The sequence below is a fragment of the Streptomyces sp. NPDC025784 genome, from assembly GCF_055558435.1.
The window spans coordinates 226,421-340,874 of record NZ_JBVHMN010000003.1 but is presented as its reverse complement, the minus strand read 5'-3'; the positions used below and the strand labels follow the sequence as shown (position 1 = coordinate 340,874).

The window sequence follows — 114,454 nt, the reverse complement described above, 5'->3', positions numbered from 1 at the left end:
AGGTGGCCGTCGAGATCTACGGCGGCCCCCTGCTGAACTCCTGGCTGGACCGGGACCTCGGCCTCGCGGGCCGGCTCTCGCTGCGGGACGGCTCCACCCGCCTGGTGAACATCGACCGCCCCCTGCTCCGCGTCCCCCAGCTCGCCATCCACCTGGACCGTTCGGTCACCGCCGACGGACTCAAGCTCGACAAGCAGCGCCACATGCAGCCCGTCTGGGGACTCGGCGAACCCCGCGAGGGCGACCTGATCGCCTTCCTGGAGGAGGAGTCCGGACTGCCGGCGGGCGAGGTCACCGGCTGGGACCTGATGACCCACTCCGTCGAACGCCCCGCCTACCTGGGCCGCGACAGGGAACTGCTGGCGGGCCCGCGCATGGACAACCTGCTGTCCGTGCACGCGGGCACCGCCGCCCTGACCGCGGTCGCCACGGCCGACTCTCGGCTCGACCACATCCCCGTCCTCGCGGCCTTCGACCACGAGGAGAACGGCTCACAGAGCGACACCGGGGCCGACGGACCGCTCCTGGGCAACGTGCTGGAACGCTCGGTGTTCGCGCGCGGCGGCTCCCTGGAGGACCGGGCACGCGCCTTCGCGGGCACCGTCTGTCTGTCCTCCGACACGGGCCACGCGGTCCACCCCAACTACGCCGAGCGGCACGACCCGACGCACCACCCCCGCGCGGGCGGCGGCCCCATCCTCAAGGTGAACGTCAACAACCGCTACGCCACCGACGGTTCGGGCCGCGCCGTGTTCGCCGCCGCCTGCGAGAAGGCGGACGTGCGCTTCCAGACCTTCGTCTCCAACAACGCCATGCCCTGCGGCACCACCATCGGGCCCATCACCGCGGCACGGCACGGCATCAGGACCGTCGACATCGGCGTGGCCATCCTGTCCATGCACAGCGCCCGCGAACTCTGCGGCGCCGACGACCCGTTCCTCCTGGCCAACGCCCTGGTGGCCTTCCTGGAGGGCTAGTTCAGCCGCCCGTACCGCCACGACGAGCGATCGCCTCCGCATGGCCGGGCCCGAGCCGGGTACCCGGGTCGGGCCCGGGAAGACACCGTGTCTGCTCCGGGATGCCGAGCCAAGGAGGCGACACTCATGGGCCTGGGCGGATGCATCATCCTGATCGCCGCAGGAGCGATCCTCACGTTCGCGACCGACTGGAACATGAAGGGGGTCAACCTCGACCTCGTCGGCGTCATATTCATGATCGTCGGACTGATCGGGGTGGCGACCTTCAGCAGCATCGCCCGGCGCAGGCGCGTCGTGGTGCCGCCCACCACCCCGGTGGTGGAGGAGGAGCGCCACCACCCGGGCGGCTACAGCAACGGATACGGCGCCTGAGCACCCACGCGCCCCCGAACGCACGCGGCCGGACGCCCCGGGCCGGCAACGGCCGGCCCGGGGCCGCCCCTCACTCGTCCATGCCGGCGAGAACCAGCGGCAGCCGGTCCGTGCCCGACGCGGTGAGCCGGACCGGCACACCCCAGTCCTGCTGGTGCACATGGCAGGCCGGGTACTCGTTGGCCGGATCGTCGTCGCAGGACGCCGCCATCGCCGACACGTGCAGGACCCCCTCCGGCACCGCCGGATCGAGCTCCAGCACGCGCGAGAGGTCCGTCCCCGTGCCCTCGCCGCCCCGCAGCAGCCCCGGCGGCGTCGACGAGACCAGCAGACGGGTCGACGGACCGTAGCGGGTGTCGAGCTTCTGGCCGGCCGGAGCCTGGAAGATCACGTCCAGACGCAGCTCACCCGGCGCGACCTCGGTGGGCGCCCGCTGAGTGCGGTGGGCGACCGCCTCGACCCGCACGGCCTCCTCGGGCAGCCGCAGCCGCGTCAGCCGGTGGCGCGCCGACTCCACGACCACGATGTCGTCCCCGACGAGCACCGCGTCGCTCGGCTCCCGCACGTCCGTGGCGAGCGTGGTCACCTCACCCGTCGCCGGGTCGTAGCGGCGCAGAGCGTGGTTGTACGTGTCGCTGACGGCGACCGAGCCGTCGGGCAGCGCCGTCACCCCCAACGGGTGCTGCAGCAGCGCCTGTCCGGCCGGACCGTCACGGTGCCCGAAGTCGAAGAGCCCGGTCCCCACCGCGGTGTGCACCGTCCCGTCGAGGTCGACCCAGCGCAGCGCCGACGTCTCGGAGTCCGCGAGCCAGAGCCGGTCGGCGGTGGCGGCGAGCCCGGAGGGCTGCGCGAACCAGGCCTCGTCGGCCGGCCCGTCGACCAGCCCCTCGTTGGCCGTGCCCGCGGCGACGCCGACCGTGCCCCGCGCATGGTCGTACGCCCACAGCTGGTGGACCCCGGCCATGGCGATCCACACCCGTCCGCCGAACACGGCCACGTCCCACGGCGACGACAGGTCCACCTCACGCGCGGGCCCGGACGTCGGCGACCCCCGCCACCACTGGCGGCCGGTGCCCGCGAGCGTCGTGACCTCGCCGGAGGCCAGGTCCAGGCGGCGCAGGGCGTGGTTCACGGTGTCCGCGACGACGACCGTGCCGTCGTCCAGCAGGGCGAGCCCCTGAGGCTCGCTGAAGCCGGCCTCCGCGGCCGTCCCGTCCACGAAGCCGCGCGCACCGGAGCCGATCCGCCGGATCACCGACTCCCCGTCCTCCGCCAGCTCCACGAGCTGGTGCCGGGTGGTGTCGCTGATCAGGAGGTTCCCGTTCGGCAGGGCGAGCGCCTTGCCGGGGAAGCGCAGCACGGTCGGCTCGGGCTCGGGCGCGACGTAAGGCCCGTCACCGCGCCGCAGGGTCCCCTTGGCCTCGTGCTCGGCCTCCAGCTCCTCCACCAGCCGGGCGATGGCGTGCGCGTGCCCCTCCCCGGCGTGCTGGGCGACCACGTACCCCTCGGGGTCGATCACGACGAGCGTCGGCCACGCGCGCACGGCGTACTGCTTCCAGGTGGCGAGCTCGGGATCGTCCAGCACCGGGTGCTCGACCCCGTACCGCTCGACGGCGTCGACGACCGCCTGATGCTCGGCCTCGTGCACGAACTTGGGCGAGTGCACCCCGATGATCACCACGGTGTCGCGGTGCTTCTCCTCCAGCTCCCGCAACTCGTCGAGGACGTGCAGGCAGTTGATGCAGCAGAACGTCCAAAAATCGAGAATGACGATGCGTCCTCGCAGGTCGGCGAGGGTGTACGGGGCACCGCCCGTGTTCAACCAGCCGCCCTTGCCGATCAGCTCGGGGGCGCGGACACGGACGCGGCGGGTTGCGGGGGCCGGGACGGAGTCGTTCATGGATCAAGGGTGCCACCACGCGCCGGCACTCAGCTCAGCGCGTGTCCGGTGGTCGCGTCCACGTGGTCCGGGACCTCGTCGTGGCGGTCGCCGACGGTGAGGGTGCCGGTGGGCTCGAACATCAGGATCGAGGCGCCGTGCGGAGCGACCGGCTTGTGCTCCGTGCCGCGCGGCACGGTGAAGACGGAGCCCTGGGGCAGGACGACGGTCCGTTCGCCGGCCGCCTCCCGGAGCGCGATGGTCAGCTCGCCCTCCAGGACCAGGAAGAACTCGTCCGTGTGGTCGTGGACGTGCCAGACGTGCTCGCCCTCGACCTTGGCGATGCGTACGTCGTAGTCGTTGACGGCGGTGACGATGCGCGGGCTCCACAGTTCGGTGAAGGAGGCCAGGGCGCCGGACAGGGAGACGGGTTCGCTGCTCATGGACTCATCCTCGGCCTGGCCCGGCATCCGGACGAGTGCTAGAAATCGCATATGGCGCAACGATCCTCTCAGTCCGGTCCGGCGGGAGGCACACCGCCCGCCCGCCGGGCCCCGTCCCCCGCCGCGCGGGGCGTGCACCGTGTCGTCCTCGTCGTGGACGAGAACTCGAACCCCTTCGAGATGAGCTGCGCGATCGAGGTGTTCGGGCTGCGTCGGCCGGAACTCGGGCGGGAGCTCTACGACTTCGGGCTCTGCGCCGCCGGGGAGCGGACCCGGATCCGGGACGGGTTCTTCACGCTCACCGGCGTGGACGGGCTGGAGGCGGCCGACGAGGCGGACACGCTGATCGTGCCGAACCGTCCGGACACCGGGACGCCGCGCTCCCCCGAGGTGCTGGACGCCGTTCGCCGGGCGCACGAGCGGGGGGCCAGGCTGATCGGGTTCTGCTCCGGTGCGTTCACCCTCGCGGAGGCCGGGCTGCTGGACGGGCGGCGGGCGGCATGTCACTGGATGTGGGCGGATGCCTTCCGGGCGCGGTTTCCGCGGGTCCGTCTGGAGCCGGACGTCCTGTTCGTGGACGACGGGGACATTCTCACCGCGTCGGGCAGCGCGTCCGCGCTCGATCTCGGGCTGCATGTCGTGCGGCGCGACCACGGCGCGGAGATCGCCAACGCCGTCTCGCGACGGCTGGTCTTCGCCGCGCACCGCGACGGCGGGCAGCGTCAGTTCGTGGAACGGCCGCTGCCCGAGGTGCCCGACGAGTCCCTGGCCCCGCTGCTGGCCTGGGCACAGGAGCGGCTCGGTGAGCCGCTGACGGTCGCGGATCTGGCCGCGCGGGCGGCGGTGAGCCCGGCGACGCTGCACCGGCGTTTCCGCGCCCAGCTCGGCACCACCCCGCTGGCGTGGCTGACGGGTGAGCGGGTGGCACTCGCCTGCCGGCTCATCGAGCGCGGGGAGGAGCGCCTGGACGTGGTGGCGGACCGCAGCGGTCTGGGGTCCGCCGCGAACCTGCGGGCGCGGCTGCGCCGGGCGACGGGACTCAGCCCGTCGGCCTACCGGCGGCGTTTCGGACCGCCTGCCGGGGAAGCGGTGATGGCATGAGATTCCTCGTACGCGACCGGCTCCTCGGCTTCGGCGACGACTACTGGATCGAGGACGACCGCGGCAACAAGGTCTTCCTCGTCGACGGCAAGGCCATGCGTCTGCGGGACACCTTCGAGCTGAAGGACACGCGCGGGCGCGTCCTGATCGACATCCACCAGAAGATGCTCACCCTGCGCGACACGATGATCATCGAGCGGGACGGCGACCCGCTGGCGACCATCAAGCGCAAGCGTCTGTCCCTGCTCCGCAACCACTACCGGGTGTCGCTGGTCGACGGCACCGAGCTCGACGCGAGCGGGAAGATCCTCGACCGTGAGTTCGCCATCGACTACGACAACGAACTCCTCGCGCAGATCTCCCGCCGCCGGCTCCACGTCCGTGAGACGTACGGGGTCGACGTCGTACGGGACGACGCCGACCCGGCACTGCTGATCGCGGTGGCGGTGTGCGTGATCCACCTGGCGGAGAAGGAGCGTGGCGAGGACTGAGGAGCAGCGCGCGAGGGCCGGGCGGAGCGGTCCCGTCAGGCCTGTCGCCGAGGTGTGTCGAGCCCCAGCAGGCGGTCCTTCAGCGCGGGGAACTGCTCCCGCGTGTCCGCGACCTCGGCGGGGTCGAAGTCCACGGTGAGGACCTCCTCGCCGGCCCCGGCCTCGGCGAGGACCTCACCCCACGGGTCGACCACCAGGGAGTGGCCGGCCTGGGCGACTCCGGCGTGCGTGCCGGCCGTTCCGCAGGCGAGGACGTAGGCCTGGTTCTCGACGGCGCGCGCCTGTGCGAGCAGTGTCCAGTGGGAGCGGCGCCGTTCGGGCCAGCCGGCCGAGAGCACGAGGGTCTCCGCGCCGGCGTCGACGAGCCCGCGGAAGAGTTCGGGGAAGCGGAGGTCGTAGCAGGTGGCGACGCCGACCACGGTCTCGGGCAGACGGACCGTCACGAGCTCCGATCCCGCGCCCATCAGCACGGCCTCGCCCTTGTCGAAGCCGAAGCGGTGGATCTTCCGGTACGAGGCGGCGAGTTCACCGGAGGGCGAGAAGACGAGGGACGTGTTGTAGAGGGGGCCTTCGGGGTCCCGCTCGGGGATGGAGCCGGCGTGCAGCCAGACGCCCGCGTCGCTCGCCGCCTTGGCCATCACCTCGTAGGTGGGTCCTTCCAGCGGTTCGGCCTCGGTCCGGAACCCTTCGTAGGCGAACGCGCCGGTCGTCCACAGCTCGGGCAGCACGACGAGGTCGGCTCCGGCTTGTTCTCGTACGAGAGACGCGACACGCTGCCGACGCGATTCGACCGATTCGGCGTCGTTTACGTCGATCTGGAGGAGAGAGGCGCGCACACTACCACCGTCCTGGCATTCGAGCCGTCGATACGGGCCTACGATCGTCACACGAAAGCACTGCCGGGGTGCCTCACAGCAGCGTAACTTAGCGTCCCAAGACACCCGCTGCCTGTGCACTGCCCGCGTCCAACCGCCCGAGGGGTCCCGTTCCGTGAGTCTGCATCCCAGCCTTCAGTCCTACGCCGACGCCTGGACCCACTCGATCGAAGCGATATCGGAGCTGGTGCAGCCGCTCGTGGAGGGCGAGTGGAACCGGCGGACCCCCTGCCCGGGCTGGTCCGTGCGGGACATCGTGTCGCATGTCATCGGGCTGGACTGCGAGATGCTCGGCGACCCGCGGCCGATCCACACGCTCCCCCGTGACCTGTACCACGTGACGAACGAGCACCAGCGGTACATGGAGATGCAGGTCGACGTGCGGCGCCACCACACCGCGCCGGAGATGACGTCCGAGCTGGAGTACACGATCATCCGCCGCAACCGGCAGCTGCGGAACGAGACCAGGCAGCCCGACAGCAAGGTGCGCGGCCCCCTCGGCACCGAGATCACCCTCGAACAGGCCATGCGGAACCGAGCGTTCGACGTGTGGGTGCACGAGCAGGACCTGCGGACGACGCTGGGCCGGCCGGGCAACCTCGACTCCCCGGGCGCCTCCATCGTCCGTGACCAGCTTCTCGCGGCGCTGCCGAAGATCGTCGCGAAGGACGCCGGTGCTCCCGCGAACTCCGCGGTGGTCTTCGACGTCCACGGTCCCGTCGAGTTCCTGCGCACGGTCCGCGTCGACGCCGACGGCCGCGGCACGATAGACGGTGCCCCCTCCCTCGGCCCCGCCGCCTCGATCTCCCTGGACTGGGAGACGTTCTTCCGGCTGGCCTGCGGCCGCGTTCACCCCGACGCCGTCGCCGACCGCATCAAGACCGAGGGCGACCCGGATCTGTCGGCGGCCATCCTGCGGAACTTCGCGGTCACCCCGTAGCCGGCACCGCCCGTCCGGCCGGGGCTGTCCCCGGCCGGGGCAGGACGTGCCGACCGGGGCTAGGCCGGCACGTGCACCGTCTCCACCCGGCTGGCGACCAGCCGTTCCCGTTCGCGCCGGGCCACCCGCCCGCGGAGCCGGAAGATCTGGCTCAGTCCGACGGCCTGGAGGACGAACACGGCGGCGAAGGCCACGCGATAGTTGTCGCCGGTCGCGTCGAGCAGTACACCGATGGCCAGCAGGGTCGTCATGGAGGCGACGAAGCCTCCCATGTTGGTGATGCCGGATGCGGTGCCCTGCCGTTCGGGCGGGTTGGCCGGCCGGGCGAAGTCGAAGCCGATCATCGAGGCCGGGCCGCATGCCCCCAGTACGGTGCACAGCACGATGAGCACCCACATCGGCGCCCGGTCCCCGGGGCAGGCGAGCGTGCCGGCCCAGACGACGGCGGTCGCGGCCACCGTGCCGAGTGCCAGCGGCAGCCGTGCCGAGTGGTGCCGGGCGACGATCTGCCCGTACACGAGGCCGACCATCATGTTGGAGAGCACGACGAGCGTCAGCAGTTCGCCGGCGGTCGCGCGCGAGAGTCCTTGTGCCTCGACGAGGAACGGCAGACCCCACAGCAGCAGGAACACCATCGCCGGGAACTGTGTCGTGAAGTGCACCCACATGCCGAGCCGGGTGCCGGGTTCCCGCCAGGACGCGGCGATCTGCCGGCGCACGTAGGCGGCGCCCCGGTGCGGGAAGGGCTCCGGGTCGTGGCCCTCGGGGTGGTCCTTCAGGAACAGCAGCAGGAGCACCAGCACGACGACTCCGGCGAGCGCGCTGCCCGCGAACGCGGCCGTCCAGCCGACCCCGTGCAGCAGCCGCGCGATGACCAGGGTCGAGACGAGGTTGCCGGCCATGCCGACCAGGCCGGCGAGCTGCGCGACCAGCGGGCCGCGGCGGGCGGGGAACCAGCGGGTGCCGAGCCGCAGCACGCTGATGAAGGTCATCGCGTCGCCGCAGCCGAGCAGCGCGCGCGAGGCGAGGGCCGTGCCGTAGGAGGGGGAGAAGGCGAAGCCCAGCTGTCCCGCGGTGAACAGCAGGACGCCGATGGTCAGCACCTTCTTGGTGCCGAGCCGGTCGACCAGCAGGCCGACGGGTATCTGCATGCCCGCGTACACGAGGAGCTGGAGGATCGAGAAGGTGGACAGCGCCGAGGCGTTGACCTGGAAGCGGTCCGCCGCGTCGAGGCCCGCCACTCCCAGTGAGGTCCGGAAGATGACGGCAACGAAGTAGACGGCGACGCCGATGCCCCAGACGGCTATCGCGCGCCGCCCGCCGGGCGGGTCGCCGGGAAGGGTCGCGGTGCTCATCGGACCTCGCCCCGCGCCAGGTTGGAGAACCAGCTGACGTGCCGGTGGATGATGTCGACGACGGCCTCGGCGTCACCGGAGCGCAGCGCTTCGAGGATCTCCTCGTGCTCGGTGAGCGTCTTGGTGATCCGGTCGGGGTGGGCGTGCATCACGGCGACTCCCATCCTCAACTGCCGGTCGCGCAGCTGGTCGTAGAGCCGGGAGAGGATCTCGTTGCCGCCGCTGCGGACGATCTCGGCGTGGAAGCAGCGGTCGGTGACGGCGGCGCCCGCCAGGTCTCCGGCGGCGGCCTGCTCCTTCTGCCGTGCGAGGAGTTCCTCCAGCCGGGCGATGAGCTGCGGCGGGGCGGGGAGCGCCTTGCGCGCGGCGTGCTCCTCGACGAGCTGCCGGGTCTCGACGACGTCCGCGATCTCCTGGGCGGAGACGGGCAGGACGAGCGCGCCCTTCTTCGGGTAGAGCCTGATGAGCCCTTCGACCTCCAGGCGCAGCAGGGCCTCGCGCACGGGCGTGCGGGAGACGCCCACGGCCTCGGCGAGCTCGCCCTCGGTGAGCAGCGTGCCGCCCTCGTAACGGCGTTCCAGCACGGCCTGCTTGACGTGTGCGTAGACGCGGTCGGCGGCGGGCGGCTGTTTCACGGGCTGCTTCACGTCCTGCTGCGCCCGCCCGGCGGGCCGGTCGGCGGAGTCGTGCACGTGCGGGTCGGCGGGCGCGGGCGGGGCTGAAGGCATGCGCACATCATAGATACAACACGTACGCATGCCGCCGGACGTTTCAGCATGCGGACCCCGGGCCTCGCTCGTGTAACTCAGGTCACAAAACTCCCACCCCATCGTCGTACATCCCTTTGCGCGTCTCACGAGTCCGTACGTGAGACGGCACTCTCATGTGCCGACCTCCCAGGGGCATTTCGCGCATTCGGAGCGTTCATTTTGATTACCGGCATTAAGGGCACGCGTTTCCGCAGGGCCGCCGCTGTGACCGTCACGACCGGCGCCGTCCTGGCGGCCGGAGCCTTCGGCGCGGCACCCGCGGGCGCCGTGACCACGCCCACGATCGCCGCCAAGGGCGGCTACGTGATGAACAACGGCACGGGCACGACCCTCTACACCAAGGCCGCGGACACCAGGCGTTCCACCGGCTCCACCACCAAGATCATGACGGCCAAGGTGGTGCTGGCCCAGTCGAACCTGAACCTCGACGCCAAGGTCACGATCCAGAAGGCGTACAGCGACTACATCGTCGCCAACAACGCCTCGCAGGCCCACCTGATCGTCGGTGACAAGGTCACCGTCCGTCAGCTCCTGTACGGGCTGATGCTGCCCTCCGGCTGCGACGCCGCGTACGCCCTCGCCGACAAGTTCGGCACCGGCACGACCCGCGCCGCCCGCGTGAAGTCGTTCATCGGCAAGATGAACTCCAGCGCGCGCAGCCTCGGCCTGACGAACACGCACTTCGACTCGTTCGACGGCATCGGCCACGGCTCCAACTACTCGACGCCGCGCGACCTGACGAAGCTCGCCAGCAGCGCGATGAAGAACTCCACGTTCAAGACGATCGTGAAGACGCAGAACACCCGGCAGAAGGCCACCACCAAGAGCGGCGGCTACCGCTACTACGACTGGGAGAACACCAACAAGCCCCTGCTGACCGGCTACAGCGGCACGATCGGCGTCAAGACCGGCTCCGGCCCCGAGGCCAAGTACTGCCTGGTCTTCGCCGCCACCCGCAACGGCAAGACGGTCATCGGCACGGTGCTCGCCTCCACCTCGATCACCGCCCGCACCTCGGACGCCAAGAAGCTGCTCACCTACGGCTTCGCCAAGTAGGGCCGCACACGCGCGAGAAGGGGCCCGCCGCGGCACGCGGCGGGCCCCTTCGCCGTTCCCGGTCGGACGCTCCCGGTCGGGCCGCTCCCGGTCAGCCGTGCATGAGCGGCGAGCCGTAGAGATCCTTGGTGATCGCGCCCTTGCCGTCACCCTCGATGTCGTAGACGACGGTCGAGTCCGAGGACCAGTACAGGTCCTTGTTGTACGTCACCGACGGCACGGTGCAGGTGCTCGCGGGACCGGGCTCACCGGGGCCCGAGTAGTTGCTGTTGAACAGGGACGTCCAGTCGCACGTCTTCGACGCGACGACGGTGTCGCCGCCGCCCGAGTCGGAGCGCGACTCGATCCGCGTGGTGATCTTGAACGAGGTGAACCTCTTGCCGTTGTCGATCACCTGGTCGTCGACGATGTTCCAGGTGACGTCACTCGACGCGGTCACCTTCCCCGAGGTGACGTCGGCGCAGTTCTCCATGTAGTACGTCGTCTCGGGCTTCTGGCCCGGGAAGATGATGTCGAACTGGTGGGTGAACGCGTCCGAGCAGCTGCTCACCGCGGCCGCCGGTGAGGCGAAGGCGATACCGCCGGCGAGCGCGCCGCCCACGAGCGCGAACGTGGCGAGAGACTTTCCGACCGTCAAGGGAATTCCTTTCGAGAAGGGCCCACATCCGTAAGAGTGGGTCCGCCGCAGCATTTCCGCGTCGGCGGGCACATACGGGATGACGGTTCGGTTCCGGGATCCTCGAAACCCGGCCGGGCGTGCGGAGTTCGGCACGTCCGCAGCCCCTTCCCCCGCTTTTCCCCCCGCCCTGCGCCGGATGGTTGGTCGTACCGCCCGACGGAGGTGATCTTAGGCAGCCGAAGATCGGGAAATGTAGGGGAATTCGCAGCTTGGCTCATTTACGCCAAAGGGGCGCCCCTCTCCGTGGAGAGGGGCGCCCCTTCAGGCGTTCCGGGTCACGCCCAGCTGATCAGCCGCTTCGGCTGCTCCAGGATCGCCGCCACGTCGGCGAGCACCTTGGAGCCCAGCTCGCCGTCGACCAGGCGGTGGTCGAAGGAGAGCGCCAGCGTGGTGACCTGGCGGGGCTTGACCTTGCCCTTGTGCACCCAGGGCTGGAGCTTGATCGCACCGACCGCGAGGATCGCGGACTCGCCGGGGTTGAGGATCGGCGTGCCCGTGTCGACGCCGAAGACACCGACGTTCGTGATGGTGACGGTGCCGCCCTGCATCGCGGCGGGCGACGTCTTGCCCTCGCGCGCCGTGGACACCAGCTCCGCCAGCGACTCGGCCAGCTGGGGCAGCGTCTTGCCGTGCGCGTCCTTGATGTTCGGGACGATCAGTCCGCGGGGCGTGGCGGCGGCGATGCCCAGGTTCACGTAGTGCTTCTGGACGATCTCCTGGTTGGCCTCGTCCCAGGACGCGTTGACCTCGGGGTTGCGCTTGATCGCGACCAGCAGGGCCCGGGCGATGAGCAGCAGCGGGTTCACCCGCAGCCCCTGCATGCCGTAGACCTCGGGGGACTGCTTGATCTCCTCGACGAGCTTCATCGTGCGCGTCACGTCGACCGTCACGAACTCGGTGACATGCGGCGCGGTGAACGCCGAGCCGACCATCGCGGCCGCCGTGGCCTTGCGGACGCCCTTGACCGGGATGCGGGTCTCGCGCGCAGCGTCGTAAGCGACGGCGGGCGCGGGCGCCTGGGCCGGGACGGGAGCCGGGGCCTCCGTCACCACGCGCGCCGGGGCGGGGGCCGGGGCCACCGCCGCGTGCACGTCCTCGCGCGTGATGATGCCGTCCGGGCCCGACGGGACGACCGTCGCCAGGTCGACGCCGAGGTCCTTGGCGAGCTTGCGGACCGGGGGCTTGGCCAGCGGGCGCTCCTCGGCGGCCCGGCCGTGGCCGTTGAGCTCGCCCTGGATCGCCGTGGCCGCCTGGAACTCGGCCTGCCGGTCCGGGACTTCGGTGCCCTTGCGAGGGCGGCGCTTGGTGGAGGACTCGGCGACGCCGTACCCGACGAGGACCGGCTTGCGGCCCTCGGACTTGGGTTCCTCGGCGGCGGGAGCCTCGGCCGCGGGCGCCGCGGCCGGTGCGGGAGCCTCCGCGGCACCGCCGGACACGTCCACCGCGATGATCACCTGGCCCACGTCCACCGTCACCCCCTCGGGGAAACGGAGTTCGCGGACCACACCGTCGAACGGGATGGGCAGCTCCACGGCGGCCTTGGCGGTCTCGACCTCGCAGACGACCTGGCCGTCCGTGACGGTGTCACCGACCTGGACGTACCACTTGAGGATCTCCGCCTCGGTGAGTCCCTCGCCCACGTCGGGCATCTTGAACTCGCGGAGCCCCGACGCGTTCTCAGTCATCGTCGTCACGACCCTCTCCTCAGTACGCCAGCGAGCGGTCGACGGCGTCGAGCACCCGGTCCAGGCCCGGAAGGTACTCCTCCTCCAGGCGCGCCGGCGGGTAGGGGGCGTGATAGCCGCCGACCCGCAGGACGGGTGCCTCCAGGTGGTAGAAGCACCGCTCGGTGATCCGGGCGGCGATCTCCGCGCCCGTACCGAGGAAGACCGGGGCCTCGTGCACCACGACCAGGCGGCGGGTCTTCTCGACCGAGGCCTGGACGGAGTCGAAGTCGATGGGGGACATCGAGCGCAGGTCCAGGACCTCGATCGACTTGCCCTCCTCCTCGGCCGCCGCGGCGGCCTCCAGGCAGACCTTCACCATCGGTCCGTACGCGGCGAGGGTCAGGTCGGCGCCCTCGCGCACCACGCGCGCCTTGTGCAGCGGGCCGGGGATCGCGTCGGTGTTGACCTCGGCCTTGTCCCAGTAGCGCCGCTTGGGCTCGAAGAAGATCACCGGGTCGTCGCTCTGGATGGCCTGCTGCATCATCCAGTAGGCGTCGCTCGCGTTCGACGGGGAGACCACCTTCAGGCCCGCCACGTGCGCGAAGAGCGCCTCGGGGGACTCGGAGTGGTGCTCGACGGCACCGATGCCGCCGCCGTACGGGATACGGATCACGACGGGGAGCTTGATCTTGCCGAGCGCCCGCGCGTGCATCTTGGCGAGCTGCGTGACGATCTGGTCGTACGCCGGGAAGACGAAGCCGTCGAACTGGATCTCCACGACCGGGCGGTAGCCGCGCAGGGCGAGGCCGATCGCGGTGCCGACGATGCCGGACTCGGCGAGCGGGGTGTCGATGACCCGCTCCTCGCCGAAGTCCTTCTGCAGACCGTCGGTCACCCGGAAGACACCACCGAGCTTGCCGACGTCCTCGCCCATGATGAGGACCTTGGGGTCGGCGTCGAGGGCCGTGCGCAGCGATTCGTTGATCGCCTTGGCCAGCGCCATCTTTTCCGCAGCCATCGTTACTTGCCCTCCCCTGCGTCCGCGAACGACGCCTGGTAGGCGGCGAACTGGGCTCGCTCCTCGTCGACGAGCGCGTGCCCGTCCGCGTACACGTTCTCGAAGATGGCGAAGTGGTCCGGGTCAGGCATGGCCCGTACGACCTCGCGCACTCGCTTGCCCAACGCTTCGCTCTCGGCCTCGAGTTCCGCGAAGAACGCCTCGTCCGCGTGGTTCGAGGCCTCCAGGTAGGTGCGCAGGCGCAGGATCGGGTCCTTCGCCTCCCACGCCTCGCGCTCCTCGTCGGCCCGGTACTTGGTCGGGTCGTCGGAGGTCGTGTGCGCGCCCATGCGGTACGTGTACGCCTCGACGAGGGTGGGGCCCTCGCCGCGGCGGGCGCGCTCCAGCGCCCACTTGGTGACCGCGAGACAGGCCAGCACGTCGTTGCCGTCGACGCGGACGCCCGGGAAGCCGAAGCCCTGCGCGCGCTGGTAGAGCGGCACGCGGGTCTGCTTCTCGGTCGGCTCGGAGATGGCCCACTGGTTGTTCTGGCAGAAGAACACGACGGGGGCGTTGTAGACCGCGGAGAAGGTGAAGGACTCGGCGACGTCGCCCTGGCTGGAGGCGCCGTCACCGAAGTACGCGATCACGGCCGAGTCCGCGCCGTCCTTGGCGACGCCCATGGCGTAGCCGGTGGCGTGCAGCGTCTGCGAGCCGATGACGATCGTGTACAGGTGGAAGTTGTTGCTGTTCGGGTCCCAGCCGCCGTTGTTCACTCCCCGGAACATGCCGAGCAGGTTGGTCGGGTCGACCCCGCGGCACCAGGCGACGCCGTGCTCGCGGTAGGTCGGGAAGACGTAGTCGTCCTCACGGGTGGCCCGCCCGGAACCGATCTGGGCGGCCTCCTGGCCGAGCAGCGAGGCCCACAGGCCCAGCTCGCCCTGGCGCTGGAGGGAGGTGGCCTCGGCGTCGAAGCGGCGGGTCAGCACCATGTCCCGGTACAGGCCGCGCAGGTCCTCGGGCGTGATGTCGGCGACGTACGGGTCGTACGTGGCGTCCTTGACCCGCTTGCCCTCCGGGGTCAGCAGCTGAACGAGCTCGGGCCCGGCGCCCGTCGTGCCGGGCGACTTCTTGGCGGGCGCGCCGGTGCGCTTGCTCGCGGCGGTCTTCCTGCCGGTCGCGCCGGCGCTCTTCGTACCGGTCGTACCGGTGCTCGCGGCGCTCTTCGTACCGGCGCTGCTTCGCGGCTTGCGCGCGGCAGTGCTCTCCACGGTCACGTGTGCTCCTCCGTCGGTCCGGCCCCCGGGGTTGCCGGGTGGCTGGGGATCCCCCTTGCCCTTTTCCGAGCTCGGGGGAGCGGCTCGCCTGTTCCGGTTCCCGTGCACGGGGTGGGTGCCACTCGGCCGGGAACAGGCGTGACAGGTGCCCCGGCGAGCGCCCTGCAACAGCCACGTTACCCAGTGCTTCACAATTCTGTGAAACCCCTCCTGACCTGCGATTTTTGTAGGAATTCCAAGTACTTTCAAACTTGGAATTCCTACTACATCAAGTCGTGGGGAACACCTGCTGGTCACAGCACTGGTCACAGGCCTTGCAAGGGGCCGGAACACGGGCACGTTATCCCGGCCACCCCGGGGACGGGAAGAGTTCACTTGGGGCAATGCCCATGACCATGTGTGACACTGACACCGTGCACCAAACCGGGAAAATCACCGTATTTCTCCTCGACGACCACGAGGTCGTCCGGCGTGGCGTCCATGAGCTGCTGTCGGTCGAGGAGGACATCGAAGTGGTCGGCGAGGCCGGTACCGCGGCCGACGCGCTGGTGCGGATCCCGGCCACCCGTCCGGACGTCGCCGTCCTGGACGTACGCCTGCCGGACGGCAGCGGTGTGGAGGTGTGCCGCGAGATCCGGTCCCGGGACGAGGACATCAAATGCCTGATGCTGACCTCGTTCGCCGACGACGAGGCCCTGTTCGACGCGATCATGGCGGGCGCCTCGGGATACGTCCTGAAGGACATCCGCGGCGACGAGCTCCTGTCCGCCGTGCGCGACGTCGCGGCCGGGAAGTCCCTGCTCGACCCGGTGGCCACGGCCCGCGTCATGGCACGGCTGCGCGACGGCGGCACCAAGGACGACGGCGGTTTCGCGCAGCTCACCGAGCAGGAGCGCAGGATCCTCGACCTGATCGGCGAGGGACTCACCAACCGTGTCATCGGCGAACGGCTCCACCTCGCCGAGAAGACGATCAAGAACTACGTATCGAGCCTGCTGGCCAAGCTGGGCATGGAGCGGCGCTCGCAGGCCGCCGCCTATGTGGCCCGCAGACAGGCGGAGCAGCAGCAGAGCCGCTGAACGCGGACCTGGCCCGTCCGGGCCGCAGGCCGCCCATTCGGGACTTATGGCCCCCGCGAGAGGGGCGGGCGCCTCTTTTTTCCCCGCCCGCGGGTGCCGGACATTGGGGACATGCCCACCGACGAACGGCGCGCCGACACGAGGTATGCCGACGACCAGCCCGCCGGAGAGCCTTCCGCCGCCACGCGGTCCCGCATCGAGCGGCCCTGCGCCGGACGGTCCCCCGCCGACCGCCTCGCCGTGCACCTGATCGGCAGCGCGGAGTACGGCCGTGTGGCCACCAGCAAGCGCGCGCTGCCGCTCCTCGCGCTCGCCCGCCACATCGTGTCGGACGGGCGCGTCCTGCTGCGCATGTCCCGCAGCCTCGGCCATCCGGACGCCTGCGCCGGCAGCGTCGTCGCGTACGGCACCGACAACGTGGGCTCCGCGCGGCCCGGCGAGGCCCTGTGGTCCGTGCAGATCGTGGGGCAGTGCGAGCCGGTCGAGCCGACCGCGGCCCAGCTGGAACTCTTCGGGCCGGTGCCGCCCCTCGCCGACGGCGAGCCGTACGAGCCGGTCTACCTGGGCATCGAGCCACGGCTCTGCACCGTCCACTCGACGGACGCCGGCCTGGAACGGCAGTTCCGGCACATCCTGTGACCCTCACGTGATCGAACACGACTGTGTGTGACAAGCGCGAGGTCAGAGCCCCTGCTCGTGCCCTACCATCTGGCGCGTGCCGGGCTCATCCGTACCACCCCTCGTGTCTCACGCGCCCCCCTTGGGCGCCCTCCTCCGCCAGTACTCCGCCGGTTCCGCGCTGACCTGCGACCCCGTCGACCAGGGGCTGCTGAACCGCGGCTACCGGCTGTGCACCACCCGGGGCCGGTACTTCCTGAAACACCACTTCGACCCGGAGACCGCCGACCCCGCCGCGATCGCCCGCCAGCACCGGGCGACCCAGCGCCTCGCCGACCTGGGCGTCCCGGTCGCCCCGCCGCTGGCGGGCACCGACGGACGCACGGTCGCCGTGGTCGGGGGTCACGCGTACGCCCTGCACCCGTGGATCGACGGAGGGCACCGGCACGGCGGCCAGCTCAGCACCGAGCAGTGCACACGCCTGGGGGCGCTCCTGGGCGTCGTACACGCCGGCCTGGAGCGGGTGATGCCGGCCCAGGGGCGCACGCCCGCGAGACGGGCGGCCTGCGCCGATCCCGTCGACACCTTCGCGCTCATCGACCGGCTGCTCGCCAGGGTGCGACGCCACCGCCCCGCCGACGCCTTCGACGAGCTCGCCCGGCACCGACTCCTGGAGAGGCGCGCCCTGCTGGAACGGCATGCCGACCGCCGCCCCTCGCACGGCGGTTCGGTCGGCTGGGTGCACGGCGACTTCCACCCCTTCAACCTGCTCTACCGCGACGGGGAACCGGCCGCGATCGTCGACTGGGACCGGCTGGGCGTCCAGCCCCGCGCCGAGGAGGCGGTACGCGCCGCGATGATCTTCTTCGTACGGCCCATCGGTTCGCTCGACCTGACGAAAGTGCGGGCCTACGCGCGCGCGTACCGGCGCACCGCGGACGCCGGCCCCGCCGAACTCGTCGCCGCCGTGCACCGCGTGTGGTGGGAGCGCCTCAACGACTTCTGGATGCTGCGCTGGCACTACGAGCGCGGGGACACCCGTGCCGACCCGCAGTTCCCGGCGGCCTCGGCGCTGGTGATGTGGTGGACACGCGAGTACGAGTCCGTGTGCGAGGCGTTCGCGGGATGACCGGCCGTCCAGGACGCTCCGCACCCGCACGCACGCGTGCAACCCCGGCAACGGAACGCGCGCGTGCCGCCCGTTTCCGGGCCGCACGCGCGCGTGGACGGTCTTCTCGCCCCGGGGCGGTCAGCCCCGGACGGTCACGGTCAGGGACCCACCCCGTCGGTGGCCCCGGTGCCGCCATCCGTCGGGTCGACGGTCTCCGTCGGGTCCTCCGTCGGCGTCGTCGGGTCCTCCGTCGGTTCCTCGGTGGTCGGCGTCGTCTTGGTCGGCTCGTCGGTCGGCTCGTCCGTCGGCTGGGCGGTGTCGCTCGCGGAGGGCGTGTACGACGGTGTGTAGTCGGGGTCGCCGCCGGTGCTCGACGAGTCCTCGGTGGACGTGTCCGTCTCCTCGTCGGTGGCCTCGTCGCTCGGCGCCTCGCTCGACCGGTCGTCCGAACGGGAGTGCGTGGCGCTCGGCGACTTCGTGGTGTCCGTGCCTCCGCCCGCGTCACCGCCGGTCTTGTTCAGGGCGAGCGCGACACCGGCCGCGATCGCGATCACCGCGAGGACCGCGAGCACCCACAGCTTGCCGCGGCCGCCGCCGCGGTTGCCGTGCCCCTCGAAACCGCCGTCGTCCCCGCCGCCGTAGGGCGGGATGATCGGCGCGGGGATCTGCGTGGTGCCCGACTCCCCGGGATGCGGCAGGGCCGTCGTGCCGGCGAAACCGGAGGCCGGGGTGTGCAGACCCTCGTGCATGGTGACGGGGCCGGTGTTCCAGGTGCCGGTGTGCCCGCCCTGGTCGTAGAGCATCTGGAGGGCGTACTGGACGAGCCCGCGCATCTCCTCGGCCGTCTGGAACCGGTCGTCCGGCTCCTTGGCGAGTGAACGCATGACCAGCCCGTCGAGCTCCGGCGGCGCCGCGTCGGAGGCCTCGGACGGGGGCACCGGAATGTCCTGGACGTGCTGGTAGACCACCGACAGCGGCGTCTCGCCGGTGAACGGGGGCCGCAGCGCGAGGAGTTCGTACAGGAGGCAGCCGGTCGCGTACAGGTCGGAACGGTGGTCGACGGCCTTGCCGAGCGCCTGCTCCGGGGAGAGGTACTGCGGGGTGCCCATGACCATGCCGGTCTGGGTCATCGTCGACTGCGCGCCGTGCAGGGCGCGGGCGATGCCGAAGTCCATCACCTTCACCGCGCCGGTGTTGGTGATGATGACGTTCGCCGGCTTGATGTCGCGGTGCACGATGCCGTGCTGGTGCGAGTAGGCGAGCGCCTCCAGGACCCCGGAGACGATGATCAGCGCCTGCTCGGGGCCGGGGGCCTCGGCGTTGATCAGCAGATCCCGGATCGTCCGGCCCTCGACGATCTCCATCACGATGTACGGGACGACACCGTGGCCGACCACGTCCTCGCCCGAGTCGTACACCGCCACGACCGCATGGTGGTTGAGCCCGGCGACCGACTGGGCCTCACGCGTGAAGCGGGCCTTGGACACCGGGTCCTCGGCCAGGTCGGACCGGAGCAGCTTGACCGCGACGGTACGTCCGAGGCGCACGTCCTCGGCCGCGAACACCTCGGCCATGCCGCCCCGGCCGAGTCTGCGGGTCAGCCGATATCGGCCGTCGCCGACCAGCCCGCCGTTACCCCACATCTCCGGCGCATCTGACATACCGCCGCCAGTCGCCTCGGGGTCGGACGGGCCCTGAGCGCGCTGCTGCTGTGCCATCGGTCCTCGCCGTCGTTTCTGCCCGCGGTCTGCGCGGTGGTTGTTACGGTCTCCGTCGGGCCACGCTACAGGCTCTGCGCAAGGCGCCGGTCCGGGATGAAAGTGAGATGGACCGGCCATCAAACCCGGCGCGGGTCCACGCGTGCAAATTCTGTGTACCGGGCGTACGCCGGCTGTAACGCTTCCGCGACGCTTCTTTCGCAGACGGTCACGGAACGGGCACCGAACTTGACGTGTCGGTGCCCTGGGGCAGACTTGGCCGGGAATAAGCCAATCGATCACCGAAGACCGGTCGCATCGCAGCAGTCGCGCCGGACAATCGATCACGGACCGCGGGAGCAACCAGCCGCTGCCGCCGCGCCGATGGGGGACGCAGAACATGAGCCAGGACGGCGCACAGGGCCGGTACGCGGGGCGTGCGGTCGCCGGCGGCCGCTACCAGCTGCGCGATCTGCTCGGCGAGGGCGGCATGGCCTCGGTGCACCTCGCGTACGACTCGGTGCTCGACCGACAGGTCGCGATCAAGACCCTGCACACCGAGCTCGGCCGTGAACAGGCGTTCCGCGAGCGGTTCCGGCGCGAGGCCCAGTCGGTGGCCAAGCTCACGCACACCAACATCGTCTCGGTCTTCGACACCGGCGAGGACGACCTCGACGGCATGACCACCCCGTACATCGTCATGGAGTACATCGAGGGCAAGCCGCTCGGCTCGGTCCTCGACGCGGACATCCAGCAGTACGGGGCGATGCCCGCCGACAAGGCCCTGAAGATCACCGCGGACGTACTGGCCGCGCTGGAGATCAGCCACGAGATGGGCCTGGTCCACCGCGACATCAAGCCGGGCAACGTCATGATGACGAAGCGCAACGTCGTCAAGGTGATGGACTTCGGCATCGCCCGCGCCATGCAGTCCGGCGTCACCTCGATGACGCAGACCGGCATGGTCGTCGGCACCCCGCAGTACCTCTCCCCGGAGCAGGCGCTCGGCCGCGGCGTGGACGCCCGGTCCGACCTGTACTCCGTCGGCATCATGCTGTTCCAACTGGTCACCGGACGCCTGCCGTTCGAGGCGGACTCGCCGCTGGCCATCGCCTACGCGCACGTCCAGGAGGAGCCGGTCGCTCCCTCCTCGGTCAACCGCTCGCTGCCCCCGGCGGTGGACGCGCTGGTCGCCCGCGCCCTGAAGAAGAACCCGAACGAGCGCTTCCCCAGCGCCGAGTCGATGCGCGACGAGTGCCTGCGCGTGGCCCAGTCGTTCCAGGCCGTCGCACCGAGCATCGTGCCGGGCGCCCAGACGTCGAGCGGCGCGGGCGTCGGTTCCGCCGTCTTCCCGCCCGTCGACCAGGGCACCCCGGCTCCGGGCCCGGTGCAGACGCCGTACCAGCCGGGCCCGTACGGCACGCCGACCCCGGCACCGACGCCGTCGCCCGCGTACGGCTATCCGCAGCAGGGCGGCTACCCGTCGCCCCCGCAGACGTCCGCGTACTCCCCGCAGCAGGGCACGTCGACGCCCCCGCCGTACAACCTGTCGCCCCAGACCTCGTCGCCCGCCTCGGGCGGCTCCGGCCGCAAGAGCAACCGCGGCATCGTCATCGGGTCGATCGTGGTGGCTCTCGTCGCGATCGGCGGCCTGATCACGGCGCTCGCGATGAACGGCGGCAGCGACGACAACAACAAGGGCGGCGGTGACGCCAGCAAGTCGCCGACCGTGGTGGCGGGGCACAAGGGTCCGGACACGTCGAAGACGATCGACACGGAGAAGTGCACCGACCCCCAGGAGGCCTACGACGACCCGGACAAGATCCAGGTCCCGGACTTCCAGTACAAGAACCTGAAGTCGGTGAAGTCCTGCTTCCAGGCCGCCGGCTGGCAGATGAAGGTGACCCGCGTCGACGAGAACACCTACGGCGAGGACACGATCATGGACCAGTTCCCCTCCGCCGACACGGACGTCGACCCGAAGAACATGCCCGAGATCGAGCTCAAGGTCTCCTCGGGCGACCCGGCCTGACCCCGGCGACGCCCCGCACCACCACGGCGACGCCCCGCACCACCACGGCGACGCCCCGCACCACCACGGCGACGCCCCGCACCACCACGGCAACGGGCCCGGCACTTCGGTGCCGGGCCCGTTCCGTGTCGTCAGGGGTGGAGCCTGGGCCTACAGGTACGGCCCGCCGGAACGGCCGCCGGAGCGAGGGTCCTCATCGCCCTCGGCACCGCCGACCCCGGGCGGGAGAGCGCGGCGCATCGACTCCAACTGGGCCCTGGCCGCCATCTGCTGCGCGAACAGCGTCGTCTGGATCCCGTGGAAGAGGCCCTCCAGCCACCCCACCAACTGAGCCTGCGCGATCCGCAGTTCGGCGTCGCTGGGGGTCGCCTCGTCCGCGAAGGGCAGGGAGAGCCGCTCCAGTTCCTCGACGAGTTCCGGCGCCAGGCCGTCCTCCAGCTCCTTCACGGAGCTCGCGTGGATCTCCTTGAGCCGCACCCGGCTGGCCTCGTCCAGAGGTGCTGCACGCACCTCCTCCAGCAGCTGCTTGATCATGCTGCCGATGCGCATCACCTTGGCGGGCTGTTCCACCATCTCAGTCACCGGGACCTCGCGGGAGTCCTCGTCTCCGGTGCCGCCGAGAGCCATCCCGTCCTGGCCGACGACCAGGATCTGAGGGTTCTCCGGCGACCTGTCGTTCCTCGGCATCTCCATGCCGCCATTCTCTCGCACGCCTCCACCCCATCACGGTGGTGCCCCCCGCGCAGGATGATCCACCCCGTACGCGGCCTCCCTCTTCCACCGCGCGCCGCGCGACGGTCACGGTCCGTCGACGTGACCCGGCGAACACCGGTCACGCTCCGTGGAGATCCCCGCGACGGCGACCACGTTCCGTTCACGTACCGGCGTGGACCGTCACGCTCCGTCGAGATGCCGCGCGCACGGCGTCATGTGAGGCTGATCCCGTCCGACTTCCGCGACCCGACCCGTACCGGGAGGGGGTCACCGGTGTGACTCCATGGCTTCGAACGCTGCACACGGCCGGACTGCTGCTGGTCATCCTGACCGCCGCCGGCCACCACCCCTCGTACGCCGCCGCGCCCGGCCCGGCCCCGTACGCCGCACCCACTCCGGACGGCAGTGCCTCCGCGCCCCGGTCCGGGGACCCCACGACGCACGCCACCGCATCCGCCTCCGCGTCCCGGTCCGCAGACCCCGTCGCGTCCACCGGCACCCCCACGCCGCGCGCCACGAAGTCCACCCCCAGCGCCGACTCCTCCCGCGCCGGGAGTCTGGCGGGCGAGGGACGTGTCCGCCCCGGGCGTCCGGACCCGGACCTCTCGGACCCCTCGGACACCTCCGACGCCGAGGACACGGGGGACACCGACGAGACCGGGAACACCGCGGACGAGGACACGGAGCCCACGTACGGCGACACCGACCCCGGCGCCGACACGGACCCGAGCGGCGACCCCGAGGCCGCCGTCCCGGACAGCTCGGCGGCGGGTGTCGCCCCCGAGCCGTCACGGAGCGACCCGGCGTCCGAGCCGCAGAACGTCGCGCACCCCGAGCCCGAGTCCGAGCCGGTGCTCGAGATCCTGCCGCTGGGCAGCGGGCTCATCCTCATCGGCCTCGGGCTCGGCCTGGCCTTCCTGGCCCTGCGGGTCCGCGTCCGCTGAGACGGGCTCCCCCGGCGGGGCCCCGCGTGGGGAGCAACCCGTATGGCGGAACCTCGCGAGCCGGGCCCGTGCGGGGCCCGGCCCAGCGGGAGGTGACCCGAACGGCCGAGCCCGGTGTGCGTGCCCCGTGAAAGGCGCGAGTCCCGTGAGCGGCACGGCCCTCTTGAGCGGCACAAGGCCCGTGAGCGGCACTAGCCCCCGTGAGCGGTGTGCGGCCCCGTGACGTGCCCCGCGCCGGCCGAGTGGTCGCTAGGAGGTCACGAGCAGCACCTTTCCGATGTGTCCGCTGGCCTCCAGGACCCGGTGGCCCTCCGCCGCGTCGCTCATCGGCAGCTCACGGTCGACGATCGGACGTACGTGACCCGAGTCGATCAGCGGCCACACGTGCTCCCGCACCGCCGCCACGATGGCCGCCTTCTCGCCGAGCGGACGGGCCCGCAGCGAGGTCGCGCTGATGGCGGCACGCTTGTTGAGGAGCGTGGCGATGTTCAGCTCGCCCTTGATGCCGCCCTGCATGCCGATGATCGCGAGCCGTCCGTTGGCGGCGAGGGCCCGCACGTTCCGGTCGAGGTACTTGGCACCCATGTTGTCGAGGATGACGTCGGCACCCGTGCCGTCCGTGGCCTGCTTGATCTCCTCGACGAAGTCCTGTTCGCGGTAGTTGATCAGGATGTCCGCGCCGAGTTCGGCACAGAAGTCGAGCTTCTCCTTGCTGCCCGCCGTCACCGCCACCCTCGCGCCGACCGCCTTCGCCAGCTGGATCGCCATGGTGCCGATGCCGCTGGATCCGCCGTGCACCAGCAGGGTCTCGCCGGGGCGCAGATGGGCCACCATGAAGACGTTCGACCAGACGGTGCAGGTCACCTCCGGCAGCGCGGCGGCCTGCCGGACGTCCAGATCCGCGGGCACGGGCAGCAGCTGCCCGGCCGGCACGGCGACCTTCTGGGCGTATCCACCGCCCCCGAGCAGCGCGCACACCTCGTCGCCGACCGCCCAACCCGAGACGCCGGCACCGAGGGCGACGACACGGCCCGAGCATTCGAGTCCCGGGTACGGGGACGCCCCCGGCGGCGGGTCGTACAGGCCCTGACGCTGCAGCAGATCGGCACGGTTGACGGCGCTGGCCGCCACCTCCACCAGCACTTCTCCGTCGGCGGGTACGGGGTCCGGGACCTCGTCCCACACCAGCGCCTCGGGCCCACCAGGTTCAGGAATCGTGATCGCGTACATGAGGGGGACGCTACTCCTCGGGAACGCGGCGACGCGGCTCGGCCGCGACGCGCGGCGCCACCGGACCCGCCCGGCCGTCCGGGCCGGTACCGGCGGCTCAGGTACGCGGCAGCGGCCGGATGTCGGGGGTGACCTGGGTACCGGGGGTGGCCCGCGCGATGGTGATGAGACGGTCCGTCAACTGGAGTGATCCGACGGCCGGATCGTCGTAGCCGAGCACCCGGTGTCCCCGTACGACACTCACCACCAGGTCGTCCGTCTCGCGAACGCCCTTGCCCACCTCCGCCTTTATGACCGGTCGTTCGACGATGTCGAGGCCGGTGCCCTGCTGGATGAGGTCCTCCATGACCATGCCCGCCGCGGGGCTGAGCACCGAGAGTCCGAGCAGTCGGCCCGCGGCACTGGCGCTGGTGATGACGGCATCGGCGCCGGACTGCTGGAGCAGCGGCGCGTTCTCCTCCTCCCGCACCGCTGCGACGATCTTCGCCGAACGGTTGAGCTGCCGGGCGGTCAGCGTGACCAGTACGGCGGTGTCGTCCCGTTGGGTGGCGATGATGATCTGCCGTGCCTTGTTGACCTCGGCCCGCATCAGCACATCGCTGCGCGTCGCGTCGCCGATCACTCCGGCGTAGCCGTCGGCCGTAGCCGCCTCGATCACCTTGGAGCTCGGGTCGACGACCACGACCTGCTCCTTCTTCAGCCCGGTCGCACAGACGGTCTCGATGGCCGACCGTCCCTTGGTCCCGAAACCGACAACGACGGTGTGATCCCTCAAGGCCGCCCTCCAGCGGTTCAGCCGCCACTCCTCACGGGTCCGTTCCGTGAGGACCTCCAGCGTGGTGCCGACCAGGATGATCAGGAACAGCACACGCAGCGGCGTGATGACGAAGATGTTGGTGAGCCGGGCGGCGTCGCTGACCGGGGTGATGTCGCCGTATCCCGTGGTCGAGAGGGTGACGGTCGCGTAGTACAGGGCGTCCAGGAAGTCGACGGAGCCGTCCGAGTTGTCGTTGTAACCGCCCCTGTCCGCCCAGACGATCACCGCCGTGGCGACCAGCAGCGCCAGAGCCATCGCCAGACGTTTGACGACCTGGCGGATCGGGCGTTCCACTACTTTCCGCGGGAGCTTCACCCGATGGGTCACGAGATGTTCGCCCGCTTGGCGGGCGATCGCGTCATGGCCCGGAAGTTTCACGTGAAACACACCCCGTTCGGTCTCATCGGAACCGCCCCCCGTCTCGGGCTCTTCGGATCTGTACGCCGCTGGCGTTACCGGATCCCGCTCGGAATCATGTGACGCACACGTCGATACCCGCGGTTGCCCAGGGCAAGTCCAGGAGGTCGAGCTCCTGCCCCGCCCGTGCCCCGCCCGGCGGGATCACGGCGAGGGCGTCGGACGCCGCGATGCCCCGCAGCATCGCCGGGCCGTTGTAGTGCAGCGGCACGGCCCGGTCGCCGCGCAGCGCCACGGGGACGAGCCGGGTGTCGTACGGGTGGCCGTGCACGGCTTCCTGGAGGGGCAGCGTGTACGGCTCGGGGGCCACACGTCCGGAGAGGGTGCGCAACAGGGGTTCGGCGAGCGTGAGGAGCCCGGAAACCGCGGCCAGGGGGTTGCCGGGCAGGCCGACGAGATACTGGTCCTCCTTGGTGCGGGCCAGCAGCATCGGATGCCCGGGGCGCACCTTGACACCGTCCACGAGCAGTTCGGCACCGATGCGGTGCAAGGTGGGGTGCACGTGGTCGACGGGCCCCGCGGCGGTGCCACCGGTGGTGACCACCAGGTCGGCCGAGGAACCGGTGATCGCCTTGTGCAGTGCCTTGGCGTCGTCGCCGAGCCGACGCACCGCGACGACCTCTGCGCCGAGCGCCCGCAGCCACGGCGGCAGCATCGGACCGAGCGCGTCCCTGATGCGCCCCTCCTGGGGCAGCCCCGAGGAGAGCAACTCGTCTCCGAGGACCAGGACTTCGACGCGTGGGCGGGGAACGACGGCGAGCGTGTCGTATCCGGCGGCCGCCGCGAGGCCCAGCACGGCGGGGGTGATCACCACACCGGCCGGGAGCAACTGGTCGCCCGTACGGCACTCCTGGCCACGCGGACGGATGTCCTGCCCGTGCACGACCTCCCGGGTCGCGAAGAGCCGGCCCTTGTCGTCGATCCGCCCGTGCTCGCTGCGCATGACGGCCGTGACGTCCTGCGGGATACGGGCCCCGGTGGCGATCCGCACCGCTTCGCCGTCCGTGAGCGCCTCCGGCTCCGCCTGTCCGGCGAGCACCCCGTCCTCCCGGACCTCCCAGGGTCCGGGTCCCGCGACCGCCCATCCGTCCATCGCGGAGGTGTCGAAGGAGGGGAGGTCCGTGAGTGCGGTGAGAGGGGCGGCGAGGACGAGGCCGAGCGCCGCGTCGAGGGGCACGGAGGCAGGGGTCCGACGCGGCAGCGAACGGGCCGCACGTTCGGCGACGGCGCGAGCCTCGGGCCAGGGCGTGGCCTTGTGGTGCGCGTCGGGCCGGCGTGCCTTCGACTCGCCCTCGGGCGCGGGGGCCGGCAGGGAACCGGTCCCGGCGGCCGTCCTGGTCTCCGGCTTCACCAGGGCGAGGGCCTCCTCGACATCGAGGTCGTCCGCCTCCTGGCTGTCCGGGGTGCGGGCGGCCGTCATCCGGCGTCCGGCTTGGCGTCGGGGGTGTCCTCGTCCGCCCAACGCAGCGCCAGCGCGGCGGCCTTGCGGGCGGCCTCGGCCACCGCGTCGGGACCGCCACCGGCCTGCGCGGCGGCGTACCCCACGAGGAAGGTGGTCAGGGGGGCGGCGGGCCTGGCCACGCCGTGCGCGGCGTCCCGGGCCAGGTCGAGCAGGGCGCCGGTGTCGACGTCCAGGTCGATGCCCAGCTCGTCCTTGACTGCGGAGATCCATTCATCCAACACGTGTCCATGCTCCCTGATGCGTGCCCGCGCGGCGGCGATGTCGTCCCAGGTGTCGCAGTCGAAGGACGCGACCGCGTCGGAGATGCGGGTGAGGTCGAGCGCGGCGACGAGCCGCCGCAGCGGCAGCCCGGTGAGACCACCGTGAGCGGCGGCCAGCGCGGCCAGTTCGCGGCGCAGGGCCGACGCCCGATAGGCGGCGACGAGCGGTTGATCGCGCCCGCCGTCATCGACGAGCAGCACGCCGTCGGGCACGCCGGCCTGAGCCGGGGCGGCGTCGAGGCCTGCTGGGGGCACCGGGGTGCCCTCGGGACGAAGTGCGTCCAGCAGGCGTCCCACCGTCCGCTCGTCGAGGAACGGCAGATCGGCGGAGAGCACCAGGACGTGTTCGGAGGACGTATGGCTCAGCCCCGCGTCCAGCGCCGCGAGCGGTCCCCCGCCGGGCGGGTCCTCGCGCGCCCACACCACGGGACGCGCGGTGGTCCTGGGCTCGGCCACGACCACTGTCGTGCCGGCGCCGGCACAGGCCGCCAGCACCCGGTCGAGCAGCGCCCGGCCGCCCACCCGCACTCCGGGCTTGTCCGCGCCGCCGAGCCGCCGCGCGGCGCCGCCCGCGAGCACGACGGCGTCGTACGCGGCTTCGGCGCCGGGCGTGCCCGGCGGTCCGGGGGCCACCCGGGGGCCGGAGGTGCCCGGTGGCTCGTAGGCGGTCATCCCCCGAGTATGGGCGTCCGATGGATCATTGCCACCCCCGCGCACAGCATGTGGACGGGGATGGCAGACCCGAGGGGCGCTAGAAGGTCCGCAGCAGCACCGCCGGCTGTTCCACGCAGTCCGCCACGTAGCGCAGGAAGCCGCCCGCCGTGCCGCCGTCGCAGACCCGGTGGTCGAACGTGAGCGAGAGCTGGACGACCTGCCGCACCGCGAGCTCGCCCTGGTGCACCCACGGCTTGGGGACGATCCGGCCGACCCCCAGCATGGCCGCCTCGGGGTGGTTGATGATCGGCGTGGAACCGTCGACGCCGAACACCCCGTAGTTGTTCAGGGTGAAGGTGCCGCCCGTGAGGTCCGCCGGTGTCAGGGCCCCGGTCCGGGCGGCCTCCGTCAGCCGGGCGAACTCCGCGCTCAGCCCCTCCGCGTCCCGCGTGTGCGCGTCCCGCACGACGGGGACGACGAGCCCCCGCTCGGTCTGCGCGGCGAAGCCCAGGTGCACCTGCTCGAACCGGACGACCTCTCGGGCGTCCATGTCGACGGTCGAGTTGAGCTCGGGGAAGCGCGCCAGCGCGGCCGTGCAGATCCGGGCCAGCAGCGCGAGCAGGGAGATCTTCGGGCCGCCGGCCGCGTTCATCGCGGCGCGCGCCTGCATGAGTTCCGTCGCGTCGGCGTCCACCCAGCAGGTCGCGTCCGGTATCTCGCGACGGCTGCGGGAGAGCTTGGCGGCGACGGCACCGCGGACACCCCGGAGGGGCACGCGCAGGCCGTGCGCGGACGACGGTGCCCCCGCGGGCACCGGTGCGACGGGCAGGGCCGCCCCGCGGGCCGAGGGCGGGGTGTGCAGGATCCCCTCGGAAGCGGCGGCGGGAGACGCCGACGCCGGCAAGGGCGTCCGAGCCCGCCCGCTGCCCGCGCGCAGCACGTCCTCGACGTCCGCCCGCAGGATCAGGCCGTCGGGGCCGGAGCCCGCCAGCTCCCGCAGATCCAGCCCGTTCTCCCGGGCGAGCCTGCGGACGAGCGGGGAGATGACGGGTACGGGGCCGTCGACATGCGGGTCCGCGGCCGGCGCCGGCTCATGGCCTGCCGGAACGGGCGTCCCGTTGCGGTTCCCGCCCGCGGACGGGCCGGTGGTCCGGCGGACCGGAGCCGCGCCCGTGGGCGGCCGCACCCTCCTGCGCCGCGCCGGAGGCGCTCCCGTGCCGTACCCCACCAGGACGTTGCCCGAACCCTCGTCGGCCGCGGCGTCGCCGCCGTCCTCCGCGGAGGGAGCCGACGCGCCCACGGCGACCGTCAGCAGCGGTGCCCCGACGGGCAGTTCCGTGCCCTCCTCGCCGAAGCGGGCGGTGACCACACCCCCGTAGGGACAGGGGACCTCGACCATCGCCTTGGCGGTCTCGACCTCGACGACCGGCTGGTCGATCGCGACGACGTCACCGACCTCCACCAGCCAGCGGACGATCTCCGCCTCGGTGAGCCCCTCCCCGAGGTCGGGGAGCTTGAACTCCAGCACCTGTGCCATCAGCTCTCCGCCTCCCATTGCAGGCGCCCCACGGCGTCCAGGATCCGGTCGACGCCGGGCAGGTGGTGCCGCTCCAGCATCGGCGGCGGATACGGGATGTCGAACCCGGCGACACGCAGCACCGGTGCCTCCAGGTGGTGGAAGCAGCGCTCGGTGACCCGCGCCGCTATCTCGCCGCCGGGGCCGCCGAAGCCGCCCGACTCGTGCACGACCACCGCGCGGCCGGTGCGCCGCACCGACGCGGCGACCGTCTCGTCGTCGAACGGCACCAGTGAGCGCAGGTCGACGACTTCGAGGTCCCAGCCCTCGGCGCGTGCGGCCTCGGCGGCTTCGAGGCAGACGGGGACGGACGGCCCGTACGTGATGAGCGTGGCGCTGCGACCCGGGCGGCGCACCACCGCGCGGCCGATCGGCTCCACGACCGAGGGCTCGTCCGGGTTCCAGGAGTCCTTCGACCAGTACAGCCGCTTCGGCTCCAGGAACACGACCGGGTCGTCGGAGGCGATGGAAGCGCGCAGCAGGCCGTACGCGTCGGCGACCGTCGCGGGCGTGACGACATGGAGCCCCGGAGTCGCCATGTAGTACGCCTCGGAGGAGTCGCTGTGGTGCTCGACGCCGCCGATGCCGCCGCCGTACGGGACGCGGATGGTGATCGGCAGCGGCATGGCGCCCCGCGTGCGGTTGCGCATCCGCGCCACGTGCGAGATCAACTGCTCGAAGGCCGGGTAGGCGAACGCGTCGAACTGCATCTCGACGACCGGCCTGAGGCCGTACATGGCCATGCCGACGGCGGTGCCGAGGATGCCGGCCTCGGCGAGCGGGGTGTCCGTGCACCGGTCCTCGCCGAACTCCTTGGCGAGCCCGTCGGTGACCCGGAAGACGCCGCCGAGGGTGCCGACGTCCTCGCCCATGACGTGGACCGCCGGGTCCTCGGCCATGGCGTCACGCAGCGCGCGGCCGAGGGCCTGGGCCATGGTGGCCGGTTTCAGGGCAACGGTGGTCATCGGCCGGCTCCTTCGGGCCCGTGGTGGTGCGGACCGTCCGCCTCGGCGTCGAGTTCCGCCCTCAACTGTGCTTCCTGTTCCAGGAGCTGAGGGGTGGGCTGGGCGTAGACATGGGCGAACAGGTCCATGGGGTCGAGCACCGGGTCCTGGTTCATGCGCTCACGCAGGTCCGCCGCCATCGTCTCGGCGTCCTCACGGACCTCCCGTACGCCCTCGTCGTCGAGCAGACCGCGCTCGGTCAACTCGCGCTCCAGCAGCACGATCGGGTCGTGCGCGCGCCAGGTCTCGACCTCGGCGTCGCCCCGGTACCGGGTGGCGTCGTCCGCGTTCGTGTGGGCGTCGATGCGGTACGTCACGGCCTCGACGAGCGTCGGACCGCCGCCCGCGCGCGCGTGGGCGATGGCCTCGCCGAGCACCTGGTGCACCGCCACCGCGTCGTTGCCGTCGACCAGGCGGCCCGGCATCCCGTAGCCGACGGCCTTGTGGGCCAGCGACGGGGCGGCGGTCTGCTTGGCGAGCGGTACGGAGATCGCGAAGCCGTTGTTCTGCACGAGGAAGACGACCGGGGCCTGCCACACGGCGGCGAAGTTCAGCGCCTCGTGGAAGTCGCCCTCGCTGGTGCCGCCGTCACCGACCAGGGCGAGCGCGACCACGTCGTCGCCCTTGAGGCGCGCGGCGTGCGCGAGGCCCACGGCGTGCGGAAGCTGGGTGGCGAGCGGGGTGGACAGCGGCGCGATGCGATGCTCGCGCGGGTCGTACCCGGTGTGCCAGTCACCGCGCAGGAGGGTGAGGGCCTCGACCGGGTCCAGGCCGCGGGCCACGGCCGCGAGGGTGTCGCGGTAGCTGGGGAAGAGCCAGTCGTGCTCCTCCAGGACGAGTGCGGCGGCGACCTCGCAGGCCTCCTGGCCGGTGCTGGACGGGTACACGGCGAGACGGCCCTGCTTGGTCAGGGCGGTGGCCTGCGTGTTGTAACGGCGACCGCGCACCAGCTCCGCGTACAGCCTGCGCAGCAGGCCCGGGTCGGCCTGCGCGGCCGCCTCGGTGCCGAGGACGCGGTACGGCAGCGCGTCGGGCAGCAGCGGCGCGGGGTCGGTGCGGGGCTGCCAGGCGGGCGGCGGCGTTGGCCGGTAAGCGCCTCGCTGCTCCATGACCGTCATGACGGCACCTCCTCGTGGGAGCGGCTTCGGACGCCTCACGGGTGTGACGCGCCTCACCTACCGATTGTTCGGTCGTCGGCACATTTTGGCTACAGGCGCCGCCAGGCTGTGGACAAACGGTTCTGCACAGCCTGAGATGGACGCAGTACGTCCATGGTAGGGAGGCGGGGGGACATGGCACCTGAACAAATGGTCGAGCCACCGGAGGCCGGCCCGCCCCCGCCGCCCGCCCGACCGCTCGATGCCATCGATCAGGACATCCTGCAGATGCTCCAGGCGGACGGCCGCGCGTCGATACGCTCCGTGGCCGAACGGGTCCATGTGTCGCGGGCCAACGCCTACGCGCGGATCAACCGCCTCATCGAGGACGGCGTGATCCGGGGCTTCGGTGCCCGCGTCGACCACGAGCGCGCGGGGCAGGGCACATCGGCCTACATCACCCTCAAGATCGTGCAGAACTCCTGGCGCACCGTGCGCGAACAGCTGCGGCTGCTGCCGGGGGCCTCCCACATCGCGCTGGTGGGTGGCGATTTCGATGTCCTGCTGCTGGTGCACACGCCGGACAACAGGGCGCTGCGCGAGCTGGTGCTCACCCGTCTCCAGGCCATCCCGGAGGTGCTCAGCACACGCACGCTGCTGGTGTTCGAGGAGGAGGACCTGGAGCCGGAGGGCTGAGCCCGTGGCCCCAGGGGCCCTCAGAACTCCTTGCGCAGCCCTCCGAAGACCAACTGCACGACCGCTTCGGCCACTTCGCGCTCGCCCATGCCCCGGCCGTCCGGCCGGTACCACTCCACGAGCGAGTTGATCATCCCGAAGACCAGCCGGGTCGCCAGCCGGACCTCCACGTCCGGGCGCACGTCGCCCTCGGCGGCGGCCGCCTTCAGCAGTTCGGCCACCCGGTGGTCGAAGTCGCGGCGCCGCTCCAGGGCCCACCGCTCGGTGTCCGTGTTGCCGCGCACCCGCAGCAGCAGCGTCACGTACGGCAGCTCGGCCGTGAGCACCTCGACCATGCGCCGCACGACGTACTCCAGGCGCTCCACGGCACGCCCCTCGCGCGCGTGCTCCTCGTCGAGGATCCCGAAGAGGCCGTCGAGGGCGCGGCTGACGGCGCGGCGCAGCAGCTCCTCCTTGCCCGCCACATGGTGGTAGATCGAGGACTTGGAGATGCCGGCCGCCTTGGAGAGGTGCTCCATGGAGGTGCCGTCGTAGCCACGCTCGTTGAAGACCTGCACGGCGACGGAGAGCAGCGTCTCCGGCGTGTAGGTGTCGCGCTTGGCGGTGGTCATGAGGTGCCCTCCCGCTTCTCGGTGGCGTACGCGTGGCGGTAGAGCGCGAGGGACGGCGCGTAGCGCCCTGAGGGGTCCCGTTGGTGCAGGTCGTCCAGCAGGGAACACGCCCAGCTCCGGCCGAGCCTGCGGGACCATTCGAAGGGGCCGAGCGGGTAGTTCACGCCGAGGCGCATCGCCGTGTCGATGTCCTCCTCGGTGGCCGCGCCCTTGGCGACGGCGTCGTGCGCCAGGTCGACGATCCGGGCCACCGTACGGGCGACGATCATGCCGGGCACGTCCCCGATGACGCTGACGTCCTTGCCGAGCGCCTGGAAGAGGCCGACGGCCTCGGAGAGCGTCTGGGGCGCGGTGTCCTGGGAGGCGGAGAGGGCGATCCGGGTCGCCTTCCGGTAGTCGAGCGCGAGGTCGAAGTAGACGACGTCGCGGAACTCGACCGATGTCTGGCCGTCGGCGAGGGCCAGCTGGCCGCCGCCGGGCAGTACGAGACGGGTTCCGTGGTCCTCCTCGTCCTCGCGGACCTGTATGCCGGCCTCGCGTATCAGGTCCAGGAGCTCCGCGGCGGGACCCAGATCGCCCTCGGCCACGACGTACGCGGGCGGCTGCGCCTTCTCCGCCGTGTGCGGCTCGGCCGGCCCCGCACCGTCCCCGTAGTCGTACCAGCCGTGGCCGGACTTGCGGCCGAGCCGGCCCGACTCGACGAGACGCCGCTGCGCGAGCGAGGGCGTGAAGCGCACGTCCTGGAAGAAGGACTGCCACACGGAGTGCGTGACGGATTCGTTGACGTCCTGGCCGATCAGGTCGGTCAGCTCGAACGCGCCCATCCGGAACCCGCCCGACTCGCGCAGGACCGCGTCGATCGTGGCCGGGTCGGCGGCCTGTGCCTCGTAGACGGCGAAGGCCTCGGCGTAGAAGGGCCGCGCGATGCGGTTGACGATGAAGCCGGGGGTGTCCGCGCAGGCGACAGGGGTCTTCCCCCAGGCACGGGCCGTCTCGTACGCGCGCGTGGCCGACGTGACGTCGGTGGCGAAGCCGGAGACCACCTCGACCAGGGGCAGCAGGGGAGCCGGGTTGAAGAAGTGCAGCCCGACCAGGCGGCCGGGGCTGCGCAGGGCGCCGCCGATGGCCGTCACGGAGAGGGAGGAGGTGTTCGTGGCGAGCAGGCAGTCCTCGCCGACGACGTCCTCCAGCTCGCGGAACAGCTGCTGCTTCGCGTCGAGCTGCTCCAGGACGGCCTCGACGACGAGCGCGCAGTCCGCCAGCTCGGCCAGGTCGCGGGCAGGGCGCAGCCGGGCGCGCGCGGCGTCCCGCTCGGCACCGGTCAGCCGGTCCTTCTCGACGAGCCTGTCGAGCCGGGCGCCGATCGCTTGGGCGGCCGCCTCGGCCCGCCCGGGAAGCGCGTCGTGGAGCCGCACCGGATGGCCCGCTACCAGCGCGACCTGGGCGATGCCCTGGCCCATGGTGCCGGTGCCGACGACGCCCACGGGGCTGCTGAGGTCGATAGCTGTCATGTGCGCGATCCTCCCGCACGGGGATTTCCACAGATGCGGCGGACCCCCTTGTCCCGACCGATCGTTCGGTTACTCTAACTCTGTCCGTCCATTCCTGCCCAGCTCGTGGGCTCAAAGAAGAGCTCTTGAGACGAGGAGTTGGTCCTTGATGGCCGCCGAACTCACCGCGCACCAGCTGATCGCCCAGCACCGGCCCACCCTCGACCAGACGCTGGAAGCGATCCGCACACGCGCGTACTGGTCCCCCCACCCCGAGCACCCGAAGGCGTACGGCGAGCACGGCAGCCTGGGCATGGCCGAGGGCAAGGAAGCCTTCGACGCCCTGCTCGGCACCCGCCTCGACCTCGGACAGCCCGGCACGGACGACTGGGTGGGCGACGAGACCTCGCCGTACGGAATCGCCCTGGGCGTCACCTACCCGCACGCGGACATCGACGTCCTGCTGCCCGCCATGCGGGCCGGACAGCGAGCCTGGCGCGACGCCGGCGCGGAGATCCGCGCCGTGGTCTGCCTGGAGATCCTCAAGCGGATCAGCGACCGGACGCACGAGTTCGCGCACGCGGTCATGCACACCAGCGGCCAGGCCTTCATGATGGCGTTCCAGGCGGGCGGCCCGCACGCCCAGGACCGTGGCCTGGAGGCCGTGGCGTACGCCTATGTGGAGCAGATCCGCACCCCCGACACCGCGGAATGGACCAAGCCCCAGGGCAAGCGCGACCCGCTCGCGCTCACCAAGCAGTTCACGGCGGTGCCGCGGGGCATCGCGCTGATGATCGGCTGCAACACCTTCCCCACGTGGAACGGCTACCCGGGCCTGTTCGCCTCCCTCGCCACGGGCAACGCGGTGCTGGTCAAGCCCCACCCGCGCGCGGTGCTGCCGCTCGCGCTCACCGTCCAGGTCGCGCGCGAGGTGCTCGCCGAGGCGGGCTTCGACCCGAACCTGGTGGCGCTGGCCGCCGAGCACCCCGGCGAGGGCATCGCCAAGACCCTGGCCGTGCGGCCCGAGATCCGCATCATCGACTACACCGGCTCGACGGCCTTCGGCGACTGGCTGGAGAGCAACGCCCGCCAGGCGCAGGTCTACACGGAGAAGGCCGGCGTCAACACGGTCCTCGTGGAGTCGACCGACGACTACAAGGGGATGCTGTCCAACCTGGCCTTCTCCCTGTCCCTGTACAGCGGCCAGATGTGCACGACCCCGCAGAACCTGCTGATCCCCCGCGACGGCATCCGCACGGACGAGGGCCCCAAGTCCTACGACGAGGTGGTCTCCGACCTCGCGAAGTCGGTCGGCGGCCTGCTCGGCGACGACGCCCGGGCGAACGCACTGCTGGGCGCCATCGTCAACCCGGACGTCAAGGCGCGCCTCGATGCCGCCGCCGGTCTCGGCGAAGTCGCCCTGCCCTCCAGGGAGATCAGCAACCCCGAATTCCCGAACGCGGTCGTGCGCACCCCCGTCATCGTGAAGCTCGACGGGGCCAAGCCGGACGACGAAGCCGCCTACATGAACGAGTGCTTCGGACCCGTCTCCTTCGCCGTGGCGATGGACTCGGCCACGGACGCCGTGGAGCTGCTGCGGCGGACGATCAGGGACAAGGGCGCGATGACCGTCGGCGCGTACACCACCGACGAGGAGGTCGAGCAGGCCGTGCAGGAGGCCTGCCTGGAGGAGTGCGCCCAGCTCTCCCTGAATCTGACCGGCGGGGTCTACGTCAACCAGACGGCGGCCTTCTCGGACTTCCACGGCTCCGGCGGCAACCCCGCGGCGAACGCGGCACTGTGCGACGGCGCCTTCGTGGCCAACCGCTTCCGGGTGGTCGAGGTGCGCCGGGAGGCGTAACAGCGGCTCAGGCGGGTGCGCCCCCGGTCGCGCTCCAGTGGAACAGCGTCATGGCCACACTGGTCGCGAGGTTGTAGCTGGAGACCTGGGGGCGCATCGGCAGGGCCACCAAGTGGTCGGCGCGAGCGCGCAGTTCGGGCGACAGCCCGGTGCGCTCCGAGCCGAAGGCGAGCACGGCGTCATCGGGAAGCTTCAGCCCGCGGATGTCCTCGCCCTCGGGATCGAGGGCGAACACCGGCCCCGGTGGCAGTTCGTCGACCGTCAGCCGCTCCACGGCGGTCGCGAAGTGCAGTCCCGCGCCTCCGCGGACGACCGTGGGGTGCCAGGGGTCGAGCGTGCCCGTCGTGACCACCCCGGTCGCGCCGAAGCCCGCGGCCAGCCGGATCACCGCCCCGGCGTTGCCCAGGTTGCGGGGGTTGTCGAGGACCACCACGGGCGTGCTGCGCGGCGTGCGGGCCAGGATCCCCAGGTTGGCGGCACGGGAGGGACGTACGGCCAGCGCGGCGACCGAGGTGGGATGCGGGCGGGGCACGAGCGCCTTCAGCGTCGTCTCCGGGACCTCGGTCAGGAGCGCTTCCAGAGCGTCACGCACGTCGGGAGCGAGTTCGTCGGCCAGTTCCAGGGCCGCCCGCCGGTCGGTGGTGACGGCCACCGGGACGTCGGCCCGGAAGCGCACCGCGTGCTTGAGGGCGTGGAATCCGTCGAGCAGCACGGAGCCGTCGGCGAGCCGGTGCCAGGTGCGTACGGCATCCGGACGGCCCTCGTCTCCCGGGCCGTCCACTGCGGACGGGCCGGCGCCGGATTCCGGCCGGGGGGAGACCCCCGGCCCGTCGACGGCGTCCGCCCCGGCTGTGGTTTCCGGCGCGTCGGCGTCCCTCTCGTTCATGCCGTGAAGCCTACGTGCGTGTCCTCGTTCTGCTCGCCGGAGCGGGGCTCGGGCTGCCGGGGCCCGGGTAGCGCGGGACGGTGGCCCAAAACCAGCACGGCACGCCCGCGAGCCGCCCATCCGCCGAGGCGCCGCAGGAAGGAAGTCGGCAGGAACACCGCGTCCGCCGCGATCATCGCGAGCGAGAAGAACGGCAGTCCGAGGACCACGGCGATCACGGCGTGCTCGGTCATCATCGCTGCCAGCAGGACGTTCTTGACGCGCCGGTTGAACAGCGTGAAGGGGAAGGCGACCTGCACGATGACCGTCCCGTACGTCACCAGCATCACCATCGTGCCGTGGGAGGCCATCAGGTGGGACAGGGCGGGCCACGGCGAGAAGTAGTCCAAATGCAGCGGGTAGTAGACCGCCGTGCCGTCCTGCCAGCGCGAGCCCTGGATCTTGTACCAGCCGGCGGTCGCGTAGATGAGGCACGCCTCGGCCATGACGACGACCAGGGCCGCGTTGTGCACGAGGTTGGCCACGACGTCCAACAGGATGCGCGGCTCGGCGGTACGCGCCCGACTCCCGACGACCCACCACAGGGCCTGCACCGCCAGCAGCCCCCAGAAGATCACCAGCCAGCCCGTGCTCAGCCGGCCCGCGAGCGAGGCCGCGGCCAGCGCCAGGCACATCACCGCCCACAGGGCGATCCCGACCCGGTCGAGAGCGGGAGGCTGCCCCGGCGCTCGTGTCTCCCGCGCGCGCCGTGCCCGCCGCGCGTCCAGCGACCACACCTGGCCGCAGCGCGTGAACACCAGGTAGATCGCCATCAGGTGGATGACGTTGTCCCCGCCGTCCCCCATGAAGACGCTGCGGTTCTGGAGGGACAGCACCCCGGTCATGAAGAGCACGGACGTCGTGCGGGTCCGCCAGCCCACGAGCAGCAGGACGCTGGAGAGGACGGCGAGGGCGTAGACGATCTCGAACCATCCCTGGCTGTCCGACCACAGCAGTACCGAGAAGGCGCCGTTGCCCGAGACGGACTGCTGGGCGAGGTCCCAGCTCCACGGCGATTCGGGCCCGTACAGCTCCTGGCGGTGCGGGTACTCGCGCAGCAGGAACAGCAGCCAGGTGGCGGAGAAGCCGATACGGATCACGGCGCTCTGGTACGGGCCGAGCGCGGACTCGGTGACCCGGCTGATGCCACGGGAGACCACCGGGGCGAACCGGTTCACCGGGCGCTCGCCTCCGTCAGTCCGCCCTCGCGGTCGCTGTCGGGGACGATCCACCAGGGCAACTCGCGGACGACGGGCTTGTCGGACACCTTCTCCTCGCTCCACTCGGGGGCCGGCACATTGGTGGAGCTGGAGCGGACCTGGATGCGTTCGACGACGGCGCCGGCGCCGCCCGCGTGCTCACGGGCGAGGCGCATGACGGCGATCCGGCGCAGATAGCGCTCGGAGAGGTCGCCGCGCAGGCCCACGGGACGGTTCTTGCCGTCGTGCGTGGCGGCGTAGTAGTCCCACGCCCGGCGCAGTTCGTTCTGCTGGGTGTGGCTCGGCAGCAGATTGCCCTCGATGGCCTCGCCGTCGAGGGCGGACAGGTCGTACCAGCCGGTCTCGCGGCTGGTGCCGTCCGGAGTGCGGATCAGGGCACGGACCTGGACCGAGACGTTCTGCTGCAACGGGTTGGGAGCGAAGAGCTTCCAGTTCTGCTCGAACTCGGGGTAGATCCAGTCGTCGATCGCGCGGCCGTGCTGCTTGGTCATCGTGTTCGACGGCGCGACGTGCAGGAAGACCATGCCCAGGTGCACGAGGGTGACCACGGCGACCACGGCGAGCGCGAAGGCGGCGGCGACCTGGGAGCGGAGGGGGAGGGCGGCTATGCCCGCGGTCGCGCCGCGGGGCTCACCGGGGGCGGGGCCCCGCGGGGCGGGGACGCCCGGGGCGGGGACGCCCGGGGCGGGGACGGGGCCACCGGGGTCGCATGGGGCACTGGCGTCGCCCGGAGCAGTGAGGTCGCCCGGGACAGTGAGGTCGCCCGGAGCCCTGGGGGCCATGAGATCACCGGGACCGAGATCGCCCCGTACGGCGGTTTCGGCCTCCGCGTCACCCCGGACCGCGGTATCAGGCTCCGCGTGGTCGGCTACGGCTCCGTCGGACGCCGGGGCGTCGCTCACGGCCCCGTCGGGCCCGGCCCCGACATCCGCTGCCCCGTCTCCGGTGGAGTCGTCGGGCGGCCCGTCCGCCCCCGGCCGGGTCTTCGGTTCCTCGTCGTACGCGTCCAATTCCGCCCCGATTCACGATCCCGAACCCGAATGCCGGTGGGCCGCAGGCACCGTGCGCTCACGCCGCTCCCGACCTGTACCACCGCTGCGCACAGCACCGCCCGGACCGCGAGGTCCGCACCGGAACCGTACTCGGACCGGCCGGTCCGGCACAGCCTCCTGAGCCACAGCGGTCACAGTGCGGTCCACGAGGTTATCCACAGCGGTTGACACCTTACGGCGCTCGACCGACCATTAATTCGACGGAAACCGAACGATCGGTCGGTCGGGACAGAGATCGAGGGGGACCGCATGGCGACAGCAGCAGCGCACCACACGGCCCGCGCGCAGACGGACGGACAGGACGGCGTCGCGCACGCAGCGGCGTACCAAGCCGTCTTCGACGCCGCGGTGGCGGCGGACGAGCGCATCGAGCCGCGTGACTGGATGCCCGACGCCTACCGCTCCACCCTGGTCCGGCAGATCGCGCAGCACGCGCACTCCGAGATCATCGGTATGCAGCCCGAGGCCAACTGGATCACACGCGCGCCCTCGCTGCGCCGCAAGGCGATCCTGATGGCCAAGGTCCAGGACGAGGCCGGGCACGGCCTGTATCTGTACAGCGCGGCCGAAACCCTCGGCACCGGCCGCGACGAGCTCCTCGACAAGCTGCACACCGGCCGCCAGAAGTACTCGTCGATCTTCAACTACCCGACGCTGACCTGGGCGGACGTCGGCGCCATCGGCTGGTTGGTGGACGGCGCCGCGATCACCAACCAGGTCCCCCTGTGCCGCTGCTCGTACGGACCGTATGCGCGCGCGATGGTCCGCATCTGCAAGGAGGAGTCCTTCCACCAGCGCCAGGGGTACGAGTTGCTGCTGGCCCTCAGCCGCGGCACCCCCGAGCAGCACGCGATGGCGCAGGACGCGGTGAACCGCTGGTGGTGGCCCTCCCTGATGATGTTCGGCCCGCCCGACGACGAGTCGTCGCACTCCGCGCAGTCGATGGCCTGGAAGATCAAGCGCCATTCGAACGACGAGCTGCGTCAGCGCTTCGTGGACATCTGCGTGCCCCAGGCGGAGTCGCTGGGCCTGACCCTCCCCGACCCGGACCTCGTGTGGAACGAGGAGCGGGGACACCACGACTTCGGCGCGATCGACTGGACGGAGTTCTGGGAGGTCCTCAAGGGCAACGGTCCGTGCAACGAACAGCGCATCACCCAGCGCCGACGCGCACACGACGAGGGCGCGTGGGTACGGGAGGCCGCCGCGACGTACGCGGAGAAGCAGGCCACCCGGGCGGAGCCGCCCGCCGGACAGACCGACCAGCAGAGCACCGGCACGGGCAGTCCCCAGGGCGACGAGCCCGCGGGCACGGCCGACGAGCACGGGAAGGCACGAGCATGACGACCAACGACTGGCCCCTGTGGGAGGTCTTCGTGCGCTCCCGCCGCGGCCTCTCCCACACGCACGCCGGCAGCCTGCACGCGCCGGACGCGGAGCTGGCCCTGCGCAACGCGCGCGACCTCTACACCCGCCGCGGCGAGGGCGTGTCGATCTGGGTCGTCCCCTCCGCCGCCGTCACGGCCTCCTCGCCCGACGAGAAGGACCCGTTCTTCGAGCCCGCCGCGGACAAGCCGTACCGGCACCCGACGTTCTACGAGATCCCGGAAGGGGTGAAGCACCTGTGACAGCCTCCGCGTCCGAGACGGCGACCGCCGCGGCCCTCGCCCTCGGCGACGACGCCCTGGTGCTCTCGCACCGGCTGGGGGAGTGGGCCGGCCACGCGCCCGTCCTCGAAGAGGAGGTCGCCCTCGCCAATATCGCGCTCGACCTGCTGGGCCAGGCACGGGTTCTGTTGTCCATGGCCGGCGACGAGGACGAGCTGGCGTATCTGCGCGAGGAGCGCGCCTTCCGCAACCTCCAGCTGGTCGAGCAGCCGAACGGCAACTTCGCGCACACGATCGCCCGCCAGCTGTACTTCTCCACCTACCAGCGGTTCCTGTACACCCAGCTGGCCGAGGGCACCGGCCCCTTCGCGCCGCTCGCCGCGAAGGCCGTGAAGGAAGTCGAGTACCACCAGGACCACGCCGAGCAATGGACCCTGCGGCTCGGCGACGGCACGGACCTCAGCCATGAACGCATACGGCGTGCTGCCGAGGCACTGTGGCGGTTCACCGGCGAGATGTTCCAGCCGGTCGAGGGCGTGGACGTCGACTGGGCCGGGATGCGGGCCGCCTGGCTGGAGTCCGTGGGCGACGTCCTGCGCCGCGCGACCCTCGCACTCCCCGAGGGACCGGCGTCCGGCGCGTGGAAGGCGGGTGCCGGACGACAGGGCCTGCACACCGAGTCCTTCGGGCGGATGCTCGCCGAGATGCAGCATCTGCACCGCAGTCACCCGGGGGCGACATGGTGACGACCACCGCTCTCGAAGAGGAACTCCGCAGGCTGGCCGGGTCCGTGCCCGACCCCGAGCTGCCCGTGCTCACCCTGGAGGAGCTCGGCGTGCTGCGCGCCGTACGGGTGCATGACGCGGACTCGGTCGAGGTGGACCTGTCCCCGACGTACACCGGCTGCCCGGCCATCGAGGCGATGTCCGTGGACATCGAGCGGGTGCTTCACGAGCACGGCATACGGGAGGTCGCCGTCCGTACGGTGCTCAGCCCCGCGTGGTCGACCGACGACATCTCCGACGAAGGCCGCCGCAAACTGCGGGAGTTCGGGATAGCGCCACCGCGCGGCGGTCGTCCCACGGGCCCGGTGACGGTCGAGTTGGGTCCGACGCGGACGTCCCCGTCCGCCCCGCGCGCGCAGCAGACCGAGCCCGTCCACTGCCCGCACTGCGGATCGGCGGACACCGAGCTGCTCAGCCGCTTCTCCTCCACAGCGTGCAAGGCGCTGCGGCGCTGCCTGTCCTGCCGCGAGCCGTTCGACCACTTCAAGGAGCTGTGATGGCCCGCTTCCACGCGCTCGCGGTGGTCGCGGTCGACCGGCTCACCGACGATTCGGTGGCCCTGACCCTCGCCGTGCCGCCCGCCCTGCGCGAGGAGTACCGGCACGCACCGGGCCAGCACCTCGCCCTGCGCTGCACGATCGACGGCGAGGAGATCCGCCGGACGTACTCGATCTGCTCACCGGCCCCCGCACCCGGCGACGAGGGCCCGCACACCCTGAGGGTCGGGGTGCGGCTGGTCGACGGCGGAGCCTTCTCGACGCACGCGCACAAGGAGATCGCCGTCGGCGACGACGTCGAGGTGATGACTCCGGCGGGCCGTTTCACCCTGGAGCCGGCCGCCGGGCGGTACGCGGCGGTGGTGGGCGGCAGCGGGATCACCCCGGTGCTGTCGATCGTCTCCACGCTGCTGGCCAGGGAGCCGGAGGCGAGGTTCTGCCTGGTCCGCAGCGACCGGACGACCGCCTCGACGATGTTCCTGGAGGAGGTCGCCGACCTCAAGGACCGTTATCCGCAGCGGTTCCAGCTGGTGACGGTGCTCTCCCGGGAGGAGCAGCAGGCCGGACTGCCGACCGGACGACTCGACCAGGAGCGGCTCACCGGACTGCTCCCGGCCCTGCTTCCGGTGGACCGGGTGGCGGGCTGGTTCCTGTGCGGGCCGATGGGGCTCGTGCAGGGGGCGGAGCGTGCGCTGCGCGGGCTCGGGGTGTCACGGACCAGGATCCACGAGGAGATCTTCCACGTGGACGCCGGTGCAGCCGCCGCGGTCCCCTCCACGCGCCCCGCGCCGGCACACAGCACGGTGACCGCACGGCTCGACGGACGCGGCGGAACCTGGCCCGTCCAGGAGGGCGAGTCACTGCTGGACGCGGTGCTGCGCAACAGGCCGGACGCGCCGTACGCCTGCAAGGGCGGCGTGTGCGGCACCTGCCGGGCCTTCCTGGTCTCGGGCGAGGTCCGGATGGACCGCAACTTCGCGCTGGAACCGGAGGAGACCGAAGCCGGCTATGTGCTGGCCTGTCAGTCCCATCCGGCCACGGAGAAGGTGGAGTTGGACTTCGACCGGTAGGCCTGCCCGCACCGGCCGTTCCCTTCTTGTAGAACCTGTTCTATCTTGACGCTCCGTCAGATCGGAAGCCCCGGAGGGATGTTCCCCTGCTCCGGACCTCCGGTCGGTTGGCCGGCGCGTGGGAGGACAGGACCCGTGGACTTCACCTTCACCGAGGAGCAGCAGGCGGCGGTCGAGGCGGCGAAGGCGGTGTTCTCCGGGGTCGCGCCGGACGGGGTCCCCAGCCCCGCGCTCACCCCCGGAGCCGTCGCCGAGGACTTCGACCGCGGCCTGTGGGCGAAGCTCGCCGACGCGGATCTGCTGAGCCTGCTGCTCGACGCGGAGTACGGCGGAGCGGGGCTCGACGTGGTGGCCCTGTGCCTGGTGCTGCGCGAGTCGGCGCGAGTCCTCGCGCGCGTACCGCTGCTGGAGAGCAGCGCGGCGGCGGTGGCCGTGCAGACGTACGGCGGTGAGGAGTTGAAGGCCGAGGTGCTGGAGCGCGCGGGCCGGGGCGAGCTCGTCCTGACCGTCGCCGCCAGTGGCCGGACGGGGCACGACCCGGCCGAACGCGCCGTGACCGCACGGCGGGACGGTGACGTGTGGGTGCTGGACGGCTCCCAGACGGCGGTGCCCTGGGCGTACGACGCCGGCCTGGTCGTCGTGCCCGCGCACACGGAGGCCGACCGGACCGTCCTCGCGTTCGTCCCCCGCGACCACGAAGGCGCCGTGCTCGCCGAGCAGATCTCCACCACCGGCGAGCGGCTCGGGGAGCTGCGCCTGGAGTCGGCGCGGATCACCGACCGGTATGTGATCGACGCGGAGGGCGCCTGGGACGCCCTGCGTGAGCTGCTGGCCACCGGGACGTGCGCGCTGGCGCTCGGGCTCGGGGAGGCCGTGCTCGGGATGACCAGTGAATACACCGGCAAGCGGGAGCAGTTCGGATTCCCCGTCGCCACCTTCCAGGCCGTCGCCGTGCAGGCCGCCGACCGCTACATCGACCTGCGTGCCATGGAGGTGACTCTGTGGCAGGCCGCGTGGCGGATCGGGACCGGGGCAGGGGGCGCGCTCCCGGCGTCCGGGGACGTGGCCGTCGCCAAGATCTGGGCCTCGGAAGGCGTACGACGGGTCGTGCAGACGGCACAGCATCTGCACGGGGGCTTCGGCGCCGACACCGACTATCCACTGCACCGGTACCACGCCTGGGCCAAACAGCTGGAGCTCTCGCTCGGCCCGGCCGCGGCGCACGAGGAGGCCCTGGGGGACCTGCTCGCGGCGCATCCGCTGGGCTGAGGCCGAGCACAGGCCACGCCGGCCGTCACGACCGGCCTCGCGGGACAGCTTTCCCGCATGCCCCACGGAACTCCCTCATGCCCGATGGCGTCCCGCGTGCCGGGCAGCGCCCCATGCCTTCGACAGCTCTCCCGGCGACCCGGCTTCGACGCGAAGCCCGGTCGCCGGACGGTGGGCACGAGTCGCCGGTCGCCGGACGCTGGGCGCCGGGCGGGGGCTATGCAGTCGTCACACGACGGCGCCGGGCCGGCCCTTGTCGTCGACGACGGGGCGGCCGGCCGCTTCCCAGGCCTGCATGCCGCCGTCGACGTTCACGGCGTCGATGCCCTGCTGGACCAGGTACATGGTGACCTGGGCGGAGCGGCCGCCGGACCGGCAGATGACGTTGACGCGGCCGTCCTGCGGGGCGGCCTCGGTCAGCTCGCCGTAGCGGGCGACGAACTCACTCATGGGGATGTGCAGCGCCCCCTCGGCATGCCCGGCGTCCCACTCCTCGTCCTCCCGGACGTCCAGCAGGAAGTTCTCTTCCGTGAGATCCCCGATCCCGACGGTGGGCACAGCAGCTCCGAAACTCATGTCCCCGACGCTACCCGACCACGGCCGTAACCCGGTCCCCGCGGGACTCCCCCGGTCCCTTCCAGGCCCCCCAAACCCTTCGCGGCCTCACTGAGCCTGGGTTATCAGCGCCGCCAGCTCCGCCTCGCGCTCGCCGACCTGGGCCAGCAGCTGTTCGGCGATCTCCTCCAGAAGACGGTCCGGGTCGTCCGGGGCCAGCTTCAGCATCGCGCCGATGGCGCTCTCCTCCAGCTCCTGGGCGACGAAGGCGAGCATCTCCTTGCGCTGTGCGAGCCATTCGAGACGGGCGTAGAGCTCCTCGCTCCGGGTCGGCTTCCACTCCTCGGACACGGGCCCCGCGGCCCACTCCGCGGAGAGCTCCCGCAGCAGCGCCTCGTCACCCCGGCCATAGGCGGCGTTCACCCGGGCGATGAACTCGTCGCGCCGCTTGCGCTCGTCGTCGTCCTGCGCCAGGTCGGGGTGCGCCTTGCGGGCCAGTTCGCGGTACAGCTTGCGCGCCTCCTCGCTGGGGCGCACACGCTGCGGGGGCCGTACGGGCTGGTCCGTGAGCATCGCCACGGCCTCGGGGAACAGACCCTCCGAGTCCATCCAGCCATGGAACAGTTCCTCGACCCCGGGCATGGGCATGACCCGAGCCCGCGCTTCGTGCGCCTTGCGCACGTCCTCCGGGTCGCCGGTGCGCGCGGCCCTGGCCTCCGCGATCTCGGCCTCCAGCTCGTCGAGCCGGGAGTACATCGGGCCGAGCTTCTGGTGGTGCAGCCGCGAGAAGTTGTCCACCTCGACGCGGAAGGTCTCCACGGCGATCTCGAACTCGATCAAAGCCTGCTCGGCCGCCCGCACGGCCCGCTCCAGCCGCGCCTCGGGCCGGGCATCGCCCTCGGCAGCGGACTGCACGGCCGAGTCACCCTCGGCGGACACCTCCTGCTCGGAAGGCGCGTCCCCGGCAGGCACTCCCTGCTCGGAAGCCTCACCCTCAGCGGGTACTCCCTGCTCAGAAGCCTCACGCCCGGCAGGTACTCCCTGCTCGGAAGCCGCGTCCTCCGCGGGTGCCGGCTGTTCGGAGGCCTCACTCCCAGCGGGCGCGCTCTGCGCCGAAGTCTCACCTTCGGTGGACGTCTCGGGTCCGGAGGCCTCACCCCCGGCGGGCTCCCGCTGCTCGGACATCGCGCCCTCCAGGGCACCGGACTGCTCCCGAACCCCCTCGTCGGTGGGCTCGGACTGGCTCTGCTCGGCTTCCGGCGTCGTCACCCGACCAGCGTAGGCCACGGTGCTCCCGGGCCCTGCCGAGAGCGGCGTTTCCCCGCTGTAGGCCCTGCCGAGAGCGGCGTTTCCCCGCTGTAGGCCCTGCCGAGAGCGGCGTTTCCCCGCTGTAGGCCCCGCCCCGGAGGGCGACGCCGTCGGGGACGGCCACCGGACCGTCAGACACCCAGCTCCGCCGCTATCCGGCCGTCCCGGACCGCCGCGACCAGCTCTGCGTGGTCGGCCTCCGTGCGGTCGGCGTACGTCACGGCGAACGACGCGACGGCCTCGTCCAGCTCCTCGTTCTTCCCGCAGTAGCCGGCGATGAGGCGCGGGTCGGCGCTGTGGGCGTGAGCGCGAGCCAGCAGGGCGCCGGTCATGCGGGCGTAGTCGTCGATCTGGTCGGCGGCCAGCGCGGCGGGGTCGACGCTGCCCTTGCGGTTGCGGAACTGGCGGACCTGGAAGGGACGGCCGTCGACCGTGGTCCAGCCGAGCAGGATGTCGCTGACGACCTGCATGCGCTTCTGTCCGAGGACGACGCGGCGGCCCTCGTGCGGCACCTCCGGCATCGCGTGGCCGGCGGTCGCCAGGTGCGGCAGCAGCGCCGAGGGGCGGGCCTCCTTCACCTGGAGGACAAGGGGTTCGCCGCGGTGGTCGAGCAGCAGGACGACGTAGGACCGGGTGCCCACGCTGCCGGTGCCGACGACGCGGAAGGCGACGTCGTGCACCGCGTACCGGGCGAGGAGGGGGAGACGGTCCTCGGAGAGCGTCGTCAGGTAGTGCTCCAGGGACGCGACGACCGCCGCGGCCTCCGCGTCGGGTACGCGGCGCAGCACCGGCGGGGCGTCCACGAACCGGCGCCCGCCGCCCTCCACCACTTCCGTCGCCTTGGCGGCGAACCGGCCGCTGGTGTTGGCCCGCGCCTTCTCCGAGACCCGTTCCAGCGTGCCGAGCAGGTCGTGGGCGTCGGTGTGCGAGACGAGTTCCTCGTCGGCGATCGCGTTCCACGCGTCGAGGACGGGCAGTTTGGCCATCAGCCGCATGGTGCGGCGGTACGCGCCGACCGTGTCGTGCGCCGCGGCGCGGCAGGTGTCCTCGTCCGCCCCGGCCTCACGGCCGGCGAGCACGAGCGAGGTGGCGAGCCGCTTGAGGTCCCACTCCCAGGGGCCGTGCACGGTCTCGTCGAAGTCGTTCAGGTCGATGACGAGGCCGCCCCGGGCGTCGCCGTACAGGCCGAAGTTGGCCGCGTGGGCGTCTCCGCAGATCTGGGCGTCGACGCCCGTCATGGGGGTGCGCGCGAGGTCGTACGCCATGAGGCCCGCCGAGCCGCGCAGGAACGCGAAGGGGGTGGCGGCCATCCTGCCGACCCGTATCGGGGTGAGGCCGGCGATGCGGCCGCGGTTGGACTCCTCGACGGCGGCCACGGCGTCGGGCCGGTCGGCGTCCTCGGTCAGCTCGGCGTGCGCGGCGCGCGGCACCCGCTCGCGCAGGGCCTTGCCCGCGTCCTTGGGCGAACCCTGTACCGGCCACGCGGCGAACCCCGGCACGGCATACCGCCGCGCCGCAACCCCGGCCTCCGGTCGCTGCGGCCCCTGCCCCTCCGCGTGCTTCTGCTGGGCCGGAACCGCTGTACCGAGCTCGGTCACTGCGACCGCCTCCCCCGTGCACGAACATCAACTCGTGCTGACCGTACAGCCGGTCGGCGAAACACGTCAGACCCTGTGGACAACTCCGCCGCAGGGCCTGTGGACAAGTCCACGACGCCCGGCCCGCGCGGGCCGGCCCGTCACTTCTTGAGCACCTCCGGGCAGGGCCCCTCTTCGGGGAGATAGCGCTCGGCCCACGCCCCGAGCTCCTTGAGCGCGGGTTCCAGGGCGGCGCCCGCCTCCGTCAGGCGGTACGAGACCCGCAGCGGGGGACCTTCGTCGACCTCGCGCACCACCAGGCCCGCCGCCCCGAGTTCGGTGAGCCGGTCGGAGAGCATCCGCTCGCTGATGCCGGGGATCGCCCGGCGCAGCTCGGTGAAGTGGACCGGCCGTTGCAGCAGGACGGCCACGACCAGGCCCGTCCAGCGCTTTCCCAGCAGATGGAAGACGCGCGCCATGCCGTCGTCGACCTTCTGGCACGGCCCCGCTTCGTGGATTCCCCGTTCCGGCATGGCTCCAGGGTACTGCGTCCCCGTTGGGGGATGAAAAAAAGTAAGTAGCTGTGTTATCTCTAGTCGAGTACGAAAAAGAAGCTCCCGAGTTTCTTGCACCGACCCGGCCCCAGCCGTGCGCGGACACCCCCGCGCACCTGGACGACCCCGGCTCACCCCTTTGTCTGGAGAACCCATGGCCACCCTGCTGCACATCGACTCGTCCGTCTTCACCGGCTCCGCCTCCTCCTCCCGTTCGGTGACGGACACCTTCCGCAAGAGCTGGGAGGAGCAGCACCCGGAGGGCACGGTCGTCTACCGCGACCTCGCCGCCGACCCCGTGCCGCACATCACGGCCGCTGCCCACACCGCCGGTTTCGTCGCCCCGGACGCGCACACCCCCGAGCAGGCCGCGGCCTTCGCCGAGCGTCTGAAGCTCATCGAGGAGGTGGAGGACGCCGACGCGATCCTGATCGGCGCACCCATGTACAACTTCGCCATCCCCTCGACCCTCAAGGCGTGGCTGGACAACGTGTTCCTCGTGGGCCGCACCGCCATGGCCGAGGACTCGAAGCTGAAGGGCAAGCCGGTCACGGTCGTCGCCAGCCGCGGCGGCTCCTACGCGCCGGGCACCCCGCGCGAGGCCTATGAGTACGTGCAGAACTACCTGGAGGCCGTCCTTCGCGACACCCTCGCCCTGGACCTCACCTTCATCGTCCCGGAGCTGACGATGGCGCCGCAGAACCCGGCGATGTCCGAGCTGATCCCCCTCTTCGAGGCGTCCCGCGCCAAGGCCCACGAGGACGCGAGCGCCAAGGCCAAGGAGCTCGCCTCGCGCCTCGCCGCCTGAGACCTCGCGCCTCGCCGCCCGAGAAGGGCCGCGCGACCGGCGGCGTGAAGCCGCCATCGCCTCGTCGCCCGAGACGGACCATTACGCCGCGGCCGCGGCGTAATGCCGCCACACACGGCGGCGCACGGCAGCACGAGCGACACAAAGGCGTGCCGACTCGTGCCTAGCCGTACGGATCGCCCGAGGCGGCACGAGGCCGGGCGTGGGATCCCGCCCTGAAGAGGGTTCCCGTGCGCACTCCCGACGAGCGCGCCGTGTGATTGTCCTCACCCGAGATGATCATGCGGCGCGCTCTCGCGTCGCCGGAGTCGCGAAGCTCACGGGAGGCGAAGCTCACGAAGGGCACGAAAGCCCACGGGAGACCGGGCTCACGCGAGACGAGCCTCATGGAAGTCGAAGCCCACGCGCGCGGAACCGCCCCGGACAACGCGAAAGCCCCGCAGGTCCAAGACCTGCGGGGCTTCCAACTGGTGCGCGAGGGGGGAGTTGAACCCCCACGCCCTTGCGGGCACTGGAACCTGAATCCAGCGCGTCTGCCTATTCCGCCACCCGCGCATTGGGTGTGTCGTCCGTCTCTCACCGAGTGGTGCGAGCGCCTGCCGACATCCAGAACATTAGCACGCTGTCAGGGGTGGATTCACATCCCTTTCCCGCTGCCCCGGGGGCCCGCCGACCCCGCTCCAACCCAGGCCACCTCGCCCATGAGGGCCTCCGCGCCCGCCGCACGTCTCGACCGGAACCTGTTCACGTATCAACCTCGTACCGGTCCTGAGCATCTCCCCAGGAGCCGGACGGCCCGCACAGTCAGGTGCGGGACACTGGTTGTGGGGCGCCTCTACGATCCTGGGCAGGAGTAGTGCCGGGAAGAGTTCGAAGAGGGGTCCCCGCGGGAACCTCGGGAGGGGACTTCGGAAGGCGTCGACAACCCGTCGACCGGGCCGACAGGGGGAACCAGCCGATTTCCCGACGCGTGGATACGATCAGTAAGCAGTACCAGGACGACAGCGACAGGCAGTACCGGGACAGCGTCCGCCGCCAGGACGACGAAGGCAGCAAGCTGTACCAGGACGGCTACGAAGGAGGAGGTGCCCCATGGGAGTCCTGAAGAAGTTCGAGCAGCGTCTCGAAGGTCTGGTCAACGGCACCTTCGCCAAGGTGTTCAAGTCCGAGGTCCAGCCCGTGGAGATCGCCGGCGCGCTCCAGCGCGAGTGCGACAACAACGCCACGATCTGGAACCGCGACCGGACCGTCGTCCCCAACGACTTCATCGTGGAGCTGAGCACGCCGGACTTCGAGCGCCTCAGCCCCTACTCCGGCCAGCTCGGCGACGAGCTCGCCGGCATGGTGCGCGACTACGCGAAGCAGCAGCGCTACACCTTCATGGGCCCCATCAAGGTCCACCTGGAGAAGGCGGACGACCTCGACACCGGTCTGTACCGGGTGCGCAGCCGTACGCTCGCCTCCTCCACCAGTCAGGCTCCGGAGCGTGCCCCCGCGGGCCCGGCCCCTGCGGCCCCCCGCGGCCAGGGTGGCTACGGCTACCCGCCCGCGGCCGCTCCTCCCATGCCGTCCACGCCGCCGCCCGGCGGCCGACCCGGAGGCGCGCCCATGGGGGCCCGGCCGCCGGCCGGTCCCGGACCCGGCGCCCGTACACGGCACTGGATCGAGATCAATGGCACCCGCCATCAGATCTCCCGCCCGACGCTGGTGCTGGGTCGCAGCACCGACGCCGACGTGCGGATCGACGACCCCGGCGTCTCGCGCCGGCACTGTGAGATCCGGACCGGAACGCCCTCGACGATCCAGGATCTCGGGTCCACCAACGGCATCGTGGTGGACGGGCAGCACACCACCCGCGCTACGCTCCGCGACGGCTCGCGGATCGTCGTGGGCAGCACCACCATCATTTACCGGCAAGCCGAAGGGTGAAGCGGGGGCAATGTCAGAGCTGACCCTCACGGTCATGCGGCTGGGTTTCCTGGCCGTACTGTGGCTGTTCGTGATCGTGGCCGTGCAGGTCATTCGCAGCGACCTGTTCGGAACGCGCGTCACACAGCGCGGCTCGCGCCGGGACGCCTCCCGGCAGCAGCCGGCCGCACGCCAGGCCGCGCCTCCGCCCCAACGCCAGCAGCAGCCGCCGAGCAGCGGCGGCCGGCAGCGCCGCGGTGCCCCCACCAAGCTGGTCGTCTCCGAGGGCACCCTCACAGGCACCACGGTGGCACTCCAGGGGCAGACGATCACGCTGGGCCGCGCGCACGACAGCACGATCGTGCTGGACGACGACTACGCGTCCAGCAGGCATGCCAGGATCTACCCGGACCGGGACGGCCAGTGGATCGTCGAGGACCTCGGCTCCACCAATGGCACGTATCTCGACCGGAGCCGACTGACGACTCCCACGCCCGTACCGCTGGGCGCGCCGATCCGCATCGGCAAGACCGTCATCGAGCTGCGGAAGTAGTACGACAATGAGCGAGCGGAGCGAGCACGCAGCGGCGGTCCACACGACGGACCCCGGCGCGCTCCCGACCGGAGGGTGGGCACCGTGCGGATGTACCCGGAGCCGACGGGCGAGGTGCGCATGAGTCTGTCACTGCGCTTTGCCGCCGGATCGCACAAAGGCATGATCCGTGAGGGCAACGAGGACTCGGGCTACGCCGGTCCGAGGCTGCTCGCGATCGCCGACGGGATGGGCGGCCAGGCCGCCGGCGAGGTCGCCAGTTCCGAGGTGATCTCCACCATCGTCGCGCTCGACGACGACGTGCCCGGCTCCGACATCCTCACCTCGCTCGGCACCGCCGTGCAGCGGGCGAACGACCAGCTCCGGATGATGGTCGAGGAGGACCCCCAGCTCGAAGGCATGGGGACCACCCTCACGGCACTGCTGTGGACCGGCCAGCGCCTGGGCCTCGTGCACGTCGGCGACTCCCGCGCGTATCTGCTGCGGGACGGCGTGCTGACGCAGATCACCCAGGACCACACCTGGGTGCAGCGGCTCGTCGACGAGGGACGCATCACCGAGGAGGAGGCCACCACCCACCCGCAGCGCTCCCTGCTGATGCGCGCGCTGGGCAGTGGCGAACACGTCGAGCCCGACCTCTCGATCCGCGAGGTCCGCGCCGGCGACCGCTACCTGATCTGCTCCGACGGCCTCAGCGGCGTCGTCTCCCATCAGACGATGGAGGACACCCTCGCCAGCTACCAGGGCCCGCAGGAGACCGTGCAGGAGCTCATCCAGCTCGCGCTGCGCGGCGGTGGCCCGGACAACATCACGGTCATCGTGGCCGACGTCCTCGACATCGACTCCGGGGACACCCTGGCCGGGCAGCTGTCCGACACCCCGGTCGTGGTGGGCGCGGTCGCCGAGAACCAGCACCAGCTGCACGACAACGGCGCCATGCAGACGCCCGCGGGCCGCGCCTCCAACCTCGGCCGCCCGGTGCCCGGGCAGGGCGGGGGCGGCGAGTTCGGCCCGCCCGGCAGCGGCGACACCACCGGGTACGTGCCGACGGACGGCTTCAACGCCTACTCCGACGAGGACTTCGTCAAGCCCCGTACCGGGCGCAAGTGGCTGAAGCGGTCCTTCTACATCACGCTGGCCCTCGCCGTGATCGGCGGCGGGCTGTACGGCGGCTACCGCTGGACACAGACGCAGTACTACGTCGGCACCAAGGGCGAGCACGTCGCCCTGTACCGGGGCATCAGCCAGGACCTGGCCTGGGTCTCGCTCTCGAAGGTGGAGAAGGACCACCCCGAGATCGAACTCAAGTACCTGCCGCCGTACCAGCAGAAGCAGGTCGAGGCGACCATCGCCGAAGGCGGCCTGGGCGACGCCCAGTCGAAGATCGACGAGCTCGCCGTGCAGGCGTCCGCGTGCAAGAAGGACGCCGAGCGCCGCCGCGCCGAGACCGACAAGAACGCGAAGACCGGTGAGGGCGAGGCCGGCGGGACCACGGGAACCACAAAGACCTCCCTCACGTCCAAGGCGACGTCCACGCCGACGCCGACGCCGTCGAACTCGGCACCGTCGTCCTCCAAGTCCACGACCGCACCCACTCCCACACCCGGCCCCAGCCTCTCCGACGAAGAGCAGAAGCTGGTCTCGCTGTGCGGTAAGCAGTAAGCAGCCGTGAGGGGCCCTGTCACACGATGAGCAGTAGTACCAACACGCCGACGCACCACACGTCCACGATCGGCTCGATCGGCACACCGAGCCGGCGCAACACCGAGCTGGCACTGCTGGTGTTCGCCGTTGTCATCCCGGTGTTCGCCTATGCCAACGTGGGCCTCGCCATCAACGACGAGGTCCCCGCGGGCCTGCTGAGCTACGGCCTGGGCCTCGGTCTGCTGGCCGGCGTGGGCCACCTCGTCGTGCGCAAGTTCGCGCCGTACGCCGACCCGCTCCTGCTGCCGCTGGCCACGCTGCTCAACGGCCTCGGCCTGGTGATCATCTGGCGGCTCGACCAGTCCAAGCTGCTGCAGTCGATCGACCAGGCGGGCACCGCGGCGCCGCGCCAGCTGCTCTACACGGCGCTGGGTATCGCCCTCTTCGTCGTCGTGCTGATCTTCCTGAAGGACCACCGCGTCCTGCAGCGCTACACGTACATCTCCATGGTCGGCGCGCTGTTCCTGCTGCTGCTCCCCCTGGTCCCGGGCCTCGGCGCCAACATCTACGGCGCCAAGATCTGGATCTCCGTCGCCGGCTTCTCCATCCAGCCCGGTGAGTTCGCGAAGATCGTCCTGGCGATCTTCTTCGCCGGCTACCTGATGGTGAAGCGGGACGCGCTCGCGCTGGCCAGCCGCCGCTTCATGGGCCTGTACCTGCCGCGCGGCCGCGACCTCGGCCCGATCCTCGTGGTCTGGTTCATCTCGATCCTGATCCTGGTCTTCGAGACCGACCTCGGTACGTCGCTGCTGTTCTTCGGAATGTTCGTCATCATGCTGTACGTCGCCACCGAGCGGACCAGCTGGATCGTCTTCGGTCTGCTGATGTCCGCGGCCGGCGCCGTCGGTGTGGCCTCCTTCGAACCGCACGTCCAGCAGCGTGTCCAGGCCTGGCTCGACCCCATGCGCGAGTACAAGCTGAGCCAGGCCGGCGCCCCCGGCGTCCACTCCGAGCAGGCCATGCAGGCGCTGTGGGCCTTCGGCTCCGGCGGGACCCTCGGCACCGGCCTCGGCCAGGGCCACTCCGAGCTCATCCGGTTCGCCGCCAACTCCGACTTCATCCTCGCCACCTTCGGCGAGGAGCTCGGCCTGGCCGGCATCATGGCGATCCTGCTGATCTACGGCCTGATCGTCGAGCGCGGCATCCGCACCGCCCTGGCCGCCCGGGACCCGTTCGGCAAGCTCCTCGCCGTCGGCCTGTCCGGCGCCTTCGGACTCCAGGTCTTCGTCGTCGCCGGCGGCGTCATGGGCCTCATCCCGCTCACCGGTATGACGATGCCGTTCCTGGCCTACGGCGGTTCCTCCGTGATCGCCAACTGGGCACTGATCGGCATCCTGATCCGGATCAGCGACACGGCCCGCAGGCCGGCGCCCGCCCCCGCTCCGAACCCCGACGCCGAGATGACCCAGGTGGTCCGCCCGTGAACAAGCCCCTGCGCCGGATCGCGATCTTCTGCGGGCTTCTCGTCCTCGCCCTGCTCATCCGCGACAACTGGCTCCAGTACGTCAAGGCCGACGAGCTGAAGGCCGACCCGAAGAACCGCCGGGTGAACATCGAGCGCTACGCCACCCCGCGCGGCGACATCATCGTGGACGGCAAGGCGATCACCGGTTCCTCGAAGTCCAAGACCGGTGACTACGAGTACAAGCGCACGTACAAGGACGGGGCGATGTGGGCGCCCGTCACCGGCTACGCCTCGCAGGCCTTCGACGCCAGCCAGCTGGAGAAGCTCGAGGACGGCATCCTCACCGGCAACGACGACCGGCTCTTCTTCCGCAACACCCTGGACATGATCACGGGCAAGAAGAAGCAGGGCGGCAACGTCGTCACCACGCTGAACGCCGCCGCCCAGAAGGCGGCCTTCGAGGGCCTCGGCGACAAGAAGGGCGCCGTCGCCGCGCTCGACCCGAAGACCGGCGCGATCCTGGCGCTGGCCTCCACGCCCTCGTACGACCCGTCGGCCTTCGCCGGGAACTCCGACGACGACGCCAAGGCCTGGAACAAGCTCCAGAAGAAGAACAACGCCGACGACCCGATGCTCAACCGGGCGCTGCGCGAGACCTACCCGCCGGGCTCCACCTTCAAGGTCGTCACCGCCGCCGCGGCGCTGGAGAACGGGCTCGTCCCGAACGCGGACACCAAGACGGACTCGCCGGACCCGTGGACCATGCCGGACACCACGACCAAGCTGCCCAACGAGGGCAACCTGCCGTGCAAGGACGCCACGCTGCGGGTCGCGCTCAGGGTCTCCTGCAACACCGTCTTCGGCAAGATCGGCGCGGACCTCGGCAAGGACAAGATGCTGGAGGAGGCCAAGAAGTTCGGCTTCAACTCCGAGCAGTTCACGCCCGTGCGCTCCAACGCCTCCAACTTCCCCACGGAGATGGACAAGCCGCAGACCGCGCTGAGCTCGATCGGCCAGTTCGAGACCGCCGCGACCCCGCTGCAGATGGCCATGGTGGCGTCCGCCGTCGCCAATGACGGCACGCTCATGAAGCCGTACATGGTGAGCGAGCTGAGCACGCACAACCTGGACGTCATCTCGCAGACGGAGCCCGAGAAGATGAGCGAGCCGCTGTCCGAGGACAACGCCCAGGTCCTTCAGTCGATGATGGAGACCGTGGTCAAGTCCGGCACCGGCCAGAACGCCCAGATCCCCGGGATCACGGTCGGTGGCAAGACGGGTACGGCGCAGCACGGCATCGGAAACAGTGAGAAGCCCTACGCGTGGTTCATCTCATACGCCAAGCTGAGCGACAACAGCTCGCCGGTCGCCGTGGCCGTGGTGATCGAGGACGGCAGCGCCAACCGTGACGACATCTCCGGTGGCGGTCTCGCCGCCCCCATCGCAAGGGACGTGATGAAGGCAGTCATCGACAGCAAGAAGTGACCCCGCTCACGTCCCCTTCACATCGGTGCACGTTGCGATACCGGTCCTGTATCGGGTGACGGGCTTGGCCAGGTCACAGACTTCGAGCCGGGTACGGTATGCCCGGACGGCACACCGCCGGACCGCACGCTTGTGCGGTCGGGACCGACGGAGAGGGCTGGTAGGTAGCTATGGAAGAGCCGCGTCGCCTCGGCGGCCGGTACGAGCTGGGCCAGGTGCTCGGCCGTGGTGGCATGGCGGAGGTCTACCTCGCGCATGACACCCGGCTCGGCCGCACCGTGGCGGTGAAGACGCTGCGGGCGGACCTCGCGCGCGACCCGTCGTTCCAGGCCCGGTTCCGCCGGGAGGCCCAGTCGGCCGCCTCGCTCAACCATCCCGCGATCGTCGCCGTGTACGACACGGGTGAGGACTACATCGACGGCACCTCCATCCCGTACATCGTGATGGAGTACGTCGACGGGTCCACGCTGCGCGAGCTGCTGCACTCCGGGCGCAAGCTACTGCCCGAGCGGGCCATGGAGATGACCATCGGCATCCTCCAGGCCCTCGAGTACTCGCACCGCAACGGCATCGTCCACCGCGACATCAAGCCGGCGAACGTCATGCTGACGCGCAACGGTCAGGTCAAGGTGATGGACTTCGGCATCGCCCGCGCCATGGGCGACGCCGGCATGACGATGACGCAGACCGCGGCGGTCATCGGCACCGCTCAGTACCTCTCTCCGGAGCAGGCCAAGGGCGAGCAGGTCGACGCCCGCTCCGACCTGTACTCCACCGGCTGTCTGCTGTACGAGCTGCTGACCGTCCGGCCGCCCTTCGTCGGCGACTCCCCGGTCGCGGTCGCGTACCAGCACGTGCGGGAGGAGGCGCAGCCGCCGAGCGTCTTCGACCCCGAGATCACGCCCGAGATGGACGCGATCGTGCTGAAGGCGCTCGTCAAGGACCCGGACTACCGCTACCAGTCCGCGGACGAGATGCGCGCCGACATCGAGGCCTGCCTCGACGGCCAGCCCGTCGGGGCCACCGCGGCCATGGGCTCCGTCGGCTACGGCGGCTACCCCGACGACCAGCCGACGACGGCTCTGCGCTCCACGGACGCCCAGGCCACGTCCATGCTGCCCCCGACGAACCCGGACGACGGCGGCTACGGCTACGACGACCGCCCGGACCGCCGTCGCCAGAAGAAGAACAACACCTCGACGATCCTTCTGGTCGTCGCGGGTGTCCTCGTCCTCATCGGCGCGATCCTGATCGGCAAGTGGGCGTTCGGCGGCGGCGGGACGGGCAACGACTCGTTCAAGGCCCCGAACTTCGTGAGCCAGACACTGAACGACGCCAAGCGCATGGCCAAGAACCGCGACCTGACGCTCTCGGAGACCAGGAAGACCTGCGAGAACGAACCCAAGGGCAACATCTGCTCCCAGGATCCGGTCCCGGGGACGACGGTGAAGAAGGGCGACACCATCAATGTGGTGGTGTCGACCGGAGCGCCCAAGGTCGCGGTCCCGAGCGTCGTCGGCGACAAGCTGAGCGAGGCCAAGGCGACCCTTGAGGACGACCAGTACCAGTTCGAGGTGAAGACGAAGTTCCAGGAGTCCTCCGAGGAGCCGAACACCGTACTGGCGCAGGACCCGAAGCTCGGCGAAGAGGTGCAGAAGGGATCGACGATCACCCTCACCGTCGCCAAGGAGAAGAAGCAGTCCTCCGTCCCGGACGTGGCCGGCAAGACCTGCGACGAGGCCAAGGCGCAGATGACGGCCAACAACCTGGTCGGCGAGTGCACCGACGTCGAGACGGACGACCCGAACCTGGTCGGCAAGGTCATCCAGACCACGCCGGCGGCCGGCACCCAAGCCGACCCGAATTCCAAGGTGTCGATCCAGATCGGCAAGGCCAAGGAGCAGCAGCAGGCCACGGTGCCGCCGCTGGCGGGCCAGCGGCTCAAGGACGCCAGGAAGGCGCTCCAGGACGCCGGGCTGAGCGTCGGAAACATCAACGGTGCCCAGGACGACAACGCCCTCGTGGTGGCCTCCGACCCGCAGGCGGGCACCCAGCTCGCCCAGGGCACCGCGGTCAACCTGACCACGGTGGGCCAGAACGGCAACAACCAGGGCGGCGACAACGGCGGCATCTTCGGCGGCGTCACCGGTTGAACGACCGGGACCGGGTTCCACGCCAGGAAGTGACGTCCCACGATCGGTGAGAAGGGCCCCGGTACTCGAATCGAGTACCGGGGCCCTTCTCTGTTTCCGCACCACCTGCCGAGATTTCCGCACCGCCTGCCGTGTTTTCCTCATCGCCTGCCGTGATTTCCGCACAGCCGCGCCACGTGTCGCGCGTCACTCGCGGAAGCAATAGGCGAATGTTGATCAACTTCTCATGAATTGGTAATGTCCGGAGCGGGCGGGAAAGTGTCCGCCCGGACCGATTCGGGGGTAGAAAAATCAAGAAGCGCATTTTGGCGGTACTCGGTGCCGCCTGTTCTCTCACGTTCCTCGCGACGGGTACGGCCTCGGCCGGCACCAACAGCGGCTGGGTCTACACCACCGACTGGGACCCGGGTGGCCAGGGAGCGTTCGGCCACGACGGCGACTGTCTGACGGTGTACGACAACCAGAAGGACGGCTACAACGTCGAGATCCACCTTTTCCGGATGAGCACGTACGAGACCATCGCCGAGCTCCACACCACCCAGGGTGGCGGTTCTCACGCGTACAAGTGCTTCTCGGACAAGGTCCCGGAGAACATCAAGGTCGGCGTGCGCGTCTCCCTCATCAAGAGCGGCGACAAGTTCAGCGGATTCAAGAACAACCTCACCAGCTGAACGGCACGGTTCAGTCGTTGAATGGCTGAACAAAATGAATTGCCCGCAGTAAAAGACCGGGCCCGGAGTCGCGTAGGGGAAATGCGACTTCGGGCCCGGTTCTTGTCGTGTGTCCCTCGGGAACAGGGACACACATTCAGGTCAGCGGAGTTCCTTCGGCGGCGTCCGGTCGCTGTCGACCTTCTCCACGCGCTCCAGCTCGCCCCAGACCACGTAGCGGTAGCGGGACGTGTAGACGGGAGTGCAGGTCGTCAGGGTGATGTACTGGCCGGGCTTCTTCTTGCCGGACTGCTCGGGGACCGACTGGAGGACCTTGACGTTGAACTTCGAGGTCTCCGGGAGAATGGCGTACGCCTTGTAGACGTACCACTTGTCCTTGGTCTCGAAGACGATCACGTCGCCCTTCCTGACCTTGTCGATGTTGTGGAACTTGGCGCCGTGGCCGTCCCGGTGGGCGGCGAGGGTGAAGTTGCCGTCCTTGCCCGTCATCGGCAGCGACGACTTGACCGGGTCCGTGTAGTAGCCGGCGACACCGTCGTTGAGGACCTTGGTCGAGGTGCCCTTCTCGACGAGCACCTCGCCGTTCTTCATGGACGGGACGTGCAGGAAGCCGATGCCGGCCTTGGTGTCCAGAGCACCCGGACCGCCCTTGTCCTGCGCCCAGTTGTCACGCACCTTGTCGCCCTGCTTGTGCGCCTCGCGGTCGGCGACGACGTTCGTCCACCACAGGGAGTAGACGACGAACAGCCCGAGCACCAGACCCGCGGTGATGAGGAGTTCGCCGAAGACGCTGACCGCCATCGCGATGCGGCCGCCGCGGCGCCTCGGCCCGCCCGCGTGGTCATGGGCCGCCGAACCGGTCTGCGATCCGGCACGCTCGTCGTGGTCGGTCCTCGCTGCCACTGTGCATCTGCCCCGTCTGGTCTGTCTCAGGTTGTCTCGGGTGCTCACGCACCCACGTGCGCACATCGTCGAGCGCCCGCGCGCTCTCAGCCGACGAGCGCGTCCGGTTTGCCCTTGCTGCGCGGGCGGTCCTCGACCATCTTGCCCCAGACGATCATCCGGTACTTGCTGGTGAACTCCGGCGTGCAGGTGGTCAGTGTGATGTAACGGCCCGGCTTGGTGAAAGTCGAACCCCGGGGGATCGGGTCGAGAACGCTCGTGTTGCTCGGCGGCGTCACCGGGAGGATCGAGGTCATCTCGTAGACGTAGTAGTCGTCCTGCGTCTCGACCACGATCTCGTCCCCGGGCTTGAGCCGGTTGATGTAGCGGAACGGCTCGCCGTGCGTGTTGCGGTGCCCCGCCAGCCCGAAGTTCCCGCTCTTCGCGTCCGGCATCGCGGTCCTGGTGTCGCCCTCGCCGTAATGGCCCACCATCCCGCGGTCGAGCACCTTCGTCTTGCTGATGCCCTCCGCGATCGGCGCGACCACGTCCAGCTTGGGGATGTGCAGGATGGCGAAGCCCTGGCCCGGCGAGAAGCTCCCCGGGTTCCGCTTGCCCTTGGCCCAGTCCTCCTGGAGGTGGTGCGCGGCGCTGCCCGCCTGCTGGTGCGCCCGCACGTTGGACCACCACAGCTGGTAGGTCACGAACAGCAGCATCAGCACACCGGTGGTGATGAACACCTCGCCGATCACCCGGCTCACGACGACACCCGCACTGGGCTTGCGCGCCCGTGCCGCGCGCCGGGCCTCCAACCGGCTCAGAGGGGCCTCAGCGCCCTTCTCCGCCGATTCCAGGCCCTCCGAGGCCTCCTGGGCGCCTCCGTGCCGCCCATGGCGCCGGGCGGCCTTGCGCCGCGCCGCGCGGCCCCCCGGGGCGGGTGTGGCGCTCTCGCCTATTCGGGACTTCTCCGGCGCGTCCGGGATGCGCAGCGCCACCGTCTCGTCGTCCAACGGCAGCACGGGGGCGACCGGTTGGCCGTACGGCGCCGTGCCGGGGTCCTCGTACGGGACGGCGGCCGGTTGTTCGTACGGGACGGCCGCGGGCTTCTCGTACGACGGGGCGTACGTCTCCTCGTACGACTGCTGCTGCGCCTGTGCCGCGTGCCGCGGCGGCGTCTGTGCCGGCGGCTGGGGCTGGGGCCGGTCCTGTCCCGGGTACCGGTCGCGCGCGTACCCCTCCGGTTCGTACCAGCCTTCCTGGCGTCCCGCGGCCACGGGCTGCTCCGTTCGCGGCTGTCCCGGCAGGGGGTCCGTCAACGGGTCGGCGAGCCGGTCGACGGCCGCCTCGAAGCCCCCCGCGCCCTCGAACGCGTCAGCGCCCCCGTACGCGGCCTCGCCGCCGTAGGGGGAGCTGTCGCGCTCGGGGCGCAGTGCGGTCACGCCGTGGCCCTGCCCACCACCGGGGCGAGCCCCGCCGACCTCGCCACGGCCACCTTGTCGCCGCACTCCTCCAGCCAGTTGGCGAGCATCCGGTGGCCGTGCTCGGTCAGCACCGACTCGGGGTGGAACTGCACGCCCTCGACGGGAAGTTCGCGGTGTCTGAGGCCCATGACGATGCCGTCGTGGGTGCGGGCGGTGACTTCCAGCTCGGCCGGGACGGTCTCCGGCTCGGCGGCCAGCGAGTGGTAGCGCGTGGCGGTGAACGGGGACGGCAGGCCCGCGAAGACACCCTTGCCGTGGTGCTCGACGAGCGAGGTCTTGCCGTGCAGCAGCTCGGGCGCACGGTCCACCACACCGCCGTACGCCACCTGCATCGACTGCATGCCGAGGCAGACGCCGAAGACGGGCACTCCGGTCGCGGCGCAGTGCCGGACCATGTCGATGCAGACGCCGGCCTGTTCGGGGGCGCCCGGACCGGGTGACAGGAGCACGCCGTCGAAGCCGTCCTGGGCGTGCGTGGTCGACACCTCGTCGTTGCGGAGCACCTCGCACTCGGCGCCCAACTGGTACAGGTACTGGACCAGGTTGAAGACGAAGCTGTCGTAGTTGTCGACGACGAGAATCCGCGTGGTCACTGGTTGTCCACCGTCACATCGTTGAAGGGAAGCAGCGGCTCCGCCCACGGGAAGACGTACTGGAAGAGCACGTAGACCATCGCGAGCACGAGTACGAGCGAGATCAGTGCCCTCACCCATACGTTCCCCGGCAGATGCCGCCAGATCCAGCCGTACATGCCGTCCCTTCCGTCGCACCACGGCACCGGAGTCGCCACTCGCACCATCGGACTCCTGCCGTACTGCACCAGACTAACGGCGTAGAGCCTGCGGTTTCCCAGCCTCCACAGGCTGCGTGGAGTCGAGGTGCGCCCAGACGATCAGCCGGTGGCTGTGTCCCCACTCCGGGTCGCACGTGGTCAGCGTGAGATAGCGGCCCAGCCGCGTATACCCCGACTTACGTGGGACAGGGTCGATCACCTCAATGTCCGAGGGCAGAGTTTTGTAGGGGCCTTTGTCGATCCGATACGTGAACCACGTCGTCCCGTCGGTCAGCACCACCGCGTCACCGCGGCGCAACTCGGGAAAATCCTTGAAGGGATCCCCGTAGGTGCGCCGGTGGCCGGCCACGGCGAAGTTGCCCGTCTGCCCGAGCTGGGCCGTACCCCGGTAGTGGCCGAGCCCCTTCTTCAGGACGTCCGTGGCGGTGCCTTCGAGCAGGGGCTTGTTCCACGTGAAACCGAGCCGCGGGATGTACATCACCGCGAACGGCTTGCCGTACGTGTACGGGCCGGGTGGCTTCGGGCTCGCGGTCGCCCGAGCGCCCGACGGGGCCTGGGTCCCCCGCGCGACGGCACCCTTCGACCACTGCTTCTGCAACTCGTCGATCTGGTGATCCATCGCGTTGTCGGCCTTCACCCCGGTCCAGAACAGCACGTAGACCACGAAGAGCACGATCAGCGTGCCGACGGTGATGCACAGTTCGCTGACCGTCCGGACGACCACCCGCACCGACACAAAGGCCCCCCAGCGGCAGCTGCTCCACAGGCTCGGCGTACTACTCCACAGGCTTCGCGTAGTGGAGATCCACTGTGCCCGAGTAGCCAGGAAGAGTCACCGTCCCGTCCTCGACCACTTTCCAGCCGAGCCCGTAGACGTTGACGTAGACCATGTAGTTCTGGATCGCCGGGGAGGCGGCGAGCGCGTTCTTGAGCTTCTCGGGATCGCCGACCGCGGTGATCTTGTACGGGGGCGAGTAGACCCGGCCCTGGAGGATCAGGGTGTTGCCGACACACCGCACGGCGCTCGTGGAGATCAGCCGCTGGTCCATGACCTTGATGCCCTTGGCGCCACCCTGCCACAGCGCGTTCACGACGGCCTGGAGGTCCTGCTGGTGGATGACCAGGTAGTCGGGCTGGGGTTCGGGATAGCCCGGCAGCTTGGCCGTGGCGTTCGGCGGGGCGTCGTTGAGGGTGACCGTGACGGCCTTCCCCCTGAGCTTCTGGGTGCCGGCGTTCTCCTCCAGAGCGGCGAGCTTGGCGTCCTCCGCCTTGCTGCTGCCGTCCTCTCGTCCGGCGAGCCCGTCCACCTCGTCGCGCAGCGCACCGTTGGAGTCGTCGAGCGACGCGTTCTTGTGGCTGCGCTCCTGAATCAGGTCGGAGAGCTTCAGCAGGGAGGTGTCCGAGCGGATGTTGGTGCCCTTGGCCGTGTTGAAACTGGTGAAGAAGATCAGGCCGGCGAGAGCGAAGACGGCAGCCGTGAGCACGCGTACGGGCCGGAAACGGCGCGTACCGGCAGGACTCGTACCCGTCCCTGGGGAGTCGGCAGAATTGCTCAACGTACCCTTATCTCCTTAGGCGCCGCGGAAGCACTACGCTAACGGACGCCCGGGGGAGCGCTCAGTGTCCCCTTGTACGCTGCCCCGGAGCCCGCCCCAGTTCCCTGCGCGGCCACGCAGCGCATCGACAGGAGAGACCCTCGTGCCGAAGTCACGTATCCGCAAGAAGGCCGACTACACGCCGCCCCCGGCGAAGCAGGCGACCAACCTCAAGCTGACCAGCCGCGCCTGGGTCGCGCCCGTCATGCTGGCCATGTTCCTCATCGGCCTCGCCTGGATCGTCGTCTTCTACGTGACGGACGGCTCGCTGCCGGTGGACGCCCTGGACAACTGGAACATCGTGGTCGGCTTCGGCTTCATCGCGGCGGGATTCGGCGTCTCCACACAGTGGAAGTAGCTCTGCCCACGGCTATCCAATGAGTTATCCACAGCCGTTTTCCACAGGTGGAAAAAGAACGACGATCTGTGGATAACTCATCCGGGGTTGACGCCGGTGTGACTGACCTACCGCGATCCGCAAATCTGTTCGCCCCCTGCCTGACCTGCGAAAACTCTGGTCAGTGACAGGGGGCACAGTTGTTCCCGCACAGCGTGCACAAGATCCGCCACGATCTGTGGACAACATCGCCTCCCGGTCGAGCCGGACACGCGCTCAGTGGGCCGGAAGGACCCTCAGGTGAGCTGAGCGGTCCTGACCAGCGTCAGGACCACGACCACGGCGAGGACGACGGCGCAGACGCCGTACTGGATGGCGTTCCGGTGCTCGCGCGGCGCGTGCACCATCGCGTATCCGACGACGACGCCTCCGATGAGTCCCCCGACGTGTGCCTCCCAGGCGATGTTGAACGCCGGGCTGAAGGTGAAGACCATGTTGATCGCCAGCAGGGCGATGACCGGCCGCATGTCGTAGTTGAGCCGGCGCATCAGCACCGCCGTCGCTCCGAAGAGGCCGAAGATCGCGCCGGAGGCACCGAGCGAGGGCGAGTTGGTGGCGGCGACGAGGTAGGTCAGCGCACTGCCCGCGAGACCCGAGAGCAGATAGAGGGTGAGGTAGCGGGCGCGGCCGAGGAACGCTTCGAGCGGGCCGCCGATCCACCACAGGCTGAGCATGTTGAACAGGATGTGGACGATGCTCGCGTGCAGGAACATCGACGTCAGCATCCGGTACCACTGGCCTTCGGCGACACCCTGGATACGGCCGTCGAGCTGGGCCTGCCCGAAGAGGTAGAAGCGGTCGGTGAAGCTGTCGCCCAGCACCTGCTGCGCCACGTAGGCGGCCAGGTTCACCCCGATGAGGATCTTGGTGACGAGCCGGGGGTCGGAGGCGACTCTGCCGCCGGCGAGGGTGCGGGGCTGGTTGGCCGCCGGGGAGTGGCCGGTGCCGGAACCGGTGCGCACGCACTCGGGGCACTGGAAGCCGACAGAGGCGCTGACCATGCACTCGGGGCAGATGGCGCGCTCGCAGCGGGTGCAGCGGATACCCGTCTCACGGTCCGGATGCCGGTAGCAGGTCGGCAGGCTCTGCGCGTTCTGCGGTCCCTGGTCCCGCGGGTCCTGCGGGCTGCCTGGCGCCTGGTCCATGGGTTCCCCTCAATCTCCGTACGGCGGGCTCACGCGCGGCGAACAGGGTCTGTGTGCGCAACGCACCGCCCCGTCCATCCTTACGGATGAACGGGGCGTTTGGTTCCCTGCAGGATCCTTCGGACTCGGCGGTGCGAACCCGCTCGGCTCAGCCTCAGCGGGTCTCGACGACGACCGACTCGATGACGACGTCGTTGACGGGGCGGTCGGTGCGCGGGTTGGTCTGAGTGCTCGCGATGGCGTCCACGACCTTCTGGCTCGCCGCGTCGGCGACCTCGCCGAAGATGGTGTGCTTGCGGGTCAGCCACGCCGTCGGGGAGACGGTGATGAAGAACTGCGAGCCGTTCGTGCCCGGCCCGGCGTTGGCCATGGCCAGCAGGTACGGCTTGTCGAAGGCCAGGTCGGGGTGGAACTCGTCCTCGAACTGGTAGCCGGGGCCGCCGGTGCCGTTGCCCAGGGGGTCACCGCCCTGGATCATGAATCCGCTGATCACCCGGTGGAAGACCGTGCCGTCGTAGAGCTTGTCCGTGGACTTCGCACCCGTCGTCGGGTTGACCCACTCACGCTCGCCCTTCGCGAGTTCCACGAAGTTCCGGACCGTCTTGGGGGCGTGGTTCGGCAGGAGCCGGACTTCGATGTCGCCTTGGTTGGTCTTCAGGGTGGCGTACAGCTGCTCAGCCACGATCTGCCTTCCGTTGCCTTCTCTTGACCCCCCGATCCTCGCACGGACAGCCCTGCCCGTCCCCTGTCACCACTCTTTCAAGGGGTTTCACGCTCCCGTTGCCGGTCACCCGTTCCTCACCTCCGAGCGAAGGTCCGCGTGTGACACGAACAGAAAAACGGTCGAGTCCCTCCGGGACAGGAGCACGGCACGACGATCCGTGGCATTGTCGACGACAAGCTCCTGTTGCCCCGTATTCATCCGCTATCTCACGTGATCGACACCCGCGCGGATCTTGCTCCGAGTCACCCGGAGTCAGTACCCGTGACCCGGATGCCCGTCTTCACATGCCCCGGACCTCGCGGGCGGGCATGATCCCGATAAGGGTGGAAAGGTGAACTGTGTGTCATTGGGGGCACCTCAGACCCCCGACGTACGCCACCGAGGAGGAGGAAACCCGTGACCCGCATCGACAGCGTGCGCGCCGCGACCGGCTCGGCGAAGGACAGCGTGCTGCACGCCGCGGAAGTGGTGGCGCCCTACGCCGACACGGCCAAGGACAAGGCTTCGTACTATGCGCACGAGGCGCGCGTACGGCTCGCACCGAAGGTTTCGCAAGCCGCCGAACAGGCCCGTGTGCAGTACGACGCCCATCTCGCGCCGCGCCTGGAACAAGCCCGCACCCATGTGCCGCCGAAGGTGGACCAGGCCGCGCATGAGGCCGCCGTCCGCACCCGTATCGCGGCCCGGCAGGCCGCCGACTATTCCAGGCCGCGGATCGAACAGGCGATCGCCGCGTCCCAGCCCGTCCGGGAAGAGGCCGCGGCACGGAGCATCGCGGCCATCGCCGCGCTGCGCGGCCAGGTCTCGCCGAAGGAGATCGAGAAGCTGGTCCGCAAGCACGAGCGGCGGGCGAGGGTCGGCCGCCTCGCCAAGGGACTGGTGATCGCGGGAGTCCTCGCGGCCGGCGCTTTCGCCGCCTGGAAGTGGTGGGACAAGCAGGCCAACCCCGACTGGCTGGTCGAGCCGCCCGCCGCGACCGAAGTACCCGAAGGCGGACGCCTGACGGCGGTCGACGGCAGCGGCCGGTCCGATCTGGACCCCGAGGTTCAGGCCAAGGAGGCCGAGGAGCGGGCCGCGGAGCGCGACGACCGCCGCTGACCGACCGCTCTCAACATCGCCGTGGGGCAGGAGACTTCTCAGTTCTCCTGCCCCACGGCGATGTTTCACGTGGAACGCAGGTACATCGCCCGCCACGGGGCGCTCTCCCCGACCCATGGCCGCCCGCTCCCCGTTTACTGAGTCGGCCCGTGATGACGTTTGCAACGACCGGCATGTGCAATATCCGTGCAGATGTTGTTAACAGAATGCGTTGATACGACTACCCGCATACCTTCACGCCAGCTCACGCAAGGCGCCGGCATCGACACGCCTCGACAACCGAGCCGGAGCACGCACTCCCGCGACAGGCGCCGGGGTCACACAGTCGCCTGCATTTGCGCAAAGAAGAAGCAACGATTGCAAAGGGTTCTGTGTGACACACGTCACCATCGCTGCCGCGTGAGGCGCACCACCGGTCCCTCAGGCGCCCGAGGAAGGCCTCACCGCCGGTTCGCACCCGGACCAAAATGGGACAGAGAAAAACCGGCCAGCCGCCGAGAAAGGCGTCTGGCCGGTCCGAGATGTGGAGCCTAGGGGAGTCGAACCCCTGACATCTGCCATGCAAAGACAGCGCTCTACCAACTGAGCTAAGGCCCCGGAAGAGGAACGTCCGACCACAGGAACCACCTGTCGACGGGCGCCGCAGACCAGAGTACCGGGTCACCCCCGGGATCTCGCAAAAAGATTGGGGGTCCCCGTGGACGACCACTCTCCGTAAGATGCTCGACGTGGTTCGCTACAGCGAACCGCGGTATTTGGGGAAGCGATGGGGAGACGCAATGGACGCCGCACAGCAGGAAGCAACCGCAAGAGCCCGGGAGCTGCAGCGGAACTGGTACGGGGAGCCGTTGGGGGCGCTCTTCCGTAGGCTCATCGAGGATCTTGGGCTCAACCAGGCGCGCCTGGCCGGGGTGCTGGGCCTGTCGGCGCCCATGCTGTCGCAGCTGATGAGCGGTCAGCGAGCCAAGATCGGCAATCCGGCGGTCGTCCAGCGCGTGCAGCTTCTGCAGGACCTGGCGGGGCAGGTCGCGGACGGCAGCGTCAGCGCCGCCGAGGCGACCGAGCGCATGGACGAGATCAAGAAGTCCCAGGGGGGATCGGTGCTCAGCAACACCACGCAGTCGACGAGCAGTTCGGGCGCGCCGACGGTGAAGCGCGTGGTGCGCGAGATCCAGTCGCTGCTGCGCTCGGTGGCCGCGGCCGGGGACATCATCGACGCGGCGGACACCCTCGCCCCGACCCACCCGGAACTGGCAGAGTTCCTCCGGGTGTACGGCGCCGGCCGTACCTCCGACGCGGTCGCGCACTACCAGTCGCACCAGAGCTGAGCCGACCGCCCGGCCGCCGAACACCCTGCCGCCGAACGCACGGCAGCTGGAGACCCTCATCTTCTCCAGCTGCCCGACTCGGGCGGCCGGGCATCTCGGGAGAGGTCTCCTGACCGACCGCCGAAGGGGAGCGACACACGACCATGGGTGAGGTCTTCGCCGGCCGGTACGAACTGGTCGACCCGATCGGCCGCGGGGGAGTCGGTGCGGTCTGGCGCGCCTGGGACCACCGCCGCCGTCGGTACGTGGCCGCCAAGGTGTTGCAGCAGAGCGACGCGCACGCCTTGCTCCGCTTCGTGCGGGAGCAGGCGCTGCGGATCGATCATCCGCATGTGCTGGCTCCCGCCAGCTGGGCCGCCGACGACGACAAGGTCCTGTTCACCATGGACCTCGTCGCGGGTGGCTCCCTGGTCCACCTGGTCAATGACTACGGCCCCCTGCCCGCCCCCTTCGTCTGCGTCCTGCTCGACCAGCTGCTCGCGGGCCTCGCCGCCGTGCACGCGGAAGGCGTCATCCACCGCGACATCAAGCCCGCCAACGTGCTGCTCGAGGCGACCGGCACGGCCCGTCCGCGACTGCGGCTGTCGGACTTCGGCATCGCGATGCGCCTCGGCGAGCCACGGCTGACGGAGACGAACTACGTGGTGGGGACCCCGGGTTACTTCGCGCCCGAGCAGATGCTGGGCGCCGAACCCGACTTCCCCGCCGATCTGTTCGCCGCGGGTCTGGTCGCCCTGTATCTGCTGGAGGGCGCCAAGCCCGACGCCAAGGCGCTGATCGAGTACTTCGCCGCGCACGGCACGCCGTCCGCCCCGCGGGGCATACCCGAGCCGCTGTGGCAGGTCGTGGCCACGCTGGTGCAGCCCGACCCGCACGCGCGGTTCCGCACCGCGACGGGAGCGCGCAAGGCGCTCGCCTCGGCCGCCGAGCTGCTGCCCGAGCCCGGTCCCGACGACGAGTTGATCGAGGTGTTCGACCAACTCGGGCCGCTCCCCGAAGGGTTCGGCCCCAAGGGCCCCCTCAAGACCGCGCCGGCCGTGTCCCGGTCCCGCGCCTCCGGTCCCCTGCCCGAGGACGCCACGTCCGAGGACACCGCGTCCGAGGACACCGCGTCCGACAGCACCGCTCACGGAGACAGCGGGTACGAGGACGGCTCGTACGGGGGCGGTGTTTCCGAGAGCGGGCGGACGGGATCTCGTACCGGGTACGCGAGTGCCGAGCCGCGCGCCGATCGCATACGGCCTGCCGTCCGTGCCGGTGACGCGGAGGACGAGGCCGCCCACAGCGCCGTGCCACCGGATTCCACACCGCGCGGTGCGCAGCCGAACTCCCTTCTCGGCGAAGGGCATCCGGCGGCCGCGCTTCGCAACGGACAGCGGCCGTCCCTGTCCGGCACCGTCGAGCCGGACCCCACACCCCATACCTCGGGGCAGGAGCCCGTGCCCGGCACGGCGGGACCGAAGTCCGTGCCCGGCTCCACGCGTCCGGAGTCCGCCTCCCGGACTGTGGCCCCGGAGCCCGCGCCCCGCGCCGTAGGCACGGAGTCCGCCTTCGCTGCCGCGGGCCCGGAGTCCGTGGCCCCATCCCCCGATGGCCCGTCTCGGTCCGCGGCCGGCGCCGTCCCTCCGCTGCCGGCCTCGATGTCGGACACCGGCAGTTTCCATCTGCCTCCGCCGCGGCCGGGCCTCGCCGCAGGAGAGGCCCGGCGGCAGCCCGAGCGGGACGCCCGGCAGGTCCCACAGCAGCCGCCCCGCCCGCAGGATCAGGCACTGTCCCAGACACAGGCCCAGCAGGCATGGCACAAGGCCCAGCCGCTCGCTCCACCCGCCCCGGTCGTACCGCCCGTGCCCGCTCCCCTGCATCCCCCGGCCTTCGAACCGACGCCGACCCCCACGCCCACCGCCGCGCCCACTCCAACGCCCACGCACGTGCCCTCCCCCCAGCGGCCCGCGGCTCCCGCCGCCACGATGCACCAGCCCGCGTACGCCTCTACTGCTTCATACACCGCTCGGTCCCCGCAGGTTCCGCCTCAGGCGCGACGGGTTCCGGTGCATCGTGCGAGGCGGGCCCGGCCACGTCCCGGACCGCCCGCCAAGGTGGCCGTCCCGATGTTCCTCATCGCGCTGGCCTGCTTCGCCGTGGGCTTCTGGGCGCTCACGCAGATCTGAACAGGCATCTGAACAGGCAGATCTGGACCAGGACGATCCGAACCAGGACGGCGCTACCAACTCCTCGGCGCCGCCCCGCGTTCCCAAGGCGCCGGCACCGCGGCCGAGGCCGTGTCCGCGTCCTCGGGTGCGGGAACGGACCGCCGCCGCGCGAGCACCGTCCACACCCCGAGGATCAGCATCAGCAGGCTCCCCGTGCCGATCCCGCCCGCGGCGACCACCCTCATCGTGGAGCCGTCGCTGCCGGCGCCCGTGCCGTCGGCCCGGTCACTGCCGCCGCCCCCGGGACTCGCACCGCCCACCGAGCCGTCGGCGTCGGCCCCGTCGTCGGCCTGGTCGTCGGAGTCGTCCGCCGGGACGTCGAACGCGTCGCGGGGTTCGGGTCGCCCCGCGTACGACGGCCCGGCCCGCACGGCACCGTACCTGCGCACGCTCAGCGTCAGCCCCAGCGGCCCGTCGCCGAAGCGGTCGGCGACCTGAGCGGCGAGATGGACGACGAGGTAGTAGGAGCCCGCGAACCGCATGCCACTCACCCGGTCGCTGAGGGCGTACCGGTTCTCGTAGGCGACCGCGGGCAGCGGTTCGAGCGCGGCGGACCGCTGCCCGCCGTCGTATCCGGAGCCGACGTCGTCCACGAAGCCGCGCACGGGGTTGTAGAGGGACATGACGAGCGCGGTGCCCACCGAGCCCTCGCCCCGGTCCGAACTGCCCAGCTCGGCGGTGGCGTACAACTGTTGTCCCCAGTCGAGCGGCACCTTGTAGAACAGCGTCTGCCCGGGGCTGATCCCGTCCTGCCAGATGCCCTGGCGCAACGACGTCGCGGTGCTGAACCCGGCGCCACCGCGGCGGCGCCGGGGGTCGCCCGTGAGGGGTTCCGGTGGGGCGGAGTTCCAGGTCTCCGGGGCGGTCGTCGAGCCGGCCTTCCGCAGGCCCGGCTCCGAGACGTAGTCGAGTTCCAGGTCCCAGACGCCGGACGAGGACCCGGCCGTGCCGCTGCGTTCGACGACCACGTAGTACGTCCCCGCCGTCCGGCACGCGTACGGACGACCGCTCGTCTCCCGGGTCGCCCAGGCGGCGATCGGGTGGGAGCTCTGCGTGGCGCCGAAGTGCGCCGTCCCGGAGAAGGAGCAGTTGCGGCTGTTGCCGTCCTGCACGGACACCTTGATGCCGTCGGAGTAGGAGATGCTCGTACCCGGCCTGGGGACGGCGGTGGCGGAGACGTAGGCGCTGGACACGTCGTCGAGCACCAGGCGGTAGTAGAGCTTGCCGTCCTTGCCGATGGAGCTCCGGTAGGGCTTGCCCGGCTCCAGTCGTGCGGCGCCCGTGGTACCGGTGGCGCCGTCGACACTCGTGACGTCCTCGGCGAAGGCGTACGGCGTCGGTTCCGCGTCGGCCACGGCATCCCTGGCCGTAAGCGCCGTACGCGCGCCACCCCCGTCGGCGCCGACCGTGCGCATCGTGCCCGCGTCCGCCACGATCGGGCGCGTGCCACCGCGGTCGCCCCCGACCGGCTGCGTGCCGGCCGCGTCGGCCGTGCCGGTCTGCCAGGTCGGCACGAGCACCGCGACCAGCGCGGCTCCGGCAGCCGGCAGCGCCCGGCCGAGCCACCACACCGTGCGCCGCCCCATCACGCGCCACCCCTCGTCAAGGCCCCGGAATCGTGGGCCCATCCTGCCCCGCCCGCCACCGCACCACCCGCGCTATCCGCACAAGCGGCCGAAACGGCGCGTACGCCCAAGATGCGCACGGTCCTCGTCGCGCGGTGCGCCGCCCCCACGCAGGCCGTCGGTCGTCTCTTCGTGGGCCGTGGAGAACCGACTCGTGTGCCGTGGAGAACCGGCGGCGCCACAAACGCCCGCGGAGAACACAAAACCCCGACCGCGAGGGCGGCCGGGGTCTGCTCTGAGACTGTTGTCGATACTCACGAACCCGTGGGCACGGAGTCAGTCGCCTCCGTCCACAGATCCTGCTCGGCGCGATCCGCCTGGATCTGGCGGTACACGAGGAGCCCGCCGATGGCGGCCAGTGCGACCAGGAGAAGCTTCTTCACCGCGCGACCTCGTCTTTCGTTGACGTAGGGGACCTCTGGCGCCCGACTATACACACCGACCGATATCGATCGGTGACCTGCGTCGGCCCCCCAACTCGCGGCCGGGACAGCGCAGTAGAAGTCACTCGATCCGCTGCGACCAGAGGGTGAGCACGCCTCCACGGACGGTGATTTTGTCCCCTCTAAGCCCTTCTCCTCCACTTTGCAGCTCTCATGCACCCATCCGAGTGGGTGTTCATCGGAAGATCGACGCGCCACGAGCGTGGGTCCACCACTTCGAGGGCCCCATACACATCATGAGGAAAGTACGCAAATCGCCCAACCCGAAAGTGAGGGAACATGGCCAGGAACCAGGTCATGAAACTGTGGACCGCCATCGTCACCGCCTTCCTCGCCCTGTGCACGACACTCGGCCTCGTCACCACGACCGCCGCCGCGGCGGTACCCCAGCCCGAGCCCGAGCGCAACACCAGCGTCCCGGCCGCGACGCTCCCGGAGCTGCCGCCCTGGGGCTGGTCGCCGACCTCGTCAGCCGACAGAGGGCTTCCGCCGACGATGAAGCAGCGCATCCGCGCCGAGGCACACGGCTCTTCCCCCGCATGCCGTCATCGCCCCTCCACGGACACGACTGCCTTCATGAACGCGCTGACCGACTCCACGGCCGCCACCGACCACGTCGACACGGCCGGCTCCACCTCCATGGTCGGCTGCCACACCGGTACACAGTGACGGGCATCGGCTGCTCTGCGTGTCAGCGGGTGTCAGGCGCCTCGACCGCACCGAGAAATGCGAGTTCGCCGGGCAGTTCCACTCGTGTGCCGCAGAAGCAGAGAAGTGCCGCGTCGGCAGTGGCAGGCGCACCGAGGTCGATCGTGAGGATCTCCTGCACTTCCCGCAGCAGTTCGCCGGTCTCGCTGCCTCTCGCCACGAGGATGCTGACCTCGTCAGGGTCCCAGACGGCGATTTTCGGCAGATCGTCCGCCACGCAGATCAGGATGCACACAACTACCTCCCCAGGGAATGACCCCAGGCATAAAGTGATCCCGCTCCGGGAGGCCAGCGGCCCTCCGTTCGTACTCACGCGTCCAAGCCATGCCAGAGCCGTAGAAGTGTTCCGCCCGGATGTCCGCACCGTGGAGAACACGGTCGCACCACGATCGGAACGCCTCATCGGCAAGGCCGTGCACCGGACCACCTCCAGGACTTCCCACGGATGCGTCCGGGCCCACCGGCCGACGCAGGCCCTTCCAACGACGAACGACCCGCGGACGGCATACGGCCCGCGGACGGCATACGACCTTCAGGCGACGGACGGCCTGCGCACGACGAGTCGGTCTCAGACCTGAACGACTCGCAGACCGTGAACGACCTTCAGACGTGAGCCACTTTCAGATGACGCGACTGAGCTGGAGCATCGCCTCGGCGTTCTTGACCAGGGCGCGCTGCCTGGACTCGGGCAGTTGCCGGTAGAGCTTCAGCAGTTGGGCCTCCCGCTCGTCCCCACTGGGGCCGGGAACCGGTCGGCCGACAGTCGCGAAGAATTCCCGCGGCGTGGTCTTCACGCCCCAACGACGGAACACTTCCACCATCGCGCGGAGCTTCTCGGGATCGATACGGGACGTTCCACGGGTCCGATTCATCCACGCGTTGAGCGTGGGATACGAGATGCCGGCCTGCTCGGCCAGATCCTTCTGCGTCCTGTCCGGCACCTGAGCAAGGAGACGTTCCAGCAGTGCGGCAAGGTCCTCACCCCCGTGGGCGACACCCTCGCCGGAGCCGGGTTCGCCGGGTTGATGAGGCTGCTTGGTCACGTTCCCGAGCATCGACCAACAACATCCACATGCGCAAGTAGATCGCAGATTGACATCCGGCTTTCTCGGAGCACGGAGCACTCCACCCTGTTCACGCACCACCGCACGCCCCACACCCCTCGTAGCCAGTTCGCGCGGGCCTCACGCTCTTGACGGAATCTACATCTACATGAATACTGCAGATCGCATCGGTCACGTGAGCCCCCGTCGCCCCAGCCGCCGCGCGGCGACAGGCGGATCACGCATCTCGCACTACCCCTCACTCACGTCACATGAATCTACATCTACACGAAGATTGAGTACTTCTCGTTCCGGCCCGCGGAGCCATACGCCGAATCCACGAACCTCTGTGACATAGGAGCGCACCAGCCGTGTCCCCACAGATCACATCTGAGACCAGGCCGCCGGAAGCGGCGGAGCCCGAATGCGTCGCACGGGCCCGTGCCGGCGACCGCGCGGCCTTCGCCGCGCTGTACGAGGAACACTGGAGATCCGTGTACCGCTACCTGCTCCTGCGGACACGGAACCGGCACCTCGCCGAGGACCTCACCCAGGAGGTCTTCGCACGGGCCCTGCGCCGCATCGGCGCCTTCACCTGGCAGGGCGTCACGTTCGCCGCCTGGCTTCTCACCATCGCCAGGAACCTGCACCTCGACGAGGTGCGGACGAGCCGCACCCGACTGGAGACCCTGGTCCCCGAACCCGCGCACGTCGACGGGTCCGACCGGAGCGCCGAATCCTCCGCCCTGCGCGTGCTGGAGGCGGTCGAGGCGTGCGACACCGTACGGAACGCGCTGAACACCCTCGGCCCTCATCAGCGACGGTGCCTGGAGCTCCGCTTCCTCGGCGGCATGTCCCCCGCGGAGACGGCACGCACGATGGGCCGCAGCGTCGGTGTGGTCAGAGGGCTGACCTTCCGCGCGTTACGAAAGGTGTGGACGTCGACGGAGGCGAACGCGGCGTGAACCGAAACCTCCCCCATGCCGTCCGGGTGATCCGTGCGGCCCTGGCGGCCGGTGGCCTGGATCCGGTCGCCGCGGCGGCCCACGCCCTCGACGGCGAGCACCTGCTGGTCGATCCTGAACGGTCCTACGGCATCGTGCTGCACCGCACCCCGGCCGGCGGCTGGTCGTGCGGGCTCCGCGGCCTGACGGCCCTGGAACGCCGTGCACACGCCTGGGACGCGTCCTGCGCGCACGCCCGCCGCCTCGCGGCCGCCATCGAGCAGCACATCGGCCGGCACCAGGACTTCCACAGCGTCCGGGCGGACGGCGACCGGGTGCGCGTCGTGCTGCATGTCGTCGACCGGGACCAATGGAAGCGGTGGCGCGCGCACTTCGGCATCCCCCACACCACCGAGCGGCTCCTGCCGCACGCGGTGACGGGCGAGTGCCGGTACGAAGGGGTGCGGATCTCGGTGCTGGCGCACCGGCCGCGCCGGACACCGCACGACGCACAAGGCACGCCACCAACCGGGCCGTTCGAGTTCGAGGGCCTGAGGTACGACCTGGCGGTGCCTCAGCGCGACGCGCACGGCAACGTCTGGTACTTCCAGGGCTGGAGCACCGACGACGGCATGCCGCTGCTGTCGGTGGACGGGCGTCCCGAGCGGTGCTCGCTCGCCAATGTGGCCGCGTACATGGGCCCGTTGTCACCTTCCCGGGAGCCGGTGCGGAGCCCCGTCCCCGACGCGGCCGGCGGGCGCAGCCGCACGGGCCCGGCCGTGCGCGACCCCGTGGCCGTGCCGATGACGCGGCGCGGGCGCGCGCGATGAGTGCCCACGGCGACAGCTCCCGTGCCCCGGCCGCAGGCCGTCTCCCGGTCCGTGAAAGGGCCGCCGGCACCCGCGCAGAAGGACCGCGGATGAAGTCGGCCGCACCGCGCCCGGTCGAGGACCATGGCGTTCCGGGCTGGGAGTTGCGCGCCGCGTGCCGCGACGAGGACCCCGAACTGTGGTTCTCCGGCCGGACGCGTGAGACGGCCACGGCCCTGTGCAACGCGTGCCAGGTGCTTCCGGAGTGCCGTGCCGCCGTGCTGCGCCGTGAGGCCGGCCTGTCCCGGTGCGACCGGGCCGGCATCGTCGCGGGCCTGACCGGCTCCCAGCGCTACGAACTGGAGAAGCGCCGCGCCCGGGCCCGGCAGCCCGCGACGGTCGCCGCGCGGCCGGTCGAAGCCGGCCGCTCGCCTGGGGAGCCCGCGCCCTGCGGAACACGCGCGGCCTACCAGCGGCACGTGCGCAGGGGCGAGCCGGCCGACGAGGCGTGCCGGGCCGCCAATGCCCGCGACGCCCGCCTCTACCGGCGCACGGGGTCGACGGTGCGATCCACCGACGGTCCGGCGCGCGGCGGCCACGGCGGCCCGGCAGCGCCCGGCACCACCCCGGCCACTGTGCCTGCCCCTTTCCCCGCGCCTTCCCCCGTTCCTTCCTCCACGCCCGCCTCCGCCTGATCCGCACGGGCCGGGCCGGGGAGCGTCTCGGACACCGCGGGGACCACCCGCCCCGGCCCGGCCGACCCCCTTCGGGCGCCTCCCCGTCGAGGCCCCTGGTCCGCCTCCCGGACCGCACTCTGGAGCACCTCATGTCCCCTTCCCGCACGCCCCCGCCCCCTTCGTGGGATCCCGAGTACGCGCCGGAGGCGACCTGGGCCGCAGCGGCACGGTCCGGCCCACGGAGATCCCATCGCGCCCCCGGCTGCTTCCACGGTCTCCTCGACACCGTCCTGCGGCGCGGCCGCCCCGACCCGTATCCCGATGCGGCCGGTACCCCCGTACGGCACCCGTCGGACGTCCTGGACGCGGCCGGCCCGCACACCTCCCACCACGAGGTGACGCGCTGGCAGCGGCACGCCGACGCGTACGAGCGACTGAGCGACGGCCTGGACCGGGAGCGGGCGCATCTCCTCGCCTGGCTCGCGGCGCTGCACCCGGCGAGCGCCGTCGTCACCCCCGTGCCGGACGACGGCGACGGCGCCGGCTGGGAGGTCCTGCACCTGGTGGCCGGGGGCGAGGTGATGTCCTGGCCGATCTCCCCCAGGAACGCGCACCTGTTCCGTCACGCACCGCGGCGTACGCCGCGGCCGGGCGAGGCGTACCCCGTCGCGGACGACCGCGAGACGGAGGCGAAGTACGCGCACATCCGCCGGCACACCCGCCTGCTGGCTCTGGAGGACGGTGTGGCGGCGCTCGTCTCGGAACTGCGGCACGGCGGCTGACGAACCACCGTCCGCGGTGCTCGAGGCGGGTGACCGACACGAAGAAGGCCCCCGACCGTCATCGGTCGGGGGCCCTCGGACCGGTGGACCCACCCAAAGGGTGTGGCCCCCGTGCCTGTCAGCCGATCCGCACGGTCACGGTCTCGATCGTGCTGGACGGCGAGTAGTTCCCGGCCGCGTCATAGGTACGGGCCCGGTAGTCGTAGCTGCGTCCGTCGGCGGGCAGCGGGTCGCAGACGGTGGCCGTGGCGGTGGCGAGGCGCGGGTCGAACCCCTTGTGCAGGACCACCGACCAGGTGTCCGTCCCTGCTTCACGACGCTCGACCTCCAACCCGATGAAGTCGCGGATCGGGGCAGGCGTGCTGTCGCCGGCCGTCGCCTGGATGCCGCCCGCGCAGGTCCCCAGGGTCAGATCGGGGGCGTAGGCGGGGGCTGTGCCGTCGGGGATGTCCAGCCAGAGCTCGTTGGTGGCGGTCGAGTCGAGCCAGAGCGGGTTGTACGTGGTGGTGCCGCCGTCGTTGGTGACGAGGACGCGGTAGTGGCGCGTCTCGCCGTCCGCCGTGACGGGTCCGGTGGTCCAGGTGCTGCCCTTGGTCGTGCCGAGCGGGACCCACACGTAGGAGCCGTCCACCTTGTCGTTGCTCAGGACGGTGTAGTGGTCGAAGTGCGCCTCGGTGTTGAGGGGCCACTTCAGGGTGACGTTGCCGGTCGCCTTGTCGTAGCTGCCGGTCAGGGAGGCGACGACGGGCAGGGGGCGGACGATGGTGTCCGTGCTGCCCGACGAGGTGTTGCCCGCCTTGTCCTTGGCGCGGACCTCGTAGTAGTACGGCGTGCGGTCGTCGGGGTTGACCAGCGGGTCGGTGTGGCTGCGGGCGGTGGTCGTGGTGACCTTCGTCCAGGTGCCGGAACCGACGGGCCGCCGGTAGAGGGAGTAACCCGCCAGGTCCATCTCCTTGTTGGCGGACCAGGAGACGGTCGTCCTGCGGGTGCTGGTGTTGTAGGCGGTCTTCACGCCGGTGGGGGCGAGTGGCTTCGTCTTGTCGTACGTGGCCGAGGTCCGCGGGGTGTACGTGTACTTGACCTTCGCGGCGCCGGTCCAGTTCACGTAGTCGACGCGGAGGGTGTGCTTGCCGGAGGGGACGGTGAGATTGACGCTCTTGGAGCGGGCGGTGTCACCGGTGCCCTTCCACAGGTCGATCTTGCGGACGCCGTCCAGGTGGACGCGGACGCCGTCGGTGGCGGAGGCGGTGAACGTGAAGGGACCGCCGGAGCCGAAGTCACGGGTCACCGACCAGCGGACGCCGAAGCCGTTCGACGGCACTCCGGAGACCGGGCTGCCGGACCAGCTCTGGCTGATCTCGCTGTCGCAGTCGGTCTTCACCGGAGAGCCGGAGAACGAGGTGTTCTTGTAGAACGTCCGCTTGTAGACGTCGGTCGAGCAGGTGACGTCGGCGGCTGCCGCCTGCGGGGCGGCGGTCAGCAGGCTGCCGAGGACGACGGCGCACAGGGCACCACCGGTCCGGGCGGCTACAAGACTCTTCTGGTGCACGGAGGCCTTTCACGCTGTGCGGGACGAAGTACAGCGTGGAGACTCGTGAGCTCGGAGGAAGGTTGCACGGCGCACGCCCCGGCGTGAAGGGAGCTCGGAGCGCGATCGCCCGGCCCGTGGAACCCGTCGCCCTGCACCGGGCCGGGACCCGGTTCACCTCCCCCCGGCGCGCCATGAGCGCCCGGAGGATCCGACCGCCGGTCGACGGCGACCGTGGATGCAGAAGACCCCCGGTCCGTGTGGACCGGGGGCCTTTGTGCTGGTGGGGCTAACAGGATTTGAACCTGTGGCCTCATCCTTATCAGGGATGCGCTCTAACCAACTGAGCTATAGCCCCGCCGCGCTTTGCGGTGTGTGTCCCGCGCGCTGACCTCTGAAGATTAGCGCACGACGCGGCCAGTCCCAAAATCGATAGTCGGGAGACGTTTGAACGGGGGTTCACTCGTCCTCGGCGAGCGTCAGCTCGACACCGCCGACGAAGCCCGCGGAGAGGTTGTAGATGAACGCTCCGAGCGTGGCCAGCGCGGTCGCCAGGACCACGTCGATGACCGCGATGACGGACGTGAACATCAGGACGTGCGGGAGGGACAGGTACGACTGGAGGTCGAAGCCGTTGGACTCGTTCGACCCGGTCGCCTCGGAGATGGTGCCGCCGACGGTCGAGAAGACGCCCATCGCGTCCATGACCATCCACAGCACCGCCGACGCCACGATCGTGCAGATGCCGAGCGCGATGGAGAGCAGGAAGCTGACCTTCATCACCGACCAGGGGTCGGCCTTGGCCACCCGCAGCCGCGCCTTGCGCGTCCGCGGTGTCGTACGGGCGCCCGTACGCGGCCGACGCACCGCGCCCGAAGGCGTCTGGGCCGGGTAGGCCTGCGGCGGGTGATAGGGCTGGCCGGGCTGCTGGGGCTGTCGCTCCCCGGGCAGCGGCGAGCCCGGCGCCGGGGGCGCCCCTGCCGGGGCCGGCTGGCCGCCCGCGTACTGCTGGGCCTGCGGGCCTCGGGTGTCGGTCACAGTTCCCCCCTGGGAAACATGAGAGTCATGGGAGTCAGTCGCATCCGTGGCGGGGCCACGGCCGCCGTCCGTTTCCGTACCGGTCGATCCGGCGCCCGTGGCTCCGCTCACGATGACTCACTCCTCGCGCTACTCGGCCGAGGACTCCTCGCCCTCGTCCGTACCGATGGCCTCGGCGCCTTCGGCGGACTCGTCCACGGTGATGTCACCGTCGACCTCCTCCGCCTCACGACCGGCCTCGGCGTTACGAGCGATACCGACCACGGCATCGCGCTTGCCCAGGTTGATCAGCTGGACACCCATGGTGTCACGGCCCGTCTCCCTGACCTCGTTGACTCGCGTACGAATCACACCGCCCGACAGTGTGATGGCGAGGATCTCGTCGGTCTCCTCGACCACCAGCGCACCGACGAGGGAGCCGCGATCCTCGACGATCTTGGCGGCCTTGATACCGAGGCCACCGCGACCCTGGACGCGGTACTCGTCGACAGCGGTCCGCTTCGCGTACCCACCGTCTGTCGCAGTGAACACGAACGTACCGGGTCGAACAACATTCATCGAGAGAAGCTGATCGCCTTCGCGGAAACTCATCCCCTTGACGCCCGAGGTCGCACGGCCCATGGGGCGCAATGCGTCGTCCGTCGCGGTGAACCTGATCGACTGGGCCTTCTTGCTGATCAGCAGCAGATCGTCCTCGGCCGAGACGAGTTCGGCTCCGATCAGTTCGTCGTCGGAACCGTCTTCCGTCTCACGGAGGTTGATGGCGATGACGCCGCCCGAACGGGGCGAGTCGTAGTCCTTCAGAGGCGTCTTCTTCACCAGGCCGCCCTTGGTGGCCAGGACCAGGTAGGGCGCCGCCTCGTAGTCACGGATCGCGAGGATCTCGGCGATCGCCTCGTCCGGCTGGAAGGCCAGCAGGTTGGCGACGTGCTGACCGCGTGCGTCCCGGCCGGCGTCCGGGAGCTCGTAGGCCTTCGCACGGTAGACGCGGCCCTTGTTGGTGAAGAACAGCAGCCAGTGGTGCGTGGTCGACACGAAGAAGTGGTCGACGATGTCGTCTTCCTTGAGCTTCGTACCGCGTACGCCCTTGCCGCCGCGCTTCTGCGAGCGGTAGTCGTCCGTCTTGGTGCGCTTGACGTAGCCGCCGCGCGTGATGGTGACGACGATGTCCTCTTCGGCGATGAGGTCCTCGATGGACATGTCGCCGTCGAAGGGCACCAGCTTGGACCGGCGGTCGTCACCGAACTTCTCGACGATCGCGGCGAGCTCCTCGCTGATGATCCCGCGCTGACGCACGGGCGAGGCGAGGATCGCGTTGTACTCGGTGATCTTCGCCTGGAGCTCGTCGTGCTCCTGGATGATCTTCTGGCGCTCCAGAGCGGCGAGCCGGCGCAGCTGCATCTCGAGGATGGCGTTGGCCTGGATCTCGTCGATCTCCAGGAGGCCCATCAGGCCCTCGCGCGCGATCTCGACCGTGTCGCTGCGCCGGATCAGCGCGATGACCTCGTCGATGGCGTCCAGGGCCTTCAGCAGGCCGCGCAGGATGTGCGCGCGCTCCTCGGCCTTGCGCAGCCGGAACTTCGTCCGCCGGACGATGACCTCGATCTGGTGCGCCACCCAGTGGCGGATGAACGCGTCCAGGGAGAGGGTGCGCGGCACGCCGTCGACGAGCGCCAGCATGTTGGCACCGAAGTTCGTCTGCAGGTCGGTGTGCTTGTACAGGTTGTTCAGGACGACCTTGGCGACCGCGTCCCGCTTCAGGACGATGACCAGTCGCTGGCCGGTGCGCGACGAGGTCTCGTCACGGACGTCCGCGATGCCGCCGATCTTGCCGTCCTTGACGAGGTCGGCGATCTTCTGAGCGAGGTTGTCCGGGTTGACCTGGTAGGGGAGTTCGGTGACCACCAGGCACTGGCGGTTCTGGATCTCCTCGACCTCGACGACCGCGCGCATGGTGATCGAGCCGCGGCCCGTGCGGTACGCCTCCTCGATGCCCTTGCGGCCGACCACGAGAGCGCCGGTCGGGAAGTCGGGGCCCTTGATGCGCTCGATGAGGGCGTCCAGGAGCTCCTCGTGGGAGGCCTCCGGGTTCTCCAGGTACCACTGGGCGCCCGCCGCGACCTCGCGCAGGTTGTGCGGCGGGATGTTGGTGGCCATGCCGACCGCGATACCGGCGGAGCCGTTGATCAGCAGGTTCGGGAAGCGGGACGGCAGGACGGTCGGCTCCTGGGAGCGGCCGTCGTAGTTGTCCGTGAAGTCGACGGTCTCCTCGTCGATGTCGCGGACCATCTCCATGGACAGCGGCGCCATCTTGCACTCGGTGTAGCGCATGGCGGCGGCGGGGTCGTTGCCCGGGGAGCCGAAGTTGCCGTTGGAGTCCACCAGCGGCATGCGCATCGACCACGGCTGCGCGAGGCGGACCAGCGCGTCGTAGATCGAGGAGTCGCCGTGGGGGTGGTAGTTGCCCATGACGTCGCCGACGACGCGGGCGCACTTGTAGAAGCCCTTCTCGGGGCGGTAGCCGCCGTCGTACATGGCGTACAGGACGCGACGGTGGACGGGCTTGAGGCCGTCCCGCACGTCGGGCAGCGCACGCGACACGATGACGGACATCGCGTAGTCGAGGTACGAGCGCTGCATCTCCGTCTCGAGCCCGACGGGCTCGACACGCATGACGATCTCGCCGCCCTCTTCAGGCGTACTGGGGGTGTTCTCGTCGGCCATTGCTGGTGAAGATCCTTTCCGGTGCGGTCAGCTGAGACCGACTCAGATGTCGAGGAAGCGGACGTCCTTGGCGTTGCGCTGGATGAACGCGCGACGCGCCTCGACGTCCTCGCCCATCAGCACCGAGAACAGGTCGTCGGCCTGGGCGGCGTCGTCGAGAGTCACCTGGCCGAGGACGCGGTGCTCCTGGTCCATCGTCGTGATGCGCAGTTCCTCGGCGTTCATCTCACCGAGACCCTTGAAGCGCTGGATCGAGTCCTCCTTGACGCGCTTTCCGCGCTGGCGGCCCATCTCGAGCAGCGCGTCGCGCTCGCGGTCGGAGTACGCGTACTCCATGTCGTCCCGGCCCCACTTGATCTTGTAGAGCGGGGGACGGGAGAGGAACACGTGCCCGGCCTCGACCAGCGGCCGCATGAAGCGGAACAGGAAGGTCAGCAGCAGGGTGTTGATGTGCTGGCCGTCGACGTCGGCGTCCGCCATCAGGATGATCTTGTGATAGCGGAGCTTCTCGATGTCGAAGTCCTCGTGGACTCCGGTACCGAAGGCGGAGATCAGCGCCTGGATCTCCTGGTTCTGCAGGATCTTGTCGATCCGCGCCTTCTCGACGTTGAGGATCTTTCCTCGGATCGGGAGGATCGCCTGGTACTGCGGGTTGCGGCCGGACTTGGCCGAGCCGCCGGCGGAGTCACCCTCGACGATGAAGATCTCGCACTTGGTGGGGTCGTTCGACTGGCAGTCGGAGAGCTTTCCCGGCAGGGACGCCGACTCCAGCAGGCCCTTGCGGCGGGTGAGGTCACGCGCCTTGCGGGCCGCCACGCGCGCGGTGGCCGCCTGGATGGACTTGCGGATGATGTCCGCGGCCTCGTTCGGGTTGCGGTCGAGCCAGTCGTTGAGGTGCTCGTAGACCGCCTTCTGCACGAAGGTCTTGGCCTCCGTGTTGCCCAGCTTGGTCTTGGTCTGACCCTCGAACTGCGGCTCGCTCAGCTTGACCGAGATGATCGCGGTCAGACCCTCGCGGATGTCGTCGCCCGTGAGGTTGTCGTCCTTCTCGCGAAGCAGCTTCTTGTCGCGCGCGTACTTGTTGATCAGCGAGGTCAGCGCCGCACGGAAGCCCTCCTCGTGCGTGCCGCCCTCGTGGGTGTGGATGATGTTGGCGAAGGAGTAGACGCCCTCGCTGTAGCCGCTGTTCCACTGCATCGCGACTTCGAGGGAGAGGCTCTTGTCCTTGTCCTCCGCCTCCAGGTCGATGACGGTGGGGTGCACCACGTCTCCCTTGCGGGAGTTGAGGTACTTCACGAAGTCGACGATGCCGCCCTCGTAGTGGTACGTGACGGTCTTGACCTCGGCGGTCTCGTCCGCGCCCGCCTCGTCCGCCCCGGAGGTGGCCTTCGCCGACTCGCGCTCGTCAGTGAGTTTGATCGTCAAACCCTTGTTGAGGAACGCCATCTCCTGGAAGCGCCGCGAGAGCGTCTCGAAGGAGTACTCGGTGGTCTCGAAGATGTCCGGGTCGGCCCAGAAGGTGACCGACGTGCCCGTCTCCTCCGTGGCCTCGTGCTTGGCCAGCGGGGCGGTCGGGACGCCCATCTTGTAGTCCTGCGTGTGGCGGTGGCCGTCGGTCCTGACCTCGACGGAGACCTTGCTCGACAGGGCGTTCACGACGGAGACGCCGACGCCGTGCAGACCACCGGAGACCGCGTAGCCGCCGCCGCCGAACTTGCCGCCCGCGTGCAGCACGGTCAGCACGACCTCGAGGGCCGGCTTGCCCTCCGAGGCGACGATGCCCACCGGGATGCCTCGGCCGTTGTCGACGACGCGGACGCCGCCGTCGGCCAGGATCGTCACCTCGATGGTGTCCGCGTGGCCGGCCAGCGCCTCGTCGACGGAGTTGTCGACGACCTCGTACACGAGGTGGTGAAGTCCGCGCTCACCGGTCGAGCCGATGTACATGCCGGGTCGCTTGCGGACCGCGTCCAGACCCTCGAGGACGGTGATGGCGCTGGCGTCGTACGAGGATGTGACCTCGCCAGTGGCGCCGGCGTCGGTGGACGGGATGTTCTCGTTGGGGTTGCCGGAATCGGCCACGAAGCGCCCTTTCTGGCACAGCACAAGCCAAGCTCCCGGCGGGTGGCCGGAGCGGCTGCGGCGTGTTGCGTTGGTAAGCCTTAGTCAGCGTTGCTCGGTGTGTCCCACAAGTGGGGCGGGATTAGCCTCCAGTCTACCGGTAGCGCCGACAGTGATGGGGGTTTGCCGGTACCTGAGTCCGCATGTGCCGCCCTGAACCGGTCTCGGCCGACTCCCCATATACGGCCCCGGGCCCAAAGAGGCTCACAGCGGCACTCAGCGCTTCCGGCTGTCAACCCTTGGCTACTGCGGAGTCAGGTCGGTGTTCGCAACCGCATGGGGTGGAACCGCGCCGGGCCCCGGAGCGGGGCGGGAGCGACCTCCGAGGGAACTCGGTGATCCCTCGCGACAGCCGACGATCTGCGGATCGCCACAGGTCAGAAGGCTTTCCGGCCTCCGGAGGTCTCCGGCGGCACGACCCCCACGGCAGGTGGTTCGAACCGTGCGCGCGTCCGGCGGGTCCTCCGGCCGGATGCGGCCGGGGCCGGCGCGGAGGGGGCGGACGGAGGGCGGGGGTGCGCCTCGGGCGGCCGCGCAGCGCGGGGCGCGTCCCCTGTGAAGGCGTGCGCCGGCTGTGACAGAAGTGTCGACCGAGGCCGAGGTATGGCCGAGACATTCCGTTCGGCTCGGGTGCGGCGCGCGAGTCGAGCGTGTCGGCCGAACGCGATCAGCCGTAGGTGTCGCCGGGGCCCGTGCTCCCGGGCGCGCGCAGCGGACCGAAGCGGCGGGCGGGGCCACCGGGGCCCTGCACCTTGATCAGGCGCACCGTGCCGTGCCCGAGGTCCTGGTTCAGCCGTGCGACCAGTTGCGGAGCCAGCAGCCGGAGCTGGGTCGCCCAGGCCGTCGAGTCGCACTGCACCGTCAGCACTCGCTCGGCCGGGTCGTCGTCGTACTTCACCGGCACGCAGTGCTTGGCCAGGTCGTCGCCGACGATCTGCGGCCAGCGGCCCATCACGCCGCCGACCGCGGCCGGGGTCTCCCAGCCGCGCTCGGTCAGCAGCCGGTTGATGGCGGAGCCGAGCGCCATGGGGTCGCGTCCGTCGGCGCGTGCGCCGGAGCGCAGGCCGCCGCCGCGCCGCGCCTGCTTCCGCTGCTGTGCGGCGTCCCCACGCGCGCGTGCCTGTTCCTTCGCCGCGCGCAGGGCCACGCGCGCGAGGTCGACACCGGAGGGCTCGGGGGTCTTGCCGCGGGCGTCTGCCGCGCCCTTCCCGGTGCCGGGTGTCGCGTCCGGTGTGTTCTCCGTCATACGCGTTCCACCGTGCCCTCGGACACGGCGTACCGCGTCCCCGTCAGTACGTCCGGTACGTCGTCGTCCACCGCGGCGGTCACCAGGACCTGCTCGCCCGGCGCGACGAGTTCCGCGAGGCGCTCCCTGCGGCGGCTGTCGAGCTCGGCGAACACGTCGTCCAGGACCAGCACGGGTTCGTTGCCCTCGGCCCTGAGCAGGTCGTACGAGGCCAGGCGCAGCGCCAGCGCGTACGACCAGGACTCGCCGTGCGAGGCGTACCCCTTGGCGGGCAGCTGACCGAGTTTGAGAAGCAGATCGTCACGGTGGGGCCCCACAAGGGTCACGCCCCGCTCGATCTCCTGTTTGCGGACCTCGGCGAGCGCCGCCATCAGCTGCTCGTACAGCTCCTCGCGCGCGTGCGCCTCGCCGGGGGCGGACGGCCGGTACTCCAGGGTGATCGGTCCACCGCCGGGAGCCAGCTGCTCGTAGGCCTTGTCGGCCAGCGGCTGGAGGGCGGCGACGAGGTCGAGTCGCTGGGCGAGCAGTTCGGCACCCACGCGCGCGAGGTGCTGGTCCCACACGTCGAGCGTCGACAGGTCCATGGTGCGTCCGCCGTGCCGGCGGGCCAGTGCGGCGGACTTCAGGAGCGTGTTGCGCTGTTTGAGGACCCGGTCGTAGTCCGAGCGGACGCCGGCCATGCGCGGGGAGCGGGCGGTGATCAGCTCGTCCAGGAACCGGCGCCGTTCGCCGGGGTCGCCCTTCACCAGGGCAAGGTCCTCCGGGGCGAACAGCACCGTCCGCACAATGCCCAGCACGTCACGCGGTCTGACCTGCGAGGACCTGTTGATGCGGGCTCGGTTGGCCTTGCCCGGGTTCAGCTCCAGCTCGACGAGCTGCTGCCGGTCGCCCTGCCGGACGTTGGCCCGGATGATGGCCCGGTCGGCGCCCATGCGGACCAGGGGTGCGTCGGAGGAGACACGATGGCTGCCGAGGGTCGCCAGATAGCCGACCGCCTCGACCAGGTTCGTCTTGCCCTGCCCATTGGGTCCCACGAACGCGGTGACGCCCGGGTCGAGCGGGACCTCGACCCGGGCGTACGAGCGGAAGTCGGCCAGCGACAGATGCGTGACGTGCATGGTCGTTCGCCGACCTCCCCCAGCGTGGTGTCTCGGTTCTCCCGAGGCCCGGGTCTCCCCGGCCCTCCGGTTTTCCCCCGGCTGTGGACAACCGGGTCGCCCCGGGTGTGGAGAACCCGGGGCTCGGATCAGGCCTTCTCTACGGCGTGGCCGCCGAACTGGTTGCGCAGCGCCGCGATCATCTTCATCTGCGGCGAGTCGTCCTGCCGCGACGCGAAGCGCGCGAACAGCGACGCGGTGATCGCCGGCAGCGGCACCGCGTGGTCGATGGCGGCTTCCACAGTCCAGCGTCCCTCGCCGGAATCCTGTGCATAACCCTTGAGCTTGTCCAGGTGCTCGTCCTCGTCCAGGGCGTTGACCGCGAGGTCGAGCAGCCAGGAGCGGATGACCGTGCCCTCCTGCCAGGAGCGGAAGACCTCGCGCACGTCCGTGACGGAGTCGACCTTCTCCAGCAGCTCCCAGCCCTCGGCGTAGGCCTGCATCATGGCGTACTCGATGCCGTTGTGGACCATCTTGGCGAAGTGGCCCGCGCCGACCTTGCCGGCGTGCACCGACCCGAAGTCGCCCTCGGGCTTGAGCGCGTCGAAGACCGGCTGCACCTTGGCGACGTTCTCCTTGTCGCCGCCGTACATCAGCGCATAGCCGTTCTCCAGGCCCCAGACACCGCCGGAGACGCCGCAGTCGACGAAGCCGATGCCCTTGATCCCCAGCTCCACGGCGTGCTTCTGGTCGTCCGTCCAGCGGGAATTGCCGCCGTCGACGACGACGTCGCCCGGCTCCAGCAGGGCGGCCAGCTCGTCGATGGTGGCCTGGGTCGCGGCACCGGCCGGGACCATGACCCACACCACGCGCGGGCCCTTCAGCTTGCCCACAAGTTCTTCGAGGCTGTGGACATCGGCGAGGTCCGGGTTGCGGTCGTATCCGATGACGGTGTGGCCTGCGCGGCGGATCCGCTCGCGCATGTTGCCGCCCATCTTGCCGAGGCCGACGAGACCGAGCTCCATCAGTGGTTCCTTAGGGTTGCGACGTGGCGTGAGGGCACTCTCGTGCCCGTGTCAGAGCCTAAGCCTGGCGGTACCACCCACGCCTTTCGGGCAGCGGGGGAACTTACGCACATCTGTGGGCATACCCGCTCAGACGGTCGCCTCATCGTGGACGCGCGCCGGACCCGGAGGCCCGGCGCGCGAGGAGACTCAGCCCGACAGTCGCACCGGCATGATCAGGTACTTGTAGGCCTCGTCGGCCTCCGCGTCGACGGCCGGCTTGCCGCTCAGCAGCGCCGGCTTCGTCGACGTCGTGAAGGACAGCTGGGCCACCGGAGAGTCGATGGCGCTCAGACCGTCGAGCAGGAACGTCGGGTTGAAGGCGATCGAGATGTCGTCGCCGTCCAGCTGGGCGTCGACCCTTTCCACAGCCTGTGCGTCGTCGCTGGAGCCGGCCTCCAGGATCAGCACGCCCTGCTCGAAGCTGAGGCGCACCGGGGTGTTCCGCTCGGCGACCAGTGCGACACGCTTGACGGCCTCGACGAAGGGGGCGGTCTCGATCACCGCGACCGAGTTGAACTCCGTCGGGAACAGCGTGCGGTACTTCGGGAGGTCGCCTTCGAGCAGACGGGTGGTCGTACGGCGTCCGGCGCCCTCGAAACCGATCAGGCCTTCGCCCGCGCCCGAGCCGGAGAGCGCCAGGATGACGCTGTCGCCGCTGGTGAGCGCCTTGGCGGTGTCCAGGAGCGTCTTGGCGGGCACCAGGGCGACCGCGGACGCGTCCGGGTTCTCCGGCTTCCACAGGAACTCGCGGACCGCGAAGCGGTAGCGGTCGGTGGAGGCGAGGGTGACGGTGTCGCCCTCGATCTCGATGCGCACACCGGTCAGGACGGGGAGCGTGTCGTCGCGGCCCGCGGCGATGGCGACCTGTGCGGCGGCGGAGGCGAAGACCTCACCGGGGACCGTGCCCGTCGCCGACGGCATCTGGGGAAGCGCCGGATACTCCTCCACAGGAAGGGTGTGGAGTGTGAATCGCGAGGAGCCACAGACCACGGTCGCCCGTACACCGTCTGTGGAAATCTCCACCGGTCGGTTGGGAAGAGCGCGGCAGATGTCCGCGAGCAGACGGCCGGAGACGAGGACCGTGCCCTCCTCGTCGACCTCCGCGTCCACGGAGACGCGCGCCGAGACCTCGTAGTCGAAGCTGGAGAGGCTCAGGGCGCCCTCCTCGGCCTTCAGCAGGAGGCCGGCGAGCACAGGCGCCGGCGGACGGGCCGGGAGACTGCGTGCCGCCCAGGCCACTGCCTCCGCGAGTACGTCGCGTTCCACCCGGATCTTCACCGTTGCCGCCTCCGTCTGTTGCCGGCGCTCTCGCCCTGCTGGCCTTCGTCGTCCCGGTGTCGCTCCGCCTTGTGAGGGGAAGGACACCGGGGACCAGTCTGACGCACCGCGCTGACAGTCGGTGCCCCTCGGGGTCAAGTCGTGCCGAGCGGCAGTCGAGCCGCCGAGAGCAAGTTGTGCACAGCCCCGTCTTCGAAACGATTCCCAGGCTCTCTCTAGTTGGGAGTAGTAGTAGGGCCTGTGGATACCGTGGATAACCGCGTTTTCGCAGGTCAGGTGGGATTTTTTGTCCACTGACCCTGTGGGCGGAGGCGGTGGACAACCGGGCGCTTCTGTGGACGACGAAAAGTTCTGCACACTCGATGCACAGCCTCGGGCCACTTCTCCCCAGCGCCGTCCCCAGCTTTACCCACGTTCCCCACAGCCCAACCCGGCACCTTGATGTGACGCCTTTCACTCGACACGGTGAGAAAGCGCGTCACGTTGCCGAACAGTGGACAGACGTGTGGAGAAGCTGGGGATCGCTGGGGACAACCGGCTGAAGCCTGTGGGTCGACGGTGGACAACTCCGTGCACACCCTGTGGATCTTTTCTTTGTCCACAGTCTGTGGAGAGTGGTCGTCCACGAATCCACAAGCGGTTGACCTGGTCTGATGGTCTTTCAACAGCTCCGCCTGTGGACACAGTCTGGACAACTTCCCAGTCCCCAGGGTGTGGACGCCAGAAAGTCACCGAATCTGTGGAGAGCGGCCGTAACCGGGCTCTTAATCGAACAGCTGATGACGCGCCGGTTGCGACGCTCACGGGCCGGACGACCCTCCGAGGGGGTGCCGGAGCCCTTCGGGGCGGCCTTTCGGAGCGTTTTCCAGCGGGCTCCTGTCGGCTCGGAGCGCTCGGAACCGGCGAGGGAAGCCCTCCTGTGGAACCGGCCGGAGCTTTCCGGGGCGGGGCCGCGACCTCTCGTGACGCCTGCCTGAGCGGTGAACGGCAGCCGCGGACCCGCCACAGACGCCGGCGGCGGAGACGGTCCGGGGAGAACGCGAAAGGCGCCCTCGGGGACGTGCCCCGGGGCGCCCTCGCCGCCCGCGGCCGCCGTCCTCAGGGACGGACGGCCACGCGGTCAGCCGTTCTTGATGCGGTTCGTGAGCTCGGTGACCTGGTTGTAGATCGAGCGGCGCTCGGCCATGAGTGCGCGGATCTTGCGGTCGGCGTGCATCACGGTCGTGTGGTCGCGGCCGCCGAACTGCGCGCCGATCTTCGGCAGCGACAGGTCCGTGAGCTCACGGCACAGGTACATGGCGATCTGCCGGGCCGTCACGAGGACACGGCTGCGGGAGGAACCGCACAGGTCCTCCACCGTGAGACCGAAGTAGTCCGCCGTGGCGGCCATGATCGCGGTGGCCGTGATCTCGGGCGCCGAGTCCTCGCCGCCGGGGATCAGGTCCTTGAGGACGATCTCCGTCAGACCGAGGTCCACGGGCTGCCGGTTGAGCGAGGCGAACGCGGTCACCCGGATCAGCGCGCCCTCCAGCTCGCGGATGTTGCGCGAGATCCGCGAGGCGATGAACTCCAGCACCTCCGGCGGGGCGTTGAGCTGCTCCTGCACCGCCTTCTTGCGGAGGATCGCGATGCGCGTCTCCAGTTCGGGCGGCTGGACGTCGGTGATCAGACCCCACTCGAAACGGTTCCGCAGCCGGTCCTCCAGCGTCACCAGCTGCTTGGGCGGCCGGTCGGAGGACAGCACGATCTGCTTGTTCGCGTTGTGGAGCGTGTTGAAGGTGTGGAAGAACTCCTCCTGCGTCGACTCCTTGTCCGCGAGGAACTGGATGTCGTCGACGAGCAGGATGTCCATCTCGCGGTACCGCTTGCGGAAGCTGTCACCCTTGCCGTCGCGGATGGAGTTGATGAACTCGTTGGTGAACTCCTCCGAGCTCACGTAGCGCACCCGCGTGCCGGGGTAGAGGCTGCGGGCGTAGTGCCCGATCGCGTGCAGCAGGTGCGTCTTGCCGAGTCCCGACTCCCCATAGATGAACAGGGGGTTGTACGCCTTGGCAGGTGCCTCGGCGACGGCGACGGCAGCCGCGTGCGCGAAGCGGTTCGAGGCACCGATGACGAACGTGTCGAAGAGGTACTTCGGGTTCAGGCGTGCGGTCGGCTCACCCGGACCCGACGCCGGCGCGGGCTTCGCGGCCAGCGGGCCGGGCGCGCCGGAGGGAGGCAGCGAGGGACCGCCGCGGTGCCCGGGACCGGCGCCGCCCGGGGACGGCTCCTGGAGGTCCCGGCGGTCGGTCCGCTGGTCGTAGTCGCCCCGCGGCTGGTCGTAGTCCTGGCGCTGCTGCTCGTAGGGCGGGCGCTCCATCGACTGCGGCCGGTAGTCCTGGCCGGGCGAGGCGTACGGATCCCGCTCCGGGAAGCCGAGCCGCTGCTGCTGCCAGCCGTAGTCGTCCTGGGAGTGCCGCGGCCAGGCGCCCGGCTCGGGCCGCTGGTAGTCCGGGTAGGCGGGCCGGGCCGTCGGCAGCTGGTCCTGACGTCCTGACGGCAGCTGGTCACCGGGACCGCCCGGGAGCTGGTCGGCGCGGCCACCCCTGTGGTCGTCGGCGCGGTGGCGGCCGTACCCCTCGTACTCGTCGCGTCGCTGCCCGTCGTAGGCGCCGCGGTCGTCGCGGGCCGGGCTGTCGTAATCGCGGCCCTGGGTGTCGTAGGGGCTGCGGTCGTCGCGGGACGGGGAGCCGTAGGCCGCCCTCTCGTCCCCGCCCTGGGAGCCGTACCCCACGCGCTCGTCGCTCTGGGGGCCGTAGCCGGCGCGGTCGTCGCCGCCCTGGCCGTCGTACGCGTCACGGCCGTGGCCGGGCCCGGAGGGGAGCTCGGGCTCCTCGTAGCGCGGCGGGGCGGACGGTGCCGGGGCGGGCGGTTCGCCGGCGGAGTCGTCGACGGTGATCGCGATGCGGATCGGACGGCCGCACTCGCGGCTCAGGGTCTCGCTGACGATCGGCGCGAGACGCCCTTCCAGTACGCCCTTCGCGAACTCGTTCGGGACCGCGAGCAGGGCGGTGTCGGCGACCAGCGCCAAGGGCTGGCAGCGTTTGATCCAGTGCTCGTCCTTCGCCTCGACACCCTGCCCGCGGCCCTCACCGAGAAGTTGTTCCAGAACTCGTGGCCACACTGCGGCAAGATCGGCAGGTACGTCAGCCACAGGGCACGCTCTCTCATGGGTCCCACGAACGTGTGGTTCTGGGAAAGGGTCGGGAAGTCGGTCGGGTGGGGCGGGGGGAACAAAACCGCTGGGGCGGTGGGAAGGGAACGAATCGGAGTTCAGCCACGGTAGTCAGGGCGACCGGTGCGGTTCAAGTTGTTGTCCCCAGCCTGTGGATAGTGTCTCCCGGCACGCGCTGGTTTGACCGGATGGCGTAGCCGCGCGTACCGTAACCAGGTCGAGTTGTCGATGGCTGCTGCCGCCTGCCTCCGATGGGCATAGATCACGTCGAGTGATCGGAAGCGGTGCACTCGGGCGTAATACGAGCTACTCGTGGGCGCACGGTGACAGCCAGGACGGCACCCCGCCACTACCGATTCTTTCTGGAGCCCCCGAGTGAGCAAGCGCACCTTCCAGCCGAACAACCGTCGTCGCGCCAAGACCCACGGCTTCCGGCTGCGCATGCGCACCCGTGCCGGCCGCGCGATTCTCGCGTCCCGCCGTGGCAAGGGTCGCGCCCGCCTGTCCGCCTGATCGCACAGGTCATGATGTCGTGCTGCCTACCGAGCATCGGCTGAGGCGGCGCGAAGACTTCGCGACCGCGGTACGCCGAGGACGTCGGGCCGGACGCCCGCTTCTCGTCGTCCATCTACGTAGCGGTGCAACGGACCCGCACGCGCCAGGGGAGAGCGCTCCCCCGACGCGTGCGGGTTTCGTCGTGAGCAAGGCCGTGGGTGGAGCCGTCGTACGCAACACGGTGAAGCGCAGGCTTCGCCATCTGATGCGTGACCGAGTCGCCCTGTTGCCCCCCGGTAGCCTGGTAGTCGTACGAGCGCTGCCCGGTGCGGGCGACGCCGACCATGAACAGCTGGCCCGAGACCTGGATGCCGCCCTTCAGCGGCTGCTGGGAGGGGGCGCGCGATGAAGTACCCGCTGCTGGCACTGATCAAGCTCTACCAGTGGACGATCAGTCCGTTGCTGGGGCCGGTGTGCAAGTACTACCCGTCGTGTTCCCACTACGGCTACCAGGCCATCGACCGGCACGGTGCGATCAAGGGAACGGCACTCACCGCCTGGCGCATCCTCCGGTGCAATCCGTGGTCGCTGGGCGGTGTGGACCATGTTCCGCCGCGTAAGCGCCCGCGGTGGCACGAAATGCTGCGTAACGCCTGGCGTGCACGCAAGGGCGGGAACTCCGCCGCCGAACCGGCCACCGAGGGGCCTGGTAGGTCCGACCACCCCTCAAGCCCGGCCGCCGAGACCCCGTCCCATGCTCAAGGAGCCTGATTAGTGGACACGATTGCCAGTCTCTTCAGCTTCATCACGACACCCGTTTCTTGGGTCATCGTCCAGTTCCATTCCGTGTACGGGGAGATCTTCGGTCCCGACACGGGCTGGGCCTGGGGCCTGTCCATCGTGTCCCTGGTGATCCTGATCCGTATCTGCCTGATCCCGCTCTTCGTGAAGCAGATCAAGGCGACTCGGGCGATGCAGACGCTGCAGCCCGAGATGAAGAAGATCCAGGAGCGCTACAAGAACGACAAGCAGCGCCAGTCCGAAGAGATGATGAAGCTGTACAAGGAGTCGGGTACCAACCCGCTCTCCTCGTGCCTTCCCATCCTGGCGCAGTCGCCCTTCTTCTTTGCCCTGTACCACGTGCTCAACGGCATCGCGACGGGCAAGACGATCGGCGTCATCGACGACCAGCTGCTCGCGAGCGCCCGTAAGGCGCACATCTTCGGCGCCCCGCTCGCGGCGAAGTTCACCGACAGCGCCGACAAGGTCGCCCAGCTCGGCGCCTCGCTGACCGACGTCCGCGTCGTCACCGCGATCATGATCGTCCTGATGTCGGCGTCGCAGTTCTACACGCAGCGCCAGCTGATGACGAAGAACGTCGACACCACGGTGAAGACGCCGTTCATGCAGCAGCAGAAGATGCTGATGTACGTCTTCCCGGTCATGTTCGCCGTCTTCGGTATCAACTTCCCGGTCGGTGTCCTCGTCTACTGGCTGACCACCAACGTGTGGACCATGGGCCAGCAGATGTACGTGATCCACAACAACCCGACCCCGGGTTCCAAGGCTCAGGCCGCCTACCTGGAGCGTCTGACCAAGCACGTCACGCACCACGGCAAGACCCGCAGCCGGGGCGAGCGCGCCATCGTCAAGGCGATCGTCGCCAAGGGCCGCGACCGTAACGAGTTCGAGCGCAAGTTCATCAACAGCCTCACCAAGGTGGGTCTGGCCGCTGCGGCCGATGGCACCGTGGCGAAGAGCGAGGTCGCCGTCGTCGAGACCGAGGACGGCACCACGGTGAGCGGCGCCGTTCCCAAGCGCCAGCAGCCGAAGCGGCAGTCGAAGTCGCAGCGACAGTCCCAGTCGGGCACCGCCAAGGGAGCCGACGAGACCGAGCCGAAGACCTCGCTGAGCAAGTCCGACGAGCCGGAGGACGCCAAGCCCTCCCCCGCCAAGCCGGCCGGTGGGGGCAACAAGCCCGGCGCCGGTACCCGCAGCAAGGCCCAGTCCGGACAGCGCAAGGGTCCTCAGCGGCCCAAGTCCCCGTCCAAGAAGTAAGAAGGAGTCCATCCCGTGACGGAAGGCACCACCTCCGCCGCCACCGAGGGCGACACCCTGACCCGCCTGGAGCAGGAAGGCGAGATCGCGGCGGACTACCTCGAAGGTCTGCTCGACATCGCCGATCTCGATGGTGACATCGACATGGACGTCGAGGCCGACCGCGCCGCTGTCTCGATCATCAGTGACGCGGGGAGCCGTGACCTGCAGAAGCTGGTCGGCCGTGACGGTGAGGTGCTGGAGGCGCTCCAGGAGCTCACTCGCCTGGCAGTGCACCGGGAGACCGGGGACCGCAGCCGCCTGATGCTGGACATCGCGGGCTACCGGGCCAAGAAGCGCGAGGAGCTGTCCGAGCTGGGCGCCAAGGCCGCGGCCGAGGTCAAGAGCTCGGGCGAGCCCGTGAAGCTGAAGCCGATGACGCCCTTCGAGCGCAAGGTGGTGCACGACGCGGTCAAGGCCGCGGGGCTGCGCAGCGAGTCCGAGGGCGAGGAGCCTCAGCGCTTCGTCGTCGTGCTTCCCGCCTGATCGGTACGTACGTTCCATCGGCCCCGTCTGTTGCGCAGACGGGGCCGAATTTTGTCAGCCTGATAGTCCTGGAGACAGCGCCCAGTGCGCTCATGCGGTACGGAAGGACGGTCCCCCCGTGACGGAGGCAGCGGAGCTTCCCCCTGCGCCCGAGCAGGCGCGCGAGGTTTTCGGTGATCGCTTCGCGGACGCGGTGCGGTACGCGGAGCTCTTGGCCGAGGCGGGAGTGAAGCGGGGGCTGATCGGCCCGCGTGAAGTACCCCGGCTCTGGGAGCGGCACCTGCTGAACTGTGCCGTGCTCTCCGAGGTCGTTCCCGAGGGTGTGACGGTGTGCGACGTGGGCTCAGGTGCCGGATTGCCGGGCATTCCTCTGGCGCTCGTCCGTGAGGACCTCAAGATCACGCTGCTCGAGCCGCTGCTGCGGCGCACCAACTTCCTCACCGAGGTCGTGGAGCTCCTCGGCCTCGATCATGTGACAGTCGTCCGTGGGCGTGCCGAGGAGGTCATGGGCAAGCTGCCTCCCGTCCACGTGGTGACCGCCCGTGCCGTGGCGCCTCTCGACCGCCTGGCCACGTGGGGGATCCCTCTGCTGCGTCCCTACGGCGAGATGCTCGCTCTCAAGGGTGACACCGCGGAGGAGGAGCTGAAGAGCGCTGCCACGGCCCTGAGCAAGCTCGGTGCCGTGGAGACGTCCGTTCTCCACGTGGGGGACGGGGTGGTCGACCCGCTCTCCACCGTCGTACGCGTGGAGGTCGGAGAGAGCCCGGGTGGCGTGCGCTTCGCCGCCAAGCGAGCCAAGGCCGCCCGAACCGGACGAGCCCGGCGCCGACGCTGACCTCCTGAGAGGCCTCGAACTCCCGGTTCCGCTGTGTGGAACCGGGAGTTTTTCGTCACGCCACCCGATCTGGTCGGGTGGCTGTCCGTACTCCACACAAGCCTCCAAACCTACGCATCTCGGAGTGTCGCGCGGTGATGGCCTGAGTGGCTATGCATCGTGTTTCACGTGAAACGTCGCTCACTGTTGCACGGAATCATCAGCCGCGGCCGTGCTGCGGCCGAACCTCGCGACCGAAAGCCTCTCGGTTCACTCGGAGAGGGTGCGGAGATGTCCACAGAGGTGGATTTCTCCACAGAACAACGGGCCTCGCTGGTTCACGACCCCGAAGGCATGGGAGGCTCTGTTCATTGCGAGCCTGAAGTCGAGGAGAGTGAATCCTTGCGGTCCGACGCCAACATCGCGGGACCGATGACCGATCCGGTCCCCGGTCCCCGTACCGAGTCGATGGGGGAGGATGTTTCACGTGAAACACCGCCCCCGATGGACGACACTCCCATCGGTCGTGCTGCCCAACTTGCGGTGGAGGCGCTAGGTCGCGCCGGCGAGGGTCTGCCACGGCCCGAGCAGACCCGGGTCATGGTGGTCGCCAACCAGAAGGGTGGGGTGGGCAAGACCACGACCACGGTCAACCTTGCCGCTTCACTGGCGCTCCACGGTGGTCGTGTCCTGGTGATCGACCTCGACCCTCAGGGCAATGCCTCCACAGCGCTGGGCATCGACCATCACGCCGAAGTCCCGTCCATCTACGACGTGCTGATCGACAGCAAGCCGCTCTCGGAAGTCGTCCAGCCCGTCCCGGACGTCGAAGGTCTCTTCTGCGCTCCCGCCACGATCGATCTCGCCGGTGCGGAGATCGAGCTGGTGTCCCTGGTGGCGCGGGAGAGCCGGCTGGAGCGAGCGATCCAGGCGTACGAGCAGCCGTTGGACTACATCCTCATCGACTGCCCGCCGTCCCTGGGCCTCCTCACTGTCAACGCGCTCGTCGCCGGTGCGGAGGTGCTCATCCCCATCCAGTGCGAGTACTACGCGCTGGAGGGGCTGGGGCAGCTCCTGCGCAACGTGGACCTGGTGCGGGGACATCTCAACCCTGCTCTGCATGTCTCGACGATTCTGCTCACCATGTACGACGGCAGGACGCGTCTCGCGTCGCAGGTCGCGGACGAGGTGCGGAACCACTTCGGTGACGAGGTGCTGCGGACAAGCATTCCTCGCTCCGTCCGCATCTCCGAGGCCCCGAGCTACGGGCAGACCGTCCTGACTTACGATCCGGGTTCCAGCGGTGCTCTCTCGTATCTTGAGGCCGCACGGGAAATCGCCCTTCGAGGTGTCGGAGTGGCGTACGACGCGCAGCACGCACACGCGGGTGCGCAGAACGATCAGAATACGGTGGAGGGGATCCAGTGAGTGAGCGACGACGGGGGCTGGGGCGCGGCCTCGGCGCACTGATCCCTGCGGCTCCGACAGGGGAGAGGCCGGCGTCTCCGGCGAGTGGGACGCCCACCTCGCCGGCGGTCGCGCCTGTCCTCACGGCGGAGCGCGGGGTGGCTGCGGCGAAGGTGGCCACGCTGCCGCCTGTTTCACATGAAACGGAGGAGCCGGCGGACGTCGCGTCCTTCGAGATGCCTTCGGAGCCCGTCGGCGCGCACTTCGCCGAGCTGCCGCTCGACTTCATCACTCCCAACCCGCGTCAGCCGCGTGAGGTCTTCGACGAGGACGCCCTCGCCGAGCTGGTCACCTCCATCCAGGAGGTCGGGCTCCTCCAGCCCGTCGTCGTACGTCAGCTGGGTCCGGCCCGCTACGAGCTCATCATGGGCGAGCGGCGCTGGAGGGCCTGCCGCGAGGCGGGGCTGGAGGCCATTCCGGCGATCGTCCGGGCCACGGACGACGAGAAGCTCCTCCTGGACGCCCTGCTGGAGAACCTCCACCGAGCTCAGCTGAACCCTCTGGAGGAAGCGGCCGCCTACGACCAGCTCCTCAAGGACTTCAACTGCACGCACGACCAGCTGGCGGACCGCATCGGACGGTCCCGCCCGCAGGTCTCCAACACCCTGCGTCTGCTGAAGCTCTCCCCTGCGGTCCAGCGCCGCGTCGCGGCGGGTGTCCTCTCCGCGGGGCACGCGCGGGCGCTGCTCTCTGTCGAGGACTCTGAGGAGCAGGACAGGCTTGCCCACCGCATCGTTGCCGAGGGGCTCTCGGTGCGGGCGGTCGAGGAGATCGTGACGCTCATGGGTTCCCGCCCGCAGAGCGCGCCGCGCTCCAAGGGGCCCCGAGCCGGCGGTCGCGTCTCTCCGGCTCTGAGTGACCTGGCAATGCGTCTCTCGGATCGCTTCGAGACGCGGGTGAAGGTCGACCTGGGGCAGAAGAAGGGAAAGATCACCGTCGAGTTCGCATCGATGGACGATCTTGAGCGCATCCTCGGCTCCCTGGCACCCGGAGAGGGCCCTGTCCTGCAGAAGAGCCTTCTGGACGACGACTCCGGCGACTCGGAGGCCTGAGCCGGCCGAGTAGCCGCCCGGCCGTTCGACGGCACGTTCTGCCGTCGGCCCGACCAGCAGAGCGGACTGTGTCCGGTGTGTACCGGAACGCGGTCCGCTCTTTGCTTTCTGGCGGTATCGATGGAATCGCATCGTGGATACGATGCGATCGGGTATGGCGCATCCACCTGGCAGCACCTTCATTGGGGAGGCGGGGGCCATGCGAACCGTGAGCCGTACCGGATTGGTGACCGCGGGCCTGGGGCTAGGGGCGGTCGGCGGTTTCGTCGGCAGCCTGCTCAGGGAGCGCAGCGCCTTGACAGCCGCCCGCGATGCCGCGGGTGAAGGAAGCGAGGAACACCCTTCATGGGGCGTCGGCTGGTACCGCTCACGCTGGACAACCTCCAGGACCTTCCCAGGCGCTGCCGCGCGTGCGTCTTCTGGGAACTGGACCCAGTCAGCGGAGAAGCCGCGGTAAAGGCGGGTACACCGGCACTGGAAAAGGAAGCCTGGATCTCCGCGGTCCTGCTGGACTGGGGTTCCTGCGGCCGTGTCGTCTACGTGGACGACGTGCCGGTGGGCTTCGTGCTATACGCGCCCCCGGCCTATGTCCCCCGCTCCACGGCCTTCCCCACAAGCCCGGTCTCTCCGGACGCGGTGCAGCTGATGACCGCCTTCATCATGCCCGGCTACCAGGGGCAGGGACTCGGCCGTGTGATGGTTCAGACGGTCGCCAAGGATCTGCTGCGCCGGGGCTTCAGAGCGATCGAGGCCTTTGGCGACGCGCGGTGGAAGGAGGCGGCTTGTGTGCTCCCCGCCGACCATCTCCTCTCCGTGGGATTCAAGACGGTTCGGCCGCACCCCACCTATCCGCGGCTGAGGCTGGAGCTGCGCTCGACGCTCTCGTGGAAGGAAGACGTGGAGCTTGCGCTGGACCGGCTCCTGGGGGCGGTGCAGAAGGAGCCGGCGCTCCGTCCGCTGTGACGTGACGACCCGTCCGGCACCGCTCGATAGAGGTGACGGGACCTCCGTGACGGTCAAGCAAATGGGCCAGCCCTTTCGGGCTGGCCCATTCGTGTTTCACGTGAAACATGCGCCGCTCGCCGCGGCGAACACCGACTACTCGGCGATGAACGCCTCGAGGTCGCGCACGATCGCGGCCTTCGGCTTCGCGCCAACGATGGTCTTGGCGACCTCGCCACCCTGATAGACGTTCAGGGTCGGGATCGACATGACGCCGTACTTGGCGGCCGTGGCCGGGTTCTCGTCGATGTTGAGCTTGACGACCTCGATCTTGTCGCCGTACTCGGAGGCGATGGCCTCGAGGGACGGCGCGATCTGGCGGCACGGGCCGCACCAGGCGGCCCAGAAGTCCACCAGGACGGGCTTGTCGCTCTTGAGGACGTCCTCGTCGAAGGAAGCGTCGGTCACGTTCTTCAGGGTGCCGGCCACGGCGGGCTCCTTAACTTGTTGGTGCGGTGGGGCGGGTGAGGGTCAGACGGTGGCAGTCGCGGCAGCGGTCTCGCTGTCCGCGAGAGCGGCGAGGAAGCGCTCGGCGTCGAGAGCGGCCGAGCAGCCCGTGCCGGCGGCGGTGATGGCCTGGCGGTAGGTGTGGTCGACGACGTCGCCGGCGCCGAAGACACCAGTCAGGTTCGTCCGGGTGGAGGGTGCAGCGACCTTCAGGTAGCCCTCGTCGTCCAGGTCGAGCTGGCCCTTGAAGAGCTCGGTGCGAGGGTCGTGGCCGATCGCGATGAACAGACCGGTCACCGGCAGCTCGGAGGTCTCGCCGGTCTTCAGGTTGCGCAGGGTGAGGCCTTCCAGCTTCGGGTCGCCCTTGATCTCGGCCACCTCGCTGTCCCAGACGAACTTGATCTTCGGGTCGGCGAAGGCACGCTCCTGCATCGCCTTGGAAGCGCGAAGGGAGTCCCTGCGGTGGACGATGGTCACGGACTTGGCGAAGCGGGAGAGGAAGGTCGCCTCTTCCATCGCGGTGTCGCCACCACCGATCACAGCGATGTCCTGGTCCTTGAAGAAGAAGCCGTCACAGGTCGCGCACCAGGAGACGCCACGACCGGAGAGCGCGTCCTCGTTGGGCAGGCCGAGCTTGCGGTGCTGGGAGCCCGTTGTGACGATGACGGCCTTGGCGCGGTGGACGGTACCGGCGGTGTCCGTGACGGTCTTGATCTCGCCCGTCAGGTCGACGGCGACGACGTCGTCGGGAACCAGCTCGGCGCCGAAACGCTCGGCCTGGGCGCGCATGTTGTCCATGAGCTCCGGGCCCATGATGCCGTCCTGGAAGCCGGGGAAGTTCTCCACCTCGGTGGTGTTCATCAGCGCACCGCCTGCGGTGACGGCGCCCTCGAAGACCAGCGGCTTCAGCGACGCGCGCGCGGTGTAGAGCGCCGCCGTGTAGCCGGCCGGCCCGGAGCCGATGATGATCACGTTACGGACGTCGCTCACGGCTTGATTCCTCGTCTCTGGAGACTGCTGCGTATCCGGTGGGAGCCACTCTCAGTACTCTCACCCCACCCAACGGATCCTAAGGGGCTTCAATTCCCGCTGTGTCCGGGCACACGGAGACGTCGTACCGCACACAGATCCCATGCGGTATCCGGGGACGAGCGGGGTCGAGAGAGACGGCGTCAGGACCGGTCGTACGACTTCGTCAGAAGCAGCTTGCCCGGCGTCCCCGAGCCCTTCTTCTCACAGGCGTCGTCGACGATGTACGCCGTGACCTTCGTGCCGTCGGATACGTCGGGTTGGACGACGAGATAGACACTCGTCCCCTTGTACGTACCCTTCTCGGCGCCGAGCACTGCTCCGGCGTTTCCGGTCCCCCGTTGCACGCAGTCGGGCACCGGCACCTTCGGTGTGATCAGGGTGTCGACGCCACCGGATCCGGTGCCCGTGCCCTGCGACTCGGCGCCCCAGGGCTTGGCACTGCCGGACTTGGTTCCCGTGCTCTTGTTCTTGGACAGCAGGTCCGAGACCCGCTGTTCCAGCTGTCCTTCGGAGAAGGTGACCTTCGACGCCGTTTCCTGCTGTGCGCGCGTCTGGGGCTCCTTGCCGGAGCCGTCGCCCCCCATGGACTGCACAAGGATCGTGCCCAGCCCCAGAGCGGCGGCGGTGAAGACGGTGCCCAGGACGACCGCCCTGCGCCGCCCGCGGCGTGCTCGGTGGGCACGGCCCGGTCCGGTGGCCGCCCGCGGATGTCCGGAAGGGCGGTCGGTGGGAGCGGGGGAGCCGGAGTCGACGGCGGACGCGGGGGCTCCCGCGCCGAGCGGCGTGAGAGGAGTGTCGGTGGTGGAGGGTTCGGGCGATGTTTCACGTGAAACATCGACGTGTTCGTCCTGCGCACGAGCCGCGTGATCAGGCGCCGTGGCGCTCAGCAGCGCTTCCGCCGCGAGGGCCGCATCGATACGGCCGGCCACGTCGTCGGGCATACGGGCAGGGCCGGGCATCGTGCCCAGCAATCCTCGGATCTCCTCCAGCGACTCGTACACCTCGGAGCAGACCGCGCACGTCTCGAGATGCCGTCGCACGTCCTGGGTACGAGAAGGCGAGAGCAGACCCTCGGTGAGGTCGGAGATCTCCGCGACGTCCGGGTGCCCGGCCGTATCCGTCGTGGATGTCACGCTCGCCCACCTCCGCCCTTCACAGCAGCTGAATCGCTTGACCCTGCATCCTGTGGGCCCGCATCGTGCGGTCCCGCTGCCGGTGGGACGGATGTCCCCTGCGTCCGGTTCCTTCGGCCGCCCGACTTCTCGGACTCCTCTGCGCCCCCGGCCGTGCGGAGGTGGGTGAGCAGCGGGAGCAGTCTGGCTCTGCCGCGAGCACAGCGGCTCTTCACCGTGCCGGTGGGGACGTCAAGGATGCGGGCGGCTTCGGCGACGGGATAGCCCTGCATGTCCACCAGGACCAGGGCGGCGCGCTGGTCGGCCGGAAGCGTGCCCAGCGCGCCGATGAGCTCGCGGTGGAGATCATTGCGCTCGGCCGGCGCGGAAGCGGACTCATGCGGTTCGAGGAGCTGCTCCAGGCGTTCGGTGTCGTCGACCGGCGAGGTCTTCCTGGAGGCGGCCTTGCGGGCACGGTCCAGGCAGGCGTTCACCGTGATGCGATGCAGCCACGTCGTGACGGCCGACTGGCCACGGAAGGTGTGGGCGGCCCGGTAGGCGGAGACGAGGGCGTCCTGGACCGCGTCAGCGGCTTCCTCGCGGTCTCCCAGCGTGCGCAGGGCCACCGCCCACAGGCGATCCCGGTGGCGCCGTACAAGCTCGCCGAAGGCGTCCGGGTCGCCCGCTACATGGCGGGTGAGGAGATCCTGATCGCTCGCTTCGTCGTATGCGACTTCATCGGCCATCGGACCCCCTCCCCTCCCGCGACGGACGTCAGCCGGTGAATTTCACGTCCGTGATGGCTTGCTTGTAGCCCGCGTAGCTGTAGTTGGCGGAGTCGTTGCCCGAGTACGGCATCGCGGTCAGCCACACGAGCACATAGCGGCTCTTCTTCGGCTTGCCGACCGTCACCTTGGCGGAGGTGCCGTTCGTCGTCACCGAGCCGAGCTTCGTCATCGAGCTCAGCGGTGTGGACGAATCCGGTGTGGCGGTCGCGTACAGCTCGACCGTCGTGTGAGGGCCGCTGTACCGGAGCGCGAGGTCGGCGGCCGACACGCTCTGGGCAGAGCCGAGGTCGTAGACGATGCCGACGCCGGGCTTGATCAGTATTTTCGGACCTTCTTTGTAGCTGTTGGTCCGCCACCCGGTCGTGGGGCTGTTGTCGTACGTCTTGCCCACGTCGTTCGGGTGCTGGGCGTCGCCCTCGGCCACGTACTCCGTGGCCCCCTGGATGGCGATCGGCTTGGTCGGCTTGGTGTTGTCGTCGCTCTTGTCGTTGCCGTCCGTCGTGTGCGTCTGCTTGGTGTCCTCGGGCTTGTCGCCGCGGTCCATGAGCGCGTCCGCGAGCTGCCAGCTACCGAGTCCCAGAGCAGCGATGAGCAACGCCGACACGGCCCACTTGAGCGCCTTGCCGGTACGGCTCTGCAGCGGGGGTGGCGGGGTGGGCAGCGGCTGGGTGGCACCGGGACGGGCCGCGGGGCGGCCGTACGTGCCCTGCTGGTACGTCGTGCGCTGATACTCCGGCGGGGCGGTGAAAGCGGGCTCCGGCGGGCGGATGCGGGGCATCTCGCTGATCGCCTTCACCAGCTCCTCGGGCGTGGTGCACGGCGATTCGTGACGGGAGGCCGTCGCGCCGTCGTTGGCGAGCGCGCGCATGGCCAGCTCCGAAAGCCCCCGGTGGACGCCGGCGCGCACCTGGTCCGGGGCGATGAGGCCGACGGCCTTGGGCAGCCCGGAAAGGCCGTACGCGTCGTTCTCGTACGGCCAGCGCTGGGTGAGCGCGGCGTAGAGGAGCGCGCCGATCGCCTCCGTGTCCGTGCGCTGCGGGGTGTCGGAGCTGATGCCGCGCAGTGCGGCGTTCACGGCGAGCCCGCGGATGCGCCACTGGCCGGTCGACGTGCGCAGCACGGCGCCCGGCGTCAGACGCAGATGCGCAAGGCCCTCGCGGTGGGCCGCGGCCATGGCCTGGGAGACCTGGCTGACCATCTGGTAGGCGTCGTGCACCTCCAGCGGACCGGCGGCCAGGAGCGCCGTCAGCTCGGTGGCGTCCGGCAGCCACTCATGGACGACGTAGACGAGGTCGTTCTCCTCGACGGCGTCCAGGACCTGGACGAACCGAGGATCGCCCAGGAGGGCGGACGACCGGGCCGCCGCCAGCACCGAGCGGGCCCGCGGATGATCGGCGGGCAGTAGATGCACGCCGACCGCACGGCGGAGTTTTTCGTCCACCGCACGCCAGCTGCTGAAACCGTCCAGTCGGGTGACGCACTCCTCGAGGCGGTAGCGCCTGGCGAGTTTGTGACCGCTGTGCAACTCGGGCGGTGAGGCCTTTCCGGGACTCTCGATCCCGCCGCTCCCCTGTGCCTCTTGGCTGTCCGTCTCCCGCTCCCGGTCCTGGGCCACCCCGTCGGACGTGGACTGGTCCGCCTTGGCGGTCAGCGGCTCGTCACCGCTGTTGTCTGCCACGTCGACGGCAGCTGTGCTCCGTTCCGCCACCGTCGTTCCCGCCTCCCCATCCGTTGCGCGCTGTCCGACGCAGAAACCAATTGTGCCCACAGTCCGGCGCTATGCACGACACACGGCGACGGACGATGGTTGTGCGCGTACCCCCGCCTCAGCGCCCCAGGCGCCCGCGGACCATTCCGACCATTGAATTCAGTTCTTCGATGCGCATCTTGCGCGCAGCGACGTAGAAGACGCCGAGGAGGGCCACCGAACCGACCAGCAGCGCCGCGATCGATCCGAAGACCCCGTTCCCGAGGGCCTCGGTGACCGCGAAGCCGATGGCGCCGCCCACCACGGCGCCCGGGACGGCGGCCAGGCCGAGACGTGCGTACGTGCGCAGGACCTGGGCCCCGTCGAGGTCGCCGCCGAGGCGCTTGCGCAGCCGCTGCCAGGCCACTCCGACACCCACGGCGTAGGCCAGGCCGTACGCGCCGGCCATACCGACGACGGCCCATTCCGAGGGCAGGATCACGTAGCACAGGGCCGACGCGGCGGCGTTGACCGCGGCCACGATGACCGTGTTGTAGAAGGGCGTGCGGGTGTCCTCGTAGGCGTAGAAGCCGCGCAGGACGACGTACTGCACCGAGAACGGGATCAGGCCGAGGCCGAAGGCCATGAGCACGTAGCCCATCGACTGGGCGGCGTCGATGCCGCTGGCGCCGAAGAGCAGGGTGCACATCGGGATGCCCAGGGCGACGAACATGAAGGCCACGGGGACGATCGCGACGGCCGAGGTGCGCAGGCCGTGGGAGATGTCGTCCCGCACCGCGCCGGCGTCGCCGTCGTGGGCGGCGCGCGAGATCCGGGGGAGCATCGCGGCCATGACCGAGACGGTGATGATCGCCTGCGGCATGCCCCAGATCAGCTGCGCGTTCGAGTAGGCCATGATGCCCGCACCGCTCTTGCCCGAGGCCTTGCCCGCGGCGGTGGCGAGCTGGGTGACCACGAGGACACCCGCCTGGTTGGCGAGGACGAACAGCACGGTCCACTTGGCGAGCTTCACGGCCTTGCCGAGGCCGTGGCCCTTCCAGTCGAACCGCAGCCGGAAGCGGAAGCCGGTCTCGCGCAGGTACGGCACCATCGCCAGGGCCTGCACGACCAGGCCGAGCAGGGTACCGATGCCCAGCAGACGGACTCCGTCCGCGGGGATGTTGTGGACCGACATGCCCGAGTCGCCGGACGTCCCGTAGACCCACAGGAACAGACCGAAGGTGGCGATCATGACGATGTTGTTGAGGACCGGGGTCCACATCATCGCGCCGAACTTCCCGCGGGCATTGAGGATCTGCCCCATGACCACGTGGATGCCCATGAAGAAGATCGTGGGCAGGCAGTAGCGAGCGAAGGTGACGGCGACGTTGTTCGAGGCCGAGTCGCTGGCGACGGAGTCCGACATCAGCTGGATCAGCAGCGGCGCGGCGAAGACCACGATCGCGACGATCACACCTAGGGCGACCATGACGAGGGTCAGCAGGCGGTTGGCGTAGGCCTCACCGCCGTCCTCGTCCTCCTTCATGGAGCGCACCAGCTGCGGCACGAACACGGAGTTCAGGCCGCCGCCGACGGTCAGGATGTAGATCATGGTCGGCAGCGTGTAGGCCACCGTCCACGCGTCACCGAGGGTCGCGGCGCCCAGGGCGGCCGTGATGATCATGGTCCGGACGAAGCCGGTGAGCCGGGACACCAGCGTGCCCGCCGCCATCACGGCGCTGGACTTCAGCAGACCCGAGGCCCGCCCGCCGGACTTCCTCGACGCGGGTGCGGCGGCGGGCGCCACCGGTGCCGCGGCAACCGGGGTCGGTTCGGGAGCCGGTGCGGGGACACCGGGCGGGGCTGCGTACTCCCCGGCCGGAGCGGCGTACTGCGGACGGCCGCCGCCCTGCTGCTGGTCCCGGAACAGATGGGCGAACGCGTCGGGCTCGTGACGCTCGTCACCGGCCTGGGTGACCAGGTCGTCGACACCGACGTACTGGGTGGTGCGCGCGTCGTCGCCGTAGGGCAGGTGGCGCGTGGGGCCGGCCGGCTCGGGCGGGGGCGTCTGGGCCCACACACGCGGGTCCGGGGCGTGCTGAGGCGTGGGGGGCTGCGCGTAGAGCGCCTGCGGCGGGTAGTACGTGCCGGGAGGCGGCGGGGGGTGCGCGGCACGGTCGTAGAGCGCCTCGGTCACCGGATCCTGGGCGGAGAGGTCCTGGCCCCGGTAGGGATCCTGGTTGTAGGCGTCCTGGAAGTACATGTCGGCCGGGGGGCCCGGCTGCGTCTGACCCTGCTCCGGCGGGGGGCCCTCGGGGTAGCCCTCGGAGTATCCGTCCGGGTAGCCCGAGTTGCCCGCGCCCTGGCCGCGGTCACCGTTGTACGGCGCGTTCATGGTTACCCCACCTCATCGTCCCCGGGCCGACCGGCCACGACATCGCTCAACGGTCCACTCTCTCACCCGTCCCGGACGGGTCGGCGCTTTCCGGTGCGGTGTCCGGTGTCGGGTCACTCGGGTGCTCCGGGTCGTCTGCCCCGGACTCCGCTTCGGACTCCCTTTCGGGATCCTTCGCGGAGTCTTCGGTGTCCTCAGTGTCTACGGTGCCGTCCGCATCCTTGTTCACGGCCTCGTCCTCGGGACCGTCCTGCGTCTCTTCGGCCTGCCGGGCGGCGGCGCGCTTGCGCTGTGTGTACATCCGGAAGCCGGCGAGGACGAGCAGCAGGACGCCACCACCGATGACCAGCATCACCGTCGGGGTGAACTCGGTGACCTTCACCTCGAAGGTGACCTCGGGACCGTACGCCTGACCATCGGCCGTGTACAGCTGCGCGACGACCATGACCGGGCCGTTCGCCTCGGCTGAGGTGGTGAACTTCACCGACTGGCTGTGCTCGCCGGCGACCTTGATGGGCTGCTCGTAGTAGGGGCCGTTCCCGATCTTGAGACGGTTGGGCTTCTTCGATGTGAGACGCAGCACCAGATTGTCGACGCCCTGCACCAGGTTGTTCTGCACTGTCACGGGGATCGTGGCGCTGCGCCCGGAGAGCTTGGCGTCGGACTTGTCGATCAGCCGGACGAGCCCGGTCAGGTTGTTGAGGTACGCCTCGACGCCGACACGGAAGGTGGCCGCCTCGGCGGGCCTGCCCCGCCACGACGTGGACATCCCACGGTCTATGGCCCGCCCGAACGGGGTGGCCACGCGGGACTTGTCGGTGAGGATCACCTGGAAGTTGTCGAGCTTGGTCTGCGTGGCCTGGATCCGCTCGAAGGCCGAGCGCGGCAGCTCCTGCTTCCGCAGCGAGGACGGGTAGGCGGACGCCGAGGGCACCTTCGTGGTGGCGGCCGGGTCCGGCTTGGCCTTGGCCGCGGCGGTCAGGCCCTGGGACTCCGACCAGTTCCCCTCCTGGAGGGCCTTCAGCGCCTGTGCCATCGTCTGGGCCTGGCTCGCGGACGGCATGCGCTGCGGCGCCACCACGATGCTGCGCTGCTCGTCCTCCTGCAGGTTGATCATCAGGCTCTGCGCGAGGAATTCCTGGATGGCGAGCGTGGAATTGGCGGCCTTCGCCATGTCGCCCTGGAACTGGGTCGACAGACGGGCGTCCGCGACGACCGCGGTCGTCCCGCCGCCGATGGGGCGGGCCGCGCTCGGCGTGTACGAGAGTCCGCCCGTCTCACGCATGCTGTCGCTGCGGGCGATCACCTTGTCGGCACCGGCCGAGGTCGCCACCTTGACGATCGAGGGGTCCACGGCGCCGTCGGCGGGCCAGGCGAACTCCGTGCTCGGCTTCACATGCAGGATCGTGTCCACCGTGCTGGCGGCCACGTCGGTGGCTTCCTTGAGGTGGCTCAGCGAACCGGTGACGTCCTTGCCGTTGTGCGCCAGCGAGGCGAGGTCGGGGTCGGCGAAGGGGAGAGCGACAACTTTCTTGTCCTGGACCGTCTTCTCCAGCTTGTCCAGCCAGGCCTGGGCGACCGCCTGGTTCTTCCCGGCCGTGGTGGTGCCGTCGGGTCCCTGGATCCGGTAGCTGTCCCGCATCGCGTCCACGGAGGCCAGCAGGTCCGGGTCGAGGACCCAGGTCACGTCGAGATTGCTGCCCAGGGACAGCATCTGGTCCAGCCGGCCACCGGGCGAGAGCTCCTTGGCCAGCTCGTCGTTCTTGAAGACGCGGGTCTGCTGCTCGTCCGATCCGGTCTCGGCCGTGAGGTGGACCGTGGAGATCAGAGGCCACAGGTACGTCGTCCTGGTCTTGGTGTCCGCCGCCTCGGGCTGCCAGGGCAGGAACGTCCGCTCGATGCCGAGCACCTGGTCCCACTGCTGGGCCGCGGTCCGGCCGGTGAGTGAGACGGCGAGCTGGTAGACGCCGTCGTCGCCGAGATCCAGTTCCTTGACGGGCACCGAGATGCTGAAGCGCTGCGAGACGCCCGCCGCGAGTTCTGAGAACTTCGCCACGTACTTGCCGCCGACCTCAGCCGCGTCGAGGCCCGGCTGGAAGCTGGTGCGCCGTGCGGCGGTGTCGATGGCCGAGCGACTGGTCAGGGAGGGCCCCACACGCAGGCCCACATGGGCGTCCGTGATTTTCTGCTTGCCCTTGTTGGTGACCGAGCCCGAGACGGTGACCGTGTCGCCGTCCGTGGGGACGCTGGGGGTGAGCGAATCGAGGGACACGTCCACCGTGCCGGAACCCGCGGCCCGGGCCGCAGAGGCCTTCTGGACGGCTTCTGCGGGCGCACTGAGGGGCAACTGAAGCAGCCCTGCCAGCAGCGGTGCCCCGGCCAGCAGCGCTCCGCTGCGCCGGACCCACCGGCGGGCAGGTGAGGGACTCGTCCCCTGGAAGTCTGCCGCCTCGGCCACGCGCTCGCCCGTCCCTCGTCGTCAGTGGTCGTCGGAATGTGCGTCCACGCATGGTAACGATGTGCGCTGAGGGGAAGTGCCGCGGAGGGCTCACAAGATCGGCCGAGAGCGCCGACTGTCCTGTATATGCGCGTATCGATGCGCGTACCGAGAGAGGGCGCCTGTGCACGTTTTATGGAGGCGCTCGCGGGGGTCTCGGCCACGTACTCTTTTCTGTTGTGCCGAACGCCAACGAAGACACTTCCAGTGCCCTGAGCCAGGTGCAGCGCCGCGCGGTGAGCGAGCTGCTGCGGGTCTCCCCTGTCGCCGACGACCTCGCCCGCCGTTTCCAGGACGCCGGGTTCTCACTCGCCCTGGTCGGCGGCTCGGTCCGGGACGCCCTTCTCGGTCGGCTCGGCAATGATCTGGACTTCACGACCGACGCGCGTCCCGAGGACGTGCTCAAGATCGTGCGACCCTGGGCGGACGCCGTCTGGGAGGTCGGGATCGCCTTCGGCACGGTGGGCGCTCAGAAGGACGCCCGAGTGGACGACGTGGAGCAGTCCTTCCAGATCGAGATCACGACGTACCGGTCCGAGGCGTACGACCGGACCTCGCGCAAGCCCGAGGTCTCCTACGGCGACTCCATCGAGGACGATCTCGTGCGCCGGGACTTCACGGTGAACGCCATGGCCGTGGCGCTGCCGGAGAAGGAGTTCATCGACCCGCACGGCGGGCTCGACGACCTGTCCGCCCGTGTCCTGCGTACTCCGGGCACCCCGCAGGCGTCCTTCTCGGACGATCCGCTGCGGATGATGAGGGCCGCGCGATTCGCCGCGCAGCTCGACTTCGAGGTGGCGCCCGAGGTCGTCGCGGCGATGACGGACATGGCGGTACGCATCGAGATCGTCTCGGCGGAGCGGGTGCGGGACGAGCTGAACAAGCTGATCCTTTCCGCGCACCCCCGCGAGGGGTTGACGCTGCTGGTGGACACGGGCATCGCCGATCATGTGCTGCCCGAGCTTCCCGCGCTGCGTCTGGAACGTGACGAGCACCACCGGCACAAGGACGTCTACGAGCACACCCTGATCGTCCTGGAGCAGGCGATGGCCCTGGAGGAGACAGGCCCTGACCTGACCCTCCGGCTCGCCGCGCTGCTGCACGACATCGGCAAGCCGCGCACGCGCCGCTTCGAGAAGGACGGCCGGGTCTCCTTCCATCACCACGAGGTGGTGGGCGCCAAGATGACCAAGAAGCGGATGACCGCGCTCAAGTACTCGAACGAGCTCGTGAAGGATGTCTCCCGACTCGTCGAACTTCACCTGCGCTTCCACGGGTACGGAACGGGTGAGTGGACGGACTCTGCTGTCCGGCGCTACGTCCGTGACGGCGGGCCGCTTCTCGACCGTCTGCACAAGCTGACCCGTTCCGACTGCACCACGCGGAACAAGCGGAAGGCTTCGGCGCTGTCCCGCGCCTATGACGGGCTGGAGGAGCGCATCGCTCTGCTCAAGGAGCAGGAAGAGCTCGACGCGATCCGCCCGGACCTCGACGGCAACCAGATCATGGAGATCCTCGGCATCGGCCCGGGTCCGGCCATCGGTCAGGCGTACAAGTTCCTGCTGGAGCTGCGCCTCGAGAACGGCCCGATGGAGCACGACGCGGCTGTGACAGAACTCAAGGAGTGGTGGGCTGCTCGGCAGGACGTTGCCGCGCAGAGCTGAGGTGCTCGCAGGCGCGTCATGTTTCACGTGAAACATGACGCGCCTGCGAGGCCCGGTTTCCCGGTCGCAGCGGCCGGGGCATGCGAAAGGGCGGTGTTTCACGTGAAACACCGCCCTTTCGCTACGTCCGGCTCCGTGGGTTACTTGTTGTCACCCAGGCAGAGCGTGAAGGACTCGCCAGTTTCCTTCCACGTCAGCGTGGCCGTCGTGCCCGTGACGCTCTGGCAGGTCAGCTGGGGAAGCGAGGCGCCGTCCGCCTTCTTGAGGACCTTGTGCGTGGCCTTGGAGTCGCTGCAGTCGACCTGGACGACATCCGGGTCGTTGTCCGAGCCCTTGTTGTACAGGCAGTCGCCGACAGCAAGCTTCTTGGCGTCCTCGCCGTCCTTGCTGACCAGCCATCCGCCGACGATGACGGCGAGGCCCGCGACGGCCACGATTATGCGGAGGTACTGCTTGAAACCGCGCTTCGGGGCCTGCGGCGGCACGGGGGCGTACGGGGCGCCCTGCTGCGGGTAGCCGGGCTGGCCGGGCTGCTGCGGGTAACCCTGCGGCGGCTGCTGGCCGTAGGGAGCCTGCCCCTGGGGCGGGGTCTGAGCGAACGGGTTCTGGCCCTGGGGCGGCGGAGTGGTCACTTGGGGGTCCCCCTAGAACGTAGGCGCGTGACGCGGATAAGACGCACGTAAGCTATCGGGCCGCTGTGACAACTCAGTAGTCCGGAGGGGGTCTGTGGCACTGATGTGACACTTACTGCAGTTCAAAGCGGGCCATAGTCACAGCAATTGCTCCGTAGAGCACCGCCACGGTGACGACGAGAGAAACCGAGCGTCCGTCAGAAGGCAGTATCAGGGCGGCCACTGCGGCAGCGCCGACGAAGGCGACGTTGAACAGGACGTCGTACACGGAGAAGATCCGGCCCCGGAATCCGTCGTCCACCGAGGACTGCACGATCGTGTCCGTGGCGATCTTGGCGCCTTGTGTGGTCACGCCCAGGACGAACGCCGCGACCATCATGGGCGCGGGAGCGAAGGGAAGGGCGAGCGCGGGCTCCAGAACCGCGGCGGCTCCCGCGCACGCGACGATCCAGCCGCCGGGGCCCAGCCGGCCGGCTGCCCAGGGCGTCACCACGGCCGCGGCGAAGAAGCCCGCCCCCGAGATGCCCACGGCGAGCCCCAGCAGGGCCAGCCCGTCGTCGGACTCGGACGCCCAGGCGTACCGGCAGAGCATCAGCACCATGACGGTCAGGGCGCCGTAGCAGAAGCGCATCAGCGTCATCGCCAGGAGTGCCCAGGCGGCCTCCCGCCGGGCCGGCTCGGCCAGGTGCCGTACGCCCGCCGCCAGGCCCCGCGCGGTACCGGCGACGGCCGAGACGAAGCGAGGGCGAGCGGTCGACCGGTCGGGACCGAGCAGATCCGGGGCGATGCGCAGAGAGGCGAAAGCGGCACACAGGTAGAGAGCCGCGCCGACGAGGACGACCGCCGCGTCGGAGTCCGAGGCGACCAGACGCACGGCGAAGGCGAGAGCGCCGCCGATCGTCGCGGCGAGCGTGCCCGCCGTCGGAGAAAGGGAGTTGGCCATCACCAGACGGTCCCGGTCCACGACGCGGGGCAACGCGGCCGACAGACCGGCCAGGACGAAGCGGTTCACCGCGGTGACGCACAGCGCGGAGACGTAGAAGAGCCAGTCGGGGACATGGCTCAGCATCAGAACGGCCGTCACGCACGCCAGCGCGGTCCGCAGCAGATTGCCGTACAGAAAAACCTGGCGGCGCCGCCAGCGGTCCAACAGCACACCCGCGAAGGGGCCGACGAGGGAGTACGGGAGCAGCAGGACCGCCATCGCGGAGGCGATCGAAGCCGCCGAGGTCTGCTTCTCCGGCGAGAAGACCACGTATGTGGCGAGGGCGACCTGATAGACGCCGTCAGCGCCCTGGGACAGCAGCCGTATGCCGAGCAGGCGCCTGAAGCCCTGGAAATGCAGAAGTACGCGCAGGTCACGCACGACAGCCATGGGGCACAGCCTCACATACGAGGAGGGTCCCCGGGCGCAATGCCCGAGGACCCTCAACAG

General features: G+C 70.1%; 104 protein-coding genes and 3 tRNA genes (1 of these 107 only partly in view). 47 read left to right on the top strand and 60 right to left on the bottom strand.

Going from position 1 to position 114,454, the window contains the following annotated elements; genetic code table 11:
* A protein-coding gene (locus ACZ4IF_RS11095; RefSeq protein WP_467561563.1) for a M18 family aminopeptidase crosses the window boundary here: on the top strand, positions 1–977 show its 3' portion. The gene continues 319 nt to the left of window position 1, outside the view; only the last 977 of its 1,296 coding nucleotides appear in the window; its start codon lies off the left edge, out of view; its stop codon occupies positions 975–977.
* 126 nt (positions 978–1,103) lie between these two features.
* Positions 1,104–1,349: a DUF6458 family protein gene (locus ACZ4IF_RS11090; protein ID WP_028799315.1), complete on the top strand. Its 246-nt coding sequence runs from the start codon at positions 1,104–1,106 to the stop codon at positions 1,347–1,349.
* 70 nt (positions 1,350–1,419) lie between these two features.
* Here the strand turns inward: ACZ4IF_RS11090 and ACZ4IF_RS11085 are convergent, their stop codons facing one another.
* Positions 1,420–3,249, bottom strand: a complete 1,830-nt coding sequence (locus ACZ4IF_RS11085) for a thioredoxin-like domain-containing protein (RefSeq protein ID WP_467561561.1) — start codon at positions 3,247–3,249, stop codon at positions 1,420–1,422.
* 29 nt (positions 3,250–3,278) lie between these two features.
* The gene (locus ACZ4IF_RS11080) at positions 3,279–3,671 is read right to left on the bottom strand and encodes a cupin domain-containing protein (RefSeq protein ID WP_359489127.1); all 393 of its coding nucleotides are present in this window, start codon (positions 3,669–3,671) and stop codon (positions 3,279–3,281) included.
* A 51-nt stretch (positions 3,672–3,722) separates the two neighbouring features.
* On the opposite strand from ACZ4IF_RS11080, the gene ACZ4IF_RS11075 reads away from it, so the two are divergent.
* Together ACZ4IF_RS11075 and ACZ4IF_RS11070 are read left to right on the top strand one after the other, a co-directional pair.
* Positions 3,723–4,772 carry a GlxA family transcriptional regulator gene (locus ACZ4IF_RS11075; RefSeq protein ID WP_467561558.1) on the top strand — a complete coding sequence of 350 codons (1,050 nt, stop codon included), beginning with the start codon at positions 3,723–3,725 and terminating at the stop codon, positions 4,770–4,772.
* On the top strand, positions 4,769–5,263 hold the full coding sequence (locus ACZ4IF_RS11070) for an LURP-one-related/scramblase family protein (RefSeq protein WP_467561556.1): 495 nt from the start codon (positions 4,769–4,771) through the stop codon (positions 5,261–5,263). The genes ACZ4IF_RS11075 and ACZ4IF_RS11070 overlap by 4 nt, the downstream gene beginning before the upstream one ends.
* Positions 5,264–5,298: 35 nt before the next feature.
* Here the strand turns inward: ACZ4IF_RS11070 and ACZ4IF_RS11065 are convergent, their stop codons facing one another.
* Positions 5,299–6,099 (bottom strand): carbon-nitrogen family hydrolase, encoded by an 801-nt coding sequence (locus ACZ4IF_RS11065; protein ID WP_467561554.1) that lies wholly within the window; start codon positions 6,097–6,099, stop codon positions 5,299–5,301.
* 154 nt (positions 6,100–6,253) lie between these two features.
* On the opposite strand from ACZ4IF_RS11065, the gene ACZ4IF_RS11060 reads away from it, so the two are divergent.
* The gene (locus ACZ4IF_RS11060; protein ID WP_359489119.1) at positions 6,254–7,078 is read left to right on the top strand and encodes a maleylpyruvate isomerase family mycothiol-dependent enzyme; all 825 of its coding nucleotides are present in this window, start codon (positions 6,254–6,256) and stop codon (positions 7,076–7,078) included.
* Positions 7,079–7,137: 59 nt separating this feature from the next.
* Here ACZ4IF_RS11060 and ACZ4IF_RS11055 read toward each other — a convergent pair whose 3' ends face one another.
* Both ACZ4IF_RS11055 and ACZ4IF_RS11050 read right to left on the bottom strand, forming a co-directional pair.
* Positions 7,138–8,433 carry an MFS transporter gene (locus ACZ4IF_RS11055; protein WP_467561552.1) on the bottom strand — a complete coding sequence of 432 codons (1,296 nt, stop codon included), beginning with the start codon at positions 8,431–8,433 and terminating at the stop codon, positions 7,138–7,140.
* Positions 8,430–9,161, bottom strand: coding sequence for a GntR family transcriptional regulator (locus ACZ4IF_RS11050; protein ID WP_467561550.1), 732 nt, complete (start codon positions 9,159–9,161; stop codon positions 8,430–8,432). The genes ACZ4IF_RS11055 and ACZ4IF_RS11050 overlap by 4 nt, the downstream gene beginning before the upstream one ends.
* Before the next feature lie 201 nt (positions 9,162–9,362).
* On the opposite strand from ACZ4IF_RS11050, the gene ACZ4IF_RS11045 reads away from it, so the two are divergent.
* Complete coding sequence (locus tag ACZ4IF_RS11045) at positions 9,363–10,259, top strand: D-alanyl-D-alanine carboxypeptidase family protein (RefSeq protein ID WP_095935505.1); 897 nt, start codon at positions 9,363–9,365, stop codon at positions 10,257–10,259.
* Between the two features lie 91 nt (positions 10,260–10,350).
* Here ACZ4IF_RS11045 and ACZ4IF_RS11040 read toward each other — a convergent pair whose 3' ends face one another.
* From ACZ4IF_RS11040 to pdhA (ACZ4IF_RS11025), 4 genes are all read right to left on the bottom strand, one after another.
* Positions 10,351–10,896 carry a hypothetical protein gene (locus ACZ4IF_RS11040; RefSeq protein ID WP_467561548.1) on the bottom strand — a complete coding sequence of 182 codons (546 nt, stop codon included), beginning with the start codon at positions 10,894–10,896 and terminating at the stop codon, positions 10,351–10,353.
* 317 nt (positions 10,897–11,213) lie between these two features.
* The gene (locus ACZ4IF_RS11035) at positions 11,214–12,632 is read right to left on the bottom strand and encodes a dihydrolipoamide acetyltransferase family protein (RefSeq protein WP_467561546.1); all 1,419 of its coding nucleotides are present in this window, start codon (positions 12,630–12,632) and stop codon (positions 11,214–11,216) included.
* A gap of 10 nt (positions 12,633–12,642) precedes the next feature.
* Positions 12,643–13,623 carry an alpha-ketoacid dehydrogenase subunit beta gene (locus ACZ4IF_RS11030; RefSeq protein ID WP_095935502.1) on the bottom strand — a complete coding sequence of 327 codons (981 nt, stop codon included), beginning with the start codon at positions 13,621–13,623 and terminating at the stop codon, positions 12,643–12,645.
* Between the two features lie 2 nt (positions 13,624–13,625).
* Positions 13,626–14,879: a pyruvate dehydrogenase (acetyl-transferring) E1 component subunit alpha gene (pdhA, locus tag ACZ4IF_RS11025; RefSeq protein ID WP_467561543.1), complete on the bottom strand. Its 1,254-nt coding sequence runs from the start codon at positions 14,877–14,879 to the stop codon at positions 13,626–13,628.
* Positions 14,880–15,292: 413 nt separating this feature from the next.
* On the opposite strand from pdhA (ACZ4IF_RS11025), the gene ACZ4IF_RS11020 reads away from it, so the two are divergent.
* The 3 genes from ACZ4IF_RS11020 (at position 15,293) to ACZ4IF_RS11010 (ending at position 17,705) form a co-directional block, all read left to right on the top strand.
* Positions 15,293–15,958, top strand: a complete 666-nt coding sequence (locus ACZ4IF_RS11020) for a response regulator (protein WP_467561541.1) — start codon at positions 15,293–15,295, stop codon at positions 15,956–15,958.
* Positions 15,959–16,069: 111 nt separating this feature from the next.
* Entirely contained in the window at positions 16,070–16,597 is a 528-nt protein-coding gene (locus ACZ4IF_RS11015) for a pyridoxamine 5'-phosphate oxidase family protein (RefSeq protein WP_467561539.1), read from the top strand.
* Between the two features lie 103 nt (positions 16,598–16,700).
* Entirely contained in the window at positions 16,701–17,705 is a 1,005-nt protein-coding gene (locus ACZ4IF_RS11010) for a phosphotransferase (RefSeq protein WP_467561537.1), read from the top strand.
* Positions 17,706–17,845: 140 nt separating this feature from the next.
* Here the strand turns inward: ACZ4IF_RS11010 and ACZ4IF_RS11005 are convergent, their stop codons facing one another.
* On the bottom strand, positions 17,846–19,405 hold the full coding sequence (locus ACZ4IF_RS11005) for a protein kinase domain-containing protein (RefSeq protein ID WP_467561535.1): 1,560 nt from the start codon (positions 19,403–19,405) through the stop codon (positions 17,846–17,848).
* Positions 19,406–19,784: 379 nt separating this feature from the next.
* Here ACZ4IF_RS11005 and ACZ4IF_RS11000 point away from each other — a divergent pair, with 379 nt between their 5' ends.
* Positions 19,785–21,416 (top strand): protein kinase domain-containing protein, encoded by a 1,632-nt coding sequence (locus ACZ4IF_RS11000; protein ID WP_467561533.1) that lies wholly within the window; start codon positions 19,785–19,787, stop codon positions 21,414–21,416.
* A 150-nt stretch (positions 21,417–21,566) separates the two neighbouring features.
* Here the strand turns inward: ACZ4IF_RS11000 and ACZ4IF_RS10995 are convergent, their stop codons facing one another.
* Entirely contained in the window at positions 21,567–22,109 is a 543-nt protein-coding gene (locus ACZ4IF_RS10995) for a bacterial proteasome activator family protein (RefSeq protein WP_359489101.1), read from the bottom strand.
* Between the two features lie 296 nt (positions 22,110–22,405).
* Here ACZ4IF_RS10995 and ACZ4IF_RS10990 point away from each other — a divergent pair, with 296 nt between their 5' ends.
* Entirely contained in the window at positions 22,406–23,074 is a 669-nt protein-coding gene (locus ACZ4IF_RS10990; RefSeq protein WP_467561530.1) for a hypothetical protein, read from the top strand.
* Between the two features lie 249 nt (positions 23,075–23,323).
* Here ACZ4IF_RS10990 and ACZ4IF_RS10985 read toward each other — a convergent pair whose 3' ends face one another.
* From ACZ4IF_RS10985 to pdhA (ACZ4IF_RS10955), 7 genes are all read right to left on the bottom strand, one after another.
* Positions 23,324–24,304: an NAD(P)H-quinone oxidoreductase gene (locus tag ACZ4IF_RS10985; RefSeq protein ID WP_467561529.1), complete on the bottom strand. Its 981-nt coding sequence runs from the start codon at positions 24,302–24,304 to the stop codon at positions 23,324–23,326.
* Between the two features lie 97 nt (positions 24,305–24,401).
* Positions 24,402–25,508 (bottom strand): potassium channel family protein, encoded by a 1,107-nt coding sequence (locus tag ACZ4IF_RS10980; RefSeq protein WP_359489095.1) that lies wholly within the window; start codon positions 25,506–25,508, stop codon positions 24,402–24,404.
* Positions 25,509–25,593: 85 nt separating this feature from the next.
* Positions 25,594–26,958 carry a molybdopterin molybdotransferase MoeA gene (locus tag ACZ4IF_RS10975; RefSeq protein ID WP_467561527.1) on the bottom strand — a complete coding sequence of 455 codons (1,365 nt, stop codon included), beginning with the start codon at positions 26,956–26,958 and terminating at the stop codon, positions 25,594–25,596.
* Positions 26,955–27,932, bottom strand: a complete 978-nt coding sequence (locus ACZ4IF_RS10970) for an NTP transferase domain-containing protein (RefSeq protein WP_467561525.1) — start codon at positions 27,930–27,932, stop codon at positions 26,955–26,957. Before ACZ4IF_RS10970 ends, ACZ4IF_RS10975 begins: the two co-directional genes overlap by 4 nt.
* Before the next feature lie 79 nt (positions 27,933–28,011).
* Positions 28,012–29,451: a dihydrolipoamide acetyltransferase family protein gene (locus ACZ4IF_RS10965; protein WP_467561523.1), complete on the bottom strand. Its 1,440-nt coding sequence runs from the start codon at positions 29,449–29,451 to the stop codon at positions 28,012–28,014.
* Positions 29,451–30,455, bottom strand: coding sequence for an alpha-ketoacid dehydrogenase subunit beta (locus ACZ4IF_RS10960; protein WP_028799339.1), 1,005 nt, complete (start codon positions 30,453–30,455; stop codon positions 29,451–29,453). The genes ACZ4IF_RS10965 and ACZ4IF_RS10960 overlap by 1 nt, the downstream gene beginning before the upstream one ends.
* Positions 30,452–31,612, bottom strand: coding sequence for a pyruvate dehydrogenase (acetyl-transferring) E1 component subunit alpha (pdhA, locus tag ACZ4IF_RS10955; RefSeq protein ID WP_467561521.1), 1,161 nt, complete (start codon positions 31,610–31,612; stop codon positions 30,452–30,454). The genes ACZ4IF_RS10960 and pdhA (ACZ4IF_RS10955) overlap by 4 nt, the downstream gene beginning before the upstream one ends.
* 174 nt (positions 31,613–31,786) lie before the next feature.
* Between pdhA (ACZ4IF_RS10955) and ACZ4IF_RS10950 the strand changes: the two genes are divergently transcribed.
* Complete coding sequence (locus tag ACZ4IF_RS10950) at positions 31,787–32,287, top strand: Lrp/AsnC family transcriptional regulator (RefSeq protein ID WP_467561519.1); 501 nt, start codon at positions 31,787–31,789, stop codon at positions 32,285–32,287.
* A gap of 20 nt (positions 32,288–32,307) precedes the next feature.
* Here the strand turns inward: ACZ4IF_RS10950 and ACZ4IF_RS10945 are convergent, their stop codons facing one another.
* Complete coding sequence (locus tag ACZ4IF_RS10945) at positions 32,308–32,898, bottom strand: TetR/AcrR family transcriptional regulator (RefSeq protein WP_467561517.1); 591 nt, start codon at positions 32,896–32,898, stop codon at positions 32,308–32,310.
* Positions 32,895–34,409 (bottom strand): 3-hydroxyacyl-CoA dehydrogenase, encoded by a 1,515-nt coding sequence (locus tag ACZ4IF_RS10940; protein WP_467561515.1) that lies wholly within the window; start codon positions 34,407–34,409, stop codon positions 32,895–32,897. Before ACZ4IF_RS10940 ends, ACZ4IF_RS10945 begins: the two co-directional genes overlap by 4 nt.
* A gap of 148 nt (positions 34,410–34,557) precedes the next feature.
* Here ACZ4IF_RS10940 and paaN point away from each other — a divergent pair, with 148 nt between their 5' ends.
* On the top strand, positions 34,558–36,249 hold the full coding sequence (paaN, locus tag ACZ4IF_RS10935; protein WP_467561513.1) for a phenylacetic acid degradation protein PaaN: 1,692 nt from the start codon (positions 34,558–34,560) through the stop codon (positions 36,247–36,249).
* A 7-nt stretch (positions 36,250–36,256) separates the two neighbouring features.
* Here the strand turns inward: paaN and ACZ4IF_RS10930 are convergent, their stop codons facing one another.
* From ACZ4IF_RS10930 to ACZ4IF_RS10920, 3 genes are read right to left on the bottom strand one after another with little or no spacing between them, the layout of a single operon-like run.
* The gene (locus ACZ4IF_RS10930; RefSeq protein WP_467561511.1) at positions 36,257–37,135 is read right to left on the bottom strand and encodes a TrmH family RNA methyltransferase; all 879 of its coding nucleotides are present in this window, start codon (positions 37,133–37,135) and stop codon (positions 36,257–36,259) included.
* On the bottom strand, positions 37,132–38,352 hold the full coding sequence (locus ACZ4IF_RS10925; RefSeq protein WP_467561509.1) for an HTTM domain-containing protein: 1,221 nt from the start codon (positions 38,350–38,352) through the stop codon (positions 37,132–37,134). Before ACZ4IF_RS10925 ends, ACZ4IF_RS10930 begins: the two co-directional genes overlap by 4 nt.
* Complete coding sequence (locus ACZ4IF_RS10920) at positions 38,349–39,176, bottom strand: DUF5819 family protein (protein WP_467561507.1); 828 nt, start codon at positions 39,174–39,176, stop codon at positions 38,349–38,351. Before ACZ4IF_RS10920 ends, ACZ4IF_RS10925 begins: the two co-directional genes overlap by 4 nt.
* A 519-nt stretch (positions 39,177–39,695) precedes the next feature.
* Between ACZ4IF_RS10920 and paaA the strand changes: the two genes are divergently transcribed.
* From paaA to ACZ4IF_RS10890, 6 genes are all read left to right on the top strand, one after another.
* Entirely contained in the window at positions 39,696–40,790 is a 1,095-nt protein-coding gene (gene paaA / locus ACZ4IF_RS10915; protein WP_467561506.1) for a 1,2-phenylacetyl-CoA epoxidase subunit PaaA, read from the top strand.
* Positions 40,787–41,074, top strand: a complete 288-nt coding sequence (gene paaB, locus ACZ4IF_RS10910; RefSeq protein ID WP_099502095.1) for a 1,2-phenylacetyl-CoA epoxidase subunit PaaB — start codon at positions 40,787–40,789, stop codon at positions 41,072–41,074. The genes paaA and paaB overlap by 4 nt, the downstream gene beginning before the upstream one ends.
* Positions 41,071–41,799, top strand: a complete 729-nt coding sequence (paaC, locus tag ACZ4IF_RS10905; protein ID WP_467561503.1) for a 1,2-phenylacetyl-CoA epoxidase subunit PaaC — start codon at positions 41,071–41,073, stop codon at positions 41,797–41,799. Before paaB ends, paaC begins: the two co-directional genes overlap by 4 nt.
* Entirely contained in the window at positions 41,793–42,335 is a 543-nt protein-coding gene (paaD, locus tag ACZ4IF_RS10900; protein ID WP_467561502.1) for a 1,2-phenylacetyl-CoA epoxidase subunit PaaD, read from the top strand. Before paaC ends, paaD begins: the two co-directional genes overlap by 7 nt.
* On the top strand, positions 42,335–43,405 hold the full coding sequence (locus ACZ4IF_RS10895) for a 2Fe-2S iron-sulfur cluster-binding protein (protein ID WP_467561501.1): 1,071 nt from the start codon (positions 42,335–42,337) through the stop codon (positions 43,403–43,405). The genes paaD and ACZ4IF_RS10895 overlap by 1 nt, the downstream gene beginning before the upstream one ends.
* 135 nt (positions 43,406–43,540) lie before the next feature.
* Positions 43,541–44,674 carry an acyl-CoA dehydrogenase family protein gene (locus ACZ4IF_RS10890; protein WP_467561500.1) on the top strand — a complete coding sequence of 378 codons (1,134 nt, stop codon included), beginning with the start codon at positions 43,541–43,543 and terminating at the stop codon, positions 44,672–44,674.
* A 228-nt stretch (positions 44,675–44,902) separates the two neighbouring features.
* Here the strand turns inward: ACZ4IF_RS10890 and ACZ4IF_RS10885 are convergent, their stop codons facing one another.
* From ACZ4IF_RS10885 to ACZ4IF_RS10870, 4 genes are all read right to left on the bottom strand, one after another.
* Complete coding sequence (locus tag ACZ4IF_RS10885) at positions 44,903–45,250, bottom strand: rhodanese-like domain-containing protein (RefSeq protein WP_467561499.1); 348 nt, start codon at positions 45,248–45,250, stop codon at positions 44,903–44,905.
* 87 nt (positions 45,251–45,337) lie between these two features.
* Positions 45,338–46,168 (bottom strand): J domain-containing protein, encoded by an 831-nt coding sequence (locus ACZ4IF_RS10880; RefSeq protein ID WP_467561777.1) that lies wholly within the window; start codon positions 46,166–46,168, stop codon positions 45,338–45,340.
* A 500-nt stretch (positions 46,169–46,668) separates the two neighbouring features.
* A complete protein-coding gene (locus ACZ4IF_RS10875) occupies positions 46,669–48,135 on the bottom strand; it encodes a DUF2252 domain-containing protein (RefSeq protein WP_467561498.1) in 1,467 nt (488 codons plus the stop codon).
* Between the two features lie 140 nt (positions 48,136–48,275).
* On the bottom strand, positions 48,276–48,647 hold the full coding sequence (locus tag ACZ4IF_RS10870; RefSeq protein WP_467561496.1) for a winged helix-turn-helix transcriptional regulator: 372 nt from the start codon (positions 48,645–48,647) through the stop codon (positions 48,276–48,278).
* Between the two features lie 175 nt (positions 48,648–48,822).
* Between ACZ4IF_RS10870 and ACZ4IF_RS10865 the strand changes: the two genes are divergently transcribed.
* A complete protein-coding gene (locus ACZ4IF_RS10865; protein ID WP_467561494.1) occupies positions 48,823–49,476 on the top strand; it encodes an FMN-dependent NADH-azoreductase in 654 nt (217 codons plus the stop codon).
* 468 nt (positions 49,477–49,944) lie between these two features.
* Here the strand turns inward: ACZ4IF_RS10865 and ACZ4IF_RS10860 are convergent.
* Positions 49,945–50,031, bottom strand: a tRNA-Leu gene (locus ACZ4IF_RS10860).
* Between the two features lie 415 nt (positions 50,032–50,446).
* Here ACZ4IF_RS10860 and ACZ4IF_RS10855 point away from each other — a divergent pair.
* The 8 genes from ACZ4IF_RS10855 to ACZ4IF_RS10820 all read left to right on the top strand — a co-directional run bounded on the left by ACZ4IF_RS10855 (position 50,447) and on the right by ACZ4IF_RS10820 (position 59,355).
* On the top strand, positions 50,447–50,581 hold the full coding sequence (locus tag ACZ4IF_RS10855; protein WP_467561492.1) for a hypothetical protein: 135 nt from the start codon (positions 50,447–50,449) through the stop codon (positions 50,579–50,581).
* Positions 50,569–51,405 carry a DUF3662 and FHA domain-containing protein gene (locus ACZ4IF_RS10850; protein ID WP_359489054.1) on the top strand — a complete coding sequence of 279 codons (837 nt, stop codon included), beginning with the start codon at positions 50,569–50,571 and terminating at the stop codon, positions 51,403–51,405. The genes ACZ4IF_RS10855 and ACZ4IF_RS10850 overlap by 13 nt, the downstream gene beginning before the upstream one ends.
* A 10-nt stretch (positions 51,406–51,415) precedes the next feature.
* Entirely contained in the window at positions 51,416–51,937 is a 522-nt protein-coding gene (locus ACZ4IF_RS10845; protein ID WP_095935472.1) for an FHA domain-containing protein FhaB/FipA, read from the top strand.
* A 120-nt stretch (positions 51,938–52,057) separates the two neighbouring features.
* Entirely contained in the window at positions 52,058–53,599 is a 1,542-nt protein-coding gene (locus tag ACZ4IF_RS10840; RefSeq protein ID WP_467561489.1) for a Stp1/IreP family PP2C-type Ser/Thr phosphatase, read from the top strand.
* Between the two features lie 26 nt (positions 53,600–53,625).
* Positions 53,626–55,065: an FtsW/RodA/SpoVE family cell cycle protein gene (locus ACZ4IF_RS10835; protein ID WP_345640132.1), complete on the top strand. Its 1,440-nt coding sequence runs from the start codon at positions 53,626–53,628 to the stop codon at positions 55,063–55,065.
* Positions 55,062–56,531, top strand: a complete 1,470-nt coding sequence (locus ACZ4IF_RS10830; protein WP_359489049.1) for a peptidoglycan D,D-transpeptidase FtsI family protein — start codon at positions 55,062–55,064, stop codon at positions 56,529–56,531. The genes ACZ4IF_RS10835 and ACZ4IF_RS10830 overlap by 4 nt, the downstream gene beginning before the upstream one ends.
* A 170-nt stretch (positions 56,532–56,701) precedes the next feature.
* A complete protein-coding gene (pknB, locus tag ACZ4IF_RS10825) occupies positions 56,702–58,684 on the top strand; it encodes a Stk1 family PASTA domain-containing Ser/Thr kinase (protein ID WP_467561486.1) in 1,983 nt (660 codons plus the stop codon).
* Positions 58,685–58,989: 305 nt separating this feature from the next.
* Positions 58,990–59,355, top strand: a complete 366-nt coding sequence (locus ACZ4IF_RS10820; RefSeq protein ID WP_095935468.1) for a hypothetical protein — start codon at positions 58,990–58,992, stop codon at positions 59,353–59,355.
* A gap of 141 nt (positions 59,356–59,496) precedes the next feature.
* Here the strand turns inward: ACZ4IF_RS10820 and ACZ4IF_RS10815 are convergent, their stop codons facing one another.
* The 6 genes from ACZ4IF_RS10815 to ACZ4IF_RS10790 all read right to left on the bottom strand — a co-directional run bounded on the left by ACZ4IF_RS10815 (position 59,497) and on the right by ACZ4IF_RS10790 (position 64,067).
* Positions 59,497–60,258, bottom strand: a complete 762-nt coding sequence (locus ACZ4IF_RS10815) for a class E sortase (protein ID WP_467561484.1) — start codon at positions 60,256–60,258, stop codon at positions 59,497–59,499.
* An 86-nt stretch (positions 60,259–60,344) separates the two neighbouring features.
* On the bottom strand, positions 60,345–61,676 hold the full coding sequence (locus ACZ4IF_RS10810) for a class E sortase (RefSeq protein ID WP_467561482.1): 1,332 nt from the start codon (positions 61,674–61,676) through the stop codon (positions 60,345–60,347).
* Positions 61,673–62,311: an aminodeoxychorismate/anthranilate synthase component II gene (locus ACZ4IF_RS10805; RefSeq protein WP_467561480.1), complete on the bottom strand. Its 639-nt coding sequence runs from the start codon at positions 62,309–62,311 to the stop codon at positions 61,673–61,675. The genes ACZ4IF_RS10810 and ACZ4IF_RS10805 overlap by 4 nt, the downstream gene beginning before the upstream one ends.
* A complete protein-coding gene (locus tag ACZ4IF_RS10800) occupies positions 62,308–62,517 on the bottom strand; it encodes a hypothetical protein (RefSeq protein WP_095935464.1) in 210 nt (69 codons plus the stop codon). The genes ACZ4IF_RS10805 and ACZ4IF_RS10800 overlap by 4 nt, the downstream gene beginning before the upstream one ends.
* A 25-nt stretch (positions 62,518–62,542) precedes the next feature.
* Positions 62,543–63,241, bottom strand: a complete 699-nt coding sequence (locus ACZ4IF_RS10795) for a class E sortase (RefSeq protein ID WP_467561775.1) — start codon at positions 63,239–63,241, stop codon at positions 62,543–62,545.
* A 46-nt stretch (positions 63,242–63,287) separates the two neighbouring features.
* A complete protein-coding gene (locus ACZ4IF_RS10790) occupies positions 63,288–64,067 on the bottom strand; it encodes a DUF881 domain-containing protein (protein ID WP_467561478.1) in 780 nt (259 codons plus the stop codon).
* A 142-nt stretch (positions 64,068–64,209) separates the two neighbouring features.
* Between ACZ4IF_RS10790 and crgA the strand changes: the two genes are divergently transcribed.
* Positions 64,210–64,464: a cell division protein CrgA gene (gene crgA / locus ACZ4IF_RS10785; protein WP_028799370.1), complete on the top strand. Its 255-nt coding sequence runs from the start codon at positions 64,210–64,212 to the stop codon at positions 64,462–64,464.
* 275 nt (positions 64,465–64,739) lie between these two features.
* On the opposite strand, the gene ACZ4IF_RS10780 is transcribed toward crgA, so the two are convergent.
* A complete protein-coding gene (locus ACZ4IF_RS10780) occupies positions 64,740–65,648 on the bottom strand; it encodes a rhomboid family intramembrane serine protease (protein WP_467561476.1) in 909 nt (302 codons plus the stop codon).
* A gap of 154 nt (positions 65,649–65,802) precedes the next feature.
* Positions 65,803–66,330: a peptidylprolyl isomerase gene (locus tag ACZ4IF_RS10775; RefSeq protein ID WP_359489033.1), complete on the bottom strand. Its 528-nt coding sequence runs from the start codon at positions 66,328–66,330 to the stop codon at positions 65,803–65,805.
* Positions 66,331–66,768: 438 nt separating this feature from the next.
* Between ACZ4IF_RS10775 and ACZ4IF_RS10770 the strand changes: the two genes are divergently transcribed.
* Entirely contained in the window at positions 66,769–67,470 is a 702-nt protein-coding gene (locus ACZ4IF_RS10770; RefSeq protein WP_095935460.1) for a DUF5324 family protein, read from the top strand.
* Between the two features lie 524 nt (positions 67,471–67,994).
* Here the strand turns inward: ACZ4IF_RS10770 and ACZ4IF_RS10765 are convergent.
* A tRNA-Ala gene (locus ACZ4IF_RS10765) sits at positions 67,995–68,067 on the bottom strand.
* A 182-nt stretch (positions 68,068–68,249) separates the two neighbouring features.
* Between ACZ4IF_RS10765 and ACZ4IF_RS10760 the strand changes: the two genes are divergently transcribed.
* Entirely contained in the window at positions 68,250–68,798 is a 549-nt protein-coding gene (locus tag ACZ4IF_RS10760) for a helix-turn-helix domain-containing protein (RefSeq protein WP_028799374.1), read from the top strand.
* 143 nt (positions 68,799–68,941) lie between these two features.
* Positions 68,942–70,966: a serine/threonine-protein kinase gene (locus tag ACZ4IF_RS10755; protein WP_467561473.1), complete on the top strand. Its 2,025-nt coding sequence runs from the start codon at positions 68,942–68,944 to the stop codon at positions 70,964–70,966.
* Between the two features lie 53 nt (positions 70,967–71,019).
* On the opposite strand, the gene ACZ4IF_RS10750 is transcribed toward ACZ4IF_RS10755, so the two are convergent.
* Positions 71,020–72,594, bottom strand: a complete 1,575-nt coding sequence (locus tag ACZ4IF_RS10750) for a hypothetical protein (RefSeq protein ID WP_467561471.1) — start codon at positions 72,592–72,594, stop codon at positions 71,020–71,022.
* A 293-nt stretch (positions 72,595–72,887) separates the two neighbouring features.
* Positions 72,888–73,016, bottom strand: a complete 129-nt coding sequence (locus ACZ4IF_RS10745) for a DLW-39 family protein (RefSeq protein WP_003999697.1) — start codon at positions 73,014–73,016, stop codon at positions 72,888–72,890.
* Between the two features lie 339 nt (positions 73,017–73,355).
* On the opposite strand from ACZ4IF_RS10745, the gene ACZ4IF_RS10740 reads away from it, so the two are divergent.
* Complete coding sequence (locus ACZ4IF_RS10740; protein ID WP_467561469.1) at positions 73,356–73,745, top strand: DUF6344 domain-containing protein; 390 nt, start codon at positions 73,356–73,358, stop codon at positions 73,743–73,745.
* 22 nt (positions 73,746–73,767) lie between these two features.
* Here the strand turns inward: ACZ4IF_RS10740 and ACZ4IF_RS10735 are convergent, their stop codons facing one another.
* Together ACZ4IF_RS10735 and ACZ4IF_RS10730 are read right to left on the bottom strand one after the other, a co-directional pair.
* A complete protein-coding gene (locus ACZ4IF_RS10735) occupies positions 73,768–74,001 on the bottom strand; it encodes a hypothetical protein (RefSeq protein WP_467561467.1) in 234 nt (77 codons plus the stop codon).
* Positions 74,002–74,404: 403 nt separating this feature from the next.
* Positions 74,405–74,827, bottom strand: a complete 423-nt coding sequence (locus ACZ4IF_RS10730) for a helix-turn-helix domain-containing protein (RefSeq protein WP_028799379.1) — start codon at positions 74,825–74,827, stop codon at positions 74,405–74,407.
* 371 nt (positions 74,828–75,198) lie between these two features.
* On the opposite strand from ACZ4IF_RS10730, the gene ACZ4IF_RS10725 reads away from it, so the two are divergent.
* The 4 genes from ACZ4IF_RS10725 to ACZ4IF_RS10710 all read left to right on the top strand — a co-directional run bounded on the left by ACZ4IF_RS10725 (position 75,199) and on the right by ACZ4IF_RS10710 (position 78,039).
* Positions 75,199–75,792 carry an RNA polymerase sigma factor gene (locus ACZ4IF_RS10725; RefSeq protein ID WP_467561464.1) on the top strand — a complete coding sequence of 198 codons (594 nt, stop codon included), beginning with the start codon at positions 75,199–75,201 and terminating at the stop codon, positions 75,790–75,792.
* On the top strand, positions 75,789–76,601 hold the full coding sequence (locus ACZ4IF_RS10720; RefSeq protein ID WP_467561462.1) for a BN159_2729 family protein: 813 nt from the start codon (positions 75,789–75,791) through the stop codon (positions 76,599–76,601). Before ACZ4IF_RS10725 ends, ACZ4IF_RS10720 begins: the two co-directional genes overlap by 4 nt.
* Before the next feature lie 89 nt (positions 76,602–76,690).
* On the top strand, positions 76,691–77,275 hold the full coding sequence (locus tag ACZ4IF_RS10715; protein WP_467561460.1) for a WhiB family transcriptional regulator: 585 nt from the start codon (positions 76,691–76,693) through the stop codon (positions 77,273–77,275).
* A 131-nt stretch (positions 77,276–77,406) separates the two neighbouring features.
* On the top strand, positions 77,407–78,039 hold the full coding sequence (locus ACZ4IF_RS10710; RefSeq protein WP_467561458.1) for a hypothetical protein: 633 nt from the start codon (positions 77,407–77,409) through the stop codon (positions 78,037–78,039).
* Between the two features lie 118 nt (positions 78,040–78,157).
* Here the strand turns inward: ACZ4IF_RS10710 and ACZ4IF_RS10705 are convergent, their stop codons facing one another.
* The 10 genes from ACZ4IF_RS10705 to dnaA all read right to left on the bottom strand — a co-directional run bounded on the left by ACZ4IF_RS10705 (position 78,158) and on the right by dnaA (position 93,331).
* Positions 78,158–79,588 carry a PA14 domain-containing protein gene (locus tag ACZ4IF_RS10705; RefSeq protein ID WP_467561456.1) on the bottom strand — a complete coding sequence of 477 codons (1,431 nt, stop codon included), beginning with the start codon at positions 79,586–79,588 and terminating at the stop codon, positions 78,158–78,160.
* 260 nt (positions 79,589–79,848) lie between these two features.
* Positions 79,849–79,925, bottom strand: a tRNA-Ile gene (locus tag ACZ4IF_RS10700).
* Between the two features lie 101 nt (positions 79,926–80,026).
* Positions 80,027–80,716, bottom strand: coding sequence for a DUF3566 domain-containing protein (locus ACZ4IF_RS10695; protein ID WP_359489011.1), 690 nt, complete (start codon positions 80,714–80,716; stop codon positions 80,027–80,029).
* Between the two features lie 18 nt (positions 80,717–80,734).
* Complete coding sequence (gyrA, locus tag ACZ4IF_RS10690; protein WP_467561453.1) at positions 80,735–83,329, bottom strand: DNA gyrase subunit A; 2,595 nt, start codon at positions 83,327–83,329, stop codon at positions 80,735–80,737.
* Positions 83,330–83,371: 42 nt separating this feature from the next.
* On the bottom strand, positions 83,372–85,435 hold the full coding sequence (gene gyrB / locus ACZ4IF_RS10685) for a DNA topoisomerase (ATP-hydrolyzing) subunit B (protein ID WP_467561451.1): 2,064 nt from the start codon (positions 85,433–85,435) through the stop codon (positions 83,372–83,374).
* Positions 85,436–86,117: 682 nt separating this feature from the next.
* Positions 86,118–86,696, bottom strand: a complete 579-nt coding sequence (locus tag ACZ4IF_RS10680; RefSeq protein ID WP_467561449.1) for a DciA family protein — start codon at positions 86,694–86,696, stop codon at positions 86,118–86,120.
* On the bottom strand, positions 86,693–87,814 hold the full coding sequence (gene recF, locus ACZ4IF_RS10675; protein ID WP_359489005.1) for a DNA replication/repair protein RecF: 1,122 nt from the start codon (positions 87,812–87,814) through the stop codon (positions 86,693–86,695). Before recF ends, ACZ4IF_RS10680 begins: the two co-directional genes overlap by 4 nt.
* 128 nt (positions 87,815–87,942) lie before the next feature.
* Entirely contained in the window at positions 87,943–88,818 is an 876-nt protein-coding gene (gene gnd / locus ACZ4IF_RS10670) for a phosphogluconate dehydrogenase (NAD(+)-dependent, decarboxylating) (protein ID WP_345640193.1), read from the bottom strand.
* A gap of 189 nt (positions 88,819–89,007) precedes the next feature.
* Positions 89,008–90,138, bottom strand: a complete 1,131-nt coding sequence (gene dnaN / locus ACZ4IF_RS10665; protein ID WP_095935448.1) for a DNA polymerase III subunit beta — start codon at positions 90,136–90,138, stop codon at positions 89,008–89,010.
* A 1,120-nt stretch (positions 90,139–91,258) separates the two neighbouring features.
* On the bottom strand, positions 91,259–93,331 hold the full coding sequence (dnaA, locus tag ACZ4IF_RS10660) for a chromosomal replication initiator protein DnaA (RefSeq protein ID WP_467561446.1): 2,073 nt from the start codon (positions 93,329–93,331) through the stop codon (positions 91,259–91,261).
* A gap of 396 nt (positions 93,332–93,727) precedes the next feature.
* Between dnaA and rpmH the strand changes: the two genes are divergently transcribed.
* The 9 genes from rpmH to ACZ4IF_RS10615 all read left to right on the top strand — a co-directional run bounded on the left by rpmH (position 93,728) and on the right by ACZ4IF_RS10615 (position 100,726).
* Positions 93,728–93,865 carry a 50S ribosomal protein L34 gene (gene rpmH / locus ACZ4IF_RS10655; protein ID WP_003949374.1) on the top strand — a complete coding sequence of 46 codons (138 nt, stop codon included), beginning with the start codon at positions 93,728–93,730 and terminating at the stop codon, positions 93,863–93,865.
* Positions 93,866–93,884: 19 nt separating this feature from the next.
* Positions 93,885–94,256: a ribonuclease P protein component gene (gene rnpA, locus ACZ4IF_RS10650; RefSeq protein ID WP_359489000.1), complete on the top strand. Its 372-nt coding sequence runs from the start codon at positions 93,885–93,887 to the stop codon at positions 94,254–94,256.
* The gene (gene yidD / locus ACZ4IF_RS10645) at positions 94,253–94,618 is read left to right on the top strand and encodes a membrane protein insertion efficiency factor YidD (protein ID WP_345640202.1); all 366 of its coding nucleotides are present in this window, start codon (positions 94,253–94,255) and stop codon (positions 94,616–94,618) included. The genes rnpA and yidD overlap by 4 nt, the downstream gene beginning before the upstream one ends.
* 3 nt (positions 94,619–94,621) lie before the next feature.
* The gene (yidC, locus tag ACZ4IF_RS10640; protein WP_467561443.1) at positions 94,622–95,905 is read left to right on the top strand and encodes a membrane protein insertase YidC; all 1,284 of its coding nucleotides are present in this window, start codon (positions 94,622–94,624) and stop codon (positions 95,903–95,905) included.
* A gap of 15 nt (positions 95,906–95,920) precedes the next feature.
* Positions 95,921–96,430 (top strand): Jag family protein, encoded by a 510-nt coding sequence (locus ACZ4IF_RS10635; protein WP_095935442.1) that lies wholly within the window; start codon positions 95,921–95,923, stop codon positions 96,428–96,430.
* A 118-nt stretch (positions 96,431–96,548) separates the two neighbouring features.
* Entirely contained in the window at positions 96,549–97,265 is a 717-nt protein-coding gene (gene rsmG / locus ACZ4IF_RS10630; protein WP_095935441.1) for a 16S rRNA (guanine(527)-N(7))-methyltransferase RsmG, read from the top strand.
* Positions 97,266–97,598: 333 nt separating this feature from the next.
* Positions 97,599–98,672, top strand: coding sequence for a ParA family protein (locus ACZ4IF_RS10625; RefSeq protein ID WP_078629360.1), 1,074 nt, complete (start codon positions 97,599–97,601; stop codon positions 98,670–98,672).
* The gene (locus ACZ4IF_RS10620; RefSeq protein ID WP_467561440.1) at positions 98,669–99,763 is read left to right on the top strand and encodes a ParB/RepB/Spo0J family partition protein; all 1,095 of its coding nucleotides are present in this window, start codon (positions 98,669–98,671) and stop codon (positions 99,761–99,763) included. Before ACZ4IF_RS10625 ends, ACZ4IF_RS10620 begins: the two co-directional genes overlap by 4 nt.
* Positions 99,764–100,108: 345 nt before the next feature.
* Positions 100,109–100,726, top strand: coding sequence for a GNAT family N-acetyltransferase (locus ACZ4IF_RS10615; RefSeq protein WP_467561438.1), 618 nt, complete (start codon positions 100,109–100,111; stop codon positions 100,724–100,726).
* Positions 100,727–100,861: 135 nt separating this feature from the next.
* On the opposite strand, the gene trxA is transcribed toward ACZ4IF_RS10615, so the two are convergent.
* The 7 genes from trxA to ACZ4IF_RS10580 form a co-directional block, all read right to left on the bottom strand.
* Positions 100,862–101,194, bottom strand: coding sequence for a thioredoxin (gene trxA, locus ACZ4IF_RS10610; RefSeq protein WP_028804102.1), 333 nt, complete (start codon positions 101,192–101,194; stop codon positions 100,862–100,864).
* A gap of 42 nt (positions 101,195–101,236) precedes the next feature.
* Complete coding sequence (gene trxB / locus ACZ4IF_RS10605; protein WP_028804101.1) at positions 101,237–102,202, bottom strand: thioredoxin-disulfide reductase; 966 nt, start codon at positions 102,200–102,202, stop codon at positions 101,237–101,239.
* A gap of 182 nt (positions 102,203–102,384) precedes the next feature.
* Positions 102,385–103,377 carry an anti-sigma factor family protein gene (locus ACZ4IF_RS10600; RefSeq protein ID WP_467561435.1) on the bottom strand — a complete coding sequence of 331 codons (993 nt, stop codon included), beginning with the start codon at positions 103,375–103,377 and terminating at the stop codon, positions 102,385–102,387.
* Positions 103,374–104,102 (bottom strand): RNA polymerase sigma factor SigM, encoded by a 729-nt coding sequence (sigM, locus tag ACZ4IF_RS10595; protein ID WP_467561433.1) that lies wholly within the window; start codon positions 104,100–104,102, stop codon positions 103,374–103,376. Before sigM ends, ACZ4IF_RS10600 begins: the two co-directional genes overlap by 4 nt.
* A 28-nt stretch (positions 104,103–104,130) precedes the next feature.
* Positions 104,131–105,852 carry a protein kinase family protein gene (locus ACZ4IF_RS10590; protein ID WP_467561431.1) on the bottom strand — a complete coding sequence of 574 codons (1,722 nt, stop codon included), beginning with the start codon at positions 105,850–105,852 and terminating at the stop codon, positions 104,131–104,133.
* A gap of 118 nt (positions 105,853–105,970) precedes the next feature.
* A complete protein-coding gene (murJ, locus tag ACZ4IF_RS10585) occupies positions 105,971–108,226 on the bottom strand; it encodes a murein biosynthesis integral membrane protein MurJ (RefSeq protein WP_467561429.1) in 2,256 nt (751 codons plus the stop codon).
* A gap of 46 nt (positions 108,227–108,272) precedes the next feature.
* Positions 108,273–110,684 (bottom strand): DUF6049 family protein, encoded by a 2,412-nt coding sequence (locus ACZ4IF_RS10580; RefSeq protein ID WP_467561427.1) that lies wholly within the window; start codon positions 110,682–110,684, stop codon positions 108,273–108,275.
* Positions 110,685–110,902: 218 nt separating this feature from the next.
* Here ACZ4IF_RS10580 and ACZ4IF_RS10575 point away from each other — a divergent pair, with 218 nt between their 5' ends.
* Positions 110,903–112,387, top strand: a complete 1,485-nt coding sequence (locus ACZ4IF_RS10575; protein ID WP_467561425.1) for a CCA tRNA nucleotidyltransferase — start codon at positions 110,903–110,905, stop codon at positions 112,385–112,387.
* A gap of 140 nt (positions 112,388–112,527) precedes the next feature.
* Here the strand turns inward: ACZ4IF_RS10575 and ACZ4IF_RS10570 are convergent, their stop codons facing one another.
* Both ACZ4IF_RS10570 and ACZ4IF_RS10565 read right to left on the bottom strand, forming a co-directional pair.
* Entirely contained in the window at positions 112,528–113,019 is a 492-nt protein-coding gene (locus ACZ4IF_RS10570) for an LppU/SCO3897 family protein (RefSeq protein ID WP_095935431.1), read from the bottom strand.
* Between the two features lie 112 nt (positions 113,020–113,131).
* On the bottom strand, positions 113,132–114,394 hold the full coding sequence (locus ACZ4IF_RS10565) for an MFS transporter (RefSeq protein WP_467561423.1): 1,263 nt from the start codon (positions 114,392–114,394) through the stop codon (positions 113,132–113,134).
* Positions 114,395–114,454 lie beyond the last annotated feature (60 nt).

Bases quoted from the DNA above. Each gene is read 5' to 3' on its own strand.
- ACZ4IF_RS11090 (WP_028799315.1), top strand. From the start codon at position 1,104: ATGGGCCTGGGCGGATGCATCATCCTGATCGCCGCAGGAGCGATCCTC.
- ACZ4IF_RS11085 (WP_467561561.1), bottom strand. From the start codon at position 3,249: ATGAACGACTCCGTCCCGGCCCCCGCAACCCGCCGCGTCCGTGTCCGC.
- ACZ4IF_RS11080 (WP_359489127.1), bottom strand. From the start codon at position 3,671: ATGAGCAGCGAACCCGTCTCCCTGTCCGGCGCCCTGGCCTCCTTCACC.
- ACZ4IF_RS11075 (WP_467561558.1), top strand. From the start codon at position 3,723: ATGGCGCAACGATCCTCTCAGTCCGGTCCGGCGGGAGGCACACCGCCC.
- ACZ4IF_RS11070 (WP_467561556.1), top strand. From the start codon at position 4,769: ATGAGATTCCTCGTACGCGACCGGCTCCTCGGCTTCGGCGACGACTAC.
- ACZ4IF_RS11055 (WP_467561552.1), bottom strand. From the start codon at position 8,433: ATGAGCACCGCGACCCTTCCCGGCGACCCGCCCGGCGGGCGGCGCGCG.
- ACZ4IF_RS11050 (WP_467561550.1), bottom strand. From the start codon at position 9,161: ATGCCTTCAGCCCCGCCCGCGCCCGCCGACCCGCACGTGCACGACTCC.
- ACZ4IF_RS11030 (WP_095935502.1), bottom strand. From the start codon at position 13,623: ATGGCTGCGGAAAAGATGGCGCTGGCCAAGGCGATCAACGAATCGCTG.
- ACZ4IF_RS11015 (WP_467561539.1), top strand. From the start codon at position 16,070: ATGCCCACCGACGAACGGCGCGCCGACACGAGGTATGCCGACGACCAG.
- ACZ4IF_RS11005 (WP_467561535.1), bottom strand. From the start codon at position 19,405: ATGGCACAGCAGCAGCGCGCTCAGGGCCCGTCCGACCCCGAGGCGACT.
- ACZ4IF_RS11000 (WP_467561533.1), top strand. From the start codon at position 19,785: ATGAGCCAGGACGGCGCACAGGGCCGGTACGCGGGGCGTGCGGTCGCC.
- ACZ4IF_RS10995 (WP_359489101.1), bottom strand. From the start codon at position 22,109: ATGGAGATGCCGAGGAACGACAGGTCGCCGGAGAACCCTCAGATCCTG.
- ACZ4IF_RS10985 (WP_467561529.1), bottom strand. From the start codon at position 24,304: ATGTACGCGATCACGATTCCTGAACCTGGTGGGCCCGAGGCGCTGGTG.
- ACZ4IF_RS10975 (WP_467561527.1), bottom strand. From the start codon at position 26,958: ATGACGGCCGCCCGCACCCCGGACAGCCAGGAGGCGGACGACCTCGAT.
- ACZ4IF_RS10970 (WP_467561525.1), bottom strand. From the start codon at position 27,932: ATGACCGCCTACGAGCCACCGGGCACCTCCGGCCCCCGGGTGGCCCCC.
- ACZ4IF_RS10965 (WP_467561523.1), bottom strand. From the start codon at position 29,451: ATGGCACAGGTGCTGGAGTTCAAGCTCCCCGACCTCGGGGAGGGGCTC.
- ACZ4IF_RS10960 (WP_028799339.1), bottom strand. From the start codon at position 30,455: ATGACCACCGTTGCCCTGAAACCGGCCACCATGGCCCAGGCCCTCGGC.
- pdhA (WP_467561521.1), bottom strand. From the start codon at position 31,612: ATGACGGTCATGGAGCAGCGAGGCGCTTACCGGCCAACGCCGCCGCCC.
- ACZ4IF_RS10950 (WP_467561519.1), top strand. From the start codon at position 31,787: ATGGCACCTGAACAAATGGTCGAGCCACCGGAGGCCGGCCCGCCCCCG.
- ACZ4IF_RS10945 (WP_467561517.1), bottom strand. From the start codon at position 32,898: ATGACCACCGCCAAGCGCGACACCTACACGCCGGAGACGCTGCTCTCC.
- ACZ4IF_RS10940 (WP_467561515.1), bottom strand. From the start codon at position 34,409: ATGACAGCTATCGACCTCAGCAGCCCCGTGGGCGTCGTCGGCACCGGC.
- paaN (WP_467561513.1), top strand. From the start codon at position 34,558: ATGGCCGCCGAACTCACCGCGCACCAGCTGATCGCCCAGCACCGGCCC.
- ACZ4IF_RS10930 (WP_467561511.1), bottom strand. From the start codon at position 37,135: ATGAACGAGAGGGACGCCGACGCGCCGGAAACCACAGCCGGGGCGGAC.
- ACZ4IF_RS10920 (WP_467561507.1), bottom strand. From the start codon at position 39,176: ATGGCCCCCAGGGCTCCGGGCGACCTCACTGTCCCGGGCGACCTCACT.
- paaA (WP_467561506.1), top strand. From the start codon at position 39,696: ATGGCGACAGCAGCAGCGCACCACACGGCCCGCGCGCAGACGGACGGA.
- paaB (WP_099502095.1), top strand. From the start codon at position 40,787: ATGACGACCAACGACTGGCCCCTGTGGGAGGTCTTCGTGCGCTCCCGC.
- paaD (WP_467561502.1), top strand. From the start codon at position 41,793: ATGGTGACGACCACCGCTCTCGAAGAGGAACTCCGCAGGCTGGCCGGG.
- ACZ4IF_RS10895 (WP_467561501.1), top strand. From the start codon at position 42,335: ATGGCCCGCTTCCACGCGCTCGCGGTGGTCGCGGTCGACCGGCTCACC.
- ACZ4IF_RS10885 (WP_467561499.1), bottom strand. From the start codon at position 45,250: ATGAGTTTCGGAGCTGCTGTGCCCACCGTCGGGATCGGGGATCTCACG.
- ACZ4IF_RS10870 (WP_467561496.1), bottom strand. From the start codon at position 48,647: ATGCCGGAACGGGGAATCCACGAAGCGGGGCCGTGCCAGAAGGTCGAC.
- ACZ4IF_RS10865 (WP_467561494.1), top strand. From the start codon at position 48,823: ATGGCCACCCTGCTGCACATCGACTCGTCCGTCTTCACCGGCTCCGCC.
- ACZ4IF_RS10850 (WP_359489054.1), top strand. From the start codon at position 50,569: ATGGGAGTCCTGAAGAAGTTCGAGCAGCGTCTCGAAGGTCTGGTCAAC.
- ACZ4IF_RS10845 (WP_095935472.1), top strand. From the start codon at position 51,416: ATGTCAGAGCTGACCCTCACGGTCATGCGGCTGGGTTTCCTGGCCGTA.
- ACZ4IF_RS10840 (WP_467561489.1), top strand. From the start codon at position 52,058: ATGAGTCTGTCACTGCGCTTTGCCGCCGGATCGCACAAAGGCATGATC.
- ACZ4IF_RS10835 (WP_345640132.1), top strand. From the start codon at position 53,626: ATGAGCAGTAGTACCAACACGCCGACGCACCACACGTCCACGATCGGC.
- pknB (WP_467561486.1), top strand. From the start codon at position 56,702: ATGGAAGAGCCGCGTCGCCTCGGCGGCCGGTACGAGCTGGGCCAGGTG.
- ACZ4IF_RS10800 (WP_095935464.1), bottom strand. From the start codon at position 62,517: ATGGTGCGAGTGGCGACTCCGGTGCCGTGGTGCGACGGAAGGGACGGC.
- ACZ4IF_RS10780 (WP_467561476.1), bottom strand. From the start codon at position 65,648: ATGGACCAGGCGCCAGGCAGCCCGCAGGACCCGCGGGACCAGGGACCG.
- ACZ4IF_RS10760 (WP_028799374.1), top strand. From the start codon at position 68,250: ATGGACGCCGCACAGCAGGAAGCAACCGCAAGAGCCCGGGAGCTGCAG.
- ACZ4IF_RS10755 (WP_467561473.1), top strand. From the start codon at position 68,942: ATGGGTGAGGTCTTCGCCGGCCGGTACGAACTGGTCGACCCGATCGGC.
- ACZ4IF_RS10750 (WP_467561471.1), bottom strand. From the start codon at position 72,594: ATGGGGCGGCGCACGGTGTGGTGGCTCGGCCGGGCGCTGCCGGCTGCC.
- ACZ4IF_RS10740 (WP_467561469.1), top strand. From the start codon at position 73,356: ATGGCCAGGAACCAGGTCATGAAACTGTGGACCGCCATCGTCACCGCC.
- ACZ4IF_RS10715 (WP_467561460.1), top strand. From the start codon at position 76,691: ATGAAGTCGGCCGCACCGCGCCCGGTCGAGGACCATGGCGTTCCGGGC.
- ACZ4IF_RS10710 (WP_467561458.1), top strand. From the start codon at position 77,407: ATGTCCCCTTCCCGCACGCCCCCGCCCCCTTCGTGGGATCCCGAGTAC.
- gyrA (WP_467561453.1), bottom strand. From the start codon at position 83,329: ATGGCCGACGAGAACACCCCCAGTACGCCTGAAGAGGGCGGCGAGATC.
- ACZ4IF_RS10680 (WP_467561449.1), bottom strand. From the start codon at position 86,696: ATGACGGAGAACACACCGGACGCGACACCCGGCACCGGGAAGGGCGCG.
- recF (WP_359489005.1), bottom strand. From the start codon at position 87,814: ATGCACGTCACGCATCTGTCGCTGGCCGACTTCCGCTCGTACGCCCGG.
- gnd (WP_345640193.1), bottom strand. From the start codon at position 88,818: ATGGAGCTCGGTCTCGTCGGCCTCGGCAAGATGGGCGGCAACATGCGC.
- yidD (WP_345640202.1), top strand. From the start codon at position 94,253: ATGAAGTACCCGCTGCTGGCACTGATCAAGCTCTACCAGTGGACGATC.
- ACZ4IF_RS10625 (WP_078629360.1), top strand. From the start codon at position 97,599: ATGGGAGGCTCTGTTCATTGCGAGCCTGAAGTCGAGGAGAGTGAATCC.
- ACZ4IF_RS10615 (WP_467561438.1), top strand. From the start codon at position 100,109: ATGGGGCGTCGGCTGGTACCGCTCACGCTGGACAACCTCCAGGACCTT.
- sigM (WP_467561433.1), bottom strand. From the start codon at position 104,102: ATGGCCGATGAAGTCGCATACGACGAAGCGAGCGATCAGGATCTCCTC.
- murJ (WP_467561429.1), bottom strand. From the start codon at position 108,226: ATGAACGCGCCGTACAACGGTGACCGCGGCCAGGGCGCGGGCAACTCG.
- ACZ4IF_RS10565 (WP_467561423.1), bottom strand. From the start codon at position 114,394: ATGGCTGTCGTGCGTGACCTGCGCGTACTTCTGCATTTCCAGGGCTTC.